Below are 115343 nucleotides of genomic sequence, written 5' to 3'. Positions count from 1 at the left end.
GGATTTCGGCAGCTTCGGTGATGTGGCCGAGATGCGCGAACGGATCGGTTGAAAGAAGCTCCAGATGTTCCGGCGCATAATCGTTGATGAACCTGTAGCTCTCTTCCACGGATGACGTCAGGACGATGCCGCCATATCTGCCGGTGAGCACGGTTCTGGAGAAGCCGACGCGCTGTTCGGTCATGCGCGCCCAATGGTCCGGCAGTGCGGCCAGCGCTTCCTCCGCGACGCGGCGGCTGTGCGTGACGAGCCATGCCGATGAATCCGGGCCATGTTCCGCCTCGATCAAAAGGTCGAGCGCCGCAAGCCCGCCCTTCACCGTATCATCGGCGAAAATCACAGCCTCGGAAGGTCCGGCAGGCAGGCCGGGATCGATCACACCGCCAAGCAGGCGCTTGGCTGCAACCACCCACGGGCTACCGGGGCCGACGATCTTGAGCGCCGGTTTTACCGTTTCCGTGCCATAGGCGACGGCAGCGACAGCCTGCGCGCCGCCGACCTTGTAGACGGTTTCCACACCGGCAAGGCGTGCTGCGACGAGCGTGGCAGCATCGACGGAACCATCCGGCGTTGGCGGCGTGACGATAGCAAGATCAGGCACGCCAGCGACCACGGCCGGAACCGCGGTCATCATGGTGACGGACGGAAAGGCTCCCTTGCCGCGCGGAATATAGAGCGCAACGGAGCGGATCGGCGTGAAACGATCACCTGCAAAGGCGCCGGGACGCATTTCCTTCAGCCACATGGCTTCCGGCTTTTGCTCCTCATGGAAATGGCGGATATTGTCGATACCGAACTGGATGGCCTCGATCACGTCCTTTTCCACCTTGTCGAAAGCGGCATCGAACTCGGCTTCGGTCGCCTTGATGTTGGCCGGGTCGACCTCGGCCTTGTCGAGATCGCGTGCAAAACGGACGAGTGCGGCATCGCCTTCCGTGCGAACGGCTTCGATGATCGGCTTCACCTTCTCGATAAAACCGGATAGGTCGGTTTCCGAACGCTTGAGCAGTTCGGCGCGCGCTGCATCGTCCAGTTTTGCCAGTTCGTGAAAAGAAACATCGGACATGATCGGCTCCTTGCCGGTTGCGGTGGAGATGCAACCGGTCATTTCGATTTGAGGAAGATGTCGAGCCCGACCAGCCGGTCGAGCAGGAATATGGCGGCGGCGGCACAGGCGATGAAGACGACGGAGATGGCCGCAAGGTCCGGCGTGATGATGGACCGGATTGAATTGTAGATCTGCACCGGCAGGGTGACGATGCGGGCATCGACCAGAAGCAGGCTCACCAGAAATTCGTTCAGCGCCAGAATGAACATCAGAAGCGAGCCGCTGATGACGCCCGGCACAACGACCGGCAGGGTGACGAAGAAGAATGTAGAGATCGGCCCTGCCCCGCAATTGGCGGCGGCAAGTTCCAGATCGGCATCGAGATTGGCGGCACTTGCCGTGACGGCCCAGATCATGAAGGGCAGATTGATGACGCAGGCGGCAATCCCCACCGGCCAGAGCTGGCCCAGTATGCCCGCCTGACCGAAGATCAGCATGAGGCCGATACCGGAGCCAATCAGCGGAATGGTGAATGGCAGCAGCAGGTAAATCTGGATCGTCTTTTCAAACCGCACTGCATATTTGGCGAGCGCTATGCCCGCCAGCGTTCCGACCGGAATGGCGACGATGGTGCAGATGAAGGAGACATAGAGCGAGCGCAGGAATGCATCCCAGAGGTCGCTCGTTCCGGCGATCTTCTGATACCATTTCAGCGAAAACCCTTCCGGCGGAAAGGTGATCATGTTGCCGGATGTGAAGGAAGCGCCGAGCACCACGATGGTCGGTGCGGAAAGCAGCACCAGAACGGCGATCACAAACGTCCATATGACGATGGATTTCGACAGCGGCGAGGTCATTTGCGCGCCCTCCCCATGGCAAGCGTGCCTGCCCCGAACAACGTGAATACGATGCCGACGAGGATGGAGCCGACGCCGACCAGAAGCAGTGCCAGCGTCGCGCCCAGTCCCTGATCGGACGTGCGGAAGAACTGGTCATAGATCGCATTGGCGATGAAATCCTGCGACCCGCCGCCCAGAATGGCTGGTACGGCGAAGTCGGTAAGCGAAAGCGTCATCACCACCAGCCCCGCGCCGATCAGGCCCGGACGCGCCATGGGCAGCACGACATGGGCGAAGGCCCGCAGCCAGTTCGCGCCAAGCGAGCTTGCAGCCGCTTCCATTTCTTCCGGAATGGCGGTGAGCGCGGGTGCGAGCATCAGCACGGCGAATGGCAGCATATATTGAATGAGACCGAACAGAACCGCCGGATAGTTATAGAGAAGGCGCATCGGCGCGATGCCGACAAGGCCAAGCGCCTCGTTGACCATGCCCTGATTGCCGAGAATGATGAGCCAGCCATAGGCGCGCACCACCTGCCCGATGAAGAACGGCAGGAACAGCGCGATCAGCAGGAATTTGCGCAGGGCAGCCGATGGCGTGCGCACCATGAGATAGGCGTAAGGAAAGGCCAGAACGAGCGTGAACACGGTCACGACGAGCGAGCCGAACAGGCTGCGCCATGCCACGGTTGCAAAGAGGCTTTCCGTCAGCGCGCGCTTGTAGTTGGCGAGCGTGTAATAATCCGACATCAGGAATGTCGAAGTGTCGAGCGTGCGCAGGCTGGTATCCGCGATCTGGATCAGGCCCAGCACCAGCAGCCCGACCAGAACAATCGCCGGAAGCAGCATCAGATAGGGCACGGCGCGGTTGAACCGCGCAGGCCACAGAAAGGCTGCGATTGCTTCCAGCGCATCCATGATGCGCCAGACAACCGGATAGGCAGTGCGTGCCGCTCGCATGTCTCAATTCCTGAATATCTGAATGGGGAGCCGCCCCTGAAGGCAGCTCCTGCAATAACGGGCGTATCAGCCCTGCATGATGGCCTTGAACTTCGAGAACCATTCGCTCTCGTTTTCCACCTGCACCTTTGCCGAAATGCGGATGAGGTGTTTGAAATCCTCGTCCTTGGTCGGATAGGCCGGATCGTTCACCAGATCGGCGGGCGGGGTCAGGCCCGGCACGACGCCCGGCAGGCCGAGGCCATCGAGCCAGACCTGCTGCGCATCCTTGGTGAGCGCTAAGTTGATATATTCCTTGGCCCAGTAAAGCTCGTTTTCCGGCAGGCCCTTTGGAATCCACAGACCGTCCGTGTCGAACTTCGCGCCCTCTTCCGGGACGGTCCAGTCGATCTTGACGCCGTTCTTCTGGGCTTCGCGCGCATTGGTGGAAATGGTGCAGGCCAGATCGATTTCGCCCTTCTGGAACCAGGTGGTGAAATCCGGGTCTTCGCCGAGAAGCGGCTGCTGCTGCTTCACCTTGGCGATGAAATCCCATGCGGGCTGCATATTGCCGGGAATGTCTTCCAGCTTGCCGCCACCGGCAACCTGCGCCGGGAAGTGGAAGCCGATGCCATCGTTGTAAAGCGCGATGCGGCCCTTGAACTTCGGATCAAGCAGGGCGTGCCACGACTTCGGCGGGCCATCCGGGAAGGCTTCCGGACGATAGGCCAGCACATAGACATAGCCATAGGTGTTGACGATCGGATAGCCGTCGAGACCAACCGGCTTGGCAAGATCGGTGGTGTTCTTGAGGTTCGACAGGTCCGAAAGGTCTTCCGTCACGCCGCGCAATGCCGATTTGGTCGCATTGGTGGTCGTATCCCAGTTGACGTGGATCGGCGGAACACGCTTCTGCGCGACCGCAGCCCAGAGCTTCGGCTGGATTTCGTTGTCTTCGGTCAGGTCGTGGCGGATGGAAATGCCGGTCTTGGCGGTAAACGGATCGGACACGCCAGCTTTCAGCGCATCCACCCAGCTCCCGCCCCAGGCGCGCACGATCAGTTCCTTCGGCTTTGCCGGTTCTTCGGCAAAGGCGCGCGAAAGGCCGAGCGACGTCGTGCCGGCTGCGGCGGCAAGAGCGCCCGCGCTTTGCAGGAAGCGGCGGCGGTCGAGGGTCAGAAAAGGCTTCTTCAGATTGTTCATTTTGTTTCTCCTGTGGAGTTTCCCCGTAATGTTTCAGTCATGCGGCAAAGACGATGAGATCGCGGGCGTTCCAGCCAAGATGCACGGTTTCACCTTCTGCAAACTGGCTGTGGCCGATGGGATCGTGGTCGAAGACGCGCATCAACACGTTTCCCAGGGCAGGAACTCGCAATTCATAGACGATGCGTTCGCCTTCAAAGATCGCATCGGTTACGATGCCTTCGAGCACGGTATCGAGTGCTCCATGCGCTGTGGCGCTGCCGCCAATGCGGATTTGTTCGGCGCGGATTGCGCAGGAGACATTCGCGCCGTGGGCAACACCTCCACGCCCCTCGCCTGCCGTGCCTGCCAGAGCCGTTCCCGCATCGACCCGCACCAGATTGCCGTCGATTGAAGATGCCTTGCCGGAAATGAAATTGGTGACGCCGATGAAGTTCGCCACAAAGGCATTGGATGGGTTGCGATAGGTTTCGGACGGCTCAGCCATCTGCTGGATTTCGCCGCCATCCATGACGATAATCTCGTCGGATACGACGAGCGCCTCGCGCTGGTCGTGGGTGACGTTGATCGTCGTGACGCCGAGTTCCCGCTGGATACGGCGGAATTCAAGCTGCATTTCCTCGCGCAGCTTGCGGTCGAGAGCCGCCAGAGGTTCGTCGAGCAGAAGCAGGTCCGGCTCGAAAACGAGGGCGCGTGCGATGGCAACGCGCTGCTGCTGGCCGCCGGAAAGTTCATGCACACGCCGCCCGCCGAGGCCGTTGAGGCGAACGAGGTCGAGATAGCGTTCCACCCGCTCGGGGATGGAGCGCGCATCGAAACGGCGCATTTTCAGCGGAAAGGCGACGTTTTCAGCCGCCGTCATATGCGGAAAAAGCGCGAGCTTCTGGAAAACCATGCCGATGGAGCGCTTGTGCGGCGGCACGGCGCTGACGGCTTCACCATTGATGAAGATTTCGCCGATGCTCGGTTTCTGGAAACCGGCAATGAGCCGCAGGAGCGTGGTCTTGCCGGAACCGGACGGCCCCAGAATGGTCAGAAAGCGGCCCTTGGCGAGATCGAAAGATGCCGCACGCACGGCGTGGAAGCCGTTATAGATCATGCTGACATTGTTGACCGATACGGCAGCCGGTCCGTTTGAAACTTTACGGCCAGGTCCGGTGTCGGTTGTATTCATCGCAGTTTCCCATTTCAGTCAAAGCACCGGAAGATGCTTTATGATGTTATTTCAGACGTGTTTCGCGACTTGCTGATATTCCACTTCAGGAAAATCAGATCGAAGCGAGGTAGCCTCCGTCAATCGGTATCACCTGCCCCGTGACATAGGACGATGCGGCGCTTGCCAGAAACACCACTGCGCCCGCGACATCTTCCATCGCGCCGAAACGCCCCTGCGGAATTTTGGCCAGCATCGCCTTCTGCCAGTCGTCATTCTCGTAAAACACATCGGTCATGGCGGTACGGAAATAACCCGGCGCAATCCCGTTGACGCGAATGCCGGAAGGCGCCCATTCAGCCGCAAGCGCGTGGGTCATGCCCATAAGGCCCGATTTGGAGGCGCCGTAAGGCACGGCGGTTGGCACGCCGACATAGGAGGTCAGCGAGCAGAGATTGATGATCGAACCGCCCTTGCCGTTCTCCGTCATCTGGCGGGCAGCGGCCTGCGCGCAGAAGAACGCGCCCTTGAGATTGGTCGAAACGATACGCTCCCAGAGCGCCTCATCCACATCGAGCGAAGGGCGGATTTCTTCATAACCTGCATTGTTGACGAGGATATCGAGGCCGCCGAGCGTTTCCGCTGCCTGTGCGACGGCGGAGGCGCAGCCGGCGACATCACGCACATCGAGCGAAAGACTTGCCGAGGCGCGCCCATGAGCGGCGATACGGGATGCCGTTTCGGAAAGATCGCCGGACTTGCGCGCTGTAATAGCGACATCGGCACCAGCCGAGGCAAGCGCTTCGGCAATGGCCTGTCCCAGTCCCCGGCTCGCACCGGTAACCAGCGCTTTACGCCCGCTGAGGTCGAAAAGCGATAAAACCTGCATCATGTTCCCCTGCGGACCTTTGGCAAAACAATATTGTTGCCGAACTTCTACTCGTTCCGGCACTAATGTTTAGCAATTTTTTGTGGTCTCACCGACATAGGACCATCTTTTTTATATGTTGTCTATACATATATAAGCAAAATTGGATTTTAGACTTGGCCAGTCTCTCCTGAAGGCTTCTGACCGGCGAAAAGCTGCGGTCCGGCAGGGGGCGAACGCACCGGAAAGTGCGGTCATGCGCTCTGATTCGGCCCCGTTTCCACGGCTCCGGCAGTTGTTTCAGTTTGAAAGCAGGTTTCGGGAGGCTGTCGTCTGTTCTTGTGCTAGAAAGTTCCCATGAGAGACCTTTTCGACCAGATCGAACCGCGTGAAGTTCTTGCGCCCGGAGCCGTGCTTCTGCGCGGCTTTGCGCTTTCCCGCGAGGATGCCGTTCTGAAAGCGGTGGCGGATGTTTCCGCTGCCGCGCCCTTCCGGCATATGACAACGCCCGGCGGTTATCGCATGTCGGTTGCGATGACGAATTGCGGGAATTTCGGCTGGGTTACGGACCCGGAGCGGCTACCGTTACAGCACTGACGATCCGGAAACCGGCCTGCCCTGGCCTGCCATGCCGGAAGCGTTTCGCACGCTTGCCCGGACTGCCGCCGGAGAAGCCGGTTATCCCGATTTCGTGCCGGATGCCTGCCTCATCAACCGGTATGAACCGGGTGCGAAACTTTCATTGCATCAGGACAAGGATGAACAGGATTTCAACCAGCCGATTGTTTCGGTGTCGCTCGGCCTGCCCGCGACTTTCCGGTTCGGCGGGTTGAAGCGAACCGACCCGATCGCGAAATATATCCTGCACCATGGCGACGTGGTTGTGTGGGGCGGACCGTCGCGCCTCTTCTATCATGGCATACTTGCCTTGAAGCGCGGCGAGCATGAAAAACTGGGTCCGTTTCGCTTCAATCTGACGTTCAGAAAATCGCGTTAACCGTCGTTAAACGCGATTTTTTGAACAAAAAACGTCATAAAACGCTTCTCAAATGCGGCGAACGCCCGTTCTTTCTGTGGCTATTTTGTGGCAGACGGGGTTTCAGTTGAATGCGCCCCCATCGCTTTTGGTCTCCGGGCGCTCCCTGGCAACCTTGTCGCGGTAGCCGCTCGCCCTGTATGCGGCGATGGGTTCGATGGCCCCGCCGGTGCGGCGGCGCGCTTCCGCAAGGATCGGTTCGACGTCTATCCGGTAGGCCCGTTTCAGCGTATCGGAAGCCATCAGCGCATCGTTTTCCCGCTGGTAGGTTTCCAGTGCCTCGCGGTCCACCAGCAGCGCCTGCGCATAGGCGCGGCGGATTTCACTTGCGGATGAGATGAGGCTTTCCAGCGGATCGGTGACATTATGCGACTGGTCGATCATGTGGGCGGGATGGAAATCCGCCACGCCGCGATAGCCGGCATCCACCAACTCATTGAAAACAAGGAACAATCGATAGGGATCGATGGAGCCGGCGTCGAGGTCGTCGTCACCATATTTGCTGTCGTTGAAATGGAATCCGCCGAGCTTTCCGAACTGGATCAGCCGCGCCACGATCATTTCGATATTGGTGTTGGGGGCATGATGGCCAAGATCGACGAGACATTGCGCCTTCGGCCCAAGCGTCGAGGCGATGAGATAATTGGTGCCCCAGTCCTGAACCACCGTCGAATAGAAGGCCGGTTCATACATCTTGTGCTCGGAAAACAGCCGCCAGTCGTCTGGCAACGCCTTATAGATTTCGCCCATCGAAGCCAGATAACGCTCGAAGGCGCGCGTGAAATTCTGCTGGCCCGGAAAGTTGGAACCGTCACTGAGCCAGACTGTCAAGGCCTTGGAACCTATGGCTTTTCCGATTTCGATGCACTCGATATTGTGCTCGACGGCCTGTGCCCGCACTGCCGGGTCGACATGGGTCAACGAACCGAATTTATAGGAAAGCTTCTGGTCCGCCGCATCGGCAAACGTATTGGAATTCATGGCGTCGAAGCCGAGACCGAGCGCCTGCGCATGGGCTTTGAGTTTCTTCGGATCAGCCTTGTCCCATGGAATATGCAGGGAAACATTCGGCGTTGCACGGCATAGCTCGTTGATGACCGCGCAATCGTCGAGCTTGTCGAAAATGCCGCGCGGTTCGCCCCTGCCCGGAAAGCGCCCGAACCGTGTGCCGCCCGTGCCGGTGCCCCATGAAGGCACGGCGACGAAATAGGCCGCCACCTTGTCGGTGATCCTGTCGATCTCGATGCCACGGCGCAAAAGCTGTTCGCCAAGTGCCTGATAATCGCTTTTCAAGGCGTCTTCAAAACCGGAATTATGCTCGGCGATGAAATCTGCCGCAATGCGTTGCTCGGACATGGTTCCTCCCAGAATGTCCTGAATTTCATGGACAAAAGGCGCGAAAGCAAGGGCTGTCGCGCCTTTTCCGGATCAGCGCGGAAAGCTCTGCTGGTTTCCGGCGTCCACATTGATGATGTTGCCGGTCGACTTGGCCGAGGCGTCGCTCGCAAGGAAATAGATCGCCTCCGCAATGTCTTCGGGGAAGACATTCAGCTTCAGCATGGAGCGCTTGCGATAATGTTCCTCAAGCTCGGAAACGTCGATTTTGGAAGACGCCGCGCGCTGTTCACGCCATTCGCCGTCCCATATCTTGGAGCCGCGCAGAACCGCATCCGGGTTGACCACATTGACGCGAATGCCCGCATCCGCGCCTTCCAGCGCCAGACAGCGCGCCAGATGGATTTCCGCAGCCTTTGCAGCGCAATAGGCCGAAGCATTGGGGGATGCAGCAAGCCCGTTCTTGGATGCGACGAACACCACATTGCCACCGTTCTTCTGGCGGCGGAACAGGCGGAATGCTTCTCGCGACACAAGGAAATAGCCGGTCGCCAGAATGTCGATGTTGCGGTTCCACATGGAAAGTTCGGTGGTTTCCACCGGCGCGGATGAAGCGATACCGGCATTGGACACCAGAATGTCGATGCCGCCAAGCTCGACACTGGCTTCGACAAAGGCATTGGCTACGCCGTGCTCGTCAGTGACATTCAGTTCGACGCTGCGAACCTGATCAGCACCAAACCGCTTTACGAGATTGTCGTGAGCGGTTTTGAGCGATCCTGCGTCAATATCCGCCAGAACCACGCAAGCGCCCTCGCCCGCCAGCCTTTCGGCGGTCGCAAAACCAATGCCGCCAGCGCCGCCGGTGATGAATGCAACGCGGCCCGCAAGGCTCTTTGGCTTCGGCATACGTTGCAGCTTTGCTTCTTCAAGCAGCCAGTATTCGATATCGAAGGCTTCCTGTTCCGGCAGGCCCTGATATTCCGATACGCCGGATGCACCGCGCATCACATTGATCGCATTGACATAAAACTCACCTGCAATGCGCGCCGTCGCCTTGTCGCGGGCAAAGGACAGCATGCCGACGCCGGGAATGAGGAATATCACCGGATTTGGGTCGCGCATTCTGGGTGAATTGTCATGCCTGCACGCTTCGTAATAGCGCTTGTAATCGGCGCGATAGGCTTCCAGCGCCCCCTCAAGTCCGGCAACCACGGCATCGACATCGGGCTTCGCCGGATCGAAATCGACAACCAGAGGACGGATTTTGGTCCGCAGGAAATGGTCCGGGCAGGAGGTGCCAAGTGCTGCGAGCGGATGCAGATTATTCGAGTTCACGAATTCCAGCACCGCATCCTGATCGTCAAAATGGCCGAGCTTGCGCTCGTCCTTGCCGATCAGCCCGCGAATTTCCGGCATCAGCCGCGCGGCGATGGCGCGGCGCTCGGAAGCGGCCAGGCTTTGCGCGGCAGCGCCACCGAAAACAGCCTTGCCTGCCGTCTTTCGGTCCAGCCATTCGATGGCCTTGTTGATGATGGCGAGCGTGGTTTCGTAGCAGGTGCGGGCATCGTCGGCCCAGGTGAAAAGCCCATGGCTTTCAAGGACAACACCCTTGGCGTTTGGGTTTGCCTTCACGAAGGCTTCAAGATCGAGGCCGAGCTGAAAACCGGGGCGGCGCCATGGCAGCCAGCCGATTTCGTCACCGAAAATCTCGGCCGTCAGTTCACGGGAGTTTTTGGAGGCTGCGATGGCGATGATCGCATCGGGATGCATGTGGTCCACATGCTTGAAAGGCACGAAACCATGCAGCGGCGTGTCGATGGAAGCGGCGCGCGGGTTGAGATTGAACGTGCAGTGCGGCAGGAAGCCGACCATGCGGTCCTCGTCCTCGACGCCTTTATAGATGCCTTTCAAAGCGTTGAGCTTGTCCTGATAGAGCGTGGCGAAACCGTCGAGCTTGATCGTGCCGACATCGCCGCCCGAGCCCTTGACCCAGAGAACCTGCACCTTCCCGCCGGTGAGCGGATCGGTTTCCTCGACCTTGGCGGAGGTGTTCCCGCCGCCGTAATTGGTGATGCGCTTGTCGGAACCGAGCAGATTGGAGCGATAGAGCAGCTTGCCCGGCTCATCCATCGTTGCCGCCCTGGCGTCATCCCACCGGTTTTCGAGAAGCCTGCTCTGGGCCACCATGTCATCCTCCCAATGCTGTTATGGTGGATCGCAATCCGCATGTCCGGGCCATGTGCCCGTCCGATGCGCCAGCGATCATGTTAGCGGCAGATATGACGTATGAAAGGAATTGCTGTCAATCACAAACAATCATCTTCAATCATTAATGTGATTATTGTGCGCTGTTGTGATTGTTTGTGATTGACATGCGCAGGCTTTTTGCCTGATACAAGAAAAAGGAGGAGCCATGCACGAAAGAGAGCGCCACCGCATCATCCTGAGCGCAGTTCAGGAAAAGCCGGTGATCACCATTCAGGATCTGGTGGAACTGACGGAAGCGTCGGAAGCGACCCTTCGCCGGGATATCGCGTCGCTCCATATGCAGGGCCGCATCAAGCGCGTGCGCGGCGGGGCCGAGGCAATCCATCCGCCGCAGTTCGCCAGCCTGACCGGACGTCCCTTCAAGGTTTCGGAATCGGAAAATGCGGATCGCAAGCGCGCCATCGCCCGCGAGGCCGTGGCGCTTTGCGAGGAAGGCGACAGCATCATCATCAATGGCGGGTCCACGACTTTCCAGATGGTGCATTATCTTGCCCCGCGCCGCTTGCAGGTGCTGACCAATTCCTTTGCCATCGCGGAGCATCTTCTGCGTCAGTCGAAGAGCACGGTGATCGTGCCCGGCGGCGCGATCTATCGCGACCAGAGCCTTATCCTGTCGCCGTTTGACAACGACGTCATCCGCAATTTCTACGGACGGCGCATGTTCATGGGCTGTCAGGGCATCAGCCCGCTCGGGGTGATGGAGTCCGATGCGCTGATCATCCAGAGCGAACAGAAGCTGATGGGCCAGGCGGACGAACTTGTCCTGATGGTCGATTCGACGAAATTCACGCGCCGTTCCAGCCTCATCCTTTGCCCTCTCGACCGGGTCAGCACGCTGATTACCGATGACGGCATTTCGGAGGAAGCGCGGCGCATGGTGGAAAATGCGGGCATCCGGCTCATCGTGGCGCAGGTTTCCGCAAATGCAGGCAGGGGTGACGAAGGCGGAGGTTCCGCCGAGGTAGCCTGAGCCGGACCTGACCTACACTCCGGTTCCGAACCGGACGAAGCGAAACATATGTCTTTATACTGGGAGGAATGAGACATGAAACTTTTCAAGAAACTTGTACTGGGTACAGCGCTGGCCGTGGCCTTCATGGCTACCCACGCGCAGGCCGCCGACATGAAGATCGCGCTTGTCGCAAAGTCGCTCGGCAACGGCTTCTTTGAAGCTGCCAACAAGGGCGCGCAGGAAGCCGCCAAGGAACTGGCCAAGGGAGGGGATAGCGTAGAGGTCATCTATACCGGCCCGACCACGACGACGGCGGAAGGCCAGATCGAGGTCATCAATTCCCTGATCGCGCAGGGCGTTGACGCCATCGCCATTTCTGCCAACGACCCGGATGCGGTCGTCCCTGCCCTGAAGAAAGCCGCGCAGCGCGGCATCAAGGTCATCTCGTGGGATTCGGGCGTCGCGCCTGAAGGCCGCATCGTTCACCTCAATCCGTCCTCGAACGAACTGATCGGCAAGATGTGCCTCAAGCTCGCCGCCGATCACCTGCCGGATGGCAAGGGCGATTTCGCGATCCTGTCTGCTACCACCACTTCGACCAACCAGAATATCTGGATCGGCGAGATGAAGAAGCAGCTGAAAGACTTTCCCGGCCTCAATCTGGTGACGACTGTTTACGGTGACGATCTGGCCGACAAGAGCTACCGCGAAGCGCAAGGGCTTCTCACCTCGAACCCGAATGTGAAGGTCATCGTGGCGCCGACCACCGTTGGCGTCCTCGCCGCCTCGCAGGCCGTGAAGGATGCGGGCAAGATCGGCGAAGTCTATGTGACGGGCCTTGGCCTTCCCTCCGAAATGGCGGGCGCCATCAAGTCGGGCGCGACCAAGGAATTCGCGATCTGGAACCCGATCGACCTCGGCTATTCGGCAACCCAGATTGCCTATCACCTCGTCAAGGGCGATGCCGATGGCAAGCCGGGTTCGGAAATCGAAGCCGGGCGCATGGGCAAGATCAAGATCGGCGATAACGGTGAAGCGGCAATGAGCGATCCGTTCGTCTATGACGCGTCGAACATCGACGAGTTCTCCAAGGTCTTCTGATCGGAAAAGCGCATCCCGAAAGGTGGAAAACGGTTTTCGGAAAAGATGCGCGCACAAAAGAGGCATTGGGTGTCGCACCCAATGCCGCCTGTCGCTTTCCAAACCCGATTTTAGGTATCTGCGATGAATGCAGCCTTTCTATCCAACGGGCAATCCGGGGGCCAATCCGGCGGCCAATCCGTCGGAGAGCCGGCGCTTGCCGCCACGGACCAGCCCATTCTGGAAATGCGCGGCATCGCCAAGACCTTTCCGGGTGTGCGAGCGCTTGATGACGTGAACATCGCGCTTTATCCCGGCAAGGTGACGGCGCTGATCGGCGAGAACGGCGCGGGAAAATCCACGCTCGTGAAAATCCTCACCGGTATCTACCAGCCCGACGAAGGCGAAATCCTTATCGACGGCAAGCCGGTGCACTTCGCGACGGCGCAGGATGCAACCGATCACGGCGTTACGGCCATTCATCAGGAAACCGTGCTTTTCGACGAATTGTCGGTGGGTGAAAACATCTATCTCGGCCATGCGCCGCGCACGAGGTTGGGCTTTGTCAACTGGAAGGCCGTTTATGCGCGCTCACAGGCGCTGCTGTCGTCGCTGGAAACGACGGTCGATGCGCGTATCAAGCTGAAGGAACTGTCCATCGCGCAGCGCCATCTGGTCGCCATTGCCCGTGCGCTGTCGGTGGATTCACGCATCGTCATCATGGATGAGCCCACCGCTGCGCTTTCGCGCAAGGAAGTGGACGATCTGTTCCGCATCGTGGCGCGGCTGAAGGCGCAGGGAAAGGCCATCCTGTTCATCAGCCACAAGTTCGATGAAGTTTATGAAATCGCCGACAATTATGCCGTTTTCCGCGACGGTCACGCTGTCGGACACGGCGCACTGGCCGATACGCGGCAGAATGATATCGTGCGCATGATGGTCGGGCGCTCCGTCGAGCAGGCTTTTCCGAAGCAGGATGTCGCCATCGGCAAGCCCGTGCTGAAGGTTGAAAACTATTCGCATCCGACCGAATTTCGCGGCATTTCGTTTGAGCTGCGCAAGGGTGAAATCCTCGGTATTTATGGCCTTGTCGGTGCTGGGCGTTCGGAGTTCGCGCAGTCGCTCTTCGGCATCACCAGGCCTTCGAGCGGCCGTGTCGTGCTGGAAGACCGCGAGATCAGCATCCGCCGCCCCGGCGATGCGGTGGCGCATGGGATCGTCTATGTGCCGGAAGAGCGCGGACGCCACGGCGCCGTGCTGCAATTGCCGATCTTCCAGAATGTGTCGCTGCCCTCGCTTGCCCGCACGTCACGCAACGGCTTTCTGCGCATGGCGGAAGAACTGGCGCTGGCGCGCAAATATGCCGAGCGTTTCGACCTGCGCGCCGCCGCACTTTCGGTCCCTGTCGGAACCCTATCCGGCGGCAACCAGCAGAAGGTCGTCATCGGCAAGTGGCTTGCCACCAGCCCGAAGGTCATCATTCTCGACGAGCCGACCAAGGGCATCGACATCGGCTCCAAGGCCGCGGTCCACGCCTTCATCAGCGAACTGGCGGCAGAAGGCTTGAGCATCATCATGATCTCGTCGGAACTGCCGGAAATCATCGGCATGTCGGACCGGGTGATGGTGATGCGCGAAGGGCTGATGGAAGGCATGTTCGAGCGCGCCAGTCTCGACGCGGAAGTGCTGGTGCGCGCCGCCACCGGAAACACGGAGTAGACGATGAAACAGTTGCTCAAGCAGCGCGAACTCCTGCTCCTCGTTATCATCGCGCTTATGGTGGGGCTGTTCGCAAGCCGCGCGCCGGGCTTCGCCAGCGCCGGAAATCTGGCGAATATTTTCAACGATACGTCGATCCTGATCATCATCGCGCTCGGGCAGATGGCGGTGATCCTGACAAAATCCATCGATCTGTCGGTCGCCGCCAATCTCGCCTTTACCGGCATGGCGGTCGCGATGCTGAACGCGACCTATCCCGGCCTGCCGCTGGTGCTTCTCATCGTGCTGGCCGTTGGCATCGGTGCGGTTCTGGGTGCGATCAACGGCATTCTCGTCTGGAAGCTCAACATTCCGGCCATTGTCGTCACACTGGGTACGCTTACCATCTATCGCGGGATGGCCTTCGTGCTCTCCGGCGGCGCGTGGGTCAATGCGCACCAGATGACGGCGCCGTTTCTCAACACGCCACGCACGGTGGTTTTCGGCCTGCCGCTGCTTGGCTGGACGGCGATCCTGATCGTCGCGCTGATCTATGTGCTGTTGACGCGGACCTTCTTCGGGCGCGCGCTTTATGCCTCGGGCGGCAACCCGACCGCCGCCGTCTATACCGGCATCGATGTGGGGCGCACGCGCTTCTTCGCCTTTGTGCTGTCGGGCGCGCTTGCCGGGCTTTGCGGCTATCTCTGGGTGTCGCGCTATGCCGTCGCCTATGTGGATGTTGCAGCCGGGTTCGAACTCGACAGCGTCGCGGCCTGCGTCATCGGCGGCATCTCGACGCTTGGCGGGATCGGTACGGTTGCCGGTGCGGTGCTGGGCGCGCTTTTCCTCGGCGTCATCAAGAACGCCCTGCCGGTCATCGACATATCGCCCTTCTGGCAGATGGCGATCTCCGGTTCCGTCATCATTCTGGCCGTGATCTTCAATGCGCGGCAGGAAAAGCGGCGCGGACGCATCATCCTGCGCGACAAGGCCGCAAAGACTTATGAGGAGGCTGCGGCATGAATAACGAACAGCGCCGTCACATTCCCGACCGGCTCGGAACGCCTTTCTCGCGCATCTTCGCAAGCTGGGAAATGCTTCTGCTTGGCGTGGCGATTGCGATCTTCATCGCCAATTCCTTCGCCTCGCCCTTATTTCCTCAATGCCTGGAACCTGTCGGACGCCACGTTCAACTTTACCGAAAAGGCATTGATCGCCTTCGCGATGACGCTTCTGATCATTTCCGGTGAGATCGACCTTTCGGTCGCCGCCATCATCGCGCTTGCCTCCACGGCCATGGGCGCGGCGGCGCAGGCTGGCGTCGGCACTCCCGGCCTCGTCCTGATCGGCATCGGCACGGGTCTTGTCTGCGGCGCGATCAATGGCGGGCTGGTTGCAGGGCTGAAACTGCCCTCTATCGTGGTCACCATCGGCACGATGAGCCTGTTTCGCGGCATTTCCTATATCGTGCTCGGCGATCAGGCCTTTGGCGGCTATCCGGAAAGTTTTGCCTATTTCGGACAGGGCTATGTGTTCTGGGTGATCTCGTTCGAATTCGCGCTGTTTGTGCTCTTTGCCCTGCTGTTTGGCGTGCTCCTGCACCGGACCAGTTTCGGGCGCCGCATCTATGCCATCGGCAACAATGAATTTGCGTCGCGCTTTTCCGGCATTCCGGTCGAGAAAACCAAGTTTGTGCTTTTCCTCATGACCGGGGTGATGAGCGGCATTGCTGCGGTCTGCCTTACCTCGCGCCTCGGCTCCACGCGCCCGTCCATCGCGCAGGGCTGGGAACTGGAAATCGTCACCATGGTGGTGCTTGGCGGCGTGTCGATCCTCGGCGGCTCGGGCACGATCGTCGGCGTGGTGATCGCCGCTTTCGTGATGGGCCTCGTGACCTTCGGCCTTGGTCTTCTCAATGTGCCGGGCATCGTCATGTCGATCTTCATCGGCCTGCTTCTGATCGTCACCATTTCACTGCCCATCCTTGTCAGGCAGCTCAGGGCGAGGCGCGCTGCATGACCAGTGAACGCTATGCATTTCGCATGAAGCTGAACCCCGGCATGGAAGCGGAATATCGCCGCCGCCATGACGCGATATGGCCGGAACTGGTGGAACTCTTGCACAAGGCTGGCGTGTCGGACTATGCCATCTATTTCGATGAGGAGAGCAGTGCCCTCTTCGGCGTGCTGACGCGCAGTGCCAATCACGGCATGGCCGCCCTGCCCGATCATCCGGTGATGAAAAAGTGGTGGGCGCATATGGCCGACATCATGGCGACCAATCCGGACAATTCGCCGGTTTCGGTGGACCTCAAGCCTGTCTTTCATATGCCATGAAGCGCCCATGAAACACATTGCCATTCTGGATATAGGCAAGACAAACGCCAAGGTCGTTGTGCTGGATGCGGCGAGCGGCGAAGAGATTGCGGCCAGCCGCATGCCCAATATTGTGCTGCGCGATGGTCCCTATCCGCATTATGACATTGACGGGCTGTGGCGCTTTTTCTTGAAAAGTCTTGCAGCTTTTGCCCGAGATCCGGGCTTCGACGCCATTTCAATCACGACGCACGGCGCATCAGCCGCCCTTGTCGCGGCGGACGGCACTCTGGCGATGCCTGTCCTCGATTATGAACTCGACTATCCGGCAGAAATCCGTGCCGCCTATGCCGCCATCAAACCCGATTTCAAGGATACGTTTTCCCCGTCGCTTTCGCTCGGCCTCAACCTTGGTGCGCAGCTTCATTTTCTGAAGACCACGTTTCCAGACGATTTTGCGCAGGTGCATTTCATATTCACCTATCCCCAATATTGGGCGTGGCGCCTGACCGGCATAGCGGCCACGGAAGTGACGTCGCTCGGGTGCCACACCGATCTATGGCTGCCGAAGGAATCCGCCTTCTCGCCCCTCGTTGACCGGCTGGACATTCGCGAGAAATTTCCGCCGCTTCGCTCTGCCTTCGATGCGCTCGGCAATGTGCTTCCTGAAATTGCCGAGGAAATCGGCCTGAGCCGGTCTGTGCCGGTTCATTGCGGCATTCACGATTCTAACGCCTCGCTGCTGGCGCATCTGATGGATCGCGATGGTTCGTTTTCGGTGGTTTCGACCGGGACATGGGTCGTCAGCTTTGCCGTTGGCGGCAATCTCGACGGGCTGGACCCGGCGCGAGACACTCTGGCCAATGTCGATGCCTATGGAAGAGCGGTGCCTTCTGCGCGTTACATGGGCGGGCGCGAGTTCGACCTCATGACCGAGGGATTGTCCGTGCCTCCGGCCGCCGAATTGCCTGATATTGTGGCGCGGGTGCTGGAGCGGCGGATCATGGCGCAGCCTTCGGCCGTTCCCGGCTGCGGCCCCTACCCGCATTCCAGCCTTCGCTGGATCAACGCGGAGACGACCAGCGATGCGGAGCGCCATGTTGCCGCCTGCATCTATGCCGCGCTGATGACGGAAACTTGTCTTCGGCTGCTGGGTGCCGATGGCCCGGTCATTGTCGAAGGCCCGTTTGCTGGAAACGTGACCTATCTTGAAGCCCTCGCGAACTTTACGGGCCGCGATGTTGAAGCGGTCACGGGATCGACCGGCACCGCGCTTGGCGCCGGATTGCTTGCAGGCGCAACCGTTCCCGAAAAACATGGCAGGATATTCAAGCCACGCAACGACGCCTATGCCGCCTACCGAAGGCAGTGGCTGGCGAATACAGTATAGCTGAATAAGCCGGAAGCCGGATTGGCTTCCGGGCCTGATCGTCAGTCCAGCGCCTTCTGCCGCGTTTCCACATCGATGAAGAAGGCGATGATGCCGGCCAGCGCCAGAAGCCCCGCAAACAGTGCTACTGCCACATAGAAACTCTGGCTGATGACGAGCGCCAGCGCGGACGGTGCAAGCAGGCCGCCAAGGCGAGCCATCGCGCCTGCCGCTCCCATTCCGCTTGCGCGCAATCCGGTCGGGTAAAGCTCCGGCGTGAAGGCATAGAGCGCGCCCCATGTGCCAAGCAGCGCAAAGCTCATGATGAGAATGGACGCACCCACGACTGCGGAACTGTTGGCGACGGTAAAGAGCGCGCAGGCGGCAGCGCTGATGAACAGGAAGGCAATCAGCGTCTTCTTGCGTCCCCACGCCTCGACGCCATAGGCGGCAAGCGCGTAGCCCGGCAATTGCGCCAGTGCAACCACGACAAGGAAGCCGTAACCGCGGACAAAGCCGAAGCCGTCACCGGCGAGCTTTGCCGGTATCCAGGTGAAAATGCCGTAATAGGAAACCGAAACGAGAAACCAGATCGCCAGTGTCGTCAGCGTGCGCTGGCGCAGATTGGGCGAGAGCAGCTTTTCATTCGTGACCATGAGCGGCGCTTCGAGGCGGGCTTTCGGCGGCAGTTCTGGCTTGCCGTTGCGGCGAAGCACGCGGTTCATGACTGATTTCGCTTCTTCCGGGCGTTCCGACTTGAGAAGATGCATCGGGGATTCCGGCACCCAGAGGCGCAGCCAGATGCCGATAAGAGCGGGGGCTGCCGTGACGATGAAGATATAGCGCCATGCATCCTCGACGCCCGCGAGACTTGTCGCCCAGGCCGCAAGCGCAATGATAACCGTGCCGACCGCCCAGAAGCCTTCCAGCATCACGAGCCAGCGGCCACGGTTCCTCGCGGGCAGGAATTCCGCCATCATCGCGTAATCGACCGGCAAGGTTCCACCCACTGCCACACCCGTCATGAAGCGCAGGGCAAGCAGAATGCCGAAATTTGGCGCAAATGCCGAAAGCAACCCGAACACGGCATCGCAGGCGACGGTAATCAGAAGCACGCGGCGACGACCGTATTTGTCCGCCAGCCTGCCGAATGCGGCAGCACCGATCAGCATGCCGAGGAAAAACAGCGTGCCGGTCTGCAAGGCCTGCGGGATGGTGAGCCCGAATGTCCGCGCGATGGATGCGCCGGTAAAGCCGACCGCCAGCACCTGCATGGCGTCGGCGGCCCAGACCAGACCGAACACGCCCAGAAGACCGCGTTGAAATGCGCCCGTACCTGCCTGATCGAGCGTCTGTTCAATGGTAACTTTCATGCCGCGATGTGTCCCCTGCTACCGGCTGAAGATATGTTGCCTTTTACAGCGCTGACAGCGGGGTGCTGTCAATCGCCCTTTTCAGATATTGCCCGATCTTTTGCCTGCAAATATTCCCAGAAGCTTTCTGCATGGGCCGGAAGTGCTGCATCATGACGATAGATGCGGATTTCGACAGTGACGTCCCAGTAGGGATCGGCAGAAGCCGGTACGAGCTCGCCTCGCCGCAATTCGTCGTAGATGAGGCTCTCCGGCAGCCATGCGGTGCCCCAGTCGGCAACCGCCATGGCCTTGAGACCGATCGACATGGTGTTCTCGTGGACTACCTGACGCTCGAACGCGTTGCCGGATGCAAATTTCTGCGACAGTACGGCCCCGAAGAAGGAAAAGTCGCCATAGCTCAGATATGGCAGCGCTTCTCCGCTGGCAATGGCGTGGTCGAGCGTCGGCCCTGCCGGCGAAGGGCGCGAGACCGGCAACAGCCGTTCCGTGCCAAGCACGATATAGGGAAATTGCGTGCGGTCGATGAGGATCGGCACCGAACTGTGCGCATAGGTCAGGAAGAAATGTACCTCCCCTTCCGTCAGCGTCGCTATGTTGTCCTCGAAGCCGCCGCGATCCGGACTGAGCATTGAGCGTATGCCGCCAATGTCATTCTCGATCTGCTTCAGCCAGTGGGGGAAGAAGGTGACCGTCAGCGTGTGCAGCGCTGAAAATGTGAGGACGGGGTTTTGAACCTCGCGGCTCGGCTGCAGCGCCTTGCGCGTGTTGTAGAACTGGCGAACGGTTTCCTGCGCGACAGGCAGGAAGGTCCGTCCCTCGCGGGTAAGTTCGGCCGGAAACGTCGCCCGGTTGACCAGTGTAACGCCCAGCCAGAGTTCAAGCTGCTTGATGCGGCGGGAAAACGCGGATTGCGTCACATGACGGGTATCTGCCGCGCGCGAGAAACTCGACGTTGCCGCCAGCGCGATGAAGTCTTCCAGCCATTTCAGTTCCATGGGGCGGGCCTTCTCAAGGGGAGGTGATGCGTATGATCATAATTAGCGCTTATTTTCTTCTACACTAATTGCAAATGAAAACGTCATCGGCTCACCATGCCGAAACCCGATTTCGCAGATGTTCTCATGAAATATATATGTAAATAGATTTGAAATTTTTAGGCGATTATTCAATTCAAATGCAGGTGATCTGTCATAGTGGGAATTGAATATAGGTAGTGTAAAAATTGAAATACCAGTCAAATATATAGGTGTTGCGGCAAGTGATGCCGAATGTATATATCACCACGTGATCCGAGAAACGATTTTTCCACCGTGGAAGGATGATAATGCGTTTATATATTTATAGTTTGTGTTTCTTGTCTTCTTTCTCTCTGTTCGTTCCTTTGTCCGCTCATGCGGATGCCAATAACACCCCCGGCGTGAAGAGTGAAAAACTGCTGGAGTCCGAACAATCGTGGGATGGGACGGTTTACAAGTCCTATCCGGAAGGTACGCCTCAGCTCTCTGTTTTGAAAATTACCATTTCACCTTTCACACGTCTGGCGTGGCATGAACATCCGGCCCCGAATGTTGGCTACGTCTTGGAGGGGGTTCTAACCGTGGAGAAAAAATCCACCGGTGAAAAACGCACCTTGAAGGCGGGAGAGGTGCTGCCGGAAACGGTTGATATTGCTCACCGGGGTTATACCGGCAAGGAGGGAGCCACGATTCTGGTCTTCTACGCTGGCAAGAAAGGGCTCCCCCTCTCCCGCCCCGCGCAATGATTTGAAAGGCTGCGGGCCGCGCCGATGCCTGAAGTATGAGAGGCGATCTTCCGTCTCTCATACTGCCGTTCTCGTTTGTTTCCCCACCTCTGCCCCTTATGCAATTTCTGCATAGTTATTGCAAAACATAGCATTGGCGGCTCCAAAAGTTTTTTCCTACCGTCCCGACCAATCAATCACACAGATGTCCGAGGACGTGTTTTGGCCAGGGTAATTTATTTGAACGGCGCTTTCGTCGCTGAGAATGAAGCGAAAGTGTCGGTGTTCGATCGCGGCTTTCTTTTTGGTGACGGGATTTACGAAGTCAGCGCTGTCATCGATGGCCGTCTTGTCGATAACGAACTTCACCTGGCTCGTCTGGAGCGTTCCGTCAAGGAACTCGGAATACCATTGCCTGCCTCGCTGGATGCGATCCGCGCCGCGCAGATCGAACTCATCGTCCGCAACAAGATGCACGAAGGAGTCGTCTATATGCAGGTGACGCGCGGCGAAGCCGAACGCGATTTCGTCTATACGGATGACATCAAGCCCAATTTCGTCATGTTCACGCAGGCGAAGAACCTCGCCAATGCGCCATCGGTCCAGAACGGCGTGCGTGTGGACGTTGCGCCGGATACGCGCTGGGCGCGCCGCGACATCAAGACCGTCATGCTTCTGGCGCAGGTGCTGGCGAAGAAACAGGCCAAGAGCAAGGGTTTCCACGAGGTCTGGCTGGTCGAAGACGGCTTCGTCACCGAAGGCGGCTCCTCGACGGCATTCATCATCACGGCTGACAATGTGCTGGTAACGCGGCCCAACTCGCATGCCATCCTGCCCGGCTGCACGCGCCGCGCCGTCATCAAGATCGCGGAAGAACAGAACCTTCGCATCGAGGAGCGCCTGTTCACGGTCGATGAGGCAAAGGCCGCCAAGGAAGCATTCCTCACGAGCGCATCGAGCTTCGTGACGCCGATCATCGGCATTCAGGATCACACAGTCTCTGACGGCAAGCCCGGGCCACTCACCCGCCGTCTGCAGGAGATCTACATGGACATGGCTCGCACGGGAGCGGAGCCGGTATTTCAACCTTAACCTCAAAAAATGAAAGCAAGAGGGGAAAATGACAATAAAAAGACTACTGAAACAGACAGCCTATGGTGCACTTTTTGCCAGCGCGGCAGCGCTGGCAGGTGCGGGAACCGCATCGGCAGCCACCGAAGGTTACGGCGACTGCCCGCTGACCGGTGAAAAGGGTTCGGCCAAGATCAATCCGGCGGTCGACGGACAGTTCACCGTCATCATCAACCTGCCCGCCCTTGGCCAGTTCAACGGCGATACGCCCGATACCATCAAGGACGGCTATGAATTCTGCATGGCCGTCAACATCGCGCATCGTCTGGGCCTCGACAAGGTAAAGCTCGTCAACGCCTCATTCGATTCCATTGTGGCCGGACAGAACAAGGATTACGACATCGCGCTCGCGCTGATCTCGGTCACCGAACCGCGCAAGAAGGTCGTGGATTTCTCGGTTCCTTACATGAGTTCCGCTTACGGTGTCGCCGCGCGCGCCGACAAGCCGGTGACGGAAGCCGACATGAAGACCGGGAAGATCGGAACGCAGGCCGGTACGACGCTGGTTCAGTTCGCACAGGACACGCTGAAGGTCGCAAGCCTCGACGTGTTCGACGATACGGCGTCGATGTTCACCGCCCTTGCCGCAGGCAAGGTCGATGCCGTGATGACCGATCTTTCGATCATTCTCGGACAGGTGCACAATTCCAACGGAAAGCTGGCGGTTGTCGGCAAGTATGAGTCCGGCGGCCAGACCGCAGGCATCTACCCGAAGGGTTCGGAAAACAAGAAGGTCATCGATCAGCTGATCGAGGACATGGAAAAGGACGGCACGCTGAAGAAGCTCGAAGCCGCCTACCTGCTTCCGTCCTGGGGTACGTCGCCTTCCGACGTTCCGCTCTGGAAGCCTTGATCTGACGGTTCCCGGGTCGCAGCCGCAACGTCGGTTGCGGCCCGGACCGACTGTTCCCCATACTGTTTCAGCGAGAATAAATCATGTCTTATCCGGCACCGGATGCAGGCGCGGAACGCGCGCGGCAATGGCGTGTCCGAAACAAGGTTCGCACCCATGGCGGTCGTTCCCTGTTCGCTTTCGTCTTTTCCTTCCTCACCCTTCTGGCTGCGGGCCAGACGGTCTATAGCGTTTCGGCCTATACGATTTCGCAGGGCTGGCCCGAACTGCCCGTCGTCGCGGTCGGCACGGCCTTGCTGCTGGCGCCGCTCGCCGTCCTGTGGTTTGCATGGCGCGCCGTGCAGATTTCGGGCGAATCCGGAAAGAGCACGGACATTTACCGTGGCCGCGAACTCGGTGCAAAGGCATCCGACCTTTCCTGGCAGGTGATTTCCTATGCGGTGGCGGTCCTCATCATCTGCGCCGGCGCGTGGTTCATGATCGTTAATGACGCAGCCGTCAGCCGGACCTTCTTCGACGTCAGCCTGATCGCCAAATCGGCGGGCACGGTGCTGAAGGCCTTCGGCACGAATATCGTCATCTTCTTCGTCTCGGCCATACTCATCCTCGTCTGGGCGCTCGTCATCGCCATTGCGCGCACCCTGCCGGGTAAGGCTGGCAAGCCGATCCGCGTGCTTGCAACGCTTTACAGCGATCTGTTTCGCGGGCTTCCAGCCATCATCACGATCTATCTCATCGGTTTCGGCCTGCCGCTGACCGGCCTGCCGATCCTCAAGGACCTGTCGTCCAACGCCTATGCCATCATCGCGCTGACGCTGACCTACGGCGCCTATACGTCGGAAGTCTATCGCGCAGGCATTGAAAGCGTGCATCCAAGCCAGATCGCGGCGGCGCGTTCGCTCGGCCTCTCCTATGCGCGCACCATGCGCTATGTGGTTGTGCCGCTGGCCGTGCGCGGCATCATTCCGCCGCTGATGAACAATTGCATCAGCCTGCAGAAAGATACCGCACTGGTCGCCATCATCGGCACCATCGATGCCTTCAACCAGTCGAAGATCATCGCGGCGAACTACTTCAACCTGTCGGCTGTCACCACTGTCGCCATCCTGTTCATCGTCATCACCATTCCGCAGGCCCGCTTTGTCGATCGCCTGATCGAACGTGATCGCAGAAAAATGCGCTCGAGCATGTAAGGGGACGGACAATGGCACTCGTAGAAATCGACAAGGCATACAAGCGCTATGGCGCGCTGGAAGTTCTGTCCGGCATCAGCCTCAACATCGAGGAACATCAGGTCGTGTGCCTGATCGGACCTTCCGGCTGCGGCAAGTCCACATTGTTGCGCTGCATCAACCGGCTGGAAACCATCGACGAAGGCGAAATCCGGCTGCACGGCGACCGGGTCACCGGGCCGGGCGTGGACCTCGACATTCTGCGCCGGGAGATCGGCATCGTCTTCCAGGGCTATAATCTGTTTCCGCACATGACGGTGATGGAGAATGTCACGCTGGGACCGACGAAGGTGCTGGGCATGCCGGTGAAGGAAGCCCAGGAAAAAGGTCTGGCGCTGCTCGCACGCATCGGGCTCGATCACAAGGCGAAGGAATATCCGGACCGCCTGTCCGGCGGCCAGCAACAGCGCGTCGCCATCGTGCGCGCCCTGCTGATGGACCCGACGCTGCTGCTGCTTGATGAAATCACCTCGGCGCTCGATCCCGAACTGGTGTCGGAAGTGCTGGACATTGTGCGCGATCTTGCCAAGAAGGGCATGACCATGGTTCTGGCCACGCATGAAATGGGTTTTGCCCGCGAGGTTGCGGACAAGGTCTGTTTCCTGCAAAACGGCAAGGTCTATGAAGAAGGCCCTCCGTCGCAGATTTTCGGCAATCCGCAAGGGGAGCGCACGCAGGCTTTCCTCAAACGCATCATCGAGGCCGGGCGTCTTTGACGCCCTGCCCCTAGAGCATTTCCTGTTTCCTTGAATCATTGGAAATGCTCTATCTATTTGTTTTGTCGGATTATCCTACGCAAAACCGCTTCGCACTTTTGCTGGAAATGCTCTAGCATCAACGGAAAATGACCATGACTGGCAAGGCACGCGACTACGGCATCATTTGCGGCATCATGCAGCCGGGCGAGAATAACGCCATCACCGATGTGCCGGGCGTGCGCGTGGGGCACCGCACCTTGCGCAGCGGCGATATAAACACCGGCGTGACGGCGATCATCCCGCATGACGGCAACCTGTATCGCCGCAAGGTGCTGGCCGCTTGCGATGTCATCAACGGGTTCGGCAAGAGCACCGGTCTCGTGCAGGTCGAGGAACTGGGCACGCTGGAAACGCCGATCCTGCTGACCAACACGTTCGGCGTCGGAACCTGCGCCAATGCATTGATCCGCGAGGCGATTGCGGCCAATCCCGATATTGGCCGTACCACGGCAACCGTCAATCCGGTCGTTCTGGAATGCAATGACGGCCCGCTCAACGATATTCAGGCGATGGCCGTTACGGAAGCTGACGCAAGGGAAGCTCTGAAGTTTGCTGAAACGACTGTTGGCGAAGGCAATGTCGGTGCAGGCACCGGCATGAGCTGTTTCGGCTTCAAGGGCGGCATCGGCACCTCCTCGCGCCAGTTCGAACTGGGCGGCAAGGTGCATCATCTCGGCGTTCTGGCGCTCACCAATTTCGGTCGGGCCGGTGATCTGGTTCTTCCCGATGGACGCAGGCCCTCGCCCAAGGCCGAAGCGCAACCGGAAAAGGGTTCGGTCATTCTGGTGCTTGCGACCGATGTTCCGATGGAACACCGCCAGTTGAAGCGCGTGACGCGCCGCTGCGGCGCAGGGCTGGCGCGTCTCGGCGCCTTCTGGGGCCATGGAAGCGGCGATATCGCCATCGGCTTTTCGACGGCGGTGACATTCGATCACGATGAAGCGCGTGATGTGGTCGAGATCGCCGTGCTCAATGAAAACCGCATCGATACCTTGTTCCGCGCGGCAGTGGAGTCTACGCAGGAAGCCGTTCTCAATTCAATGTGCATGGCCGAACCGATGCGCGGGCGCGCCGCAAACCGCTGCTCGCTTGCCGACTGGCTGGAAAACGACAGAGGCTAGACCTTGGCGGAAGCTGACGGCTTCCACACACAATCCTGATATTTCCTGTGCATTGCCACAATTGACTTCGATCATCCGCTGATGGTCGAAGGCGAAGGATGGCATTATGCCACCCAAACGCGACTCGACGTGGCCCAAGGTATACTCCCACGAGCTTGGGGTGCCTGGGTGCTGCCGTTGCAGATATAAGGGCGTCTTGTTTTCGGTGGGTGAATACCGTCCGAGGACAGCACCGGAATTTCAGGACCCATTTATTGACGATATCGCTTGTTCGCCTGACCGTATTAGGAAGCATCCTGCCAATGCTGGCGGCGTGCGTCACTGTTGGTCCCGATTATCAGACGCCGAATGTGGTGACGCCTGCCGGTTGGAACAGCAGGGCTGACAGCCGTATCCCGCAACTGGGCGACTGGTGGAAAAAGCTGAAGGACCCGGTTCTGGATCAGCTGATAGCGGACGGTATTGCAGGCAGCCCCGATGTCGCGACTGCGAAGGCAAAGGTGCGGCAGGCTCGCGCCAATTACACTTCGGCGGGCGGCGCGCTTTATCCGAAGCTCGATGGCGACGGGAGCTACAAGCGATCTGACACCCCGGCGACATTCGCCACCAATCAGTCGAGCATGGGCTTCAACACCACGTGGGAACTCGATCTTTTCGGCGGCAACAAGCGCGGCGTGGAAGCTGCCTATTACAATGTCGAATCCGCAAATGAACAATTGCGGGCGGCGCTCGTCACGCTGATCGGCGATATCGCCACCAATTATGCCCGGTTGCGCGGTGCGCAGGCCGATATTGCCATTGCGCAGCGCAATGCCGCTTCCCAGCGACAGACCGTTGCACTGACGCGCAGCCAGCTTGAAGCTGGCCAGATTTCTCAGGTCGATCTTCTGAATGCGGAAACGCAGGCCAGCAGGACAGAATCCCAGGTGCCGGGACTGCGGATCAACTATGCCCAGTATCTGAACCAGTTGTCCGTCCTGACCGGGCGGTCTTCATCGTCGCTGGCCAGCGTTCTGGACAAGCCGCGTCCGGTCCCGGCCATTCCGGGCAAGATATCAGCCGGACTTCCGGCCGATCTGTTGCTGAGCCGCCCCGATGTCCGTGCAGCCGAACGCGATTATGCAAGTTCCAATGCCAGCGTCGGCCAGAAGCAGGCCCTGCTCTATCCAAGTGTTTCGCTCACGGGGGCCATCAATACGGGCGGCGCCAATTTCGGCGATCTTGGAAAGCTGTCGACGATCAGCTGGAACTTCGGCCCAAGCCTGACCGTCCCGATCTTCCAGGGCGGGAGATTGAGCGCGGATGTGGATGCCGCGCGCGCTGCGCGCGACCAGTCCTTCATCGCCTATCGCAAGGTCATCCTGACGGCGCTCAGCGAAGTTGAAAATGCCAGCGTATCGCTCAACCAGAACCGTCTGCGCGTTGCGCAACTGCAGAAAATCGTGAGCAACAGCCGGAAGATCAACGAGTTGACGCTGGAGCAGTACAGGGCGGGCACCAAGAGCTTCGTGGATGTGCTGACGGCGCAACGCGATCTTCTCGGCGCGGAAACCGAGCTCAGTCAGGCGCGGACCGAGCTTGTGCTGAATTATGTCGCCTTGCAGAAAGCGCTTGGCGGCGGCTGGAACGGCATCATCGACGTTGCGAAGCCGGAAGTCGTTGACAGCTATACAGGCCCCCGCATCGTCAAAACGACACGGATTCCTCCGCTGACAACCGATAAGAGACCACTATGAAACCCAAGTCGAAACGCCGTTTTCGCTGGCGCCTGTGGCTGGCGGTCCTCATCGCGTTGCTGATCGTCGGCTATTTCGTCGTTCGTGCGCTGACCAAGGAAGAGCCCCTGCCCGCCACGACAGAGATCAGGCGCGGCGAGATTGAAAGCTCGGTTCTTGCCACCGGCACGCTGCGGCCTAAAAATCTGGTCGCAATCGGCGCTCAGGCGACGGGCCGCATTCTTTCCCTGAAAGTGAAACCGGGCCAGCAGATAAAAGCCGGAGAGGTCGTCGCCCTGATCGACTCGACCAACCAGCAGAACGAACTGAACAAGGCCCAGGCGTCACTTCGCCAGAACGAAGCCACCCGTGCCCAGAATCTTGCCGATCTGGAACTGGCCCGGCAGGATCTGGCGCGTAACCAGATGATGATCGGCAAGAATGCCGTAGCGCGCGCCGATTACGACAAGGCGGTCAGCACCGTGAAGGTGAAGGAAGCGCAGGTCGAGAACAGCGAAGCGGCAATCGCTGCCGCGAAGGTCGAGGTGCAGATCGCCGAGACCAATCTCGCTTATACCCGCATAACCGCGCCCATCGATGGAACGATCCTCGCGACCGTGGTTCAGGAAGGCCAGACCCTCAACGCGCAGCAGAGCGCGCCGACAATCGCCATTCTGGGCCAGCTCGACACCATGAGGGTGGAGGCGGATATTTCGGAAGCGGACGTGACGCAGGTTCGCGAGGGGATGCCGCTTTATTTCACCATAGCGGGACAAAATTCGAAGCGTTACGATGCCGAGCTGGAAAAGATCGAACCCGCACCGGATTCCATCGTCAGCGACAAGAGCTTCACGACTACGGCAGTAAGTTCGTCCTCCAGCACTGCCACCGCTTCCGCCATTTATTACAAGGGCATTTTCACGGTTCCCAATCCGGATGGGCTGCTCAGGACCTATATGACCACCGAGGTTCATATCGTGCTCGCACGGGCAAAAGACGCCTTGATCGCGCCCGTAACCGCTCTGCAAGACACGGACGAACCCGGCAAGGCCAAGGTGCGCGTCGTGACCGGCGCTGGCAAGATCGAAGAACGGACCGTCGAAACCGGCATTACCGACAAGGTGAATATAGAAATTCGTTCGGGCCTGAACGAAGGGGACAAGGTCGTGACCGACAATCAGGTCGCGGCCCCCGCCCCGGCTGGTAGCTGACATGGCTGATGCGCCGCTGCTCTCGCTCAAGGGCGTCTCCCGGCATTACCCCTCGGGCGACGACTTCACGACGGTTCTGAACCATGTGAACCTGACCATCGAGCGGGGCGAGATGGTGGCGATCATCGGTGCGTCCGGTTCGGGCAAATCGACGCTGATGAACATTCTCGGCTGCCTGGACCGGCCGTCTGAAGGCGAATATCTGATTTCCGGCCGCGCCACATCGGAACTTGAAGCCGATGAACTGGCGCAGTTGCGGCGTGAGCATTTCGGTTTCATCTTCCAGCGCTATCATCTGCTGGGCGAGCTGGATGCGGTGGGCAATGTCGAAATTCCCGCCATATATGCAGGCCAGAAAAAGGAAGAACGGCGTCAAAAAGCCCGCATGATCCTGCAACGACTCGGGATGGGCGAACGCACGCATCATCGCCCGAGCCAGCTTTCCGGCGGACAGCAGCAGCGCGTTTCCATCGCCCGCGCGCTCATCAACGATGCGGAGGTCATTCTTGCCGACGAACCGACCGGCGCGCTCGACAGCCATAGCGGTGAAGAAGTTCTCGGCATCCTTCAGGAGCTCAACCGTGAAGGGCGCACCATCGTCATCGTGACGCATGACCGGCAGGTCGCCGCCCGTGCGCAGCGCATCATCGAAATTCGCGACGGCGAGATCATTTCGGATACGAGAAACGGTGAAACCGAACGCCCTGCGACGTCCGTGCCGGTTGAACAGGCCCCCGCCAGGCCAAGGCTTTTCGCCGGGATGTGGGATCGCTTCAACGAGGCGTTTTCGATGGCGCTTCGCTCGATGAACGCGCACCGTCTCCGCACCTTTCTGACCATGCTCGGCATTATCATCGGCACGGCATCGGTTGTCTGCGTGGTTGCACTGGGACAGGGGTCGCAGAAGCAGATTCTCGAGCAGATCAGCGATCTGGGCACCAATACGCTCTATATCAGCCCCGGCAAGGGATTTGGCGACCTGAAAGCGGCGCTTATCACCACGCTCAATCTGGCGGATGCGACCGAAATCGCGAAGCTGCCCTACGTTCTGGCGGCAACGCCGTCCAGTTCGACCAGTTCGACGATCCGCGTCGAGGACAAGGAAGTCAGCGTTTCCGTGAGCGGGGTCGGCGCAGATTATTTCGTTACCCGCAACAGCAAGCTGCTCGAAGGCCGCTTTTTCGATCAGCGCAACGTCAACGATCTGGCGCAGGTGGCGGTGGTCGATGAAACCGCCCGGAAGACGCTCTTTCCTCACGAAGCGGGTTCGGTCGTCGGCAAGACTATCCTTCTGAGCAAGGTGCCGGTACGGATCGTCGGCGTGGTCAAGGCCGAGGAACGCGGCATGGGTAGCGCGCAGCGGCTCGAAGTCTATGTCCCTTACACCACCGTGCAGACACGCATGACCGGCTCGCGTTCCCTGCAGATGATCCTTGTGCGCGTCGCTGACACGATGGACCCGTCTGAAGCGGAAAAGCTGATAACGGCATTCCTGACCAAGCGGCATGGCGAAAAGGATTTCTCGATCTTCAACACCGACAGCCTGCAAAAGACGATTCAGGCCACCACTGCGACGCTTGCCCTTCTCGTATCCAGCATCGCCGGCATATCGCTTTTCGTTGGCGGCATCGGGGTGATGAACATCATGCTCGTCGCCGTGTCGGAAAGAATCAACGAGATCGGCGTCCGCATGGCGATCGGCGCACGCCAGAGCGACATCCTGCAGCAATTCCTGATCGAGGCGATTCTGGTCTGCCTGATCGGCGGGGTTCTGGGCGTACTCATCGCCGTCGGTTTCGGCCTGCTGTTCGCGCAGTTCAACTCGATGTTCCAGCTCATCTATTCGCCGGCATCCATCGTGGTTGCGCTTGTCTGCTCCAGCCTGATCGGCATCGGTTTCGGCTTCATTCCGGCCCGAAATGCCTCGAGGCTCGACCCCGTCGTCGCGCTGGCACGGGACTGACGGGTGAGTCTGCCCGCGTCAGCGGCATTTACCTCCGGCGATGCGTGGAATGGCAAAATTAACAGGCCGCCGTCGCTACCTGTAATTGTTCGAATTCGAATAAATCAATATAAGAAACGTCTTTATCAAGCTGTTATTGTTTGGTTTTGTGTTGCAACCGATGGTGATATGCGTTGCGAACTGCCTTCCGGCGGCACGATTTGGCTGCAAGAAATTTCTGTCGTCTGGGCTGTTTCGGAAGGGGGTTGTTAACCTTCATTTTTTATTACTTGGGCTCATTCAGGCGACAGTATCTATGGTTCAGGTATCATGCGTAATTTGAGAGAAAATTTCCCCCCATCGACAGGAAATCGTGCAGAGAACGCTCAGGACCCGAAGCAGCCTCGCGGCCAGACGGGAAGCCACAATCCTGCCAGCGATGATGCCTGGAAAATCCATTTCTCGCTCGGTGAGAATGTTCGCTTTACCCGCACGCCGGAAGTCGAGCTCATGCGTCGCCGGGGCGAGGAACTGCCGAGCATCAATGAGCGGACGCAGGCGCATGCAGCCGACGCGGCGCCAGTGATCAGCGTTGAAAAGGTTGCCGAAGAGCAACCCATGGCTGTTGCCGAGCTTCAGAAAACCGTATCGCAGGGCATGGTTCGTTCGCCGGTGGCGCCCGTTCCCCCTGCAATGCCCGCGGTCCCCGTTGCTGTCGTCACACCGCCTGTAGAAGCCGCCCCGGAAGTGGTTGCTGTTGTAACCGAGCCTGCAACTCCCGAGCAGCCGTCGGCATTCACCTATCTATCCGACTTTGCCTTCTGGGAAGGCTGCGGCGTCGATACTGCGCTTGTGCCTGCGGAGCCTCTCGTTTCGGCTGTTCCGGCTGAACCGCGCAAGCCTTTGCCAACGGTCGAATCCATTCTGGCGCAGTTCCGCATTCGCGAATGGAACAAGCAACCTGAGCCGGTTGCTGCCGCCCCTGTCGAGCCAGTCGCGGAGACGCCGGTCGCCCCTGTTCCGGTCGAAGTGGCCGCGCCGCAGCCCGTTGCTGTGACAGAAGTGGAAGCGCCTGCGCCCCAGCCTGTCGCAGCCGAGCCGGAGATTACGCCGGAAGTCGCCGGCGAAGCCACCGAAGATGAAATCGTGCTGACCGTTCCGGAAGCGGAAGAACATGTCGTCGAGGACGTGGAGATTGCCGAGCCGTTGATTGAAGCGCCTGCGCCTGTTGCAAAAGCCGCGCCTTCGATCGCGCTTTACCAGCCGCAGCCCCTCCCCCGTGCGGAAGCGCCCGTCATGCACGGCGCTTATGAGTTCCCGCCGCGCGACCTGTTGCAGATGCCGCCCGAACAGGACGGAAATGTCATCACGCAGGAAATGCTGGAACGCAGCGCCGGGCTTCTCGAAAGCGTGCTGGAAGATTTCGGCGTGCGTGGAGAGATCATCCATGTCCGCCCCGGCCCTGTCGTGACACTCTATGAGTTTGAACCGGCGCCCGGTGTCAAATCCTCGCGCGTCATCGGTCTGGCGGACGACATTGCCCGCTCCATGTCGGCGCTTTCCGCCCGCGTTGCGGTCGTTCCGGGCCGCAACGTCATCGGTATCGAACTGCCGAACGCCAACCGTGAAACCGTCTACTTGCGCGAAATGATCGACAGCCGCACCTTCGAGGCATCGAACTATCGCCTGCCGCTTTGCCTCGGCAAGGGGATCGGCGGCGAGCCTATCATCGCGGAACTGGCCAAGATGCCCCACCTTCTGGTGGCTGGCACCACCGGTTCGGGCAAGTCGGTTGCCATCAACACGATGATCCTGTCGCTGCTCTACCGCTTCAAGCCGGAAGAATGCCGCCTGATCATGGTTGATCCGAAGATGCTGGAACTGTCCATCTATGACGGCATTCCGCACCTGCTGACGCCGGTTGTTACCGACCCGAAAAAGGCCGTGGTTGCCCTTAAATGGGCCGTGCGCGAGATGGAAGAACGCTATCGCAAGATGGCCCGCCTCGGCGTGCGCAACATCGAGGGCTTCAATGCCCGCGCCGCTTCCGCCAAGGGCAAGGGCGAAACCGTGATGTGCACGGTCCAGTCCGGCTTCGACAAGGAAACGGGTGAAGCTACCTATATTCAGGAAGAACTCGACCTGACGCCAATGCCCTACATCGTGGTCATCATCGACGAGATGGCCGACCTGATGATGGTTGCAGGCAAGGATATCGAAGGCGCTGTCCAGCGTCTTGCCCAGATGGCTCGCGCCGCCGGCATCCACCTCATCATGGCAACGCAGCGCCCGTCGGTCGACGTTATTACCGGTACGATCAAGGCCAACTTCCCGACCCGTATCTCCTTCCAGGTCACCTCGAAGATCGACAGCCGCACCATCCTCGGTGAAATGGGTGCCGAGCAGCTTCTCGGTCAGGGCGACATGCTGCACATGGCAGGCGGCGGACGCATCGTCCGCGTCCATGGTCCGTTCGTTTCCGACGAGGAAGTGGAAAAGGTGGTCAATCACCTGAAGGAACAGGGACGCCCGGATTATCTGGCGACCGTCACGGAAGACGAGGAAGAAGAAGACGCAGCGCAGGAAGCCGCTGTGTTCGACGCAACCGCGATGGGTTCGGAAGATGGCGATGACGTGTATGAGCAGGCCGTCAAGGTGGTGATGCGCGACAAGAAGTGCTCCACCTCCTATATCCAGCGCCGCCTCGGTATCGGCTATAACCGTGCCGCCTCCCTCGTCGAGCGGATGGAAAAGGACGGTCTGGTCGGTCCGGCCAATCATGTTGGAAAGCGCGAGATACTGACCGGCAACCGCGACTGACCAGTGAGGCATGACAAAATGAAGCCGGATCGCGCCCGCGATTCGGCTTTTCTTCATGCTTTGCAATGGGTTGCAGAGTGTTGCGCCGATGCGCTTGTCAAGACATAAAAATTGGTTAATACTTAGTTCATTCGTACATTCTTGATAATCGGTCGAGGCAGCCTCGGAAGCCGTCTCGTGCCCAGAATATAGGGAGAATGATCGATGAAAAGCATTATTATCGGTCCTGCAGCGAGCGATAAGGAACGCACAGTTACGCAGCAGATTCTGCGGCGCATTCATGAACAGATGCCAAAGCCTTCCGAAGACAAGACACAGGTCTGCAACGTATTGCGCCTGTCGAAGGGCGGCTATTCACACCGCAGACGTAAAATCCATAAACTTGCCTGATAACCAAGCGATATACTGAGATTTTTCCCAGCGCCACGCATTCTTCCCGAATGCGGCAGGCGCTGTAATTTTTTGGCCAGGCTGTTCAGTGCGGAAGAGCGAGCGCGCTGTAGAGCTTCGCGTCCTCTGGTTCCCCTGTCATACGCTCCGCCAGAATCCGCCCTGTTGTCGGCCCAAGCGTGAACCCCTGATGCCCGTGCCCGAAATTCAGCCATAATCCCTTGTGTCGCGGGGCTTCCCCAACGACTGGCAGCATTCGCGGCATGCAGGGTCGGCTGCCGAACCATGGCGTATGCTCCACGTGTGCGCCTATGTCGAAAAGCTCGCTTATGGCCTTGATTGATCTGTTCAACTGCTCGTGTCGCGCCACGCTGCCGAGCGGCGTCAGCTCTGCCCCGGTCAGGATACGCAATCCGGCGCGCATGGGTGTCGCGACGGTCGAATTCCTCACATCGAGAACAGGCACCTTCGGTCCCGTACCGGAGAAATGCTGATGGTATCCCCGTTTGATAACCAGTGGAATTTTATAGCCGAAAGTGCGAAGGATTTCCGGGCTCCACGGGCCGAGGGCGAGCACGACGTGGCGCGCAGCATGCGGGCCGTCCGCCGTATCAACCTGCCAGCCGGAACCATCCTGCCGCAAGCTTCGCGCATCACCTTGCACGAAAGTGCCGCCGCGCTTCACGAACAGGTTGGCATAGGACTGGACGAGCGCACCGGGATCGGAACATGACCAGGGATCGGTCCAGTGAATCGCTCCGGCCAGATTTGCCTTCAAGGATGGTTCGGCAGCGCTGACTGCCTTGCCGTCCTCGATGACGCTGGCAACGCCGAATTCCTGCCTTTTCAGCTCCGCGTCACGTGCGGAAAGGTCGAACGATCGGGCAGACCGGTGCATTTCGCGCAGTCCCGTCCGCCTGATAAGGTTTTCAGCGCCTGACGCTTCGATCAGCGGCGCATGATCATCGGCAGCGCGCCGGATCATTCGTGCATAGAACTGCGATGCCGTGCGGTGACGGCCCGCTTCCGAATTATGCCAGTAGCGCCACAACGGGCCGACTTGTCCGGGCATGTCGCGAAGCCGCCATGCGACCTGATTATTAGCGCCGAACGCCGCCCTCAGCAGTTCCAGAGGGGCGCGTGGCAAGGCATAGGGGCTGACGGCCTCTGTCTGAATTATTCCAGCATTGCCATAGCTCGTTTCGGTTCCCGGACCGCTTCGGTCCACAAGAAGCACCGACCAGCCCCTTTCCTGCAAGGCGAGCGCTGTGCCGACACCCACCATACCGGCACCCACAACGATGCAATCCGTCATATTCAGCCACTTCCAGAAATGGTGCGATTCTCTTTCCGCCACTATGGGAAATCCGGCTCGCGGATGACAAGTTCAGCGATCACGTTCTTTTGTGGTTCTGCCCTTTCTCGCCATTGCATTTTTGCTATAGAAGGCCACTTTCTCTATCAGGCTTTGTAGCTGCCGTGATTGAAGGACAGGATGATGCCCTCCCCCAAGAATGAACAACCCGTCCAGAAGTCTTCCTCGCGTTTCTTCATCGGTCTGTTTTCGGTGCTGGGCGCGGTTTTCTTCCTTCTATTCATCGGTCTCGGCATCTGGCAGGTGGAGCGCCTGCAATGGAAGCTCGATCTTATCGAACGGGTCGATGCGCGGGTCCATGCAGAGCCGGTCGCCGCACCCGGACGGGACGACTGGGCCAATGTCAACCAGAAGGATGACGAGTACCGCCGCGTCACGCTGACCGGGACCTATCTGAATGACAAGGAAATACTGGTTCATGCGCTGACCGAACGCGGCGCGGGCTATTGGGTTCTGACCCCGATGCGTTCGCCCGACGGTGCGCTGACTTTCATCAATCGCGGCTTTGTTCCGAGCGACAGGCGCGATCCGTCTTCGCGTCACGAAACGCAGATTGCCGGGGAAACGACCGTAACCGGACTACTGCGCATGCCGGAACCGGACGGGTTTTTCCTGCGTCCGAATGATCCGGCGCGTAACGACTGGAACTCGCGCGATGTCGCAGCCTTTGCGCAGAAATTCAATCTGGGTCAGGTCGCGCCCTATTTCATCGATGCCGACGCAAATTCCGCTGCCGGAGCGCTGCCAATCGGCGGTCTGACGGTCGTGAAATTCCGCAACAGCCATCTTTCCTATGCAATCACATGGTTCGCGCTTGCCGCCATGGTTGCCGGTGCCGCCATCTTTCTCTGGCGGCACGAGCGTAAATCATCAAACATGTAAGGCGTGACCGAGCGCCTTCATGCTGGCTTCGACAAAACCCTCGCTCAATGTCGGATGCGCGTGGATCGTTGCTGCGATGTCTTCCAGCCTTGCGCCCATCTCCACGGCTTGCGCGAAAGAGGATGAAAGCTCGGATATGCCGACTCCGACGGCCTGAATACCAAGGATCAGGTGGTTATCCGCACGTGCGACGACACGGATCATGCCGTCTTCACGCTCGACGGTCATCGCCCGGCCATTGGCCTGGAACGGGAAGACGCCGACCTGAATTTCATGGCCAGCCTTGCGGGCTTCATCCGGCGACAGGCCGACAGTGACGATTTCCGGATCGGTGAAGCAGACGGCAGGGATGCAGCGCTTGTCCCAAACGTGATTGCCGCCGGCAATGATCTCCGCCACCATCTCGCCCTGCGCCATGGCGCGATGCGCAAGCATCGGCTCACCGGTCACGTCGCCGATGGCGTAGACGCCGCGCATGGAGGTGCGGCAGCGCTCGTCAATCCGGATGAAGCGCCCATCCATATCCAGCCGGATTTCGCTCAATCCCCAGCCATCGGTCTGCGGCTTGCGGCCTACCGTAACAAGTATCCTGTCTGCCTCGATGGTTTTCGTGGTTCCATCGGCGGTCAGGACTTCCAGCCCGGCCTCATCCTTTGAAAGTCCCTTGGCCGAAGTGCCGGTCAGGACTTCGACGCCGAGCGCCTTCAGGCGCGCCATGACGGGCCGCGTGAGTTCCGCATCATATTGCGGCAGCACCCGGTCGGTCGCCTCGACCACGGTGACCTTCGCGCCAAGCTTGGCAAAGGCAGTGCCGATCTCAAGCCCGATATAGCCGCCGCCGACGATGGCGAGCTTTTCCGGTATCTTTTCCAGCGACAGCGCCTCGGTGGATGAAATGACCTTTCCGCCGAAAGGCAGTGCCTGAATTTCAACCGGAACCGAGCCGGTCGCGATCACGATGTTTTCGGCGTGGATCGTCTGGCGACCCGTATCGGTTTCAACGAGAACGGTCTTTCCGTCGAGAAAACGCGCCTGTCCGTGGAACATCCGTACACGCGAGCGTTTCAGGAGACCGGCAACGCCGCTGTTGAGACGGTTGACGATGCCGTCTTTCCATTCGAGCGTTCTGGCGAAATCGATGGCCGGGTTCTCGGCGGAAATACCGAGCGCGCCCTTGGATGCAAAGACGGAAAGCCGGTGAAATTCGTCGGCCGCATGGATCAGCGCCTTGGACGGGATGCAGCCCACATTGAGGCAGGTGCCGCCAAGACGCGTCTTCTCCACCAGCACCGTATCGATGCCAAGCTGGCCTGCCCGGATGCCGCAGACATAGCCGCCGGGACCGCCGCCGATGATCAGGAGTTTGCAGGAAATCTCGCTCATTCGATCAGCCTTCTACAAAAATCATCGCAGGCGCTTCCAGAAGGCTTTTCAGCTTCTGCACGAAGACCGCCGCATCCCATCCGTCGATCACGCGGTGATCGAAACTGCATGACAGGTTCATCATCTTGCGTGGCACGAACTGCACCCCGTCCCACATCGGACGCACGGCCATCTTGTTGATGCCCACAATCGCGACTTCAGGACGATTGATGATCGGTGTCGTGGCGATTGCGCCAAGAGGCCCAAGCGACGTGATGGTGATGGTGGAACCGGTCAGTTCCTCCCGCTTGGCGGTGCCGTTGCGGGCGGCATCGGTCACGCGCGACAATTCGGAAGCCGCCGCAAACACGCTCATGCTTTCCGCGTGGCGCACCACCGGCACGATCAGGCCGTTCGGCGTCTGTGTGGCAATGCCGACATGCACGCCGCCGAACTGGCGGATGATGTCCGCTTCGTCATCGAAATGCGCGTTGAGGCCGGGCTGTTCCTTCACGGCTTTCACGATTGCCCGGATGATGAACGGCAACAGGGTCAGGCGCGGACGGCCTTCCTTTTTCTCATTATTGAGACCATTGCGCAGTTCTTCCAACTGCGTGACATCGACCTCTTCGACGATGGTAATATGCGGAATGTGGCGTTTCGCTTCCGCCATGCGTTCGGCAATCTTGCGGCGAAGGCCGATGACCTTGATCTCGTTGACCGAGGTGTCGGTCGCGTAGCCGGATAGTGCGGGAGCCGCGCCGCTTTCCTGCTGGAAATAAAGGTCGAGATCGTCATGGGTGATGCGCCCTGCCGGTCCGGTGCCACGAACCCGGCGCAGATCGACGCCCCCGTCGCGAGCCCGCAGACGGACAGAAGGCGTGGCAAGCGGCTTTTCACCTTCCTGGCGAACCGGCCCCGCGCCGGAGAAAGCACTGCCTGCGGCTTCGCGCTTCGGTGCAGCGGGTTTCGGTGGAACCGGCGTCTGCAACAGAACAGGTGTTTGAGGCGCTTGCGCCGGTTGCGGTTTGGTCGCTTCCGCGGCCGCCGGAACCGGCTTTTCCTCAGCCTTTTCCTCCGGCGAGCCGCCCTCGATCTCCAGACGGACCAGTTCGGACCCCACCGCGATCTTCTCGCCTACCTCGCCATTGATGGCGATAACCTTGCCAGCGCGCGACGAGGGAATTTCCACCGTTGCCTTGTCGGTCATGACGGCTGCGAGAAGATCATCCTCGCGCACGACATCGCCAACCTTCACATGCCATTCGACGAGTTCGGCCTCGGCAACGCCTTCACCAACATCGGGGAGCTTGATCGTAAAATGTGCCATTTGCTTCGCCCCCTCAAGCTTCCATGATCGATGTAAGCGCGCGGCCCACCCGGTCCGGGCCGGGGAAATAGGCCCATTCCTGCGCATGCGGATAAGGCGTATCCCATCCTGTGACGCGGATGATCGGCGCTTCCAGATGGTAGAAGCAATCGCGCTGCACGAGAGCGGCAAGCTCCGCGCCATAGCCGCAGGTCAGCGTTGCCTCATGCACGATCACGCAGCGCCCGGTCTTCTTCACCGAAGCCATGATGGTGTCGGTGTCGAGCGGCAAAAGCGTGCGAAGATCGATCACTTCCGCATCGACGCCGGTTTCCTCCGCGGCAGCAAGCGCCACATGAACCATCGTGCCATAGGCAAGCACGGTCACGTCGCTGCCTTCGCGGCGGATAGCGGCCTTGCCAAGCGGCACGGTGTAATAGCCTTCCGGCACATCGCCGAGATCATGCTTTTTCCACGAGGTCACCGGGCGATCATGATGCCCGTCGAAAGGCCCGTTATAAAGGCGCTTCGGCTCGAACATGATAACCGGGTCTGGGTCTTCGATCGCCGCCAGCAGCAGGCCCTTCGCATCGGCAGGGGTGGATGGCATGACGGTTTTCAGGCCCGACACGTGCGTGAACAGCGCCTCCGGGCTCTGGCTGTGCGTCTGCCCGCCATAGATGCCGCCGCCGGAAGGCATGCGGATCACGATAGGACAGGTGAACTCGCCCGCCGAGCGATAACGCAGGCGCGCCGCTTCCGAAACGATCTGGTCATAGGCTGGGTAAACATAGTCCGCAAACTGCACTTCGATGCACGGGCGAAGGCCGTAAGCCGCCATGCCGATGGCAGTGCCCACGATGCCAAGCTCGCTGATCGGCGCGTCGAAGCAGCGTTCCTTGCCGTATTTCTTCTGGAGGCCAGCCGTACAGCGGAAAACACCGCCGAAATAACCCACATCTTCACCGAACACGACGACATTCTTGTCGCGTTCCATGGCAATGTCGTGGGCGTTCTGGATCGCCTCGATCATGGTCATCTTGCTCATGGATTAAAACCCCGCTTCCTGACGCTGGCGGATAAGATGCGGCGGCGTTTCAGCATAGACATCCTCGAACATGTCGCGCATGGATGGCTTGCGGCCATCATGCAGCGTGCCAATGGCTTCCGCCTCGCGCTGTGCGGCCACCACCAGATCCATCACCTCGGCTTCCGCCTGCTTGTGACGCTCATCCGACCAGACATCGCGCTTGATAAGATGGTTTTTCAGCCGCAGGATCGGATCGCCAAGTGGCCATGCATCGCTTTCGGCCTTGGGACGATAGGCGGACGGATCATCCGAGGTGGAATGCCCGCCAGCGCGATAGGTCACATATTCGATGATGGTTGGCCCGAGATTGCGCCGGGCGCGTTCCACCGCCCATTTTGCAACCGCATGGACGGCCAGATAGTCGTTGCCATCAACACGAAGCGCCGGAATGCCGAAACCGTGGCCGCGTGCGGCGAAAGTGCCGGATCCGCCGCGCGCAATGCCCTGGAAGGTGGAAATGGCCCACTGGTTGTTGACGATATTCATCACCACCGGGGCCTTGTAGGTCGAAGCAAAGACCAGTGCCGCGTGGAAGTCGCTTTCGGCTGTCGAGCCATCGCCGATCCATGCGGCGGCGATCTTCGTATCGTGGCTGATGGCCGACGCCATGGCCCAGCCGACCGCCTGCGTATATTGCGTTGCAAGATTGCCGGAAATGGTGAAGAAGCCGTGCTCCTTCGAGGAATACATCACCGGAAGCTGGCGGCCTTTCAGCGGATCGTGCTCATTGGAGAAAATCTGGTTCATCATGGTGACGAGCGGATAATCGTCGGCGATGAGCAGCCCGGCCTGACGATAGGTCGGGAAATTCATGTCGCCCTTGCGCAGCGCTTTACGGAAAGCGCAGCTTACCGCCTCCTCACCGAGATGCTGCATATAGAACGACGTCTTGCCCTGGCGCTGCGCCATCATCATGCGCGCATCATAGGCGCGCAGGATCATCATGTGGCGAAGGCCCTCTTTCAGTTCGTCGTCGGTAAGCGTTCCCGCCCACGGGCCGACCGCCTCGCCATCACGATTGAGAACGCGGATGATGCTGAAAGCCAGATCGCGCATCGCTTCCGGTTTTTCATCGATCTCCGGCCTGCGAACGCTGCCCGCGCGCGGGATTTTGACATGGGAAAAATCCGGCGCGTCACCCGGTCGCCATTCCGGCTCGGGAACATGCAGGGATAGTACGACATCATCGCTCATGCGGGGAACCCTCGAAACTGGCCTGGCCATTGGCCTCGCAAATTTACGGAATGTCGAACGGGAAAATCTAAGACTGGTTCCGGAGCCCCGGACCCGCTTTCGGCGCGTGAATATCACGCCGCCGATCTTGCTCCTCCCATGCGACATGGCGCCGATTTCCTCCTTCGGCACCATCCGCATTCAGGGTGGAACGGGTTCAAAAATAAAGCAAGATTATTTTTCGTGCCCCTTGGCACTCTTTCGTGAAACGGGTTCGCTCCTAGCCTGACCAAGGGCGAACTCCATTGGACGAAACAAGCTTAGTTCCGCGATTTAAAAGGAATTTCAACTCGAATGTTTAGCATCCCAATACCGCAACATTATTGCTTTTGATTGACGATAACGTCAGTACTCATTGGTACTATTCCGGCTCGTTCGAGCCGTCCCGCCATCCCTGACGATACCGTGTGAGGCGTTTTGTCCATATGTGCCCGGCACGATTTGCAGCCACCGGACGACGCCGATTCTCCAAAAGAAAAGCCGCACCCGCGAGGGTACGGCTTCAATAGAAACTAAGAAATTTGGGTCTAGCGGATCGCCTTGCCGTTCGCATCGAACCGATGCACCTTGCCGTCATCGGGTGTGATGAAGATCACGTCGTCTTCATTGTAATGATGCTCGCCGAAGAGCCGCACTGTGATCAGGCCTGCTGCTTCAGTTTCAACATAAAGGATCGTATCGGCGCCAAGATGTTCGGCATGGATGACCTTGCCTTTCCATCTGCCGCTATCGCGGCTGACGGAAATATGCTCAGGCCGGATACCGACCGTCTTCGCCCCGGCGTCGCCGATGCGGGTGCCGTCAACGAAATTCATCTGCGGCGAACCGATAAAGCCCGCGACAAAGAGATTATCGGGCTTGTTATAGAGCTCCATCGGCGAGCCAACCTGCTCGATGCGACCGGCATTGAGAACGACGATGCGGTCCGCCAGCGTCATGGCCTCGACCTGATCGTGCGTGACATAGATCATCGTCGCCTTCAGTTCGCGGTGCAGCTTGGCAATCTCAAGCCGGGTCTGGACGCGAAGTGCCGCATCGAGGTTCGACAGCGGTTCGTCGAACAGGAACAGTTCCGGTTCGCGCACCAGTGCGCGACCGATGGCGACACGCTGGCGCTGGCCGCCCGACATTTCCGCCGGGCGCCGTTCCAGATATGGGTCGAGCGACAACATGGCGGAAGCCTTCGAAACGCGCGTTTCGATTTCGGCTTTCGGCGTGCCTGCCTGCTTGAGGCCAAGTCCCATATTGTCCTTGACCGACAGGTGCGGGTAAAGCGCATAGGACTGGAACACCATCGCAATGCCGCGCTTGGAGGGCGGCGTCACGGTTACGTCCTCACCATTGATGAGCACCTGCCCGGAGGAAACGTCTTCCAGCCCCGCGATGGAACGCAGCAGCGTTGACTTCCCGCAGCCGGACGGCCCGACGAAGATGATGAATTCCCCGTCCTGCACTTCCAGATTAATGTCCTTCAGGACTTCCTGCGCACCGTAGCGCTTGTGTACCGATTTGAGTAGCAGCGATCCCACGTATCAAATTCCCTTACAATTTGACCGGCTTGCCGGTGCGCACACTTTCATCCGCAGCAAGGCAGATGCGCAGCGATTGCAGCGCGTCATCCATATGGCGGTTGAGATCGATATCCTCGCGAATGGCCTTCAGCATGTAGGCCTGCTCGCGTTCACACAATTCCTGATGCCCCGGCTCGTCTGCCATGGAGAGGTCCGTATCCGGTTTCAGGAACTTGCCATCGGCTCCACGCTCGGCGCGGTGAACGCGGATGGTCGAGGTCTTGGTATGCGCGTCCACATCGTCGGATTTCGTCACGGCCTCGTTCATGACGATCGAGACGCAGCCATTTGGCGAGATGACGTCCTTCACGAAGAAGGCGGTCTCCGACATCATCGGGCCCCAGCCCGCCTCGTACCAGCCCACCGTGCCGTCATCGAACAGCACCTGTAGATGGCCGTAATTATACATGTCCGGCTTGATCTCGTCAGAAAGGCGCAAGCCCATGCCGCGCACTTCCACGGGCTTGGCGTCGGTGATCTGGCACATGACGTCCACATAATGCACACCGCAGTCGACGATGGGCGACGTGGTGTTCATCAGGTTCTTGTGGGTTTCCCAGGTCGCCCCGCTGGACTGCTGGTTGAGGTTCATGCGGAAGACATAAGGTCCGCCAAGCTGGCGCGCCTCGGAGATAAGCCGCATCCACGAAGGATGGTGGCGCAGGATATAGCCGATGACGAGCTTGCGCCCGTTGGCCCGTGCGCAGTCGATCACGCGGCGCGCATCTTCGACCGTCGTTGCAAGCGGCTTTTCCACGAACACATGCGCACCCTGCTCCATCGCAGCGACGGCATAATCCGCATGGCTTTCCGAATAGGTGGCGACGCAGGCGAGATCGGGCTTCAGTTCCTTCAATGCTTCCAGAAAGGAAGGATGAATTTCATAGCCCGCCAGCTCGTCCGGAACCGCAACCTTGGTGCGATTGACGAGGCCGACAATCTCAAAACCGGGATTGCGATGATAGGCGAGCGCATGGCTGCGGCCCATATTGCCGAGACCGGCAGAAAGAACACGAACAGGATTTTGCATTGCAGAACTCATTTTACAGCTCCCGCGGTAATGCCGCGGATCAGCTGCCGCGAGAAGAGAACATAGAGGATGAGGATCGGGAACATCGCCAGTGAAAGGGCCGAAAGAACAGCGTTCCAGTTAGTGACGAACTGACCGATGAAGAGCTGAGAACCGAGCGTTACCGTCTTGGTGGCTTCGCTTGGCGCGAGGATCAGCGGGAACCAGAGGTCATTCCAGATCGGGATCATGGTGAAGACGGCGACGGTCGCCATGGCAGGCCGGATCAGCGGCAGCACCAGCTTGAAGAAGATGGCATATTCCGACATGCCGTCTATTCGTCCGGCATTCTTCAAATCGTCGGACACGGTTCGCATGAATTCCGACAGGATGAAGATCGCCAGCGGCAGGCCCTGCGCGGTATAGACGAGGATAAGCGCCGTCAGCGTATTGACCAGACCGGCCGCCACCATGCCCTGCAGCAGGGCCACCGTGCCGAGCCGGATCGGGATCATGATGCCGATGGCGAGATAAAGGCCCATCAGCGTATTGCCCTTGAAGCGATATTCGGCGAGCGCGAAGGCTGCCATCGCTCCGAACAGGATCACGAAGAAAATGCTGACCACGGTAACGATGGCGCTGTTCTGGAAGTAGGTCAGAAACGAGCCTTGCTTCAGAACCGTCTCATAACCGATGAGACTGAAACTTTCCGGTGTCGGAAACTGCAACGGTGTGCGGAAGATTGCGTTGCGGTCCTTGAAGGAATTGATCAGCGTCAGGGCCACCGGAAACACGGCGATCAGCATGTAGAAGATCAGGGCCGCATGGACGAGCGTGGTGCGAAGGGGCGATGTGCGTGCTTTCGACATGGTCTCGTCCTCAGAACTGATAGCGGCGCATGCGGCGCTGGATGCCGAACAGGTAGAGCGACACGCCTGCCAGAATGATGAGGAACATCACGGCGGCGATGGTCGCGCCCATCGACGGATTACCAAGTTGCAGCTGGAAGCCGAAGAAAGTGCGGTAAAGGAACGTGCCAAGAATATCGGTCGACTTGTCCGGTCCCGCCAGCGCGCCCTGCATCGAATAGATGAGATCGAACGCATTGAAGTTGGCAACGAAGGTCATCACCGAGATCAGGCCGATCGATGGCAGGATCAGTGGCAGCTTGATCTTGAAGAACTGGCTCCAGCCGGTAATGCCGTCGCATTCCGCCGCCTCGATGATTTCATCGGGAATATTGAGCAGCGCCGCGTAGATCAGCATCATCGGAATGCCGACGAACTGCCAGACGGAGACAAGAGACACTGTGACGAGAGCCGTATCGGCCTTGCCGAGCCACGGGCCGAACAGCCATTTAAGCCCGACGAGATCCATCATCCATGGAGCCACGCCCCAGATCGGCGACAGGATCAGTTTCCAGATGAAGCCGACGATAACGAAGGACAACAGCGTCGGAAGAAAGATCGCCGTGCGGTAGAAGGCGGCGAAACGCAGCTTCGGCAGCGACAGCATGGCCGCCAGCAGAATGCCGATCGGGTTTTGAACGAGCATGTGAATGCAGAAGAATATGAAGTTGTTTTTCAGGGCATTCCAGAAATCACGCGACCAGTTCGGATCGCCGAAAAGTGCCTGGAAGTTCGCGAACCCCACGAAAGTGCGCTGTCCGTCGACGACATTGAAGAATGCCTGCCGCAAGGTCTCGATCAGCGGCAGGACCATCACTGCCGTGTAGATCAGGACGCAGGGCAGAAGAAACACAAGTATATGCCAGCGCCTCGGGCGCTTGTGCACAATACCTGTCATGTCGGCAGATTGGCTCATATAGGCATTCGCTCTTCAAGAGCATTTCCAGCAGAGGATGAACCGCTTGCATTCGGAAATGCATAAAACCGATGGCTGGCGTTCTCGCTCACGAGAAAGCGTGCAAACCGGAGAAAGCCGGACCTTCTCCTCCCCGCACGCTCGCGTCATTTTAGACTGACACGGAATGCACCGAATGCAAAACGGCATGTCGATGCGCCAGACGAAAAGATATGGGCGGCGCGCCCCCGCGATCGCCGCCCATAAAGCCCCGCGTTTTTATTTCGCAGGCTTGAACCAGCTATCCAGGCCTTCCTGCAGCTTCTTCGCAGCGTCTTCCGGCGTTACGGTGCCGTTGATGACGTTGGCCGACTGAACCCAGGTTTCATTTTCGAGGTTCGGCGTGCCACGCGACAGAATCTGGTAGGTCGAACGAATGGTCGGCTTGCACTTTTCGCGCCAGGAAACGAATTCCTGCGCGAGTGGATCGCTCATCTTCACCGCGGTCGAGTTCAGGCTGAAGAAGCCCGGCAGCGCGTTGGCGTAGATTTCAGCGAATTCAGGCGAAGCAACCCAGTTCAGGAACACCTTTGCCTGTTCTGCGTGCTTGCTCGAAGCATTGAGGCCGAGGCCGATGTCGTTGTGGTCGGAGATATAGCAGGTGTCGCCTGCATTCTTGACCGGCGGCGGGAACGCGCCCATCTTGAACTGCGCCTGCGTATTGAACAGGCCGATTTCCCACGAGCCAGCCGGATAGATGGCCGCGCGACCGAGGGTGAACAGGTTCTGGCTGTCCGGATAGGTCTGCGCTTCGAAACCGTCGCCCAGATAGTCCTTCCACTTGGCAAGAACCTTGAACGGCTCGACCCACTGCGGATCGGTCAGCCTCTGCGTGCCGGCGATCAGCGCCTTGCGGCCCTCTTCGCCCTTCCAGTAGGTCGGGCCGATGTTCTGGTAGCCCATGGTTGCGGCTTCCCACATGTCCTTCGTGCCTATGGCCATCGGGATGTAATTGCCGTCTGCCTTGATCTTTTCGAGAACGTCGAAGAATTCGGCTTCCGTTGCCGGAACCTTGAGACCTAGCTTGTCGAAGGCTTCCTGATTGTAGATGAAGCCGTGAATGACCGAAGCCATCGGCACGCAGAAGGTCTTGGAACCGTCGTCGGTGGTCCAGGCGGACTTGGCGACGTCGGAGAAGTTCTTCATGCCTTCCAGATCGGTGAGATCGGCGAGCTTCCCCTTGTTGAAGAGCTCAAGCGAAGTGTCGAAAGGACGGCAGGAAATGAGGTCGCCGCCCGAACCGGCATCAAGCTTGGCATTGAGGGCCGCGTTGAATTCGGTTGGCGCGCTCGGTGCGAAATTGATCTTGATGCCAGGATTCTTGGCTTCGAAAGCCGGAATGATCTTTTCCTGCCATATCTGCAGATCGTCGTTACGCCAGCTTTCAACCGTCAGCGTAACGTCTTCGGCCAGCGCAGCCGATCCCGACGCCAGAAGCGTGGAACCCAGCAGCATGAGTTTGAACGTATTACGAACCATTTGACCTTCTCCCGTTTTTTGAGCGCGGATGCGCAAAAGAGGCGAAAGCACGCCAGACCGCTTCGGTACGATCGCTCCTCGCGTTACGGGATTGTACCGGGCCCCCGCCGGTTGTCTCCATCCCAAATCCGCGTGACCCACGCCCTCAGCGGTACTGCGCTCCCCTTCTGCTGAAATTAATGCCAAAAACGTACCAATTGTCCAGAGAAGTTTACAACTTTCGCGCAGAAAAATTCAGAGCGGCTTTTTTTCCTGAATTTTTTCAATAAATTAATCAAATTTTTCACAAGCCGACAAATCTGCTTGGTTAATGGTATTTTTTTGGTATCTTCAAGCCGGAGGTATCTTCATGACTGAATTCTTCATTGGCGTTGATGGCGGTGGCACCGGATGCCGTGCTGTTGTGGCGGGCAGCGGTGGTGCGATTCTGGGTTCAGGGCGCAGCGGCTCTGCCAATATCGTCACCGATCCGCAGACGGCGCTGATCAATGTGATCGCGGCGGTCGACAACGCTTTTGACGATGCCGGGCTGGACAAGGCGCACTATGCAAACAGCCACGCGGTTCTTGGCCTTGCCGGCGGCAACGTCGAGGGTGCGGGCGTACCGATAGAGCGCGGCCTGCCCTTTGCGCACTCCGATGTGGAATTCGACGGCGTGATTGCGCTCCAAGGCGCGCTTGGCGACCAGGATGGCATCGTCGCCATTCTTGGAACGGGTACGGCCTATATCACGCGGCGGCACGGGCGCATCCATTCGGTCGGCGGCTGGGGGTTTCCCTTGGGCGACCTCGGCAGCGGCGCGCGGCTCGGTCAAAGCCTGCTGCAGGAAAGCCTGCTTGTGCATGACGGCATCCATCGGCGCACGCGCCTGACGACCGATCTCCTCGATGAGTTCGACAATAACCCCGACAATCTGGTCGAGTTCGCGTGGACGGCAAAACCCGGCGACTTCGGCAAATATGCTCCGCGTGTTTTCCAATATGCCAGTGAAGGCGATGAAACGGCGCGTATGCTGCTGGAGCGCTCCGCCGGTTATATCAGCGAAACGCTGGATATGCTGATCAATCAGGGTGGCGAACGCATCAGCCTGCTTGGCGGCATGGCGCCGCTCTATGTGGAATGGCTGCCGCCTCATCAGCAGGCGCTTCTGGTCGCCCCCGCGGCGGATGCATTGACGGGCGCGCTTCAGCTCGCTCTCAAGCGATATGGGCCGCAAAATGGAAGGGCGCGCGAATGAGCGGAAATTTCAGCGCTTTCCTGCCCAAGAACCTGCAAGGTTCCGCCCCTTCTTCCGGAGGGCCGCTCTACATGCAGTTGCGCCAGTCGCTCGAAGCCGCGATCCGCGCCGGACAACTGGTTGATGGCGAAGCCCTGCCGCCTGAACGCGACATCGCCGAATATGCCAATATCAGCCGCGTCACCGTGCGCAAGGCCGTGGACGATCTGGTAAAGGCCGGGCTCCTGGTGCGCCGTCACGGTTCCGGCACTTTCGTCGTGCGTCCGAGCGAGCGCGTGCAGCAGTCGCTTTCCATGCTGACTTCGTTCACCGAAGACATGGCACGACGCGGCATCACAACGCAATCCAAATGGCTGGAACGGGGCCTTTACTATCCCTCGCCCGAGGAAATGATGAAACTGGGCGTTTCCTCGGAAACCCGCGTTGCCCGCCTTGGCCGCCTGCGCATGGCGAGCGATCTGCCGCTGGCCATCGAACGGGCCAGCCTCTCGAGTGAAATCTTGCCCGATCCGGATGCGGTCAAGGGTTCGCTCTATGCTGAACTGAGCCGTAACGGGTTTCGACCCGTTCGCGCTGTCCAGCGCATCGCCGCCTGCAACATCAAGGACCCGGATGCACGCATTCTCGGCGTCAAGGAGGGAGACGCCGGGCTGTCCATCGAGCGGATTTCCTATCTGCCCTCCGGCCGCGTGGTCGAATTTACAAAATCACTCTATCGCGGCGATGCCTATGATTTCGTGGCGGAGCTGACGATACCGCAGCCTTGAATGAGTTTATAAATGAAAACGGCCCGTTTGCGGGCCGTTTTGGTTTTATCAATGATGTTTCTTGCCTTCCCGCGCCATATCCGCAGTCGGATCTGCCGAAAGGCGCCTGCGCGCCCGGTCGTCCATCAGCTCATACCACATGGCATTGAGCACGGCGAAAGCTGCTGCAAGCGGAAGCCCCAGTAACCAGGAAAAATACCACATCTTGCTTCCTTTCCGATTAGAGCATTTCCAGCAAAAGTGCGAAGCGATTTTGCGTAGGACAATGCGTAAAACAAAGAGATAGAGCGCTCCAGCGGCTCCGTTTGAACCGGAACCGCTCTAGTAGGCGTGGTTGCTGTCGTCTTCGATCATGTCCTTTTCGACCTTGCCCCACAAAACCTTGTAGACCCAGGACGTGTAGACCACGATCAGCGGCAGGAAGATGAGCGTCACCACCAGCATGATGAACAGTGTCATATGGCTGGAAGACGAATCCCATACCGTCAGGCTGGCGCGCGGATCGAGCGACGATGGCAGGATGAACGGGAACATCGACACGCCCACCGATGAAATGATGCCGAAAATCGACAGCTTTCCAAACAGCAGCGGCGCGACTTCACGACGGCTGCGCAGCGCGACGAAGACCGCAAGCGCTCCAAGAATGCCGAGCGCCGGAGCAATCAGCAGGATTGGATAGCTCGCATAATTGGCGAACCATGCGCCGTGATCCAGTTCCACCGTCTTGCGCAGCGGATTGGACGGGCCGTCCGTGACGACGGCGCTTGTGATGCGGTAGCCCGAAATCCAGAGCCAGCTGATCACCCCGGCCAGAACATAAAGGACAACGGTCAGAAGCGACGCGATGCTGCCATAGAACCGCGCGCGCGCCTGTACTTCCCCGGTCGTCTTCAGGACCAGCCACGAGGCGCCATGCATGGAGAGCATCGTGACTGAAAGCACACCGCAAAGCAGCGCGAACGGATTGAGCAGGCCGAAGAACGAACCTTCGTAGAATATCTGAAGGTCGTCTGCGAGCCGGAAGGGAATGCCCTGCAGGACGTTGCCGACGGCAACGCCGAAGATGAGGGCAGGCACGAAACCGCCGATGAACAGCGCCCAGTCCCAACCCTTTCTCCAGGCTTCGCTGTCCCGCTTGGAGCGATACTTGAAGCCGACCGGACGCAGGATGAGTGCGAACAGGATGGCAAACATCGCCAGATAGAAGCCCGAGAAGGACACCGCGTAGAGCGGTGGCCAGGCGGCGAAAATGGCACCGCCTCCCAGAATCAACCAGACCTGATTGCCTTCCCAGACCGGGCCGATCGTGTTGATGATGATGCGCCGTTCCACATCGGTCTTGCCGACCACCGGCATGAGAATGTCCACGCCGAGATCGAACCCGTCCATCGCGGCGAAGGCAATCAGCAATACACCGAGCAGTACCCACCAGATGATGCGCAGAGTTTCATAGTCCAACAATTCGCTGAGTATCATGATCCTTACTCCGCAGGTGCGATGCTGGCCGGGGCGAGAATTGCTTCCGGCTTGCTGTCGGGTTCAGGTCCGGCCTTGATGGCGCGGATCATCAGGCCCATCTCGATGATGAAGAGAACCGTATAGATCGCCACGAAACCAAGTATCGTCAGCAGCACTGTGGACGCCCCGAGGTTTGAAACGCCGACCGCCGTCGGCAATATGCCCTCGATTACCCAGGGCTGACGGCCGAACTCGGCCACGATCCAGCCCATTTCGGCTGCAATCCACGGCAGCGGTATAGCAAATACGGCTACCCGCAGCAGGAAAGGATAACGGTCGAGCTTGCGACGGGCGGATAGCACGAAGAATGTGCCCGTCAGCAGGATCAGGAAGAAGCCGATGCCCACCATGATGCGGAATGCCCAGAACAGGGGCAGCACGCCGGGAACCGTGTCGTTGGCTGCCTGCGTGATCTGCGCGTCGGTTGCCTGACGCGGATCGTCGACATAGCGCTTCAGCAGAAGCGCATAGCCCATCCACTGGCTGTTATCGGCAAAAACGTCCTTCACTTCCTGCGGAACGGCGTTAGTATCGCCAGCCGCGCGGATTTTCTGCAAGGCGTCATAGGCGACGATACCGTTCCTGATATGGTTTTCCGCATTCTGGACCAGATCGTTGATGCCCTGAATCGGGGTCGTGAGAGAGCGGGTGCCGATCAGGCCCATGACCCATGGAATACGCACCGCGAAATGGGTTTCGCGCGCTTCCTGATTGGGGAAGCCGAAGACCGTAAACGGCGCAGGTGCCGGTTCAGTTTCCCACATGGCTTCGATGGCGGCGATCTTCATCTTCTGGTGTTCATTGGCCAGATAGCCGCTTTCGTCACCGAGAACGACAACCGAAAGCGAAGCGGCCAGACCGAAGGAAGCCGCGATGGTGATCGAACGCTTGGCAAGCTCTACCGAACGCCCCTTGAGGAGATACCAGGCGGAAATACCAAGGACGAAAATGGCTGCTGTGACATAACCGGCTGATACCGTATGCACGAACTTTGCCTGGGCGACCGGGTTCATCAGCACGGCGAAGAAATCGGAGATTTCCATGCGCATGGTTTCGGGATTGAACGCCGATCCGACCGGATTCTGCATCCAGCCATTGGCGATCAGAATCCATAGCGCCGAGAAGTTGGAACCGGCCGCAACCGCATAGGTCGCCATGAGGTGCCCGACTTTCGACAGGCGATCCCATCCGAAGAAGAACAGGCCCACGAAGGTCGCTTCGAGGAAGAATGCCATGAGGCCTTCAATGGCGAGCGGTGCGCCGAAGATGTCGCCGACATAATGGCTGTAATAGCTCCAGTTCATGCCGAACTGGAATTCCATCACGATGCCCGTCGCGACGCCCATCACGAAGTTGATGCCAAACAGCGTACCCCAAAATTTCGTCATCTGCCGCCAGATGAGTCGCCCCGTCATAACGTAAACGGTTTCCATGATGGCAAGCAGCACGGAAAGACCCAAGGTCAGAGGTACGAAGAGGAAGTGATAAAGTGCCGTGATCGCAAACTGCAATCGCGACAGGGAGACAATATCGAGTTCCATCTCTTTAAGCCGGTAAATCCGGCCCTCCTGGTGTTATGAGCTGCGCTCCAGCGCTGCCCCCTTTGAAAGCGGGCGGGTTCCTGAAAACCCGTTTCCCGCGCTTCAATTCCAACTACCGGTCCAAGTTCCGGTTTAGCCACCGACACGAGCCTTAACCGTCCCGGTGCTGTTCGCTCACCTCATGTTTTCGAGGATTTCGTCAAAGCGTCCTGTCTCCTTACCTACGGACTCAATTAGAGCGCCTTGATTTAAAACAATGATCCGTTCACAAATTCGCGCCTCGCGACGGATATGCGTGGCGATCAGCAATGTACGTGAACCCGCCCGCGCCTTGAGGCGCTCAAGGACATCCTCGGCTGTCGCACTGTCCAGACCCTCGGTCGGTTCATCCAGCAGCCAGAGTGGCGCATCGGTCAGAAACAGCCGCGCAAGGGCCAGACGGCGCGCCTGCCCGCCCGATAACCCCAGACCGCCCTCGCCCAGCATCGCATTGAGCCCCGCTGGCAATTCCCTGATAAATGTCCCAAGGCCAGCAGCGTCCAGCGCATCCATCAGTTCATGATCGCCTGCATCGGCGCGCGCCAGACGCAGATTATCGCGAAGACTGTCCTGAAAAAGCTCGGTCCGCTGTGTGAGAAGGCGTGTCGGCAATACCTCGACACTGCCCCGCGTTGCTCGAATTTCTCCTGCGAGCAGACTGAACAGTGTCGATTTGCCTGCGCCGCTTGTGCCGACGATGGCGACACGCTCACCGGCAGCAATATCGAACGTGATATTTTTGAGGGCATCGCGTTCGGCACCCTCATGGCGAACGGACCCGCTTTTCAGCTGAACCGCCTTGCCATTCGCTGGCTTTTGCGGCGCTGCGGGTTCGGCCTCATCCGTCAGTTGAGGCGCGACGCGCTTCGCAGCGAGGACTGTGCGGCCGAGCTCCATCGCGCCGCGCCGCAATGCTGAAAAGGGCTCCATCGCGCCAAGAATGACGAGCATTCCAAGTGCTGCGACGGGGGCTCCGATTGTCTCGGACCGCATCAACAATCCAACAGCGACAAGGCCGCCTGCAAGCAGGGATGCGTGAACAATGCCGAAACCGGCGCCGGTAACGATCTCTATGCGGTTGAGCCTGCGATCCGATGCGGCGATGTAACCATCGGCGCGGGCCAATGCCAGCTTCTGATCTGCAAGCCGCCCGGCCATCAGAAGTTCGGTCTGACCGGCTACAAGATCGACCGTGCGGGCCCGCAGCGCTTCCGTGCCCTTGACACGCTGGCGCATGGATTTTTCGGAACGGCGGGCGGCTGCAAGCGGAATACAAAGACCAGCCGCAAGTAGGACGGTCGCCACCACCAGCCCAAAAACCGGGTTCATCAGACCGAGCGCGATACCGGCAACAAGGGCGGTGGCAAGCGCAGCGCCAACCGGCACCACCACCCGCAGATAAAGCGAGTCGAGCGCATCGATGTCTGCGGTCAGACGGAAGAGAAGGCGTGCCGGACGTTTTAGCAGCGTATTTGCAGCGCTTGGCCGCGCCCAGCTGCGGAACAGTTTTTCGCGCAGGGCCGCGAGGATCGCGAGCGTCGCATCATGGGTGACGAGCCGTTCGAGATAGCGTGAACCGGTCCGCAGGATCGCAAGCAGGCGAATGCCGGCGGCGGGCGCGAACACGTCGAACACAACCGCCGTGGCGATGCTCATGCCTGCGATTGCCGTTGCGGTTATAAACCACCCCGACAGGCCAAGAAGTGCAATGCCGGCGAGGACCGTTACGGTTGCCGTTGCGATACCTGCAAGGAGAGCTGTTCCCTTGGTGCGGAAAAAGAGCCTGAGGATTGGCTGCAATGACTGGAAACCATTCATTCGGCTGCCCTCCTCTGCCAAAGGGGATCGTTGCTCACGCCGCCATCCAGACGGACGACGCGATCCATCCTGCGGGCAAGAGTTTCGTCATGGGTAGCGACGATCAGCGTCTTGCCTCTGGCAAGCTTCAAAAGACTGTCGGCAATGAGCGTTGCCGTTTCCTGATCAAGATGAGCAGTCGGTTCATCAGCCAGGAGAATATCTGCACCCGCATCGATAGCCGCACGGGAAAGCGCCAGCCGCAGGGCCTCGCCCCCGGAAATGCCTGCTCCGTTTTCACCAATCAGGCCGTTGCCGGTAACGCCCAGAACATGACCCAGCGCCATGTCGTCGATAATAGCTCTGGTGGCTTCCACGTCGGTGTGTCGGCCAAGGGTGATATTTTGACGGGCCGATCCGGCAAAGATGTGCGGTTTCTGTCCGATCCAGCTCATCCTTGCACGAAGTGCTGCTGCGGTTTCATCTGTCAGCGCCACGCCGCCGATCTCGATCCGGCCAGCCTGCGGAGCCGTCAGCCCGGCAACAAGCGCCAGAATGGTGGATTTTCCGTAGCCACTCGGCGCGAGCAGAGCTACGTGCTCTCCAGCCTCGATGTTGAGGCTGAATTCGTTGAGAACCTTGGCTTCCGTCCCGTAACTGAATCCGATATTGTGCAAGCTTACTGTGGGAGTTCCGCTCATTGCTGTCTGGCTTTCGCTCTTTCCGACAACGGTCATCGGATGTTCGGAAAGCTTTTCCAGCGCGTCGATAGAAGCTTCACCCGCAGCGCGGTCGTGCCAGACGGCGGAAAGATCGCGTAGCGGCTCAAAGAACGCAGGCGACAGAAGCAGGACGAAAAGACCTTCCGCCAACGTCAGCTTATGGCCCCATGCTCCGAAGTTGAGCTGGCCCAGCAAATGAAAGCCAATGTAGACCGCGACCATGGCGACGCCGATTGCCGCGAAAAGTTCAAGCACGGCGGACGACAGAAATGCAATGCGCAGGACGGACATGGTTTTTGAGCGCAGGGTTTCCGCATTTTCGCGCAACCGGTTCGCGGTAGCATCCACGGCATGGAATGTGCGGATGGTGGCAAGGCCGCGCAGACGGTCGAGCAGAAAACCGTTCATGCCGCCAAGAGCGATAAGCTGCTTTTCACTGGCCGCTTTTGCGCGCCAGCCGATCAGCGCCATGAATATCGGTATCAGCGGGGCTGCAACCATCAGGACAAGCGCCGCAGCCCACGAATACCAGAGCACGACTGCAAGTATGGCCAATGGAACCAGCATGACGCGAATGCGCACCGGCACGAAACGCGAAAGATAAGGAACGACCATTTCCGCTTGTTCGGCAAGAATGCTTGCAGCCTCGCCGGATGATGGGCGCATCACATCGAGGGGCGAACGCTCCGCAAGCGCCGCAACGGCATTGGTCCGCAGCCGGGAAAGCTCTTGCCGGGCGGCATCGAAAGCCTTGGCCGCACCTGCACTTTCGAGAATGCTGCGCAGGCAGCCGAGAATGAAGATGCCTGCCGCGCTGTAATAGACGGAATTGTCGAAGCCGGTATCGGCCAGCCGCCCGATCGCATAGGCGAAGATGCCCGCCTGCGGCAGCCACAAAAGTGCGGCCAATGCCTGAAGATATGCCCCCCGCTTCAGCAAGGACGGGACAGGACGACGTTGCGGGCGGCGCGAACTTTGCCGGATGCCCGCCACTTCGCCGTCTTCTGCCGTCAATGTTTCCGTTCGGGGGACAACGGATGTCACTCTCTCTTAGGCTCCTTTTTGGCCGATGTTCGCCCGCGCCCAAGCGCCACGATCCTGTCCGTGGTTTCAAGGAAGCGGGTCACCTTGGCGCCAAGCGCCAGAAGACTGGTCAAACGGTCCGTATCGAGCCGCTTGACGTCGTCGTACCAGTTGGTCAGCCTTTCGATCAGGCCGTACATGTCCTTCATGCGATCCTGCGCATAAAGATCGCTTTCGCCCTTCGGCTGTTCCATCAGGATCTCGCGCAGAACGGTAAGCGTGGGATCGATCTCGCGCTTCTTGCGCTCCTCGGCGAGCGTGCGCAGAATCTGCCACACATCGTCGGGCGTCGTGAAGAAATCGCGGCGATCACCGGGAATGTGCTTCAGCAACACCAGATTCCAGCCTTGCAACTCGCGGATACCCATGGAGACGTTCGAACGTGACACACCGAGAGCGTCGACGATCTGGTCGGCGCAAAGAGGGTCAGGCGATATGTAAAGCAGCGCATATATCTGCCCCACGGTGCGGTTGATGCCCCAACGGCTGCCCATTTCTCCGAAGTGGAGCACGAACGATTGAACGATTGGCGACAATTCCAAAATTCTCTCTCCCGTAAATTCTGAATTTTCAGAAATTACTGAAATTCAGATAATTCAAATGGTCTGTTCCTTCAATCCGCTTGTCCCCGGGTCTGGCCCGAATGGACAATTGGCCGCAGCCCCGGGACACTCCTCCAAATGCCCGAAAAGACGATAGGCCGTTGCATCCCGCTCCGCGGTCGGTGGGCACTGATGCAGGGGATTCGGCAAATGGCAGATAAAGTTTCCGGTCGGCAGGATAGCCGGTCTTGAAGCGAACTCCAAAACAGGTCTCCGGTCAGCCCGGAAGCGACAGCCGCCGTCTCCTGTCGGAGCAGGCGGTTTTCCCCATTTGGTGCGGCGGAAAACGCTGGCTTTCCGCCCTCTCCGCACCCTCGAACATCAAACCGACTATAGCGGGTCGGAAGATGAAGGCAGCTCCTTGCTGTCCTGCGTTCTGTCGCGATGGATCACGGCGCGGCTGAGCAGCATGAGCGTTACCGGCGTTGTGACAACCACAAAGACGGTAATGACCACTTCATGCAGAATCGGCTTCGATTGCAAGATGGAGAAAAATATAATCGACGCGATCAGGATCCCGCCCGCTCCGAACGACGAGCCGAGCGTGGGCGCATGAACGCGCTCATAAAAGCTCTTGAAGCGAACAAGGCCGATGCATCCGACAAGCGTCAGGAACGCGCCGCCCAGCAGGAAAAATGAAATGATGACAGCGGCCCAGACGGGAATTTCGCCTGCATTGATCATTCGATCACCTCCCCGCGCATGAGGAATTTGGACAGCGCCACGGTAGCGACAAAGCCGAGAAGAGCGATAATCAGCGAGGCTTCGAAATAGATGATGCTGCCCGTGCGTATGCCGAATGTAATCAGGAGCAGCAACGCGTTGAGGTAAAGCGCATCGGTCGCAAGAATGCGATCCTGTGCGCGCGGACCGACCAGAAGCCTGTAGACTGCGCAGGCCATGGCGCCAAGAAGCATCAGCTGAGCGAAAAGCAGGGACCAGAAGATAATGACTGCGCTCATGCGGATTTCTCCTCTTCGACGGTGTCGGCGACTGTAAATATCTTGATGAGCGGCTGCTCATACCGTCCCTTGATCGTATCCCGCCACGCCTGCGCATCGTCCAGATCGAGCACGTGGATCGTCAGTTCGCGCCTTGCGGCGTTATAATCCACCCATGCCGTGCCTGGCGTCGCGGTGATTATGCAGGCGAGGACGGCAAGCGCAGTCCGGTTTTCCAGATCGAGCTGGATGACGACGAAGCCCGGACGTCGCTTGCGCTTGCGCGACAGGATGATCCCCGCAACGGCGATATTCGATTCCAATATGTCATAGCTTATGGCTCCGAACAGCCAGAGCATGGTCGGGATTGAGCGAATATGGTTCTTCTGCGGCTGCAAGGCCGTCATGATGAGGCATGCAATGATTGCGATGATCGCACCGAGCAGGAACTGCGCCCGGGTGAAGCCATTCAAGAGCAGCCAGAACAGAAGCAGCGAGGCGAACAGAAGCGGATAAGGCAGGATTCTCTTCACTGTGCCTCCTCCGTTTGCGTGCCCGCGCGCGGCGCATTGAGAACGCTGCTGATATAGGATGCAGGATTGTGCAGCGAACGCGCTGTTTCATCCATGTAACGCATTGCCGGACCGGCTGCGATCGTCAGCGCCAGACAGATTGCCAGAAGTCCTGCGATCGGCACGACTTCCCGCACCAGAACACGCGGCACGTTACCTTCGAGCGAAGCCCAGAAGGTACGGATGCCGGTACGCGTCATCGCGATCAGGGCCGACAGGCCGGATAGGAGAACAAGTGCAACCAGTGCCCAGCTTGCCGGGCTGACCGGCATTGCAAGCTGCGGGGTGGCACCTTCTCCATTGAACACCGCCGCCAGGATCAGGAATTTGGCGATGAAGCCCGAAAACGGCGGAAGACCGATCAGCAATATCGCGCAAATCCCGAAGAACGTGCCCAGGACGGCAAGGGTCGCAGGCAATACCGCGCCGATCTCGTCCTCTTCTTCTTCCTCCTCATCGTCACCATAGGCTTCCATGGTAACGGCGAGAACGTTGGCGGCTGCGTCCTGCCCGCGCTCGATCAATTCGATCAGTAGGAAAAATGCGGCAATGGTGAGTGTCGAACTGACCATGTAGAAAAGTGCCGCACCTGTCATGGCGGTGTTGCCGCTGCCGATGGCGGCCAGCAAGGTGCCGGAGGATACTAGAATGCTGTAGCTGGCGAGACGTCCCATCGCCTGCGATGCGACGACGCCGATCAGGCCGAAGGCAAGCGTTACCATCCCGCCGAAATAGAGCCAGTCATTGCCGAAACCGTAGGAGGAACCGGCACCGATGCCGAACATCAGCGGCGACAGGCGCAGAAGGACGTAGATGCCGACCTTGCTCATGATGGCGAAGACCGCCGCAACCGGTGCTGCTGCCGCCGTATAGGTTGGCGCCAACCAAAAATTGAGCGGCCACATGCCTGCCTTGACGAGGAACGCTACGCCAAGAACCGCGGCGCCTGCTTCAAGCAGCATACGATCTTCGGGCGCTACCTGCGAAATCTTCTGCGCAAGATCGGCCATGTTCAATGTGCCGGTCACGCCGTAGATCAGGCTGACACCGATCAGGAACAGCGACGAGGCGACGAGGTTGACGGCGATATAGTGCATGCCGGCCTTCACGCGTGCCGGACCGGAGCCGTGTAGCGCCAGCCCGTAGGACGCAGCCAGCATGACTTCGAAGAACACGAAAAGGTTGAACAGGTCGCCGGTCAGGAATGCGCCGTTCAGTCCCATCAGCAAAAGCTGGAATATCGTATGGAAATGCGGACTGGCCTTGTGCCAATGGGCAAGCGCAAAGCTGAGCGATGCCATGCCGAGCAGGCTTGTCAGCACGAGCATGAGGGCCGCGAGACGATCAAGCACCAGAACGATGCCGAATGGCGCGGGCCAGTTGCCGATCAGGTAGACCAGAGCGTCGGGCGCCCTTTCGCTCGCCATGCCTGCAAGCGTGATGGCAATCGCGATCAACCCCAGGGTCGAAATGGAGTTGATGGCCATCTTGAGCTTGCGCTTGCGCTCATCGAACAGCAGCAGGACGGCCGCCGTGACGAGCGGCAGGACGATTGGCGCAACGATGAGATGTGTTTTCCAGTCCAACATCAATTCTCCTTGCCGTCCACGTGGTCCGTACGTGTCAACCCGCGTGAGGCGAGCAGCACGACAAGGAAAAGTGCGGTCATTGCGAAGCCGATGACGATGGCGGTAAGAACAAGCGCCTGCGGCACAGGATCGGTATATTGCGTGGCCTGAACGTCAACACCGTTATCGAGGACGGGGGCCGCATTGGTGCGGAGGCGCCCCATCGAAAAGATGAAGAGATTGACCGCGTAGGAAATCAGCGACAGGCCAATTGCCACCTGGAAGGTGCGCGGGCGAAGGATCAGCCACACGCCGGATGCCATCAACACGCCGATTGCCAGAGCAAGAACGAGTTCCATCAGTTCTCCTCCTTCGTTGCGGCCAGTTTCTCGACACGGTGTTTGCGGAGCGATTGGTGCGCGAGAGCGATCAAAACGAGCACCGTAGCGCCGACCACGAGGGTGAAGACTCCAAGATCGAACAGCAGCGCACTGGCTGTCGGCATTTTTCCGATATGCGGTATCTCCGTATACTGGAAGAAGGTTGTGAGGAACGGATAGCCGAAGAACCACGATCCCGCGCCTGTTGCACCGGCCAACAGCAGGCCCATCCCGATCCAGCGCAGGGGCAGGATGCGCAGGCGGTCCTCCACAACGCGCGCGCCTGATGCCAGATATTGGAGCAGGAATGCAATTGCGAGCGTGATACCGGCCGCAAACCCGCCACCCGGCAGATCATGGCCACGCAGGAACAGATGCACTGCCAGCACGACGATCACCGGGAAAAGCCATTGCATGATGACAGACGGCACGGCCAGATAATCGGCCAGTGTTTCACCGGCCTTGCGGTCCGGCGCTGCCTCGTCATAGGCGTCCTGTATTTTCTGTTGGGCGGTCGATCCGGTCGTGTCGGGCGCTGGACGAAAACGTCGCAGCAGCGCAAAGACCGTAAGACCGACAATGCCAAGGACGGCGATTTCGCCAAAAGTATCAAAGGCGCGGAAATCGACCAGAATGACATTGACGACATTCTTGCCGCCGCCGCCCGAATAGGCGTTTTCGAGGAAATAATCGCCGATGCTGCTGGGAGACAGGCGCGTCATCACGGCATAGGCGATGATAGCCACACCAGCCCCGCTGCCGATGGCGAGCAACAAGTCGCGATAGCGGCGGATGCGCGGGCCGATCTGCACCGGAAGCGGATCGGGATCTTCCCAACGCTTCGGGAGCCAGCGAAGTCCAAGCAGCAGCAGGACGGTGGTTACGATCTCGACGAGCAACTGCGTTACCGCAAGATCGGGCGCAGACAGCCAGACGAAGGTGATGCAGGTGATAAGCCCCGCCCCGCCCAGAAGGATAAGCGCTGCCAGCCGGTGATACTTGGCCTGGTAGGCCGCCCCGACGGCGCAGGCCCCGCCAAGTATCCAAAGTCCGGCGAAGATCGGGTCCACCGGCTGCGGACCAAGCGAACCGGATTGCAGGCCGGAGGCGAAAATCGGCCAGGCGGCGGCAAGGACCGCCACGGCGACCACGATACGGAGTTGCGGCTGCAGACGCCGCGTGCTAAGGAAAGCTTCCGCCTTGCGCGCCCAGTTCCACGATAGAGTAACCAGAACACGCTCGAAAATGCGCTGTCCCTGCAAGTGCCGGAAAAGCGGAGGGCCGTCTTCGCTCGTCGCGAGATAGTTCTTCAGCATCCAGTGCAAAAGAATGCCGCCGATCATGGCCACGATACTCATCATCAGCGGCAGGTTGAAACCGTGCCAGACCGAGAGGCTATATTCGGGCGTCGCATGACCCAGCACCGACAGCACAGCCGAATGCAGGAACGGCCCGATCGACAGTCCCGGAATGATGCCGATCAACAGGCAAAGCAGAACCAGAAGTTCGATGGGACGGCGCATCCAGTGCGGCGGCTCATGCGGCTCATGGGGCAGATCATGCGGCGGCGGTCCGAAGAACGTCGAATAGATGAAGCGTACCGAATAGGCGACCGTGAAGATGCCCGCGATGGTGGCCACGTAAGGCGTGATCGTGTCGAGCCAGGACGCCATATGGGTTTCGACCGCTTCCGCGAAGAACATTTCCTTGGAAATGAACCCGTTGAGCAGCGGCACACCGGCCATGGCCGCGCTCGCCACCATGGCAAGCGTCGCCGTATAGGGCATGGGGCGCAGAAGCCCGCTCAGCTTGCGCATGTCACGTGTGCCGGTTTCGTGATCGATGATGCCGGCGGCCATGAAAAGCGATGCCTTGAAGATCGCATGGTTGACCATGTGGAAGATCGCGGCGACTGCTGCCAGCGGACTGCCAAGGCTGAGCAGAACGGTGATGAGGCCAAGATTGCTGATGGTCGAATAGGCGAGCAGACCCTTGAGATCCTGCTGGAAAACCGCAAAGAAGCTCGCGATCAGAAGCGTGATCAGGCCCGCCGAGCCGACGATCCAGAACCACTCCTCGGTTCCGCTTAAGACAGGCCAGAGGCGGGCAAGCAAAAAAACGCCAGCCTTCACCATTGTTGCCGAATGCAGATAGGCCGATACCGGCGTCGGCGCTGCCATGGCGTTCGGAAGCCAGAAATGGAACGGAAACTGCGCGCTTTTGGTGAATGCGCCGAGCAGGATCAGGATGAGCGCCACGCTGTAGAGCGGATGCGTGCGAACGAGGTTGCCCGCTGCGAGGACCTTGTCGAGATCGTAGCTGCCGACGATATGCCCCAGGATCAGAACGCCTGCCAGCAGACAGAAACCGCCTATGCCGGTCACTGTCAGCGCCATGCGCGCACCATCGCGGGCGCTGGCATTGTGATACCAGTAACCGATCAGCAGAAACGAGAAGATGCTGGTCAGTTCCCAGAATACTGCAAGCAATATCAGATTGCCCGACAGAACCACACCAAGCATCGATCCCATGAAGGACAAAAGGAACGAGAAGAACCTCGGCACCGGGTCTTCCGGCGACATGTAGTAACGCGCGTAAATGACGACCAGAAGCCCGATGCCCGTGATGAGCATCGCGAAAAGCCAGGCAAAGCCGTCCATCCGGAAGGTGACGTTGAGACCATAGGCCGGGAGCCATTCCACGGTGCCGCGAAGCACCTTGCCGTCCGACACGATGGGATAAAGGCTGGCGGTGACGATAAAGGCGACAAGCGCAATCGCTGCCGTAAACCAGGCCGAACCGCTACGATCCGCCCCCCTGAATAGTCCGGTTATGGCGCTGCCGAGAAATGGTAGAAGGACAAGCAGGAAAAGCATTCTGCCGTCCATCGTCATGCGCCACAGGCCTCCTAGCCGAAATCAAGGTTGATCCGAAGCAGGCACCGCTCAAGAAAACAGCAACAGAATCGCTCCGGCAAGTTGTAGAGAGGAATCATATGTTCCGATGGCGTTATTATGACGGGCCACAGAACATTATGGCAATAGCTTTCAATGGCTTATCGCGCGAATTTGAATCATTTTATGGTTCCTCTTGCCGGAAAATCTATAATTTGTCGGTTGCTGCGGACCGCGATGCCCGACGATTGGACATATTGCCCCGAATATCTTTCAGCCGAATGACATGATCTTATTGGGACGATTGCCGCAGGAATGGCTTTTGGAGAGGTTCTTATCCTTCAAGCAAGATCGCTGACAGCCGCTCGGCCTGAACGCGGATATCCGGTACGGCTGTGACCTCCCAGAATGCGCCTTTCGTGACTGGCCCGATCGCGAAGAACGGACCTGATGGTTCGCCTCGCGCATTGAGAAGCTGAAGGTCGCGGGTAACATCCAATCCGAGATCGAGCACATCCGGCCGGGCCAGCCCATGCTCCATGAGGCCGATCAATGCCGCATTGCGGGTTGTCGAGAAACGCGGATTTCCGCCACGGCAATCAATGACGGTCGCGACATGCTGCTTTTCGATCTTCTCGCTGCGACGCGGGCGATAACGGATTTCCATCCCTCCCCCTTCGTCGCGCACTGAAACGAGATGACCGGCCGTGATTTTGAGTTGTCCGTGCTTCATGGCAGATTCGATGCGATCCGCCACGGCAGGAGCCATGCGGTGACGATGGACATCCCACCATGGGCGCAGATGCCGGAGGAAACTGCGACGCTGTGAGGTCGGCAACCCCGCCCAGACATGCTGTGTATGCGGCCGCAGACCGTCCATCACGCCGCGCCAGCCGGAACCCGATCTTTCCGCTTCCGCCATCATGGTGCGCACGCGTCGCATGAGCTTGGAAAGCCCGAGCGAGACCGGAAGGTCGTCGGCTGCGACGGGGAAAACTTGCGCAGGGGCATGGCGTGCCGGAAGAAGCCCACGGCGCGAAACGGCATATATTTCCGCACGATGTCCATTATCGAGCAGCGACAACACGCTGTCGATCATCGAGAGGCCTGTACCAAATATCGCCACAGGTGCATCTGTCGGCACATCGAAATAGCCGTTGCTCGCCCAGTATTCAGCAATCTGGCCGCCTGATTTCGCAATAGCGGCCTCATTGCCCGTTGCAAGAATGACCGCATCCGCGGCGAAGGTTTCGCCGGTTTCGGTGACAACCGCCGGCCTGCCAGCTTTCAGCGCCACATCGACGACGCCTGTCCTTTCGATCGTCAATCGTGAGCTGCCGGCGGAGAGATAAGGCTCAACCAGATGCTCCAGATAGGCGCGATAGACTTTGCGCGGCGCAAAACTGTGCGGTTCCCACCGGTCGCCGCTCTCCTGCAACCAGTTGAGGAAGTGATCCGGTTGGTCGGGAAACGCGCTCATATTGCTGGCGCGCACATTAAGCAGATGGCTGGGATTTTCCGTCGCGTAAGCGATCCCCGCTCCCAACCTGCCCGATCGCTCGAAAATTCGCGCAGTCGATTCCGGTGAACGCCGGAGCAACTGTGCAGCCAGAATGATGCCGCTTGCCCCGGCGCCGATGATGATAAATGACTTCAAACTATCGTGACCTCATCCCAATTCCCGACAACGACCCGAATAGACCGCCGTCAAAACCCGCCCTATAAATCTCACTAATTTAGTTAGATTCCAATAAAGAACCGCTCTTGTAAACCCCGCAAAACCGGGCCAATTGCCGTACGGCTGGTGCACAATGAACTCGTATTCGCTCCAGACGCATGGCGGGAAAGTAAACAGTCAGGAGAAACCAGCCACGTATCGTTGACAGTGTGTTTCAGAAACACGGGCTGGCCTCAACCGCCCGAATAACAATATCTAGCCCAACATTATCCCAGCAGGTTGCCTCGAAAAACCCAAGCCGGACAGCCTGCCGGACCGCTGAAACACAGGACCCAGTCATGAATAATTCCCTGCTGAATTCCATCAAGAAGCGCCGTACGCAGTATGCTCTGGGCAAGTCCCTTCCGCTGTCGAACGAAGACGTCGCCGAGCTGATCCGCGAAGCGGTCAAGCACACCCCTTCCTCCTTCAACTCACAGAGCTCGCGTGCCGTGATCCTGTTTGGCGCCGAGAGCGACAAACTGTGGAACATCGTGAAGGAAACGCTCCGCCAGATCGTTCCGGCCGACGCTTTCGCGCAGACGGAAGCCAAGGTCGACAGCTTCGCTGCCGGTGCCGGTACGGTTCTGTTCTATGAAGACCAGAGCGTTGTTAAGGGGCTTCAGGAAAACTTCCCGCTTTATGCCGACAACTTCCCGGTCTGGTCCGAACAGTCCGGCGGCATGGCACAGCATTCGGTATGGACCGCGCTCGCCAATGCAAATATTGGCGCCAGCCTCCAGCACTACAACCCGCTGATCGATCAGGAAGTTGCCCAGACCTGGGACATTCCTGCCTCGTGGAAACTCCGCGCCCAGATGCCGTTCGGCTCAAACGAACAGCCTTTCGGCGAAAAGGCTTTCATGGACGACGGCGACCGTTTCAAGGTTTTCTTCTAATCGTTCATTGTATCGAAAACGACCGGGCCGGAGGAGTTTCCTCCGGCTTTTTCTTTCCGGCGGTAAAATATTTCATCAGGCCGTTGTCCCCTCTCCAAAAGCTGGATGTAATGGGGATGCTTCAAGAGAGTCGCAACCAAGCGACAAGCTCGTGAAGCTTCATCAGAACGGGCCGCAATTGCACGACATGTGCAGATTGCGCGGTCCGAAGGGGGAAGTTGCATGACAACCGTAATACCGCCATTTGCTCATATCTCGAAGGCAACCCACAACAAGCGGGGCGTTGCACGAAAGCTGCTGCGCGCATCCATGCCGGCTGCGCTCGCGATCACTCTGTTTCTGTCAGCGTCGCCAAAAGCGGTGGAAGCCGCAACACCGGCCGACACGCTCGTCATAGCGATGAGCATCGATGATGTCATTTCACTCGACCCGGCTGAGATCTTCGAGATCACCACATCCGAAATCCTGACCAGCACCTATGAGCGGCTCATCACGACCGATACCAAGGACCCGACCAAAATCGTCCCACAGATTGCCGAAAGCTGGACCTTCTCCGACGATGGCAAGTCGATTACGTTCAAAATCCGCAAGGGGCTGAAATTCGCCTCCGGCAATCCGCTGACCGCGCAGGACGCCGCCTATTCGCTGCAGCGCGCCATCAAGCTGGACAAGAGCCCGGCGTTCATTCTGAGCCAGTTTGGCCTCACCCGCGAAAACGCCGATCAGAACATCGTCGCGACCGATGACGAAACGCTTGTTTTCACTACGGGCAAGGCATTTGCGCCAAGTTTCGTCCTGAACTGTCTCACCTCCAGCGTGGCGTCGATTGTCGACAGCAAGCTGGTGAAGGAACATGAGCAGAAAGCGGAAAAGACCAAGGATTATCCCTACGACACCGACTTCGGTTACGAATGGCTGAAGAACAACTATGCCGGTTCCGGTCCCTTGGCGCTCAAGCAATGGCGTGCCAATGAAGTGCTGCTTCTCGAGCGCAACGAAAACTATGCCGATGCAAAACCGGCGATGAAACGTGTCATCTATCGCCATGTGAAGGAGGGGGTTTCACAGCGCCTGCTCCTTGAGGCGGGCGATATCGACATTGCGCGCAATCTGGAACCCGGCGACATTGAAGAGCTGAGCAAGAACCAGAAGTATCACGTCCTCAACGCACCAAAGGGCCGCGTCTATTATCTGGTGGCCAACCAGAATGTGCCGGAACTTGCAAAGCCGGAAGTCCGGCAGGCCCTCAAATACCTGATCGATTACGATACGATCGAAGCGAAACTCATCAACGGTATCGGCCGCACGCATCAGTCCTTCCTGCCTCTCGGCATGTTCGGCGCTGTCGGTGACAAGCCGTTCTCCTATGATGTCGAAAAAGCCAAGGAGCTGCTTGCAGATGCAGGTCTCAAGGACGGCTTCAAGGTGACACTCGACGTGCGCAACACGCAGCCATTTGTCGGCATCGCGGAAAGCATCCAGCAGACCATGGGCAAGGCGGGCGTTCAGGTGGAAATCCTGCAGGGAGACGGCCGGCTGACGACCACCAAGGTTCGCGCACGCAAGCATCAGATGGCGCTTGGCATCTGGGGGCCGGATTATTGGGATCCGCACACCAATGCAGTGACCTTCACCAACAATCCCAACAATGGCGAAGACGTCTCAATGCGCACGAGCGCTTGGCAGGCCCATTGGGATATTCCGGAGTTGACGGCGGAAACCATGGCTGCCGCTGAAGAGCGCGATACGGCCAAGCGTGAGGAGATGTATCACGACCTCCAGAAGAAGTTTCAGGAAACCAGCCCGTTCGCGATCATCTATCAGCAGATCGAAACAGCTGTGACGGCTCCGAATGTGCACGATTTCAACATGGTTGCCGACGCCAACTATGTCCAGACCGTAACGAAGGACTGACGCGATGCGAAAAGGCCGGGCGCTTTGCCCGGCCTTCTTATTTCCCGTCCTCGAAGCTGAAGGGCGGCAATTGCTCCAGCGCCGATTTCAGCGCTTCCGACCAGCTTTCCGATACTGTCTGATAATAAGGATCGGTAGCCTCGAACCGTTTGCGCGCGCCATGCGCGAAACTGTCGGCTTCGTAAATCTGCATGTCGAGCGGAAGTCCCACCGAAAGATTGGCTTTCAGCGTGGAGTCGAACGAGACGAGCAGCAGCTTCACCGCCTCCTCGAAACTCATCTGCTCCTGATAGGCGCGGACGAGGATGGGTTTACCGTACTTGTTTTCCCCAATCTGGAAGAAAGGCGTGTCTGCGGAACTCTCGATGAAATTGCCTTCCGGGTAGATATAGAAAAGGCGCGGCTGGCCGCCCTTGATCTGCCCGCCGAGAATGAACGAGGCGCCAAATGCATCGGCGTTCTGCCCGCCGGTGGCGGAGTTCTGGATGACTTCCTTGACCGTATCGCCGACAAGACGTGCGACCTGGAACATGGAGGGCGCATCAAAGACCGACGGGTGCCGGTCCGCAGGAGCCTTCATGCGTTCTTCCAGAAGACTTGCCACCGCCTGGGTAGTCGCGAGATTGCCAGCTGAAAGCAGAACGATCACACGTTCACCGGGCTTGGACCAGCTTCGCATCTTCGAGAAAACGGAGATATTGTCGAGCCCGGCATTCGTCCGCGTATCGGACATGAACACAAGGCCACGATCGATTTTCATTCCAACGCAATAGGTCATAAGCAATATCCGGCAGGCAACTGGCTATTCAGAGGGATCACTGCCCTACATTGATGTGAACCGCAAGACTTTCCGCAGCACCGCCGAGCCGGACGCCCGAGATCGGCGCAGCGTCGCGATAGTCCAGCCCGGTTGCAATCCGCACATAACGGTCATTCGGACAGATATTGTTGGCGGCATCGAACCCCACCCATCCAAGGCCGTCGATATGAGCTTCGGCCCAGGCATGGCTTGCGGTCTGTTCCTCGACGCCTTCCATCATCAGATATCCCGATACATATCGGGCGGGAACGCCGATAAGCCGGGCCGTCGAAAGAAAGATATGGGTGTGATCCTGACAAACGCCCTTGCCGGCGTTCAGTGCATGTTCGGCATCCGTGGAAACGCTCGTCGTTCCCGGCATATAGGCAACTGCCTTGTGTATGGCGTTCATCAGATCGTGCATCAGGGCAAGCCGTTCCTGCCCTGTCGGGAGGTCGCCAGCCAGCGCCTTGATCCGCTCGCCCGGCATCGTCAGCGGTGTCTCACGCTCGAAAAGCCAGAGCGGTGCAAAGCCATATACGGGCCCGAGCACACCGACCCTGTCCTCCACATCGATGCTACCGCTTGCCGTTATGACGATCTCGCTGACATTGCGGGCGTGCTGGACCAGATCGGTCTTGTTGCCAAAACCGTCGATATAGGAAACCTCCGGCTCGCCGCCTTCAATTTTCAGTTCCCAGTGTTTCACGACCTGACCCGGCACCGTCGGCGGACGCAGCCGCACCCTCTGCACCGCATAGGGAACCGGGTGGTCGTAGCGATAATGCGAAACGTGCCGGATATTGAGCAGCAAGCGAAGACCTCAATAGAAATTATAGGTTTCAGCGATCTCGTTGCCGAGCCGGTTGTTGCGGGTGATGAACTCGGTCAGGAATTCATGCAGGCCCATATCGAAGATCGCAGATATGTCCTGATTTTGCAGGCTTGCATAGATTTTGTCCGCTGTCTCGTGACAGGCGGCGCGATTGTCATAATCTTTCGACAGGTAGTCGAGATGTTCTGCGATGCTGCGATAGCAATAATGAAGCGAACGCGGCATGCGACCGTTCAAGATAAGATAGTCCGCGACCTGTGCCGGACGATAGTCACCATCATAGACCCAACGGTAGGAACGATGCGCGGACACCGAGCGGAGAATGGACTCCCATTGGTAATTGTCGAGCGTGGTGCCGACATAGGAAATCGCAGGCAGCAGAACATAATATTTCACATCGAGAATGCGGGCCGTATTGTCCGCGCGTTCGATGAACGTGCCGAGGCTTGCAAAATCGAAGATTTCATTGCGCAGCATCGTGCCGTGGAAAGAGCCGCGAATAAGTGCCGTTTCGCGCTTTATCTGGTCGAGGAGTTGCGGAAGGTCGCTTTCCTTCAACGGCTTGCAGAGCGACTTTTTCAGCGACATCCATGCTTCGTTGACGCTCTCCCACGCTTCCCGTGTCAGTGCCGTGCGCACCATGCGGGCATTGGAGCGCGCGGTCTCAAAGCATGTCATCACGCTCGACGGATTATCCGCATCGCGCAGCAGGAAATCGGCGACATTGGCGGCGTTATAGACATCGTATTTCGCCGAAAAACCCTGACTTGCGCCTGCCGAAACCGCCACCGATGACCATTCTTCGGGTGCATCTGAAGTTTTCGTCAGTGCCATGCGAAGACCCGCATCGACAAGGCGCGCCATGTTTTCGGCCCGCTCTATATAGCGGAACATCCAGTAAAGTCCGTTTGCCGTACGGCCAAGAAGCATAAATCATTCCCCTCTTCGCGCCCTGATCTTGCCGTCAGTTGCAGCACGTCAATCCAATTGTTTCAGTCGTCGAGTACCCACGTATCCTTGGTGCCGCCGCCCTGACTGGAATTCACGACAAGCGATCCCTCCTTCAACGCCACACGCGTAAGTCCGCCCGGCGTTATGCGGATGCGGTCTGAAACCAGAACGAAGGGGCGCAGATCGACGTGGCGCGGTGCAAGCCCGCTCTTGGTGAAGATGGGCGTGGTTGAAAGCGCCAGTGTGGGTTGCGCGATATAGTTGCGCGGCCTTGCTTTCAATTTCTCGGCGAAAACGTCGCGTTCGGCCTTTGTCGAAGCGGGTCCGACCAGCATTCCATAGCCGCCAGAGCCATGGACTTCCTTGACCACAAGCTCGGCAAGGTTGTCGAACACATAAGCAAGGCTGTCCGGTTCGGAACAGCGCCATGTCGGAACGTTTTCGAGAATGGCCTTGCGGCCCGTATAGAACTCCACGATTTCCGGCATATAGGAATAGATCGCCTTGTCGTCGGCGATGCCAGTTCCCGGTGCGTTGGCAATCGTGATATTCCCGGCCCGGTAGACATCCATGATACCGGCAACGCCGAGCGTCGAGTCCGGCCTGAATGTCAGCGGATCCAGAAACGCATCATCCACGCGCCGGTAAAGCACGTCGATGGCGCGATACCCTTGCGTGGTCCGCATCGCCACACGTCCGTCCACAACGCGCAGATCGCTTCCCTCGACCAGTTCGACGCCCATCTGGTCGGCAAGGAATGCATGTTCAAAATAGGCGGAGTTGTAGATGCCTGGCGTCAGCACCGCGACGGTCGGAACATCTTGCGTGCCGGGAGGCGCAACGCTTGCCAGTGACTGGCGCAGCAATTGCGGATAATTCTCGACCGGGCGAACCTTGACGTTCTGGAATAGCTCCGGAAAGAGCTGCATCATGGTTTCGCGATTTTCCAGCATATAGGAAACGCCCGATGGCGTGCGGGCATTGTCTTCCAGTACATAGAACTGGTTTTCGGCTGTGCGCACGATATCGACGCCGATAATATGGGTGTAGACGTTCCCCGGCGGGCGGAAGCCGATCATTTCCGGCAGGAAGGCTTCATTTTTGGAAATCAGCTCTTTGGGAATGCGCCCTGCCCTGACGATCTCCTGACGATGGTAGATGTCATCGAGAAAAGCGTTCAGCGCCATCACGCGCTGTTCGATGCCCTGCGACAGACGCCGCCATTCCTGCCCTGAAATGATGCGCGGAATGATGTCGAAGGGAATAAGGCGTTCGCCCGCCTCCTGGTCGCCATAGACGGCGAAGGTGATGCCCGTCTTGCGAAACACGCTTTCGGCATCGTCGCTCTTCTGCAGAAGTTTGTGCGGGTCCTGTTGGTCGAGCCATTGCTTGAGAAATTCGTAAGGCTGGCGGACATTCCCGCCATGGTTGAGCATCTCGTCGAATGGCTTCACTTACTTCCCCTTCTTTTTCCCTATTATTCAGTCCGGGCTCAGGGAAAAGCAAGTCAGGAAATCATGCAAAAGCGCAAAGCTGGGTTGCGCATTTTCATCGCGACAGCAGGACTATGACGCGTTCTAATAGCCGCGCAAATGTTGCCAGCAATGGTTCAGCCCGGACGATGCGCCTTCACGACGGCCGGATCGGTCTCGATACGTCCCGCCCCGATGAGGTCGAGACAATAAGGCACCGCCGGAAAAATCGCCTGCAAGGTCATGGCGATGGAAGCAGGCTTGCCGGGAAGATTGAGAATGAAGCTCTTGCCGCGACTGCCTGCCGTCTGGCGGGACAGGATGGCGGTCGGGGTCTGTTCAAGGCTGACCCGGCGCATCAATTCGCCAAAACCCGGCAGTTCCTTGTGCAGGACGGCCTGCATGGCTTCCGGCGTTTCATCACGCGGGCTCGGTCCTGTGCCTCCCGTCGTCAGGATGAGATCACAGGCTTCGTTGTCGCAAAGATCGATAAGCGTGTCGCGGACCGATTCCATACCATCCGGAATGACCCGGCGGACTGATTCATAAGGTGTGACGACTGCGCTTTTCAGCCATGCTTCCATGGCCGGGCCGCTCTGATCTTCGTATTCCCCGCGACTTGCGCGGTCGGAAACAGTCACGAAACCGATCTTTACCATCACATTCTCACAGCAAGTTTCTGGCTCTCAATAAACGTCTGGCGGACTTATAGGCGCTCGCCGGTTTGATGTGAAGGTTTGCGCGCAAATGAAAACGCCGCCCGGAGGCGGCGCTTTACATAAGGCGTGACTCAGAAGTTATGGCGTGACGTCGAAGCCGAACCACTTTTCCGACAGACGCTTGATCGTGCCGTCAGCCTTCGCGGCTTCAATGGCGTCATCAAACATCTTCTTCAGTTCGGTATCGTCCTTGCGCAGGCCGACGGCGACGCCACGGCCCAGAATGCCGCCCTTGAAGAACGGGCCGGTCATGACGATGTCTTCATTACCCGGCTTCTTGGCAGCGTCGGTGAGATAAGCGAGCGAAGCCACGACGAGATCGACACGACCCGACTTCAGGTCCAGGTCATGCTGTTCCGTGGTCTTGTATTCACGGATGTCGATATTGTCCTTGAAGTACTTGTCGAGGAGCGACAGACCGAGCGAAGCGGACTGGACGCCGACGGTGCGGCCCTTGATTTCGGCAGATACTTCGTCAATTGCCTTCTGTGCGGCCGCTTCGTCCTTGGCCAGATAAAGGGTCTCGCCGGTGTGCGGCAGCTTTGCGTAAGGGCTGTCCTTCAGCGTTGCGAAGGTCTGCGGCGTCAGGCCGTAGGAAATCGAGAAGCTGATGGTTTCTTCGCGCTTTGGCGTTGCCGTGAGGCCGGCCATGATCGCATCGAATTTGCCGGCATTGAGTGCCGGGATGATGCTGTCAAAAGGCTGTGCGACCAGTGTGCACTCGACCTTCATGCGAGCGCAGAGATCCTTGTAGAGTTCGACTTCATAGCCGTCCAGCGAGCCATCGGGCTTGGTGAAGTTGTAAGGACGGAATGCGCCTTCCGTAGCGATAGTGATCTTCGTCCACTTCTTTTCCTCGGCATGGGCCGAAATGCTCGTCAGAGCGAGAGCGGAAATGAACACGGCTTTGAAAAGTCCGATGGTCTTCATTACAGTTATCCTATTGCGGGTGTTTCTGTCCGGCTGGCGCCGGAATACAGAATTTCGATAATCAGGCAGCGTTCTCGTGGCTGATGAATTTACGGAAGCGTTCCGATTTTGAGTTGGCGAAGACGTCTTCGGGCTTTCCGTCTTCTTCCACCAGGCCCTGATGGAAAAACACGACGCGGTTGGAGACGTCACGTGCGAAGCCCATTTCATGGGTCACGACCAGCATGGTGCGGCCTTCTTCGGCAAGGCCGCGCATGACGCGCAGCACTTCACCGACCAGTTCCGGATCAAGGGCCGAGGTCGGCTCATCGAACAGCATAACCTTCGGCTTCATCGCCAGTCCGCGCGCAATCGCCGCGCGCTGCTGCTGTCCGCCCGAAAGGTGCGCCGGATAGAAGTCACGCTTGTCGGCAATGCCGACCTTTGCCAGCAGCGCCTCTGCTTCCGCCACGCATTCCGCGCGCGGACGCCCCTGCACATAGATCGGCGCTTCGATGATGTTTTCCAGAATGGTCTTGTGCGACCACAGATTGAAGCTCTGGAACACCATGCCCAGTTCCGAACGGATGCGCGAAACCTGCTTCTTGTCGGTCGGATAGGCTTCGCCCTTCGCATTCTTCGCCATGCGGATGGTTTCGCCCGAAACCGTCACCGTGCCCGAGGATGGTGTCTCGAGAAGATTGATGCAGCGCAGGAATGTCGACTTGCCGGAGCCGGACGAACCGAGGATCGAAATGACCTCGCCTTCGCGCGCTTCAAGCGAAATGCCCTTCAGTACCTCATTGGCGCCAAAGCTCTTGCGCAGGTTTTCGACTTTCAGAGCCACCGGTGCATTGGGAGAGACGATTTTGCTCACGATGTTTGTCCTTCGGATGAGAGCTTGACGACGGGCTGGCGCAGATAAGGGGTGAGCCTGTATTCTGCAAACATCAGCACACGGGTCAGGACGAAGTTGATGGCAAGGTAGATCGCACCGGCGATCACGAAGATTTCGATCGCCCGATAGCTCTCGGCGATCAGCTTTGCCGCGATGCCGGTCACTTCCATGAGCGTGATGATCGATGCAAGCGAGGTTGCCTTGATCATCGAGATCATCTCATTGCCATAACCCGGCAGCGCCTGGCGGATGGCAAGCGGCATGACGATGCGGCGGAAGCAGGTGAAGGACGACATGCCGCAAGCTTTCGCCGCTTCGATCTGGCCATGCGGCACCGACAGCAGGCCGCCGCGGATGATCTCGCTGGCATAGGCCGCATTGTTCAAGGTCAGCGCGATGATCGCACACCAGTAGGGCTCGCGCAGGATGGGCCACAGGAAGGAATAGCGGATGGCCGGAAACTGGCTGAGGCCGTAATAGATGATGAATATCTGGACCAGAAGCGGCGTTCCACGGAACACGAAGACGTAAAGGCGGGCAATCCAGTCCAGCACCGTGAGGCCCGATAGGCGCATCAGGGCAAAGAGCAGGGCAAGGAAAGCGCCGAACACGATGGAGGATGCCGCAAGCTTCAGGGTCAGCGGCACGCCGCCCAGCATCTGGAAGAATGCATCGGAATAGAATTCAAGGTTCATTTTGCCCTCCTGACGCCGCGCGAGAAGTGACGCTCGGCCAATTGCAGAAGCCCGCCGGAAACCGACGAAATCAGCAGGTAGAGCGCTCCGGCAATGAGGAAGAAGTTGAAGGGCAGGCCAGTCGAGCCCGCACCGATCTGCGCTTGGCGCAGAAGCTCGACCACACCGGCGACCGAGACCAAAGCGGATTCCTTCAGCGAAACCTGCCAGACATTGCCAAGGCCCGGCAATGCGTGGCGCAGCGCGAGCGGGGCGATGATGCGGCGGAATTTCAGCATCCGGCCCATGCCGCAGGCGGTTGCCGCTTCGATCTCGCCTTTGAAGACGGCCCGGTATGCACCGCGGAACACTTCGGTATGATGCGCACCGCAGGAAATGCCGATTGCCAGCACGCCTGCCAGAAAGCCGGGAAAGCCGACGAAGCCTTCCGCACCGAAATATTTGCCGATGGCGGTAACGGCGGCGCTGCCGCCGAAATAGAACAGATAGATGACGAGGAGATCGGGAATGCCGCGAATGATCGTGGTGTAGCCGTCAGCGACGGTGCGCAGCGTGCGTCCGCCGGAAATCTTCGCCCAGGCAGCGAACACCCCGATGGCCGCGCCGAGCAGGAAGCCCAGAACCGCCAAGGCTACGCTCACCAGTGCGCCCATCATCAGCACATAGCCCCAGCCGTCAGGACCGAAACTCAGAATATCGAGAAAGCCCATCTGCTTCATGATGCGTCAGGCCTTGTTGGAATTGGGGGAATGAATGTCATTTCTATTTTCAGAATCTGTCTGTTCGCTGCATCATTTTGCGGTTTCGGGCAGAGCGGGTTGAACGCTGTCTGGAATCGGATTGACGAAAACGGCTCCGCCGAGCCGTTTCTCGTGATCCTGCTTTGCTTTCTCGATCTGTGCCGGATCGCGGAACAGTTCGATGGCGGTGCTGCCCATGATCTTTGCAGCATGCGCCATGCCCTTGTGCGCTGCCGGCAGCTTGCCCTGAGCCACCATCTGCCACGAATGAAGCGGCGTGCCGATTGCGCAGGTCGCGCCGCGCATCTGCACGGTCGGCACTACCCAGCTCACGCTGCCCACATCGGTCGAGCCGACGAGGGTGTTGTCGCCCTTATAAGGCGTATAGATATCTTCGCAAAGCGAAAGGCCGCCCTTGGGCTCAACACCAAAGCGGCGGAAGGCATCGGAAATGTCTTCCCTGGAAAGCGTCTTCTGAAAGCGGCTTGCCGTTTCGCGGTCCTGATCGTCAAAGTCCGGAGGGCCCAGACGCTCAAGCTGCATCTGCATCAGTTGTTCCAGCGGTGTGTTCCCGATCAGATCGGCATCGCCGCTAACGATCTCGCTGCGCACCGTGGTTTCGGTCATCAGCGCTGCGCCCTCGGCGATCTTCTTGACGCGCTCCAGAAGTGTTTGCATTTCCGGCAGGCTGCGGGCGCGCACGAGATAACGGACCGTTGCCCTGGCCTGCACGACATTGGGCGCAAAACCACCTGTATCGGTCACGGCATAATGAATGCGGGCAGTCGACGGCATATGCTCGCGCATATAGTTCACGCCGACATTCATCAGCTCGACCGCATCAAGCGCACTCCGTCCGAGATGCGGTGCTGCCGAAGCGTGGGCCGCACGGCCGCTGAAGTGAAAAATGATTTCATTGCAGGCGAGCGAGACTGGATCGTTTACGCCCGCAAATGGCGCAGGATGCCAGCAGAAGGCGATATCGACATCGTCGAACAGTCCCTCGCGAACCATGAATCCCTTTGCCGAACCGCCCTCTTCCGCCGGGCAACCATAATAACGCACGCGTCCCTTGATGCCCTGTGCGGCAAGATAATCCTTCACGGCAGCAGCAGCGAGCAGCGATCCCGCACCCAGCAGATTGTGGCCGCAACCATGTCCGTGACCGCCTGCTTCGACAGGCTTCTCTTCTGCCAGTCCCGATACCTGGCTCAAACCCGGCAGGGCATCGAACTCACCAAGAATGGCAATGACCGGCCCATCCTCGCCAGCTTCGCCCATTACAGCCGTCGGCAATCCAGCAATGCCGCGTTCGACGCGAAACCCTTCGGCTTCCAGCATCGCCGCGTGGGCATCGCTCGATCTGTATTCTTCGTAGTTGGTTTCCGGATTATCCCAAACCGTATCGCTCAGTTCGAAATATGCGGCACTCTTGGCGTCGACAATATCCCAGATATCGTGATGGTTTTTCAACTTGGCTCCATCGGTCATTTCACCGCCATGTAAGAAACTGGCGGGCTTCGGGAGGTTTCGGCATCGCGATTGCCGATCCTTCCGTGTGCTCTAATTTTTGATGATGCTGATAGAACTCAGGCCCCGCTCCCGCAAGGGCAGATCGAAGAGTTGACGCAAAATTGCAAATTTTCGGGCGGTTTTCAGCCCTCTATTGCCGTTCAGGTCCCGTCAATCCGATTGAAGTTGGCTTCTGGCCTCCCACACGCCTCAATATTCCTCGCACCTGTACTGAGCAGTACCCGAGACGAATGGCGAGGAGTAGCCGCGATAGTGGTCAAAATTATCGCCGGTTTTTGCAATATGGCACGTTTCATGTGGCAAATTGGAAAAAAGTCCCTCTTACGGGGCTGTTGCCTTTGAGTATCTGCCCTTGAGTATCCATGGATGAAACGATAGTTCGTTCCGCGAACTGAACTTCCGGGGCAACGTTCATGGTACAGACAAAGAAGCTCGCAGATTTCACTATACGTCCGCTCGCAAGAAGCGAAGTGACGGACATCTGGCAAATCGACCGCAGCGAAATCATTGAGGAAATGTATCGCTTGCAAGAAGCTCAGCTCGTATTGGAACCGCAGTTCTACGATGTGCGCGGCTGGCCGGAAGGCGAAGCGGAAATCTACACGCCCATCCTGCTCGACTGCTACGACCACGGCGGCATCTTTCTCGGTGCTGAAGCGGATGGTGCTCTGGTTGCTGTCACGGTTACGGATGTGCGTCCTGTCGGCCTCTATCCAGAACTACATCAGCTCGGTTTCATGCATGTCGATAAAGCCGTCCGGGGATTGGGCCTTGCAGGCGAACTCTATCGGCGCAGCATGGCCGTTGCTAAGGAAGCCGGAGCGGAAGGCTTTTATATTTCCGCGACGCCCACGCGGCGGACAATCGATTTTTATATGAAACAGGGCGCGAAAGTCACAATCAGGCCGGATCCGCTGCTCTTCGAGCGCGAACCCGAAGATATTCATCTGATTCATCGATTTACGAGCCAAGCTTCTTGACCCGGGACTGAAACCGCTATCATCGTCAGCCATGCGTATCCTGCTCGTCGAAGATAATCTCACCCTCGCAAACTGGCTGGCAAAAAGCCTGCAACAGTCAAACTATAGCGTCGATACCGTGCACGACGCTGCTGATGCTGAACAGGCACTCGCCTTCACAGAGTACGATCTGGTGATTCTTGATCTCGGCCTTCCCGACAAAACCGGGCTCGATGTGCTGGAACACGTCCGCGGCAAAGGCAATGAAGTACCCGTCATCATCCTGACGGCCAATGCCAGTCTTGACGGGCGTATCCGTGGATTGGATGCCGGCGCCGACGACTATCTGGCAAAGCCCTTCGAGCTCAGCGAACTCGAAGCGCGTATCCGCGCGCATCTTCGCCGCGCCAGCCAGCGAACAGCGCCCGTTGTGACCTGCGGGCTTTTACGTTTCGACACCAATACCCGGCTATTCTCGATTGGAGACGAGCCGCTTTCACTTGCCCCGAAGGAACATGCAGTTCTGGAACAGCTGTTGCGGCGCATCGGAACCACGGTCAGCAAAACGGCGCTTGTACAGGGCATCTACAATTTCGACAGCGAAACTGACGAAAACGCCATCGAAATCTACATTCATCGTCTCCGCAAGAAGCTGGAGGGCAGCCGAGCCGAGATCGTGACCTTGCGCGGCCTGGGCTATCTGCTGCGCGAAGCGAGTTGAGATGAAACGGCTGTTCACCCGCCTCTCCCAAAGCCTGCGCGCCCAACTCGTTTCGTGGATCGTAATCCCGCTGATTATCGTGGCAGGGATCAATCTTTGGACAGCATGGCGCGCGTCGGAAAACATGGCTGGGATCGTATCAGACCGAATGCTGACAGCGTCTGCACGCGCAATCGGCGAAGCGACCGCCGCGTCGCACAATGCCATCGATGCGGTCATTCCGCCGGTCGCACTCGAAATGTTCTCAACGGGATATGGGGACCGAGTCTATTATCGTGTGGAGACGTCCGATGGGCGACTGCTGGCAGGATTTCCCGACTTGCCCATGCCTGCCGTAATCACGAATTACGATCCGCTTCATTATGAGGGCACCTATCGCGACCGTCCCTTGCGTCTGGTTGTGTTGCGCCATCCTGTTGCCGCACCTTCCACCCTGCCACAAGCTGTCGATGTGGTCGTGGGTGTCACCCTTGCGGGATACACCGCCATGCAACGGGAACTCTGGCTGAACTCGGTGCTGGAACAATCGCTGCTCATCATCGTTGCCGGTGCTCTCTCGCTATTGGGCTTGCGCTTTGTATTGCGTCCGCTGATCCGGCTTCGCAATGAAGTCCGCAATCGCACATCCAAACTGGAACCGTTCGATCCACAGACCGTCCAGACCGAACTTCGACCGCTCGTCACGGCGCTGAACCAGTATATGGAACGCGTACGCAAGCAGATGTCGGCGCAACACCGTTTCATTCAGAATGCGGCACATCAGTTGCGTACGCCGCTTGCGACGCTTTCGACACAGGCCAGCTTCGCAGAACGGGCAACCGAAGAAAATGACCGCAAGGATGTCCTTGCTGGCATCAAGAGTACGGCCATGCAGCTGTCACGGCTGGCCGGACAATTGCTGACGCTTTCCCGGGCCGAACCGGGCAGCAGGCGTCCCCGCGCTGATCGGGTTGATCTGGCGGAGGCGGGACAACAAATTCTGGAAAGCCTCGCAGGCAAGGCGTTCGACCGCAAGATCGATCTCGGGTTGGAGCTTAAAGCGAAAAAGCCGATCATTTCCGGCGATGGAACCATGCTGCGCGAGATGATCGTCAATCTGGTGGACAATGCCCTCACCTATACGCCGGAAGGCGGCACGGTCACGCTTGTGATCGATCAAGATGGACACAAAATCAAATTACGGGTCGAGGATAACGGCCCCGGTATTCCGGTCAGCGAATATGAACACGTTTTCGAACGCTTCTATCGTGTTCCAGGCACTCTGGCAGATGGAAGCGGGCTGGGTCTCGCCATCGTGCGTGAAGTGGCCGATGCCGCAGGCGGTGATGTGTCGCTTTCCGAAACGAAAGGCGGCGGGCTTACGGTGACTGTCACCCTGCCCGCCGCCTGAGCTGTTCAAATGTCTGGCTGTCAGCTTCCCTGTTCGGAAAGCGCCTGTGGACGCCATTTCACCAGATGGTTTTCGATTAGCGTGATAATATATTCCACGACGAGCGCCAGCACCGCCAGAATGACCATGGCAGCAAAGACGCCATTGGCATTGAATGTGCCCTGTGCCGTTGAGATCATCAGGCCCACGCCCTTCTTCGCGCCCAGAAACTCACCGACGACGGCGCCGACGAGCGCAAAACCGAAGCTAACGTGAAGGCTTGCCAGAATCCAGCTCATGGCTGACGGCACGATGACGGTGCGTGTGATCTGCGAACGGGAAGCACCCAATATCTGTGCATTTGCGATCAACGCACGATCAGCTTCGCGTACACCCTGAAACGCATTGGCGAACACGACGAAGAACACCATGACGACGGCCAGCGCCACCTTGGACGCCATACCGAGCCCAAGCGCGATGATGAAGATCGAACCCAGCACGACACGCGGGATGGAATTGGCGATCTTGATATAGATCGAGAACACATCGGCGAGGAACTTGTTGCGGCCCAGCAGAATGCCGCAAATGACGCCGCCAACCGCACCGATCAGGAAGCCGAGCGCTGTTTCCTCAAGGGTTACGATGATCTGCTCCGAGAGCGGCCCCTGTGAGGTGCCTTCCGTGATCCATATCCATATCTGGTCCGCGATACCGGAAGGGCTTGCGAAGAAGAATGGATCGATCAGGCCCGTCCGTGCACCAAGCTCCCAACCACCCAGAACGGCGACAAGAATGGCGAGGCGCACAAGGATAACCACGGCACGGCGGCGGCGCATTGCAGCGCGAAATTTCGCTTCGGTGCGTGCAAGTTCGTCCGTACTTGCACTGGACTGCAAGTTTGCTGACGCGGAGAGAGTTTGTGTTGTCATTTCATTTTCTCCGATTAGTTGCCGCTTGCCAGCGCGCGCTTCTGACCGATCTGCACTTCCTCGCGCAGATCGTCCCAGATCACCTTGGCAATATCGACAAACTGGCTGTCGTAGCGGATGTCTTCCATGACGCGCGGGCGTGGAATATCGATGTCGTAAACGCTCTTGACCGTGGCCGGACCGGCGGTCAGCACATAAACCTTGTCGGCCAAAGCAATCGCTTCCTCGAGATCGTGCGTAACGAAGATGACCGACGCGCCAGACTGTTGCCAGAGATCGAGCAATTCGCCCTGCATCAAGGTGCGTGTCTGCACGTCAAGCGCGCTGAACGGTTCATCCATGAGCAGGATTTTCGGTTCGTTGATGAATGTCTGCGCCAGCGCCACGCGCTTGCGCATGCCGCCGGAGAGCTGGTGTGGATAGTGGTTTTCAAAGCGGGCGAGACCGACGCGGGCGATCCAGCTGCGCGCTTTCGCATAGGCTTCTTCCTTGCCCATGCCGCGATAGCGCGGACCCGCGCTCACATTGTCGATGACGCTGAGCCACGGAAACAGAGCATCCGCCTGAAACACAAAACCGATATCGGGGCTGATACCTTCGATGGGCTTACCCATCAGACGAACTTCACCGGCACTTGGCTTGGCGAGACCTGTCACGAGATTAAGCGTCGTCGACTTGCCGCAACCGGTCGGGCCGACGACACAGGCAAATTCGCCCTGCGCAACATTCATGGTGAAGTCGCGCAATGCGGTCATCATCTTGCCGTCGGGGGTGACAAAACGGCGGGTTACATTGTTGAGCGCGATTGCAGGCACACTGTTGCCATCTGTTTCACGCGCAATGGTACTGGGGGCTTCCATCAGCATGGGTTCCTCGCGGGTATGCGGCACCGCTCGCACGCGACAGTTTCGTTATCGAGCATCCCGCACCAAAACGGTTTTTCCGTTTTGCTGGAATGCTCTGTCGCGTGCCTGCAATGCGGCTGAATATGTTGAAACAGTGAGACTGACGTTCTACGTGAACGTCAGTCGCAGGCTGGTCACTTCGCAGCGTCAAGCGCCGCGTTGGCCTTGTCCACGAACTCGGTCGTGAACGTCTTCGAAAGATCGACCTGTTTTTCCTGAAGCGGCTTCTTGAAGGTTGCGAGAACCTTGAGAACAGTTTCAGGACCATCTTTTGGCATGCGGCCATCCGGCGTGTACTGCGCCTTGCCCTCGGCAAGCCCCTTCACGTAGAGGTCCTTGTCGCCGACATAATAATCCTTGGGCATCTGGTCTGCGATTTCTTCGGCGCTGTGCGAAGCGATGTAGCGCATGGTCTTGACCAGTGCGTTGGCAAGTTTCTGCGCATCTTCCTTGTGTGTCTCGAGCCATGCGCTCTGCACGTAGAACGAAGCAGCCGGATAAGGTCCGCCAAGGGCTTCGATGGTTTTATCCGGCGTGCGCATGTCGACCAGCACCTTCGCATCGCCGCTCTTCAGCATATTGGCGACAGTCGGCTCCGTGGTCATGCCCGCCTGCACGGCATCCTGCTTGAAGGCTGCAATGAAAGTGTTGCCAGCGCCAACCGGCAGCAACGTATAGTCGCCCTGCTTCAAGCCGTTGCGCATGGCAAGGTACTGGGTCAGGAAGTCTGTAGAAGAACCGAGACCCGTGACACCCAGCGTGTGGCCCTTGAAATCGGCGGGCGACTTGATCTGATCGGCATATTTGCTGGAAACGAGTTCCACTTCACCCGGCGCCTGGCTGAACTGTACGATCGACTGGATGAACTTGCCCTTCGATTGAAGATCGATGGTGTGATCGTAAAAGCCGACCACGGCCTGGGCTGCACCAGCCAAAAGCTCGTTTTCCGCATCGACGCCTGCACGGCTGTTGATCAGTTCGACATCAAGGCCTTCATCCTTGAAGTAACCGAGCTTTTCCGTCAGCACGGCTGGAAGGTAAATCTGCTTTTCCATGCCACCAACGATTACCGTCAGTTTTTCGGCATGGGCCGCGTTTGCGCCAATTACCATCGCGCCGCCAATAATGGCCGCGCCAAACAGATGGCGATATGAATCTATAGAGATTTTCATCTATGCTCCTCCGAGTGCTCCTGCTGGCCCGGCAAAACCAAGCCCCTCCTGATGCCGATTCCTCTATCGGTCTTGAATGGATATCGCAGGCAAGCTTTCAACCAGCTTTCAACACGCTTGCAGCGGTATTTAGGGGCCAACGAAGTGGAAGACAGACTTTATCGCTGTTTGTATCCCATGAAACGGGGCTTTCGAAAACACTATCCAACGTGGCTTGCGTCACTGTCATAAAACGATCAGTTGCATTCCCCTTAAATTAGGGGTTCAATCAGTCGAAGGGGAGGCCCCCAATGCCATTTCGCGGTAACAAATATCAAGGAACATACGCACCTGAGGACCTTCGGGTGCTTCAGGTCGCCTATAACCGTTGCTGTGCGGTTCTGGATCGCTGCCCCACAACACACGAAGATAAAGAGATACTCGCACGAGCAATCATCCGAACATATGAATCCGGTGCACATGATCCGGACAAGATTGCAGAAATCGTGGCCAAGCTCGAAATCGCGCGTGTCTAGTCAGTCGGGGTTGTGCAAGCGCTCGAACTAAGGACTGCCATGTAATTCTTTTGCACCCTGCCCTCACAGAGTATTTTACATAAAGTAAACAATTCTTCGATATAAAGTTTTGCAATCAGCTATATTTTAGTATAGTGGATCACACGGATTTATGGGCTGACAGGACGATCGGTCGGCCAGCCATATGCGGAATGCATAGAATGCCATTTTCGAGAGATTACTACTTCGGGCGCTTCAAACCCGCCGAGTTGAAAGAGCTGCAAACGGCTTATGTGAAGTCGTGCGAAGCAATGGCGCGTTGCCCGATCACCTCTCCCCATAAGGACGAAATGGCGCGCGAAATCATCCAGATTTATGAGTGCGGTGTCTGCGACGCCGAAAAAATCGCGGAACTTATGGTGCAGATCGAGGCGGTGAAGCCGCGTCCGATGAGCGAACTGTTGCTCGCACAGGTAAGTGCGGCCCAACCCAAAACCGCCTGATCAAGATCAATTCCATGCGATAACCGGATGCGAGGCTCGCATCCGGTTATTTTTCGTTCAGCGTTTTGCAACGGGGCGGACAAGTGGCGTCACGCGACGGATGGTGACGCGGCGGTTCTCCTGCTCCGCTGCCTGTGTGCGAATTTTGAGGAAGCGTTCGCCATAACCCTGCGTCACGAGATTTTCAGCCGGGATATCATAGACTTCCGTCAAAAGGCTGGCGACGGACTCAGCTCGTTTGTCCGACAGGACCAGATTTGAGCGGTCCGACCCTACGGCATCAGTATGTCCTTCGATAAAGAAGGTCTCGCCAGGATCCTTCGCCAGCACCTTTTGCATGGCGGTCGCAACCTTGCGCAAGGTCTTGGCTTGCGACATCGAAACTTCGGCACTTCCGGTAGCGAAGTGGATCGTATCCAGATCGATGCGGCGCACCTTGTCACGCAGACGGGCAGAATGACGAACTTCATCGATCGTATAAACGCGCTCAACACGCTCCACCGGCGGCATGGCGAGGAAATCGTAGAAATCGCGATCCGGATCGTCGGCAACGTCAATGATATAATCTCTCACCGGAATGGTGAGACGCATTGGCGGCAGTTCGTAGCCGACATCGATAATCGAAGCGCGCGGATTGTCGTCATATTCGGGCGCATAGATCATCAGATACTCGTTGCCGTCGCGGTCGATACGGGAACGCTGAAGAATGTCACCGTAACGATCATAGATCGTGACAATCTGGTTCCCGCCGGGACGAACGATGGTTTCGCGGGTGCGTCCACGCGGCAATTCATCATAATAAGTCTGCTCGGCATCGCGGCGCAGTCTCGGGCGGTCATCGCCGCGAACGAAGATACGGTCGCCGACATCCAGGATGACGCGGTTGTCGACTTCCTCGATCACTTTGACGTTCGTGACATTGTTCGTCACGTTATTGACCGTCGTATTGTTTATGACCGTGTTGTTCACCACCGTGTTGTTGACGATATTGGTGGTTTCCGGCACGGCAAAGACCGGCGCTTCCTTGATGCGTGTACCCTCTTCCTTGAGATTGGCCTCGATCTTCTGCGGCAGCGCTGCCTTCACCTCTTCCGGGATAGCGACCTGCGCCGCCGCATCATTTGCGGGTGGCGGGGCGTTTTCCTCGGCTGAGCGCTGCTGCTCCCGCTGCTTGCGGCGCTCTTCACGCGACTGGCTTCCCCCGGAATTGTCGGCATCCTTGTCGCTGTCGAGAATGGCGGCGCCATTTTCAACCGGCAAGACAACTGTGTCGTCGGTCTTCGCGGGATCTTTGGCAATCTCCTGCTTTTCCTCGGTCGAGCGCTGATCGACTATTTCCGGCGCAGGCTTTTGCTGGCCGTCGGTCGATTGCGGCTGTTCAACCGGCTGTGCAGGCTGCGCCTCGTTCTGTGGAGCTTCCGATGCTTTCGGCTCCTGCGGCGGAACCTCTTCCGGATGCTCAACGATGGACTCTTCTGCAGGTACTTTCTGCTGAGGCGTTGCCGGAGATGCTTCTGCCGGTTGCTCGGCAGGCTTTTCCGCTTGCGGAGCGGGAGCTTCCTTCACGGGCTTCTCGAGTGCGGGTTGCTCGGGTTTCGCTTCGGGCTCACTTGCCGGAGCTTCCTTCACCGGTTTTTCGGCGGGCGCTGTCTGCTCCTGCGGTTCAGCGGCCTTGCGAGCAGCCTCTTCCTCTGCCTTCTTCTGTTCTTCGGCGCGCCGTTGGGCTTCTTCAGCGGCCTTCTGCTGCTGTTGTTCGCTCTGGCGCTGCGCCTCCTCCTCGGCTTTTTTCTGCTCGGCCGCCTGCTTGGCCTGTTCTTCGGCCTGTTTCTGCGCTTCGCGCTCTGCTGCCTTCTGTTGTTCCTCGGCTTGTTTCTGTGCTTCTCGTTCGGCAGCCTTCTGCTGCTCTTCGGCCTGGCGCTGCGCCTCCGCTTCCGCAGCTCGTTTCTGCTCTTCCGCCTGACGCTGGGCTTCTTCCTGAGCGGCTTTCTGCTGTTGTTCTTCCGCCTGACGACGATTTTCCTCGTCGGCAGCGCGCTGTTTCTCCTCAGCCCTGCGCGCTTCTTCCTCTGCCGCCTTTTGCTGTTCCTCAGCCTCGCGCTGTTGCAGCAATTGCTCGTCGGATGGCTGGTCCCCATTCTCCTGCGCCAACAGGATTGGAGCCGTCAGCGTATCTGCGAGCACGGGCTGCGCGAGAATGGAAGCCGACAGAACCGGCACCGCAACCGTGGCAAGAAGCTTCGAACGAATAGACATATATCCTTCTCCTTCTGGAAGGCAGAATTGGTGTGCGTCTGCCCATGGATTCGCAGGCAAGGACGCCGTACGTCGCCAGCGGTACCCACTGAATTGGGACAAATTCCGGCGATTTCACAAATCCGTTATCGCAATCCACATGAACGCAGGCTGAACTCAACCGTTCCTGAATTGAGAGATTTTTCGCATTCTTTTAGCCAGAAGTTCTATACCTTCCGCGATGCGGTTGAGTGGAATTGAAGAATAGGCGATGCGAAATAACGGCATGGCCGGTCGTCGCTCCAGAAGAACGGCGCTCCGGACTCTATCAGCACGCCGTCCTCTCGCAGATCACGTGCGAGCTTGTCGGCATCCATGCCTTCAGGTCCTTCGATCCAGAACGCAGTACCGCCAAACGCGGACTTGCCCGCGATTTTCAAGCCTTCCCGATCGAGAGCCTCGATCATGGCTATGTGACGCTTGTGATATTCGATCCGCATTCGGTGAATGACTGCATCATAATGGCCAAGCGCCAGAAAATAGGCGGCAGTTCGTTGCAGATGTCCGGGCGGATGACGCAGCATCAGCGCGCGCAACGCCCTCGCCTCGCGAATGACGGGTGCCGGGGCGACGAGATAACCGAGCCGAAGTCCCGGAAAAAGCGATTTGGAAAAGCTGCCCACATAGAGAACGCGACCATACTGGTCGAGCGATTTCAACGCCGGGGTCGGTGGCTGGAGAAAGCTCATCTCGAATTCGTAGTCGTCCTCGACGATGACGAAATCTCGTTCGGCCGCCGCCTCCAGCAACGCGATACGCCGCGCCCGGGGCATGGTGGCGGCTGTGGGGGATTGATGACTTGGCGTAACGAAGACCGCGTCAATCCCGTCCGGCAGAAGTTCGGGCGGCAAGCCGCCTTCATCGACATCAAGTGCCGTAACGCGGGCTCCCGTCAGATGGAGCGTAGCGCTGATGTCCGGATGGCCCGGATTCTCGCATACGACATGCGAACGCCGTGTCAAAAGCAGATGGCTGATGATCCAAAGCGCATTCTGCGCGCCAACCGTAACCAATATCTCGTCCTGCTCCGCGCGTATCCCTCGGCTCGGCAGCGTCCGGGAGCGGATATAATTGACAAGTTCAACATCGTCCGCCGCGGCGAAATCGCCTGCCATGAGGATGAAATCTTCCCGAGCAAGCGCACGCCGGGCGCAATCACGCCATGCGGCCAGGTCGAACAGGGTCTGATCCATCTGGCCATAAAGGAAAGGATAGCGGTATTTTCGCCAATCCAGCGGCTTGCGAATGGTCTTGGCGATATTGAAGCCGGGACGCAGTTTGGACGACCAGTCGACAGCGGTGTCGGGGGTCTGCAAGAAATCCCTGTCGGGATGACTAATGGGCGGGGTCGTGGCCACATGGTAGGCGCTGCGTGAGCGCACTTCCAGATAGCCTTGGGAAACAAGTTCCTGATAGGCAAGCGTTACCGTCAGGCGCGAGACTTTCAGATAACCAGCCAGCCCTCGCGTCGACGGCATGCGAGCGCCCGGAAGAACGGCCCCAGACAGAATGGCCGATACAGTGGTTTCACGGATCTGCGATTGCAATCCGGTATTTCTGCTGCCGTCTATGAAGAATATCGTTGGCGAAACGGCGTCCAAAGCCCTGCTCCATTAGTAAATCTGCAACTGCGCCTCGGTTTGCGTCAGTTTTTCCGCTTCATGTTCCACTTAGCAATAGCGTTTCTTCTTTCTGATTTTCCCCATGGAATAATTGCGCCTGGCGAAAGTGTGTGCATGTCCGCATATCCGGCAGCACCCTCTCCGCCGTCAAACTGGACTTATTGACTATTCCAACTGGATATAAGGCAAATGTGATGACGTGGCTATCGTTTGTAATCAGAACTGGAGATTGGCGAAAAACGCCAACGGTCATGACCAAGTCAGACGTGGTTCTTAAATGGAAGGGGAACTCCATGAACTATTTCAACAGCATAAAACGGGTGGTGTTATTTTCAGCCGCAGCAGCGCTTTCTACGTCTGCGGCCTATGCCGAAACCACGGTCGTGGTCGGTTATCAGCAGATCGTAGGGCCGTTTCTGACTGCGATTGCCAACGGAAAATTCGATGCGGCCGCCAAGGAGGCCGGATACAAGATCGACTGGCGCCAGTTCGCGTCGGGCGGGGATATTTCCACGGCCCTTGCGTCCGGCAATGTGCCGGTAGGCGTGATCGGCTCGACAGGCATCGCGGCAGCTGCCACACGCGGGGTCGACCTCCAGCTCTTCTGGATCCTCGATAATATCGGCAAGTCGGAAGCACTGGTGGCGCGCGAAGGTTCCGGCATCGAGAAGCCGGAAGACCTCAAGGGCAAGAAGATCGGCGTGCCGTTCGTCTCGACCTCGCACTTCCATCTTCTCGTCGGCATGGACGACATCTGGAAGATCAATCCACGCGATGCGGAAATCCTCAACATGACGCCGCCGCAAATCGTTGCCGCCTGGCAGCGGGGCGATATCGATGCGGCCTATGTCTGGCCCCCGGCTCTTTCCGAAATTCTCAAGTCGGGCAAGGAAATTGCCAATTCGGAAGAAATTGGCGCAAAAAGTGTTCCGACTTTCGACGGGCTCGTGGTCGACAAGAGTTTCGCCAGCGAGAATCCGAAATTCATGACCGCCTTCACCGCCGTGCTCAAGGATGCCTATGCCGACTACAAGGCCAATGGTGGCCAGTGGACGGCAGATTCGGATCAGGTGAAGGGTATGGTCAAGCTGATCGGCGGCAATGCCGCTGACATACCCGGCGCGCTCGCGCTGTTGTCCTTCCCGACAGTGGAAGAACAGGCTTCACCGAGCTGGCTCGGCGGCGGCAAGGACAGCGGCGCGCTCAAATCCGTCACCCAGAGCGCAAAATTCCTCGTCGATCAAAAACAGCTCGACAAGGCTCTGGACGACTATAGCGGCAACGTAAACGGCAGTTTTGCGGAAGCCGCCGCAAAGTAATTACGTGAAGTAATTCAAGCGCCTCCACCAGCGCATGTCTTTGAGGGACAGTCGCTGAACCGAGACGGTTCCTGCATTGACGCAACCTTTGGTTTATGCCGGAACCGCTTTCTCGTTCCCGAAAGGTGACGTTATGGAAACCTTGAACGTATCGAATGTCAGTCTGACCTATCCCGGTCTTTATGTGGAAGAAGCCGTGATTGCACTGAAGGGTGTCAATCTGCGGATCGACAGCGGGGATTTCGTGGTGGCGCTGGGTGCGTCCGGCTGCGGCAAGACCACGCTTCTCAATCTGATGGCTGGTTTCATGATCCCGTCATCCGGAGAAATCACGCTGGGTGGACGCCAGGTGCGCGGCCCCGGCGCCGACAGAGGTGTCGTGTTCCAGAAACACGCACTTCTTCCCTGGCTCAATGTCATCGACAACACCGAGTTCGGCCTGAAGCTTCAAGGTGTGCCGAAGGCAGAACGCCGCGCACGCGCCACAAGAAACCTGGCTCTGGTAGGCCTGCAGGATTTTCATAATCACAAGATCTACCAACTCTCCGGCGGAATGCAGCAGCGCGTGGGCATCGCCCGCGCTCTTACCTGCGATCCGGCGATGCTGCTCATGGACGAGCCTATGGCAGCGCTCGATGCCCTCACCCGCGAGACGATCCAGGAGTTGCTGTTGCGGGTCTGGCAGGTAACCAACAAAATGTTCTTCTTCATCACTCACAGCGTCGAAGAAGCCCTGTTTCTCGGTTCGCGCCTGATCGTCATGTCGCCGCGTCCCGGACGGATCACTCACACCTACGATCTGGATTTCAACCGACGCTTTCTGGAATGCGGTGACGCGCGCGCCGTCAAGTCCAGTCCCGATTTCATCAAGATGCGTGAGACAATTCTGGGGATTATCTATGGCGATGAACGTGCATCAGGAAACCCGGAACTGGTCCATGCTTGAGTTCGTCACTCGGGCACGACCAGTCAAACCCGGTAAAATCTATGGCGCCCCCGGCGATGGCAACAGCGGCTTCATCAGCCTTGTGACCGCACTGATCTTGCTGGGGCTCTGGTTTCTCGTAACTGGAATGGGGTGGGTCAAGCCGCTGTTTCTGCCCTCTCCCTTTGCGGTCTATGGCAAGTTCATGGTGGCGATGACAGACGGTGTGGCAAACTCCACTCTGGCCGAACACACGCTCGCCAGCCTTGGACGCGTATTGGGCGCTTTCGCGATTGCCTGTGTCACGGCAATTCCGATCGGGATCATGATGGGCATGAGCAGTTTCGTTCGCGGCGTGCTGGACCCGATTATCGAGTTCTACCGTCCGTTGCCGCCGCTTGCCTATCTGCCTCTGATCATCATCTGGCTCGGCATCGGCGAATTTCCGAAGGTGTTCCTCATCTTCCTCGCCATCTTCGCGCCAATGGCTATTGCGGCGAGAGCCGGTGTTCGCTCGGTCTCGACGGAACAGATCCATGCCGCCTACGCCATGGGCGCATCCCGGACCCAGGTCATAACCCAGGTCATCATGAAAGCGGCAATGCCGGAAATCTTCACCGGCATGCGCATCGGCATCGGTGTGGGCTGGACGACGCTGGTTGCCGCGGAAATGGTGGCAGCACATCGCGGGCTTGGCTTCATGGTGCTCAATGCCGCGCAGTTTCTGGCAAGCGATACCGTCATCATGGGCATTATAGTCATAGGCGTGTTCGCTTTCGCCTTCGACCTCCTGATCCGCTATCTGGAAAAGGTGCTTATTCCGTGGAAGGGCAAAATCTGACGATGCCTCGACCGCTTTAAACAGCCCGTCCGAAATCCAGTTCGCAACATCAACCGCGCGGCAGTGCTGCCGCGCCACGGGCAAGCTTTGCCCGAAAACAAGACGCATACCAGACTTGGCAGGGAGCAACCGAATGTCCGCAGGGCAACTCACAGAGAAACATTTTTCCGATCTTTTCGACGCCTTCAACCGGCACGACATCGACGCGATCATGGCCTTTTTCGCTGACGATTGCGTGTTCTTTACCATCGGCGGCGATGAGGTCTACGGCGCCCGCCTCGAAGGCAAGGACGCCATTGCCAAGGCTTTCTCCGGGGTTTGGGCTGCCATGCCCGACGTGAGGTGGGACGGACACCGGCATTTCGTGAGCGGCGACCGCGCCGTATCCGAATGGACCTTTCGCGGGACCGATGCCAGCGGCGCGCGCGTCGAGGCCGAAGGCTGCGATCTCTTCACACAGCGCGGCGGCAAGATCGTCCGCAAGCAGGCATTCCGCAAGAACCGGCCTTTGCTGAAGGCGTAAGCCCCAACATTGTCCGTCGGTGAATTGGAGGACCGACATATGGATACCCACACGCTCAACAGTTTCTCGGCAACCGAACCATTCGATCCCGCCTATGATCCGGTGGTCTCAAAAACGCCCGGACAAGGCCGTGACTATGCGCCGACCTATTGGATCGGAACCGCCGGGTCCGCGCCGGAAGATGACGGCCCCATTCGGGGCGACGTCGACGCTGATGTCGTCATCGTCGGTTCTGGTTACACGGGTCTTTCGGCAGCGATCCACCTTGCCCGCGACCATGGCGTCAAGGCTACGGTACTGGAAGCGAACGGCGTGGCCTGGGGATGCAGCACCCGCAATGGCGGACAGGCGCAGATTTCCGCCGGACGGCTCAAGCGATCGCAATGGATCGAGCGTTGGGGCGTGGACGTTGCCCGCAAGCTGCACAGGGAAATCGCCGAAGGTTTCGATCTCTTCCGGTCTCTGATTGCCGAACCCGAAATCGATTGCGACCCGCAGGATGGCGGTCACCTCTACATCGCCCATCGCGACAAGGTTCTCCCATCGCTGGAGAAGGAATCCCGCCTGCTGAATGAGGTGTTCGGCTATCGCACACGGATGGTCAGCCGCGATGAAATTCATCGCGATTTCATCCGCGATCAGGAAGCACGCGGTGCGATGTACGAACCGGACGGGATGGGCATTCACGCCGCAAAGTTGGCCTTCGGCTATCTCCGGCTTGCCCGCAAGCTTGGAGCGAAGGTACACACTTCAAGCCCCGTTCTAAGTTGCCGCAAGAACGGTAATGTCTTCCACCTCAACACGCCGAACGGCACGGTCAAGGCGCGACAGGTGTGCTTTGCGACGGCAGGTTATACTTCCCCCGGTCTTCATCCGCTCACCCGTTACCGGCTGATGCCCGTGCTGTCGAATTCCATCGTCACGCGGCCGCTGACAGCGGAGGAAATCGAGGCATGCGGTCCGAAAACGGGCATCCCGCTGACCGATACACGCACGCTTCGCCACTATTACCGTTTTCTGCCGGATGGGCGGATGCAGATCGGCAGCCGCAGCGCCATTACAGGAGCTGATGCTCCAAACCCGAAGCACTACGATCTTCTGCTTTCTGGCCTTTACCGAAAATTCCCGGCCCTGAAAGGCATCAAGATCGATTATTCCTGGTGGGGCTGGGTCGATGTCAGCCATGACATGATGCCCCGCATATATCGGCCTGATCCGTCGCAGGAAATCTATTATGCCATGGGTTATGGCGGCAATGGCGTGATGTATTCGGCGCAGGCCGGACGCCGCGTCGCCCAATTGATGACAGGTGGCGGACAGGGACTGGACCTGCCGATCTTCACCTCCGAGCTGCCGAGCTACGGCATGCTCACTCCATTCAGGCGCATAGGCCAGCGCGCAATGTATCGCTGGTATGCGCTGAAAGACGAAGTTCTCTGAATTCCAAGGAAAGGTACGCGCCATGAAAATGACGACGGAAGAGGCATTTGTTAAGGTTCTACAGATGCACGGGATAGAACATGCATTTGGCATCATCGGTTCTGCGATGATGCCGGTGTCTGATCTTTTTCCAAAGGCGGGCATTACCTTCTGGGATTGCGCGCATGAGACGAATGCGGCGCTGATCTGCGATGGCTATACGCGTGTGACCGGCAAGATGGGCATGGCCATTGCCCAGAATGGCCCCGGTGTGACCGGCTTCGTGACCGCCATCAAGACGGCCTACTGGAACCACACGCCCATGCTGCTTGTCACGCCGCAGGCTGCCAACAAGACCATTGGTCAGGGCGGCTTTCAGGAAGTGGACCAGATGGCGCTCTTCGAGGAAATGGTCTGCTATCAGGAAGAAGTGCGCGATGCGACCCGCATTCCCGAAGTGCTGAACCGGGTGATTGAAAAGGCATGGCGCGGCTGTGCGCCGGCGCAGATCAATGTTCCGCGCGATTTCTGGACGCAGGTCATCGATGTCGACCTGCCGCAAATCGTGCGTTTGGAGCGCCCGAGCGGCGGTCGCGAGGCGATTGCCGAAGCCGCAAAGCTTCTGACGGAAGCAAAATTCCCGGTCATTCTCAACGGCGCGGGTGTCGTCATCGGTGGCGCGATCCCGGAATCCATTGCACTTGCCGAAAGGCTCGATGCGCCGGTCTGTTGCGGCTATCAGCACAATGATGCCTTTCCCGGCACCCATCCGCTGTCCGTAGGCCCACTCGGCTATAATGGTTCGAAGGCCGCGATGGAACTGATCGCCAAGGCTGACGTTGTTCTGGCCCTCGGCACCCGCCTCAATCCATTTTCGACACTGCCCGGCTACGGCATTGATTACTGGCCGAAAGATGCAAAGATCATTCAGGTTGACATCAATCCGGACCGCATCGGGCTCACCAAGAAAATCTCGGTCGGCATTTGCGGTGATGCCAGGCAGGTTGCACAGCAGATACTCGATCAACTGGGAGCCAATGCGGGCAACACCGGTCGCGATGAGCGCAAGCAACTCATCCATCAGCGCAAGTCCGCCTGGCTGCAGCAGCTTTCCGCAATGGATCATGAGGATGACGATCCCGGCACACAGTGGAATGCGGAGGCAAGGGACCGCGAAAAGGACCGCATGTCGCCGCGACAGGCATGGCGCGCCATTCAGGCCGGCATGCCGAAAAACGCCATCATGTCGACCGACATCGGCAATAATTGCGCCATCGGCAATGCCTATCCAAGCTTCGAGCAAGGCCGCAAATATCTGGCGCCGGGCATGTTCGGCCCGTGCGGTTATGGCTTTCCGTCCATCGTCGGTGCGAAAATCGGCCAGCCCGACACGCCGGTGGTCGGGTTCGCTGGCGACGGTGCGTTCGGCATCTCCATGAACGAGATGACCTCCATCGGCCGCAAGGGTTGGCCTGCGATCACCATGGTCATCTTCCGCAACTATCAATGGGGGGCCGAAAAGCGCAACACCACGCTTTGGTACGACAATAACTTTGTGGGCACAGAGCTCAATCCGAACCTGAGCTACGCCAAGGTGGCTGATGGCTGCGGCCTCAAGGGTGTGACCGTTGATAGCCAGCAGGCGCTCACCGAAGCCTTGCAGACGGCGATTGACGAACAGGCAAAGGGTGTGACCACCTTCATCGAAGTGGTGCTCAACCAGGAACTGGGCGAACCGTTCCGCCGCGATGCAATGAAAAAGCCGGTTGTCGTGGCGGGCATCGACAAGGCCGACATGCGCCAGCAGATGCCGGTTTGACGATGATGCCGGGAGGTTTTCCTCCCGGCCACTCCGGGGAAACACACTTCCATGCTGCCATTGGAAAAGATTTTTGAAAAAGCGCGTTCAAGGCCGCGTCACATTGTGCTGGCCGAGGGCGAAGACCCGCGCATAATCGACGCGGCGCTGCGTGCGGAGCGCGAAGGCATTGCCCGCATCACGCTTCTGGGGTCCGAAAACGTTGTCGGCAATGGATCATCAATTGCAGTTATCGATCCCAAGACATCGGATAGAAGCGCGGATTATGCGCACAAGCTCTACCAGCTGCGCCAGGCCAAGGGCATGACGGAAGAACAGGCCGAGGCGATGGTGAAGACGCCGCTCGGCTTTGCTGCCATGATGGTGCGTGAAGGCGATGCTGATGGAACGGTTGCCGGTGCGGTTGCGACGACAGCTGATGTGGTTCGCCACGCGCTGCAGATCATCGGCAAGGGCGAAGGAGCATCGCTTGTTTCAAGCTTTTTCCTGATGCTTTTATGTCAGACCTATCATCAGAAGAAAGGCGCTTTCGTCTTTGCCGATTGCGGCCTCGTGGTGGAACCGGATGCCGCACAGCTTGCCGATATCGCCATCCAGTCGGCAGACTCTTATCGTCAGCTTACCGAAAAAGACGCAGCCGTCGCCATGCTGTCCTTCTCCACCGGCGGCAGTGCCGCGCATGAGCGCGTGTCGAAGGTGGTGCAGGCGACGCGGACGGTCAGAGACCGGGAGCCCGATCTGTGCATCGACGGCGAACTTCAATTCGACACGGCTTTTGTGGAGGCGATCAGCCACGCAAAATCGCCGGATTCACCCCTGAAGGGCAACGCCAACGTGTTCGTGTTTCCCAATCTCGAGGCCGCCAATATTGGCTACAAGATTGCCCAACGCATCGGTGGCGCACAGGCCATCGGTCCCGTGCTTCAGGGGTTGGCCAAACCGGCCAACGACCTTTCCCGCGGTTGCAGCGCTGACGATGTCCTCCACATGATCGCTATAACCGTCAATCAGGCAAAGTGAGGACATCGCGCTATTCGCAACAGCTAGGGCTTGAGGAAGCGCGCGGCTATGTCATAGAGAAACTGCGGCAGCACGGTAAAGGCATAGGGAGCGTAGATCCGTTCCAGCCGCTGATGGTACTCGCGGCCCCACGGACCAATATTCACCACAGGATATGAAAGCGCCTTCGGATTGGCACGGTCTATGAATTGAGCTGCCGGTATATTGGCCGCAATGACCTCACTATCCGCCGCATCCGGCACATGGCCGAAAAAACTCATATCGGAGATACCGGCAAATATCTCACGATACCGGATAGTCGTCTCGAACTGGCGCTCCGCGTCCACACGTGCGGTTTCCAGAGCTTCTGCAAAACGCTGTTCTTCTACCGTTTCAACTCCCATGCGAACATGCGGATAGACGAGACTTCCAAAGCCGATAACCACCGTCGGGCCAGTAACGCGGGCCTCCGCGACCATTCGATCCACAAGTTCGCGCGTAATGAGGAGCGGGTTGTCGCTGCTTGAAAGTTCAGCTTCCAACACTGCGATCCGTTCCAGCGCTGCATCGCCGCCAACGCGCCGAACCTCCTCGCGTAACTCGGCTGTGGTCAGAATTCGGCCCTTGTGATTGACGTTCGCCTCGCTGCCGACCAGCTTTGCAAACCGGTCCGCCTCGACATTGAAATGTGTGATTGCGCGATCCAGCGCCTCGCCGACAATCGACTTGAAACGCTGAAACAGTGCGTCGGGCGAGACGGAATGGGTCAGCCAGTTAAACGCGACCCATGTCCGTTCCGGCGTGGTCACTTCATAACCACCCCGGAAATCTCGTGCTTCAAGACAGATAGGCGGAGGCGAGACCTCACCGTCGCCCGTATCGCAAACAGTCGCATTGGCTTCGACCGCTCGCATGATTTCCGACGCGATGAGATGCGCGCTGACACCTTCAAACGGATAGCTCGCATGGGATGGCTGGCCAACCACGAAAGCAAAGGGAAGCTGTTTGCCGATGGTGCCGCGATAGATGGCGCGGCCTTCCGCACCTTCGCCCTGATCGCTTGTTGCATCCAGATTGATACCGGCAACGATATCCAGCCCCCAACGTTCGACAAGTTCAGGCAGGGCGTCGCGCAGACTGCGCATTCCCCGCGAGCCGCGTTCTTCGTCAGGTGTAGCGAACAGGATCAGATTGCCTTCCCGGTCCGGCTGTTGCGAGAAACGTTCCAATACCGCAATGCCTGCGGCGACCCCGCTTTTCATGTCGAGCATGCCTCGGCCGGGAATGTAATTTCCGCTCCTGAAATCGGCGAGAGCCTTTTCCTCGTTCGGTGCAAGCGGACGGCTCGAAAGGTCAGCAAGAAGCGCTTCGAGCAAGGCGTCGGGTTCGAATGCCAGATGTTTCAAATCCCGGTAATTGCCGGTTTCCACCACATCGAAATGGCCGGCCAGCGCCAAAGTCCGCCGCCCGGTCCCGCGAACGACCGCGACGACATTCCTGGTCATCGGCGAACCGTGACTGTCGATGACAGCAATGTCGTCAGGATTTTCCTGGAAGTAAGGAATCTCGCGCAAAAGTTCGGCAAGCTTGGGGCCGAACGATGCCTCGTCAGGTGTTCCGGTCTCACTTGGCCATTTCACCATGCGATAGGAGAGTTCTCGCACCCGTTCCGTCGGGTTCCATTCATTTGGGCTTGCCACGGTCTTTCCTCGCTCAATAGTTCCCCGTCTCCGTACCTAGGTACAGGCGGGTCATGATCTGTTTTAAAAAGTCACTTACTGGTTGAGATGCTTTTTCAGGAACGCACGCGTTCTCTCATTTTCCGGATTGGTGAAGATCACATCCGGCTTGCCTTCCTCCACCACGACGCCCTTGTCCATGAACAGCACCTTGTCGGAGACCTCAGCCGCGAAACGCATTTCATGGGTCACGATCAGCATGGTCATATGCTCCTGCGCGAGCTGTTTCATGACCTGATTGACCTCCTCGACCAACTCCGGATCGAGCGCGGATGTCGCTTCGTCAAACAGCATGACTTTCGGCTGCATCGCCAGTGCGCGGGCGATGGCCACACGCTGCTTCTGTCCGCCCGACAGACGCGACGGATACATGGAAGCCTTGTCGGCGAGACCGACTTTCTTCAAAAGGGAAACGGCCAGTTCCTGGGCTTCCTGCTTGCTCTTGCCCTTCAACTTGATAGGCCCGAGCGTGATGTTTTCCATCACATTGAGATGCGGGAACAGATTGAAGTGCTGGAAAACCATGCCCATCTGCTGACGCACGGCATTGATATGCCGCTCGAAGGCACGCCCGCTCAACGACTGGTTCACCTGCACGCCGTCAAGCAGAATCTGGCCCGAATTGACTGTTTCCAGATGGTTGATGGAGCGAAGCAACGTGCTTTTGCCGGAACCGGAAGGGCCGATAATGGCAATGATCTGGCCGCGTTCGACCGACAGGTTGATGCCTTTGAGAACCTCGAGTGCGCCATAAGCCTTGTGGACGTCGCGCACTTCCACCATGGGTTTGCTGTTGCTCATCGGTAAGCCTCGACTTTCTTTTCCATCCAGTGCAATCCGGCTTCCAGGATGAGATTGAGTACGTAGAAGATCACTGCAGCAGTGATGTAGAATTCAAACGGGCTGTAGGTTTCACTGATCGCCTGCTGCGATGCATGCACCAGTTCGGTAATCCCGATTACCGACACGAGAGCCGTGTCCTTCAGAAGGGCAATCAGGTTGTTGCCCACCTGCGGCAGCGCATTGCGCACGGCCTGCGGTACGATGATGTAGCGCAGAGTTTGACCGCTGCCGAAGCCTAGCGAACGGGCACCTTCGTTCTGCCCCGGATCGACGGTGAGGATCGCAGTGCGGAAAAGATCGGAATTATAAACCGCGAAATGCAGGCCAAGGCCTATAACGCCGGTCCACACGGCGGGAATGTTGATGCCGATCTGCGAGAGGCCATAGTAGAGCAGGAAGAGCTGCAGGAGCAGCGGCGTGCCCATGAACAGCCAGATGAAAAAACGAACCGGATAACGTACCAGCCAGTTGCCGTATAGGACGAGCAAGGCAAACGCGATGCCGCCGAAGAAGCTGACGATGGATGAGGACACAGCGATGATGAGCGTCCACCAGACGCCGGTCATCAGCAGTTCGGTATAAGGCGGGACGATGGAGAAATCGAGTTGCATGGTGTCACCGCCTATTTGAGTGCGTAGCGGGCTTCGAGGAAATCGACGAAGCGTGCAACGATATAGATGAGGACCATGTAGATGGCCGCAGCGATCCCGAAGATTTCAAAGGGCCGGTAGGTCGAGCCGATGAAGCGCTGGGCCGTATAGGTCAGTTCGACCACCGAAATCGCTGAAACCAGAGCGGACCCCTTGATGAGCATCACGGTGTTGACGCCGAGCGAGCGGATCATCAGGCGGGCTGCCTGCGGCAGCACTACAAAGCGCATCGACTGTCCGCTGCTGAAACCGATGGAACGGGCAGCTTCGTTCTGGCCGGCATCCACCGTCAGAATGGCGCCTCGCATGGCTTCAGCGTAATAGGCGCCGATATTGAGGCCGAGGCCAATGGCACCGGCTGCGAAAGGCTCGAGATTGATGCCGATCTGCGGCCCGCCGAAATAGAGAACGAAGAGCTGCAGAAGACACGGGGTGCCGCGAAAAACGCTGACGTAAGCAGCTCCGATAAAACGTAAGGGCCAGAAGCGCGATAGCTTCGCTGCTGTGGCAAGCGCGCCGACGCTCAGTCCTATAAGAATGGCCAGCGCCGATATTTCGACGGTAACCAGGGCGGCTTCCAGAAAATATGGAAAGACCTCCGCCATCAAAGAGAAATTCATCATCTCCCCTTTCCTGTCTGGAGAACCAAGTCGGAAAGACATGTTGCCGGGACAATTGTGGAACAGCCATCCCGGCAAGGGGTTTCAAATAGTTAGCGGATGTCGCGGCCGATCCATTTGGTCGAGATATTCTCGTAGGTGCCATCGGCTTTCATGTCGTCGAGGGCCTTGTTGATGGCATCCTTCAGCTCGGGATTACCCTTGCGCAGGGCGATGCCGACATTGTCGGTGCCCTGAAGCTCCGGCGTATCGAGCTGGCGAACCTTCTCGCCGCTTTCCTTGATGGCGATCAGGATCGGAATATCATCCGAAGCAATGGCGTCGACGCGGCCTGAACGAAGCTCCAGCAGCAATTCCGGTATGCCCTTATAGGTGCGAACCGTCCAGCCGCCCTGCTCGCGCGCCCACTTGTCGCTGGTTTCACCAAGCGTAACGGCGATGGTCTTGCCCTGCTTCAGTTCGTCCATGGACTTGATCGGGGAAGCTTCCGTCACGAAGATGCCACGGCCACCACGATAATACGGGCCTGCAAAATCGACGGCCTTTTCACGTTCGGGCGTGATGCTCATGCTGCCGACGACCACATCGAACTTGCCCGCGCGCAGACCGGCAATGATGCCATCGAAAGCGGTGGTTACGACAACCGGCTTCACACCAAGGCGCTTGGCGATTTCAGTGCCGATATCGACGTCGAAGCCGACAACCTGGTTCTGACCGTCGACAAAGCTGAATGGCGGGAAAACGCCGCTCATGCCGATGCGCAATTCACCGCTCTGCTTGACCTTTTCAAGGTCATTCGCCTGCGCGGGTGCGAGCATCATCAGTGCACCGATGCCAGCGGCAACAAGTGAAGACAGAAGAGTTTTCATTTCGTTTTCTCCTAAGTGATCGTGACGCGATCACGGGCGACGCCCGTTCCGAGCGCCCGGCTGGACGCATCTTTCCAGACCACCGACGCCTGAATGGCGGCGGCAAATTGCTCGGGAAAACAGATTCGGAACAGGCAAGATCGTCGCATCCTGGTTATCCAGGAGCGAAAAAACGAAACGTTTCATCGATCCACCTCCGAAATTCCCCCGCCGGTTGCGTTGCTGCTTGTCCGGCTTGTTTGTTTTCAAGCACGCTAACGGAGCAAAGGATCAACGAAAACGCCAATTCTGTATAGAAAAGTCCAACAATCTGCGATAAACGCAATCAAACTGACGAAATCGTCAAAAGGCGGTGTGACGATGGATGATCTGGATCAACGATTAATCTCGGAACTGCGTATCAATGCACGTGCGTCCATCCCGACGCTGGCAAGCATCCTTGGTGTAGCGCGCGGTACGATCCAGAGCCGGATGGAGCGTTTGATCGCATCGGGTGTCATTGCAGGCTTTACGGTCCGGCTGAAAGATCATGGGTCTACCGACATGATCCGTGGCATCATGATGATCGAACTGACTGGACGAAACATCAAAAGCGTTATCGCGACATTGCGTAAAAATCCCGGCTTTTCCGCAGTGAACACGACAAACGGCACCTGGGACCTGATCGCCGAGATCGAAGTCCCCAATATGAATGAATTTCACCGGCTGGTAACAGGCATTCGTGCCATGGACGGGATCGCGAAGTCCGAGACGCACATCTTTCTCGGACCCGCATAAGTCCCGGCGGGCTATTCGGCGGCTTCCGCCACGTAACCGAACTGCGTAACGCCTTGCGGCGCCGAAACGCCGGGCAGAATACGACCATCATCCACCGGCGCGCCCATCTGGATAGTCATGGGAATGACACCGGCCCAGATCGGCAGCGCATAATCGGCATCGTCATCCTTCGGCGGGCCGGAACGGATTTTTGCCGAAGCCTCGTTCAGTTCCAGTTCGAGAAGCATGGTGGCCTTCAACTCCTTTGCCATCATCGGGCGCAGTCCTTCCCAGCGACCGGGGAAAAGGCCGTTTACGAAACTGCGCAGGTGATGCTCCTTCATCGCGACGTCGGAAACTTTGCGCGCTGTCCCGAAAGCCATGACCGAGCGATAATTGCAGGAATGATGAAACGCGGAACGCGCGAGAACCAGCCCGTCGAGCAGGGTAAAACTGACGCAGACTTCCGCCTGGTCGCAGCTTTCCAGCATTCGGCTGGCGGATGAGCCGTGCCAATAGATGAAATTGCCTTCCCGCCAGACAAGCGTCGGCGTGACATAGGGCGTTCCGTTGAACACATAGGCCACATGTGCCAGAGGTTGGGCATCAATGATTGCATGAACCGTGGCTGCATCATAGGCGCCGCGTTCGTGCAGGCGCTTTACGCGACTGCGGTCGGTGGGGGCTTTCGTCATGGCCGATATTTCTCCTTTATATCTGGCCAAACTGCCTGCATAGTGGCTTTGACAAAATAGCCACTTTTACCGAACACGAAGATGCCAATTTCCAATACACTTCCGGAGTTCGGGATCGATCGCGGCAGCGATATTCCGCTTACCGCCCAGTTGGTTGATCAGATAAGGCAAGCCGTTTTAGCCGGACGGCTGAAGCCCAATGCCAGATTGCCGTCCACCCGCGCCTTGTCCTTGGAGCTTGGCTTGTCGCGAACAACGGTCCTTGCGGCATTCGATCAGTTGATTGCTGAAGGTTATCTGGAGGGAAGGCTGGGTTCGGGCACTCACGTCGCCGCTGAACTTCCCGACAGCAGCCTGACCGTAAATCAACCGCCTCTTCATGTGATAGACCAGCAGCATTTTCATCGGGAGAATCCAAAGCCCTTTCGTCTCGGCGTCTTCGACAGCGATCATTTCCCCCACGATGAGTGGGGAAAGCTACTGGGCCGCATCTGGCGGAAGCCTTCCCCGGATCTGTTGAACAGTGACGATGTATTCGGCTTTCATCCTCTGCGTTCATCGTTGGCCCGCCATTTGCACGAATGGCGCGGCATGGTCGTGTCGCCAGAGCAGATCATAATAACCGGCGGCAGCGCAGACGCGCTTTCACTGATCCGGGAAGCCTTGTTCACCCACGGCGACAGGCTGTGGATGGAAGAACCGGGATATCCACCGGCGCGCAAGATCCTTGGCGTCAATGGCCTCGGCATCATCCCAGTCCCGGTTGATGGCGGAGGGCTCGACGTTTCCAGCGGACGAAACAAGGCCGATGATGCGCGCGGTGCTTTTGTTACCCCGGCACGGCACCACCCGACAGGCGTAACCATGACCTTGGGACGCCGTCTCGAACTGATTGCCTGGGCAAGAGAACGTGATGCGATAATCATCGAGGACGATTACGACAGTGAGCATCGTTATATCGGCCAGCCGCTGCCGGCGCTGCTGTCGCTGGATTCGGACCGTATTCTTTATATCGGAAGCTTCTCCAAGGTCTTCTCTCCCGTCTTGCGGCTCGGCTTTCTGATCGTGCCGTCGCATAGGGTGGCGCAATTTCGGGAACTACGTGAGACGTTGTTTCCTGCGCCCTCGCCGCTCGCGCAGCCAGCTCTGGCCGCGTTCATCGAAACCGGGGCCTTTGCGCAGCACATAAGACGCATGCGCCGCATCCATGCCTCGCGCCGCCGCAAACTGATAGCAGCGCTTGCACCCGGAGAACCGAACCTGTTCCGGATTGAAGCCCCGCCTGCCGGACTATCCTTATTGTTGGCCTTACCAGAGGGACAAAGCGATACACATCTCGCGTCCGTTCTGGCAGAGGCTGATATCGAGGTTCATCCGCTATCGACGCTCTTTACTAAACTGAAGCCACGTCAGGGACTTATCCTCGGTTTCTCAGGATTTGATGAAACCGGACTGGAAAATTCTGCAACAGCTTTGATAAAAATCCTCAAACAGTCGAATTAAAGAATTTGCATTAGCAATTTCATAAACTTTGGATTCAGCTTTTCCCGGTAAGCTTTGATTAGCAATTAGCTCGGGAGGAGCGTTGCAGCCCATTTGTTTTGCGTTACGGGTGCTCATGCGTTCTTCGGTTGTATCAGTCATTGCCCTTGCCTGCGCCGCCTTGACGGGCTGTACGTCAAGCTCCGGCGTCGACAGCATCATGCTCCAGTCGAAAACCTCGGCCGAGACCACGAGTTCGGTGGTCCGCCCGGTTCCGCCCGCTCCTTTGAGTGAAATGGCGAGCGCATCCCAACCGATGCCTGCCGCCAGCCCGGAGGAAGTACTGGCATGGGCAGGCCCTATTCCAGATGCCGGTCCATTCAAGGCAGAGCCCCCAGCACCTGTTGCACCGCGACCGCAGCCACAGGAGCGGCCGCAAGCCCGCATTTCGGTACCGGCTCCGGACGTCGCGGCCTACCCACCCGTGCGCCTTGCACCGCAGGAACGATCCAGAGTCTATAGCCACCGCTTTCGCGATGCGAAGCCAATCAATTTCGGACGTTCATCGCCGCGCAAGCTGGCGGTGCATGGCGTGGATGTATCCCGCTGGCAGGGCGATATCGATTGGGTGAAACTGCGCACGCAGGGCGCAAATTTCGCTTATATCAAGGCTACTGACGGGGGTGACCACCTCGACCCAATGTTCCGCAAGAACTGGCGCGAAGCGAAAGCCGCTGGCATCAAACGCGGTGCCTACCATTTCTTCTATTGGTGCCGCGTGGCAAGCCAGCAGGCCGATTGGTTCATCCGCAATGTTCCCAAGGAAGCCGATGCGCTTCCTCCGGTCATCGATGTGGAATGGAATGGCGATTCGTCCTGCAAGAGACGGCCATCCCCGGCGCAGGTGCGGGAAAAAATGCAGGTCTTCATGGACAAGCTGGAGCAGCATTATGGCAAGCGGCCGATCATCTATACCGCTCCGGATTTCTACGACGACAATCTGAAAGGTGCTTTCACCAATTATCCATTCTGGCTGCGCGCAGTTGCACAGCACCCATCCAAGGTCTATCCGGGTCGTCCGTGGACGTTCTGGCAGTATTCCGGATCGGGCCTGTCACAGGGCGTGAATGGCAAGATCGACCTGAATGTGTTCCACGGTTCGGAAGACGACTGGCACAGATGGCTGGCGCGTGCCGCCAGTTGATTGCCCTCAAAAGCTAGCGACAGACCAGTTTGAATGATATGAGATCACATCAGGGATAACCGAAGCTTTGCCTCGAAACCCGGCATGCAACATCGCCAGGCCGGGTCGCTTGTCGCCCGCATGGTGTTACCATGAAAGGGAACGGCAAACATGGACCCCCGCATATTTGTGCTGGCACTGGCGACATTCGTTACCGGCACCGCCGAGAATATTATTGTAGGCATTCTTCCCGGCATCGCCCGCGGCCTGGATGTTTCTGTCAGCGCCGCCGGTCAGTTGACCTCAATCTTCTCTATTACCTTTGCGCTTGCCGCTCCGCTGGCGCTCGTCCTCACCACGCGGTTTGAGCGGAAAGCCATTCTGGTCTCTGCGTTGGGTGTTTTCATTGCAAGCAATATCGTCGCGAGCTTGAGCCCCAATTACGGGGTTCTGTTTGCCGCGCGTATCGGGATGGCGATGGCAAGCGCGGCGGTTTGCCTGATCGCCACGATGCTGGCAACGGAATTGGTCATCCCGGCGATGCGCGGGCGCGCCATCGGAATCATATTCGTGGGTATCAGTGGTTCGATGGTCGCCGGTGTTCCCACGGGGATGATCGTCAATGAGTGGCTTGGCTGGCGCGCGGTTTTCCTTTGCCTGGCATCAGCCGCAGCTTTGGTTCTGCTTCTGTCAATGCATGCATTGTCCGGCGCGGGGCGCAGCCAGCGCGGCTTGCCGCCTTACACGCCGCACCTGAAATCTTTCCGGTTGGTATCGGCGCAACTGGTTTCAATCCTGATGATCGGCGGTCATTTCGTGCTGTTCGCCTACCTCACACCCTACCTTCTGGAAGCGGTGCATGTCTCTTCGCAGAGAATTATATGGGCGATGTTGGCCTTTGGTCTGGCTGGCATGACGGGCGGGTATCTCGGCGGCCTGCTTGCTGACAAGCTATCGCCGCGACTGGCCATCGTGCTGACGCCACTCCTTTATCTAACAGCGTTGATGGCAATACCTGTCGCGGTCAACTCCAGCACTGTTTTCGGTATGGTGCTGATGATCTGGGCTTGTTTGAGCTGGATGATATCGCCCGTCGTACAGAGTTTTCTCATGACAACCGATCCCGCAACAGCGGACGCCGGGGTCGGGATCAACCTGTCTGCAATGCATGTGGGCGTGGCCCTCGGCACAGCAACAGGCGGGCTTGCGTTTGAATACATGTCATTGCAGGCCCTGCCCTGGACAGGGTCTGTTCTGGTCGGACTGTCCTTGCTATGTGCTCTTAACGCTTCCCGATCTTTTCCAGGTCGTATGGCGTCGATTGATACATCTCGTTGATCCAGTTTCCGAACAGAAGATGCGCGTGGCTGCGCCAGCGATTTTCCGGCTGGCGCGTCGCATCGTCTCCGGGGAAATAATTTGCCGGAACCTTCGTGTCGGGCTGAGCCTGAATGTCGCGGAAATACTCATCTGCAAGCGATGTGGTGTCATACTCCACATGATTGAACATATGCAGCGAGCGGTGATGCGGATCGTCCAACAGACAGAGCCCCGTCTCCGGACTGTCGACCAGCACCTTCAACCCGCTATCGGCAGGAATGTCGCTCTTGCGCACTTCGGTCCACCGGGAAACCGGAATCTTGAAATCATCCGAAAATCCTCGGAGATATGGGGAAGACGGAGCAAGGTTGCGCTGGCTATAGACACCCGAAGCCTTGTCCGGCAGTTCATATTTGCCCATGCCATGGAAATGATGGACGGCAGCCTGCGCTGCCCAGCATATATTCAGCGTCCGGTGCACATGGGTCTGCGTCCAGTCGAAAACACGCTGCATTTCGTCCCAATAGGTGACTTCCTCGAATTCGAGACGCTCGACCGGAGCACCCGTGATGACAAAGCCGTCGAAGCGTTGATCCCGCACATCTTCCCACGGCTGATAGAAGGACAGCATGTGATCGGCCGGCGTGTGGCGCGCCACATGGTTGGTAATCCGAACGAGGGTCAGCTCCACCTGCAACGGTGTTGCGCCGAGAAGACGCGCAATCTGCGTCTCGGTGGTGACCTTGTTCGGCATCAGATTGAGAAGACCGATCTTCAGCGGACGAATATCCTGACGAATGGCATCTGCTTCGCGCATGACCATAACGCCCTCGGCCTGGAGAACACTGGTTGCTGGCAGATCGTCAGGAATTTTAATCGGCATGTCGCGTCGGTCCCTAGTTTATGTCGGAGCTGACGCGAGTGGCTTTATCCGTATATTTGCCGGTTGGGCCACATCCTCCCTTTACAGAGAGTACCACCTTGCCCGGAGAGGCAGGTTGGCGTTGGGCGTCGCCCCCAACTCTTGATGTGATGTCACTTCTACTCAAACTCTTTCAGGGTGGCAATAGGGTTTAAGTGCCACCTCGAACTGTTTGAGAAATTTCCTTTTCAGCGGCTGGCCACTGCGCGAAATCAGCACTGCCACAGACACGGAATTTGGAATGAACGGCCTTTAAATATGTCCGATTGCGGCTTTCAACTCACTCACGCGCTGGGCTGATGTTCGAAATGATCGTTCCCCAGCGAAACCGAACGCGATTGCACGAGAATCCTTTTCTTCGACTGCGACGCGACATGAAGCATGAACTTCTGTCGCACCCGTGGCTTCGATTATCCGACCTACATTGCCGACACTGACGCCGCTGCCAGGCATGATGCTGATGCGCTTCCCGGCCTTTCCCGCCAAATGCCGCAGATTGTCCAGTCCCTCTTCCGCGGTCTGGGAGAGGCCGGACGTCAGGATGCGCTCGAAACCAAGCGCGATTGCCTGCTCCAGCGCGGTCTCCGCGTCAGGCACGAGATCGAAGGCGCGGTGGAGCGTGGTTCCAAGGACATTTGCCTCCGCAATCAGTCTTTCCAGCAAGGTAACATCCAGAGAACCATCGGCGAGCGAAGCACCCAGGACGACCCCTGCCAAGCCGGCATTTCTCGCGTTGCCAATATCTGCCGCCATGATGGCTTCGTCTTCAGCCGAAAAGCAAAAGCTGCCCGCACGGGGTCTGATCATTGCGTAGACCGGGATCGGCGCATCTGAAGCAAGCTCCATCAATGCCTGCGAGGGCGTCAAACCGCCCAGTTCAAGGGCGGAACAGAGTTCGATGCGATCCGCGCCACCTTCGATCGCCGAATATAGGCCTTCGGCGCTATCCACGCAGACTTCGAGTAACACGCTCACGTCTGATGCCCCAATATCGCTGCCCCGACCAAACCGCCATCGCTGCCGAATATTCCGGGAACGACTATAGGCTGCTCCGTTTTGCGCAGGATTCGGGCTCTCACCGCCTCGTCAATCGCTGAAATCAGCTCGGACGCCGTGGCAAGCCCGCCACCCACGGGAATGATCGATGTGCCGGTTACGTTGACGACGGCAGCCAGCGGATCGGCAACGAGTTGGAGATAGGCGGAGATTGTCCTTCCGGCCATCTGACAGCCGTCGAGCCAATCCTGCATAATTCTATGGCTCGTTGCATCGGCCGCATTCAAAAAACGGTGCAGCCTCTCAATCCCGCGCGCGCCGCCGATGGTATCGACACAGCCGCTTTGCCCGCAACCGCAACTGAAGCGCGGGACCAGCACAGTTTGTCCATCGAGGTCCACCGATGTGTTGAGGATCGGGCCATGTCCCCACTCGCCAGTCAATCCGCCCTTACCTCGAACGAGCCGGCCATCGACAACAAGCCCACCGCCGACGCCTGTGCCCAGCACTGCACAGAAGACGATATCGTGGCCTTTACCGGCGCCTTCAATCGCTTCTGCCAGCGTCAGACAATCGGCATCATTGGCCGCGATGACCCGGCGCTGAAGTCGCTCTCCAAGTTCGAGACTTAGCTTGTGACCTGTAATGCAGGGAATATTTGCCGACAGAGCAGTCGTTGTATCCGGATCGACCAATCCGGCGATCGAGAGGGCAAACGGCCACTCCTCTTTCGACGCATGAGTTCGTAGCGCGGTTTCCAGCGCGCACCCAAATTCTTCCCAGCTGTCAGCGGGAGTGGGGAGCTTTTCGAGAAGCTCGATATTTCCCGGATGCGTCGAGCGCGCAAGCCGAATGAAGGATCCACCGACATCTGCCGCGAGAACAGTTCCAGACCTTTGAGACTGACGCGTGCTTCTGTGGTGCATGGTCGATCTTCCGCCGATACGTTTCGATGTATCATCCAATCATCGCAAATGTACCGGCAGTCAATCGCGGGGCGCAGTCTTTCCTAAGGTTTCGACGCTACAAGCGAGATGTTCACACCTTGCGGATCCTTGCATTGAACGACCCACTCCCCGTTCGGTACCTCCATAGGTCCTTGCAGGACGGTTCCGCCAAGAGACTTGACCCTGTCGGCTGCATCCTTGACGCCTTCCACCATGAAGTAAAAACCCCAGCCGACCGGTGTGCCGGGAGGCGCGGTCATGATGCCTCCATGATCGGCGCCATCGACGCTGAATACCTTGTAGTTGCCCATAGGCCCCATGTCGAAATTGCGTGAGAGTTTCCAGCCAAACACTTTCTCGTAGAAGGGAAAAACCGTCTCGCAGTCCTTCGCATGAAGTTCGTGCCAGCCCGGATGTCCCGGTTTGCGTGAGCCGAAATCATCCGGTGCCGGCATATCCCCCATCGGTTCGAAAAGCGCAAAGATGCCGCCTTGCGGGTCGGACACAATCGCGAACCGTCCGATATTCGGGATATCCTGCGGCGCCCTCAAAACCTTGCCACCTTCCGCTTCCACTTTCCGCGCATATTCGTCGGCATTCGCCACGCCGACATAACCAAGCCAACCCGCCTGGCCGCCGCAATCCTCCTTCGGCATGTCCGCCATCGACATCATGCCTGCGATCATGCATCCGGGCACTTCGAACAGCGTATATTTCATGCCGGGAACACCGGCGTCCTTCGCAGCCCAGCCGACGACTTTGGTATAAAAATCCTGCGCGCTGTCCGTGTCTGTCGTCATAAGTTCGTACCAGACGAACGGAGATGAGCCCTGTTTCATTGAACGTACTCCCTTGGTTCCCTCTTTTGTTCGAACGATCAGCCACAACAGCTATGACCGGATGCCTTTGTTTCGTATTCATCGTGCCGCTTGACGAAATGCATCGTCCCGTTTTCGTTGCGGCCCTTGGGCGCTCGATCAAGGATCATCAACGTTCCTATCCATTCTTCAATGCCGCGGGCATAGCTGGAATAGGTGTGATAGATCGTGCCGTTTTCATCCTTGTAGAAGGCGCTCATGCCCGGCAGTTCATCGAAGGCGTCTTCTGCGGCAAGCTTGTCGAAATTGTAGAACACCCGATTGTTTTCGAGCTCTTCCTTCGTGAAGGAGACGTGATAATCGAAGTTGAAGTCGCTGCCTTGCGATGAAACCCATGGGAAATGCCACCCCATCCGCTTCTTGTAGGCTTCGAGCTTTGCCAGCGGTCCGCGCGACACGGCAACGAGCGTTACATCATGATTGTTGAGATGCGCCACCGCGCCATCAAAATTGTCGGCAAGAAACGAACATCCCGTGCAGCCTTGATCCCAGTCAGGTCCGAACATGAAATGATAGATCAGCAACTGGCTGCGCCCGTCGAACAGATCGGAAAGCGTTTTCCGTCCCGAAGGCGTATCGAACGTATAATTCTTGTCAACCTTCACCCATGGCAGGGCTTGCCGCTCACGATTGACCTTGTCGCGCAGATGGGTGGCTTCTTTCTCACTTGCCAGAAGCGCGCGCCGCGCCTCAAGCCAAACTTCTCGGGATACGACCTCGTTCATGGTGCAAGCCCTCCTCCGGCTTTTGCTCCCGCCCGTAGATATCAATGTTCCTGCTTGACGATTTACATTGATATCAATATTAATAAATCATGTCAAATAGCCGTGATGTACCTTTTGAAACAACGCTTCTGGTTCGTGATACCTGCCTTTGCTTGCATGTTCAGCGCGCCGCCCGCGCCCTCGCCCGCCGCTTTGACGATGCCCTGCGCCCGGTGGGGTTAACGAACGGCCAGTTCTCCTTGATGATGTCGCTCAATCGCCCCGTGCCTCCCCCGATGAAGCCGGTCGCGGAGCTTCTGGCCATGGATCAAACCACGCTGACCGCGGCGCTGAAGCCGTTGCAGCGGCAAGGCTGGGTGGAGATCATCGTGAATCCCGACGACAGGCGCGAGCGATTATTGCAACTCACACCCGAGGGCAAAGCTACTCTTGCGGCAGCCGTGCCGATCTGGAAGGCTACCCATCTGGACATCGAGAAGCAGCTCGTAAATGGCAATGGCGACGAAGTTCGTCGCAACCTGCTGGTTATGTCATCGGTGTGATTGGTGCCCCATTCGGAAATACCCCCCGCAGACAAGCGGTCTGGAAATCGCAATCTACAGGTATACATTGATGTCGAACGGTCGCGTACTGCTGGGAACGGGCCGGTCACTCGCCGATTGATCCAGCAAGCAGGCGGAAGTAATGAGCGAAGAGCGTGTCCCCCATCTTGTCGTTGTCGGTGCCGGTTTTGGCGGATTGCAATTGATCCACGATCTCAAGAACGTCAATGTGCGGATTACATTGATTGATCAGCGTAACCATCATCTTTTCCAGCCGCTTTTATATCAGGTTGCGACAACCATCCTCGCCACATCCGAAATTGCCTGGCCGATCCGCCACCTGTTTCGGGACCGCACTGAAGTGACCACACTGCTGGGTACAGTCACCGATGTGGATACGGAACGCCGGCAGGTGCAACTCGAAAACGGCACAGAAATTTCATACGATATGCTCGTCCTCGCCACGGGCGCACGCCATGCCTACTTTGGCAACGATCAGTGGGAAGCGCTGGCGCCCGGACTGAAGGCGCTTGAGGATGCAACAACCATTCGCCGCCGTCTGCTCCTCGCCTTCGAGCGCGCTGAACGCGAAACCGATGAAGCAAAACGGAAGGCGCTGCTGACATTTGCCATCGTTGGCGGCGGGCCGACCGGCGTGGAGCTCGCAGGCATTATCGCAGAGCTCGCCAAGCAAACCATATGGCCTGAATTTCGCAATATCGATACGCGGCAAACGCGCGTAATGCTGCTCGAAGCGGGTCCGCGCATTCTGGCCGCCTTTCCGGAAGATCTGTCCGACTATGCATTGAGAGCACTGGAAAAACTTGGCGTGGAAGTACGGCTCGGGATTCCGGTGAAGGACATAACAGCCGAGGGCGTTACAGTCGGCGAAGAGTTCATTCCGTGCCGCACGGCAATCTGGGCGGCTGGCGTTGCGGCTTCCCCTGCCGCAACGTGGCTGGGCGCGGAGAGCGACCGCGCCGGACGCGTCAAGGTTCTATCAAACCTCAATGTTCCCGGGCATGACGATATCTTCGTCATCGGGGATACGGCCTGGGTCGAGGGACCGGACGGGAAACCGGTTCCGGGCATAGCACCTGCCGCCAAACAGCAAGGTGCCTACGTTGCCACGGTCATAAAAAGCCGCATCGAAGGACAAACGCCGCCAATGCCGTTCCGTTACAAGCATCAGGGCAATCTTGCCACCATCGGCAGAGGCGCTGCTGTGGTCGATATGGGGCGCTTCAAGCTGAAAGGCATTATCGCGTGGTGGTTCTGGGGTATTGCGCACATCTTCTTCCTGATTGGAACAAGAAGCCGTGCCGCTGTCGCGTGGAGCTGGCTGTGGACCTATATTTCCGGCCAGCATAGCGCCCGGTTGATCACCCAAGGCAAATCTGCCGAACGATGAATATGAAACGGCCCGCCAGAAGCGGGCCGTTTCCTTTCAAGTCGTCACTATTATTCAGCGGGTTCCAGCTGCGGAATAACATCCGTGATGAGAGGCGCACCGTTCATCGCTGCGGCGAGCTTGTCCGTGTCGAGTTCATTTTCCCAACGCGCCACCACAATGGTCGCCACTGCATTGCCGACAAGATTTGTCAATGCCCGGCATTCGGACATGAAGCGATCGATACCCAGGATCAGAGCCATGCCCGCAACCGGAACGGCGGGAACGACAGACAGTGTCGCCGCCAGTGTAATAAATCCGGCGCCTGTAATGCCCGCCGCACCCTTGGAGCTCAGCATCGCCACCAGCAAAAGCAGAATCTGATCGCTCAACGACAGCGGGATGTCCGTCGCCTGTGCGATAAAGAGCGCGGCCAGCGTCATGTAGATATTGGTGCCATCCAGATTGAACGAGTAGCCGGTCGGAATGACCAGCCCCACCACCGAACGCTTGCAGCCGGCCTTTTCCATCTTGTCCATGAGCGCTGGGAGGGCCGCTTCCGACGAAGACGTGCCCAGAACCAGAAGCAGTTCTTCCTTGATGTAGCGGATGAGCGCGAGGATCGAGAAGCCATTGTAGCGGGCGACCGCTCCCAGAACGACAAGCACGAACAGCAGGGAAGTGAGATAGAAGGTGCCGATCAACAGTGCGAGATTGGCAATCGAACCGATACCATATTTACCGATGGTGAACGCCATGGCACCAAATGCGCCGATTGGAGCTGCCTTCATCAGGATTGCAACCAGTTTGAAAACCGGTGCAGTCAGGACATGAAGAAAATCGGTAACAGGCTTGCCTTTATCGCCGACCAAAGCCAGTGCGATACCGAACAGGACGGAGAAGAACAGCACCTGCAGGATGTCGCCCTCAGCGAATGCGCCGACAATTGTCGTTGGAATTATGTTGCTCAGGAAACCCGTGATGGTCTGCTCGTGTGCCTTGGCGGCATAATTGGCAACGGCCTTCGGATCAAGCGAAGCCGGGTCGATATGCATTCCGGCGCCCGGCTGCACGACATTGGCGACGATAAGCCCGACGATCAGGGCCAGTGTCGAGAATGTCAGGAAGTAGATCATCGCCTTACTGGCAACGCGACCTACCTTCTTCATGTCAGTCATACCGGCGATGCCGGTTGCAACGGTCAGAAAGATGACCGGAGCGATAATCATTTTGACGAGCTTGATGAACGCATCGCCAAGCGGCTTCAGCTGCGTTCCCAGTTCGGGGTAAAAATGACCAAGGAGAATACCGGCAGCAATCGCCACCAACACCTGTACATAAAGGTGCTTGTAAAAGGGAATAGGACCACGCGGCGAAACCGCGGTGCCTGTCGGTACTGCAATCATGACGTCCTCCGTTCGGCCCAGCCTGGAACTTGTTCCAACCTCCCGAGCCATTCAGTCTCAAGTTCCAGCGATCAGAACCGCTGCTGAGTTGTTTGATTGCAATCTCCGTGCCAGTCTGCGACGCCGGGCCTAAGTTATTGTTTTTAAGCATTTTAATATGCCTTACGGTGACGAACCTCGATAAAAAGTGCGATTATCCGCACATTTCTATTTCTCCCATGTCTGAAATATTGCACAATAAAGTGATGAGCCCGCACCCTTCCACCATGGACATTCTAACCCGGCCCACAAACGCCAGCCGACGCCCATGGGCGCTGTTTGGGTTGTTTTGGGCGGTGGTTTTTGCACTCGCTTTCTGGATCGTCGGCGACCTGGCGCGAGACAAGGCCATGCTGGCATTGAGCGAGCAGGCCCGGATCGACGCCAACCTCAATACGGCATTGTTGCGCGCAGTTCTCGACAAGCAGCGCGCTTTGCCTCTGGTGCTGTCAAAGGACCGGGCACTGGAAGCTGCACTGCAGGACAAGACGCCCGCTACGATCACTCCCCTGAACGAAAAACTGGAGGCGCTCGCGCGCGGCACGCAGGCAGCGGTCATCTATCTTGTCGGTATGGATGGCGTCGCCATTGCTGCAAGTAACTGGCGCGAACCGGACAGCTTCGTCGGCAACGATTACAAATTTCGCCCCTATTTTCACAACGCGCTGAGAAACGGAGATGCCGAATATTTCGCACTCGGCAATGTCAGCAATCGTCCTGGCCTCTACATATCGCGCCGCATTGATGGCCCGAACGGTCCACTGGGCGTGATCGTCGTGAAACTCGAATTCGACCGTCTCGAAAGCGACTGGAACAGTGCCGGCCGTCCAACCTTCGTAACGGACGAACGCAACATAGTGCTGATTACGAGCCTGCCGTCGTGGCGATTCATGACTATCGGGTCAATCGGTCAGGAACAGATCCAGTCAATCCGCGATAGCCTGCAGTTTGGAGACGCACCGTTGGCACCCTTGCCGCTTTCGGCGACTTCATTTGATAGCGGGGACTTTCTGCTAATTGACGCCCTGCTCCCCGGCAACGCGCGCAATACCGACTTTCTTGCAATCCGCTCTGCCGTGCCCTCCACTCCCTGGCAAATGTACAGTCTCGCACCAATTCGTCCGCAAATTCCTGCTGCGGTCCGAGAAGCACGGCTGTTCGCCTTTATCATTCTGACAGCGATCGCCAGCTTTGCAGGACTTCTCCTGCGGCGCAAACAG

The 115343-nt window shown here is 58.2% G+C and carries 100 protein-coding genes, 3 pseudogenes and 1 riboswitch (2 of these 104 cut by a window edge); of the genes and pseudogenes, 42 read left to right on the top strand and 61 right to left on the bottom strand.

Features of this window, described 5'->3' with window-relative positions; genetic code table 11:
* From hisD to OINT_RS15625, 6 genes are all read right to left on the bottom strand, one after another.
* Positions 1-1066, bottom strand: the 5' portion of a protein-coding gene (gene hisD / locus OINT_RS15650; protein ID WP_006471019.1) for a histidinol dehydrogenase. It extends 251 nt beyond the left edge of the window; the window shows 1066 of its 1317 coding nt (coding positions 1-1066); the start codon lies at positions 1064-1066; the stop codon falls past the left edge of the window.
* A gap of 38 nt (positions 1067-1104) precedes the next feature.
* A complete protein-coding gene (locus OINT_RS15645) occupies positions 1105-1905 on the bottom strand; it encodes an ABC transporter permease (RefSeq protein WP_006468850.1) in 801 nt (266 codons plus the stop codon).
* Positions 1902-2846 carry an ABC transporter permease gene (locus OINT_RS15640; RefSeq protein WP_006468849.1) on the bottom strand — a complete coding sequence of 315 codons (945 nt, stop codon included), beginning with the start codon at positions 2844-2846 and terminating at the stop codon, positions 1902-1904. Before OINT_RS15640 ends, OINT_RS15645 begins: the two co-directional genes overlap by 4 nt.
* A 66-nt stretch (positions 2847-2912) precedes the next feature.
* The gene (locus OINT_RS15635) at positions 2913-4028 is read right to left on the bottom strand and encodes an ABC transporter substrate-binding protein (RefSeq protein ID WP_006468848.1); all 1116 of its coding nucleotides are present in this window, start codon (positions 4026-4028) and stop codon (positions 2913-2915) included.
* A 37-nt stretch (positions 4029-4065) separates the two neighbouring features.
* Complete coding sequence (locus OINT_RS15630) at positions 4066-5202, bottom strand: ABC transporter ATP-binding protein (RefSeq protein WP_006468847.1); 1137 nt, start codon at positions 5200-5202, stop codon at positions 4066-4068.
* A gap of 94 nt (positions 5203-5296) precedes the next feature.
* The gene (locus tag OINT_RS15625) at positions 5297-6070 is read right to left on the bottom strand and encodes an SDR family NAD(P)-dependent oxidoreductase (protein ID WP_006471018.1); all 774 of its coding nucleotides are present in this window, start codon (positions 6068-6070) and stop codon (positions 5297-5299) included.
* A gap of 336 nt (positions 6071-6406) precedes the next feature.
* On the opposite strand from OINT_RS15625, the pseudogene alkB reads away from it, so the two are divergent.
* Positions 6407-7046 (top strand): annotated as a pseudogene (gene alkB, locus OINT_RS15620) (DNA oxidative demethylase AlkB).
* Between the two features lie 102 nt (positions 7047-7148).
* On the opposite strand, the gene rhaI reads toward alkB, so the two are convergent.
* Both rhaI and OINT_RS15610 read right to left on the bottom strand, forming a co-directional pair.
* Positions 7149-8441 carry an L-rhamnose catabolism isomerase gene (gene rhaI, locus OINT_RS15615; RefSeq protein WP_006468845.1) on the bottom strand — a complete coding sequence of 431 codons (1293 nt, stop codon included), beginning with the start codon at positions 8439-8441 and terminating at the stop codon, positions 7149-7151.
* Positions 8442-8513: 72 nt separating this feature from the next.
* A complete protein-coding gene (locus tag OINT_RS15610; RefSeq protein WP_006468844.1) occupies positions 8514-10610 on the bottom strand; it encodes a bifunctional rhamnulose-1-phosphate aldolase/short-chain dehydrogenase in 2097 nt (698 codons plus the stop codon).
* A 226-nt stretch (positions 10611-10836) separates the two neighbouring features.
* Between OINT_RS15610 and OINT_RS15605 the strand changes: the two genes are divergently transcribed.
* From OINT_RS15605 to OINT_RS15575, 7 genes and pseudogenes are all read left to right on the top strand, one after another.
* Positions 10837-11661 carry a DeoR/GlpR family DNA-binding transcription regulator gene (locus tag OINT_RS15605; RefSeq protein WP_006468843.1) on the top strand — a complete coding sequence of 275 codons (825 nt, stop codon included), beginning with the start codon at positions 10837-10839 and terminating at the stop codon, positions 11659-11661.
* A 75-nt stretch (positions 11662-11736) separates the two neighbouring features.
* Positions 11737-12744 (top strand): rhamnose ABC transporter substrate-binding protein, encoded by a 1008-nt coding sequence (gene rhaS, locus OINT_RS15600; protein ID WP_006468842.1) that lies wholly within the window; start codon positions 11737-11739, stop codon positions 12742-12744.
* A gap of 225 nt (positions 12745-12969) precedes the next feature.
* A complete protein-coding gene (locus OINT_RS15595; protein ID WP_230350341.1) occupies positions 12970-14442 on the top strand; it encodes a sugar ABC transporter ATP-binding protein in 1473 nt (490 codons plus the stop codon).
* 3 nt (positions 14443-14445) lie between these two features.
* On the top strand, positions 14446-15444 hold the full coding sequence (locus OINT_RS15590) for an ABC transporter permease (RefSeq protein WP_006468840.1): 999 nt from the start codon (positions 14446-14448) through the stop codon (positions 15442-15444).
* Positions 15441-16440, top strand: a pseudogene (locus OINT_RS15585) (ABC transporter permease). The gene OINT_RS15590 and the pseudogene OINT_RS15585 overlap by 4 nt, the downstream one beginning before the upstream one ends.
* Entirely contained in the window at positions 16437-16757 is a 321-nt protein-coding gene (rhaM, locus tag OINT_RS15580) for an L-rhamnose mutarotase (RefSeq protein ID WP_006468839.1), read from the top strand. The pseudogene OINT_RS15585 and the gene rhaM overlap by 4 nt, the downstream one beginning before the upstream one ends.
* Before the next feature lie 7 nt (positions 16758-16764).
* Complete coding sequence (locus OINT_RS15575) at positions 16765-18126, top strand: FGGY-family carbohydrate kinase (RefSeq protein WP_006468838.1); 1362 nt, start codon at positions 16765-16767, stop codon at positions 18124-18126.
* A 41-nt stretch (positions 18127-18167) separates the two neighbouring features.
* Here the strand turns inward: OINT_RS15575 and OINT_RS15570 are convergent, their stop codons facing one another.
* Together OINT_RS15570 and OINT_RS15565 are read right to left on the bottom strand one after the other, a co-directional pair.
* On the bottom strand, positions 18168-19478 hold the full coding sequence (locus OINT_RS15570; protein ID WP_006468837.1) for an MFS transporter: 1311 nt from the start codon (positions 19476-19478) through the stop codon (positions 18168-18170).
* Between the two features lie 68 nt (positions 19479-19546).
* Complete coding sequence (locus OINT_RS15565) at positions 19547-20476, bottom strand: LysR family transcriptional regulator (RefSeq protein WP_006468836.1); 930 nt, start codon at positions 20474-20476, stop codon at positions 19547-19549.
* 329 nt (positions 20477-20805) lie between these two features.
* On the opposite strand from OINT_RS15565, the gene OINT_RS15560 reads away from it, so the two are divergent.
* The 11 genes from OINT_RS15560 (at position 20806) to OINT_RS15510 (ending at position 34395) form a co-directional block, all read left to right on the top strand.
* Positions 20806-21243, top strand: a complete 438-nt coding sequence (locus OINT_RS15560; RefSeq protein ID WP_006471015.1) for a cupin domain-containing protein — start codon at positions 20806-20808, stop codon at positions 21241-21243.
* 201 nt (positions 21244-21444) lie between these two features.
* Positions 21445-22314, top strand: coding sequence for a D-amino-acid transaminase (locus OINT_RS15555; RefSeq protein ID WP_006471014.1), 870 nt, complete (start codon positions 21445-21447; stop codon positions 22312-22314).
* A gap of 28 nt (positions 22315-22342) precedes the next feature.
* The gene (locus OINT_RS15550) at positions 22343-23206 is read left to right on the top strand and encodes an ABC transporter substrate-binding protein (RefSeq protein WP_006468833.1); all 864 of its coding nucleotides are present in this window, start codon (positions 22343-22345) and stop codon (positions 23204-23206) included.
* 83 nt (positions 23207-23289) lie between these two features.
* Entirely contained in the window at positions 23290-24399 is a 1110-nt protein-coding gene (locus tag OINT_RS15545) for an amino acid ABC transporter permease (RefSeq protein ID WP_006468832.1), read from the top strand.
* Positions 24400-24410: 11 nt separating this feature from the next.
* Positions 24411-25154 (top strand): amino acid ABC transporter ATP-binding protein, encoded by a 744-nt coding sequence (locus OINT_RS15540; RefSeq protein ID WP_006468831.1) that lies wholly within the window; start codon positions 24411-24413, stop codon positions 25152-25154.
* A gap of 134 nt (positions 25155-25288) precedes the next feature.
* Positions 25289-26317: a DmpA family aminopeptidase gene (locus OINT_RS15535; protein ID WP_006471013.1), complete on the top strand. Its 1029-nt coding sequence runs from the start codon at positions 25289-25291 to the stop codon at positions 26315-26317.
* Between the two features lie 254 nt (positions 26318-26571).
* Positions 26572-28053 (top strand): efflux transporter outer membrane subunit, encoded by a 1482-nt coding sequence (locus OINT_RS15530; protein ID WP_112669803.1) that lies wholly within the window; start codon positions 26572-26574, stop codon positions 28051-28053.
* Positions 28050-29243 carry an efflux RND transporter periplasmic adaptor subunit gene (locus tag OINT_RS15525; protein ID WP_006468827.1) on the top strand — a complete coding sequence of 398 codons (1194 nt, stop codon included), beginning with the start codon at positions 28050-28052 and terminating at the stop codon, positions 29241-29243. The genes OINT_RS15530 and OINT_RS15525 overlap by 4 nt, the downstream gene beginning before the upstream one ends.
* Before the next feature lies 1 nt (position 29244).
* A complete protein-coding gene (locus tag OINT_RS15520) occupies positions 29245-31206 on the top strand; it encodes a MacB family efflux pump subunit (protein WP_006468825.1) in 1962 nt (653 codons plus the stop codon).
* 489 nt (positions 31207-31695) lie between these two features.
* Positions 31696-34005 carry a DNA translocase FtsK gene (locus tag OINT_RS15515; protein WP_404990501.1) on the top strand — a complete coding sequence of 770 codons (2310 nt, stop codon included), beginning with the start codon at positions 31696-31698 and terminating at the stop codon, positions 34003-34005.
* Positions 34006-34209: 204 nt separating this feature from the next.
* On the top strand, positions 34210-34395 hold the full coding sequence (locus tag OINT_RS15510) for a hypothetical protein (RefSeq protein WP_006468822.1): 186 nt from the start codon (positions 34210-34212) through the stop codon (positions 34393-34395).
* Between the two features lie 85 nt (positions 34396-34480).
* Here the strand turns inward: OINT_RS15510 and OINT_RS15505 are convergent, their stop codons facing one another.
* The gene (locus OINT_RS15505) at positions 34481-35710 is read right to left on the bottom strand and encodes an NAD(P)/FAD-dependent oxidoreductase (RefSeq protein ID WP_006471011.1); all 1230 of its coding nucleotides are present in this window, start codon (positions 35708-35710) and stop codon (positions 34481-34483) included.
* A gap of 180 nt (positions 35711-35890) precedes the next feature.
* On the opposite strand from OINT_RS15505, the gene OINT_RS15500 reads away from it, so the two are divergent.
* Positions 35891-36652 (top strand): SURF1 family protein, encoded by a 762-nt coding sequence (locus tag OINT_RS15500; protein WP_006471010.1) that lies wholly within the window; start codon positions 35891-35893, stop codon positions 36650-36652.
* Here OINT_RS15500 and lpdA read toward each other — a convergent pair.
* The 9 genes from lpdA to OINT_RS15450 form a co-directional block, all read right to left on the bottom strand.
* Complete coding sequence (gene lpdA, locus OINT_RS15495; RefSeq protein WP_006468819.1) at positions 36641-38035, bottom strand: dihydrolipoyl dehydrogenase; 1395 nt, start codon at positions 38033-38035, stop codon at positions 36641-36643. The two genes, OINT_RS15500 and lpdA, sit on opposite strands and share 12 nt — an antisense overlap.
* A 4-nt stretch (positions 38036-38039) precedes the next feature.
* Positions 38040-39344, bottom strand: a complete 1305-nt coding sequence (locus tag OINT_RS15490) for a dihydrolipoamide acetyltransferase family protein (RefSeq protein ID WP_006471008.1) — start codon at positions 39342-39344, stop codon at positions 38040-38042.
* A 13-nt stretch (positions 39345-39357) separates the two neighbouring features.
* Entirely contained in the window at positions 39358-40371 is a 1014-nt protein-coding gene (locus tag OINT_RS15485) for an alpha-ketoacid dehydrogenase subunit beta (RefSeq protein WP_006468817.1), read from the bottom strand.
* Positions 40372-40374: 3 nt separating this feature from the next.
* A complete protein-coding gene (locus tag OINT_RS15480) occupies positions 40375-41607 on the bottom strand; it encodes a 3-methyl-2-oxobutanoate dehydrogenase (2-methylpropanoyl-transferring) subunit alpha (protein ID WP_039853259.1) in 1233 nt (410 codons plus the stop codon).
* 566 nt (positions 41608-42173) lie between these two features.
* Positions 42174-43175, bottom strand: a complete 1002-nt coding sequence (locus OINT_RS15470; protein WP_006468815.1) for an ABC transporter ATP-binding protein — start codon at positions 43173-43175, stop codon at positions 42174-42176.
* Between the two features lie 13 nt (positions 43176-43188).
* Positions 43189-44259 (bottom strand): Gfo/Idh/MocA family protein, encoded by a 1071-nt coding sequence (locus OINT_RS15465; protein WP_006468814.1) that lies wholly within the window; start codon positions 44257-44259, stop codon positions 43189-43191.
* Positions 44256-45095, bottom strand: coding sequence for a carbohydrate ABC transporter permease (locus tag OINT_RS15460; protein WP_006468813.1), 840 nt, complete (start codon positions 45093-45095; stop codon positions 44256-44258). Before OINT_RS15460 ends, OINT_RS15465 begins: the two co-directional genes overlap by 4 nt.
* Before the next feature lie 10 nt (positions 45096-45105).
* Positions 45106-46050, bottom strand: coding sequence for a carbohydrate ABC transporter permease (locus OINT_RS15455; protein ID WP_006468812.1), 945 nt, complete (start codon positions 46048-46050; stop codon positions 45106-45108).
* Positions 46051-46308: 258 nt separating this feature from the next.
* The gene (locus OINT_RS15450) at positions 46309-47568 is read right to left on the bottom strand and encodes an ABC transporter substrate-binding protein (RefSeq protein ID WP_006471307.1); all 1260 of its coding nucleotides are present in this window, start codon (positions 47566-47568) and stop codon (positions 46309-46311) included.
* A gap of 349 nt (positions 47569-47917) precedes the next feature.
* On the opposite strand from OINT_RS15450, the gene OINT_RS15445 reads away from it, so the two are divergent.
* Both OINT_RS15445 and OINT_RS15440 read left to right on the top strand, forming a co-directional pair.
* On the top strand, positions 47918-48805 hold the full coding sequence (locus OINT_RS15445) for a glucosamine kinase nucleotide-binding domain-containing protein (protein ID WP_006471306.1): 888 nt from the start codon (positions 47918-47920) through the stop codon (positions 48803-48805).
* Positions 48802-49572 carry a GntR family transcriptional regulator gene (locus tag OINT_RS15440; RefSeq protein WP_006468809.1) on the top strand — a complete coding sequence of 257 codons (771 nt, stop codon included), beginning with the start codon at positions 48802-48804 and terminating at the stop codon, positions 49570-49572. Before OINT_RS15445 ends, OINT_RS15440 begins: the two co-directional genes overlap by 4 nt.
* Positions 49573-49620: 48 nt before the next feature.
* Here the strand turns inward: OINT_RS15440 and cydX are convergent, their stop codons facing one another.
* The 13 genes from cydX to OINT_RS15375 form a co-directional block, all read right to left on the bottom strand.
* On the bottom strand, positions 49621-49776 hold the full coding sequence (gene cydX, locus OINT_RS23060) for a cytochrome bd-I oxidase subunit CydX (RefSeq protein ID WP_006468808.1): 156 nt from the start codon (positions 49774-49776) through the stop codon (positions 49621-49623).
* A gap of 117 nt (positions 49777-49893) precedes the next feature.
* Positions 49894-51048, bottom strand: coding sequence for a cytochrome d ubiquinol oxidase subunit II (gene cydB / locus OINT_RS15430; RefSeq protein WP_006468807.1), 1155 nt, complete (start codon positions 51046-51048; stop codon positions 49894-49896).
* 5 nt (positions 51049-51053) lie between these two features.
* Positions 51054-52631: a cytochrome ubiquinol oxidase subunit I gene (locus tag OINT_RS15425; RefSeq protein ID WP_006468806.1), complete on the bottom strand. Its 1578-nt coding sequence runs from the start codon at positions 52629-52631 to the stop codon at positions 51054-51056.
* Positions 52632-52805: 174 nt separating this feature from the next.
* On the bottom strand, positions 52806-54488 hold the full coding sequence (gene cydC / locus OINT_RS15420) for a thiol reductant ABC exporter subunit CydC (RefSeq protein ID WP_039853256.1): 1683 nt from the start codon (positions 54486-54488) through the stop codon (positions 52806-52808).
* Positions 54485-56233: a thiol reductant ABC exporter subunit CydD gene (gene cydD, locus OINT_RS15415; protein ID WP_006468804.1), complete on the bottom strand. Its 1749-nt coding sequence runs from the start codon at positions 56231-56233 to the stop codon at positions 54485-54487. Before cydD ends, cydC begins: the two co-directional genes overlap by 4 nt.
* Positions 56230-56814 (bottom strand): GbsR/MarR family transcriptional regulator, encoded by a 585-nt coding sequence (locus OINT_RS15410; RefSeq protein WP_006468803.1) that lies wholly within the window; start codon positions 56812-56814, stop codon positions 56230-56232. Before OINT_RS15410 ends, cydD begins: the two co-directional genes overlap by 4 nt.
* A gap of 390 nt (positions 56815-57204) precedes the next feature.
* Positions 57205-57558, bottom strand: a complete 354-nt coding sequence (gene mnhG, locus OINT_RS15405; RefSeq protein WP_006468802.1) for a monovalent cation/H(+) antiporter subunit G — start codon at positions 57556-57558, stop codon at positions 57205-57207.
* On the bottom strand, positions 57555-57836 hold the full coding sequence (locus tag OINT_RS15400) for a K+/H+ antiporter subunit F (protein ID WP_006468801.1): 282 nt from the start codon (positions 57834-57836) through the stop codon (positions 57555-57557). Before OINT_RS15400 ends, mnhG begins: the two co-directional genes overlap by 4 nt.
* Positions 57833-58348 carry a Na+/H+ antiporter subunit E gene (locus OINT_RS15395; RefSeq protein WP_006468800.1) on the bottom strand — a complete coding sequence of 172 codons (516 nt, stop codon included), beginning with the start codon at positions 58346-58348 and terminating at the stop codon, positions 57833-57835. The genes OINT_RS15400 and OINT_RS15395 overlap by 4 nt, the downstream gene beginning before the upstream one ends.
* A complete protein-coding gene (locus OINT_RS15390; RefSeq protein WP_006471303.1) occupies positions 58345-59973 on the bottom strand; it encodes a monovalent cation/H+ antiporter subunit D in 1629 nt (542 codons plus the stop codon). The genes OINT_RS15395 and OINT_RS15390 overlap by 4 nt, the downstream gene beginning before the upstream one ends.
* A gap of 2 nt (positions 59974-59975) precedes the next feature.
* Complete coding sequence (locus tag OINT_RS15385; RefSeq protein ID WP_006468798.1) at positions 59976-60314, bottom strand: Na+/H+ antiporter subunit C; 339 nt, start codon at positions 60312-60314, stop codon at positions 59976-59978.
* Complete coding sequence (locus OINT_RS15380) at positions 60314-63229, bottom strand: monovalent cation/H+ antiporter subunit A (RefSeq protein ID WP_006468797.1); 2916 nt, start codon at positions 63227-63229, stop codon at positions 60314-60316. Before OINT_RS15380 ends, OINT_RS15385 begins: the two co-directional genes overlap by 1 nt.
* Before the next feature lie 334 nt (positions 63230-63563).
* Complete coding sequence (locus OINT_RS15375) at positions 63564-64886, bottom strand: FAD/NAD(P)-binding protein (protein WP_006468796.1); 1323 nt, start codon at positions 64884-64886, stop codon at positions 63564-63566.
* A 359-nt stretch (positions 64887-65245) separates the two neighbouring features.
* Between OINT_RS15375 and OINT_RS15370 the strand changes: the two genes are divergently transcribed.
* On the top strand, positions 65246-65845 hold the full coding sequence (locus OINT_RS15370) for a nitroreductase family protein (RefSeq protein WP_006471301.1): 600 nt from the start codon (positions 65246-65248) through the stop codon (positions 65843-65845).
* 222 nt (positions 65846-66067) lie between these two features.
* A complete protein-coding gene (locus OINT_RS15365) occupies positions 66068-67759 on the top strand; it encodes an ABC transporter substrate-binding protein (RefSeq protein WP_006471299.1) in 1692 nt (563 codons plus the stop codon).
* Positions 67760-67796: 37 nt separating this feature from the next.
* Here the strand turns inward: OINT_RS15365 and OINT_RS15360 are convergent, their stop codons facing one another.
* The 10 genes from OINT_RS15360 to OINT_RS15315 form a co-directional block, all read right to left on the bottom strand.
* Positions 67797-68537 carry a proteasome-type protease gene (locus OINT_RS15360; RefSeq protein WP_006471297.1) on the bottom strand — a complete coding sequence of 247 codons (741 nt, stop codon included), beginning with the start codon at positions 68535-68537 and terminating at the stop codon, positions 67797-67799.
* 37 nt (positions 68538-68574) lie between these two features.
* The gene (locus tag OINT_RS15355; protein WP_006468792.1) at positions 68575-69372 is read right to left on the bottom strand and encodes a transglutaminase family protein; all 798 of its coding nucleotides are present in this window, start codon (positions 69370-69372) and stop codon (positions 68575-68577) included.
* A gap of 9 nt (positions 69373-69381) precedes the next feature.
* On the bottom strand, positions 69382-70323 hold the full coding sequence (locus OINT_RS15350; RefSeq protein ID WP_006468791.1) for an alpha-E domain-containing protein: 942 nt from the start codon (positions 70321-70323) through the stop codon (positions 69382-69384).
* Between the two features lie 62 nt (positions 70324-70385).
* A complete protein-coding gene (locus OINT_RS15345; protein WP_006471294.1) occupies positions 70386-71798 on the bottom strand; it encodes a circularly permuted type 2 ATP-grasp protein in 1413 nt (470 codons plus the stop codon).
* A gap of 155 nt (positions 71799-71953) precedes the next feature.
* Complete coding sequence (gene mog, locus OINT_RS15340) at positions 71954-72475, bottom strand: molybdopterin adenylyltransferase (protein ID WP_006471292.1); 522 nt, start codon at positions 72473-72475, stop codon at positions 71954-71956.
* A gap of 138 nt (positions 72476-72613) precedes the next feature.
* Positions 72614-73465: a transporter substrate-binding domain-containing protein gene (locus OINT_RS15335; RefSeq protein WP_006468787.1), complete on the bottom strand. Its 852-nt coding sequence runs from the start codon at positions 73463-73465 to the stop codon at positions 72614-72616.
* Positions 73466-73526: 61 nt separating this feature from the next.
* On the bottom strand, positions 73527-74321 hold the full coding sequence (locus OINT_RS15330; RefSeq protein ID WP_006468786.1) for an ABC transporter ATP-binding protein: 795 nt from the start codon (positions 74319-74321) through the stop codon (positions 73527-73529).
* Positions 74318-75037, bottom strand: a complete 720-nt coding sequence (locus OINT_RS15325) for an ABC transporter permease (RefSeq protein WP_006468785.1) — start codon at positions 75035-75037, stop codon at positions 74318-74320. The genes OINT_RS15330 and OINT_RS15325 overlap by 4 nt, the downstream gene beginning before the upstream one ends.
* On the bottom strand, positions 75034-75756 hold the full coding sequence (locus OINT_RS15320; RefSeq protein ID WP_006468784.1) for an ABC transporter permease: 723 nt from the start codon (positions 75754-75756) through the stop codon (positions 75034-75036). The genes OINT_RS15325 and OINT_RS15320 overlap by 4 nt, the downstream gene beginning before the upstream one ends.
* A gap of 72 nt (positions 75757-75828) precedes the next feature.
* Entirely contained in the window at positions 75829-77268 is a 1440-nt protein-coding gene (locus tag OINT_RS15315; RefSeq protein WP_006468783.1) for a M20 family metallopeptidase, read from the bottom strand.
* A 455-nt stretch (positions 77269-77723) separates the two neighbouring features.
* Here OINT_RS15315 and OINT_RS15310 point away from each other — a divergent pair, with 455 nt between their 5' ends.
* Genes OINT_RS15310 through OINT_RS15300 form a run of 3 tightly spaced genes read left to right on the top strand, consistent with a single transcriptional unit; the run spans position 77724 to position 80380 of the window.
* Positions 77724-78290: a GNAT family N-acetyltransferase gene (locus OINT_RS15310; RefSeq protein WP_006468782.1), complete on the top strand. Its 567-nt coding sequence runs from the start codon at positions 77724-77726 to the stop codon at positions 78288-78290.
* 31 nt (positions 78291-78321) lie between these two features.
* The gene (locus OINT_RS15305; protein WP_006468781.1) at positions 78322-78990 is read left to right on the top strand and encodes a response regulator; all 669 of its coding nucleotides are present in this window, start codon (positions 78322-78324) and stop codon (positions 78988-78990) included.
* 1 nt (position 78991) lies between these two features.
* The gene (locus OINT_RS15300) at positions 78992-80380 is read left to right on the top strand and encodes a sensor histidine kinase (protein ID WP_006468780.1); all 1389 of its coding nucleotides are present in this window, start codon (positions 78992-78994) and stop codon (positions 80378-80380) included.
* Between the two features lie 20 nt (positions 80381-80400).
* On the opposite strand, the gene OINT_RS15295 is transcribed toward OINT_RS15300, so the two are convergent.
* The 3 genes from OINT_RS15295 to OINT_RS15285 all read right to left on the bottom strand — a co-directional run bounded on the left by OINT_RS15295 (position 80401) and on the right by OINT_RS15285 (position 83365).
* Positions 80401-81288 (bottom strand): ABC transporter permease, encoded by an 888-nt coding sequence (locus OINT_RS15295; RefSeq protein ID WP_006468779.1) that lies wholly within the window; start codon positions 81286-81288, stop codon positions 80401-80403.
* Between the two features lie 14 nt (positions 81289-81302).
* Positions 81303-82154 (bottom strand): ABC transporter ATP-binding protein, encoded by an 852-nt coding sequence (locus OINT_RS15290; RefSeq protein WP_006471287.1) that lies wholly within the window; start codon positions 82152-82154, stop codon positions 81303-81305.
* Between the two features lie 173 nt (positions 82155-82327).
* The gene (locus OINT_RS15285) at positions 82328-83365 is read right to left on the bottom strand and encodes an ABC transporter substrate-binding protein (protein WP_006468777.1); all 1038 of its coding nucleotides are present in this window, start codon (positions 83363-83365) and stop codon (positions 82328-82330) included.
* A gap of 715 nt (positions 83366-84080) precedes the next feature.
* Here OINT_RS15285 and OINT_RS15275 point away from each other — a divergent pair.
* Positions 84081-84362: a hypothetical protein gene (locus OINT_RS15275; RefSeq protein WP_006471286.1), complete on the top strand. Its 282-nt coding sequence runs from the start codon at positions 84081-84083 to the stop codon at positions 84360-84362.
* 57 nt (positions 84363-84419) lie between these two features.
* Here the strand turns inward: OINT_RS15275 and OINT_RS15270 are convergent, their stop codons facing one another.
* Both OINT_RS15270 and pdxR (OINT_RS15265) read right to left on the bottom strand, forming a co-directional pair.
* The gene (locus OINT_RS15270) at positions 84420-86615 is read right to left on the bottom strand and encodes an OmpA family protein (protein ID WP_039853248.1); all 2196 of its coding nucleotides are present in this window, start codon (positions 86613-86615) and stop codon (positions 84420-84422) included.
* A gap of 156 nt (positions 86616-86771) precedes the next feature.
* Positions 86772-88255 (bottom strand): annotated as a pseudogene (gene pdxR / locus OINT_RS15265) (MocR-like pyridoxine biosynthesis transcription factor PdxR).
* Positions 88256-88569: 314 nt separating this feature from the next.
* Here pdxR (OINT_RS15265) and tauA point away from each other — a divergent pair.
* The 7 genes from tauA (at position 88570) to pta (ending at position 96142) form a co-directional block, all read left to right on the top strand.
* Positions 88570-89595, top strand: a complete 1026-nt coding sequence (gene tauA, locus OINT_RS15255; protein WP_021585610.1) for a taurine ABC transporter substrate-binding protein — start codon at positions 88570-88572, stop codon at positions 89593-89595.
* Positions 89596-89728: 133 nt separating this feature from the next.
* Positions 89729-90541: a taurine ABC transporter ATP-binding protein gene (locus OINT_RS15250; protein ID WP_006471747.1), complete on the top strand. Its 813-nt coding sequence runs from the start codon at positions 89729-89731 to the stop codon at positions 90539-90541.
* The gene (locus OINT_RS15245) at positions 90534-91361 is read left to right on the top strand and encodes an ABC transporter permease subunit (RefSeq protein WP_006471746.1); all 828 of its coding nucleotides are present in this window, start codon (positions 90534-90536) and stop codon (positions 91359-91361) included. The genes OINT_RS15250 and OINT_RS15245 overlap by 8 nt, the downstream gene beginning before the upstream one ends.
* 133 nt (positions 91362-91494) lie before the next feature.
* A complete protein-coding gene (locus OINT_RS15240; RefSeq protein WP_006471745.1) occupies positions 91495-91884 on the top strand; it encodes a nuclear transport factor 2 family protein in 390 nt (129 codons plus the stop codon).
* Between the two features lie 39 nt (positions 91885-91923).
* Positions 91924-93324, top strand: coding sequence for an NAD(P)/FAD-dependent oxidoreductase (locus tag OINT_RS15235; RefSeq protein WP_039853244.1), 1401 nt, complete (start codon positions 91924-91926; stop codon positions 93322-93324).
* 22 nt (positions 93325-93346) lie between these two features.
* Positions 93347-95122, top strand: a complete 1776-nt coding sequence (xsc, locus tag OINT_RS15230) for a sulfoacetaldehyde acetyltransferase (RefSeq protein WP_006468767.1) — start codon at positions 93347-93349, stop codon at positions 95120-95122.
* Positions 95123-95173: 51 nt separating this feature from the next.
* Positions 95174-96142: a phosphate acetyltransferase gene (pta, locus tag OINT_RS15225; protein WP_006468766.1), complete on the top strand. Its 969-nt coding sequence runs from the start codon at positions 95174-95176 to the stop codon at positions 96140-96142.
* Between the two features lie 23 nt (positions 96143-96165).
* Here the strand turns inward: pta and OINT_RS15220 are convergent, their stop codons facing one another.
* From OINT_RS15220 to OINT_RS23870, 6 genes are all read right to left on the bottom strand, one after another.
* The gene (locus tag OINT_RS15220; RefSeq protein ID WP_006471744.1) at positions 96166-97764 is read right to left on the bottom strand and encodes a M20/M25/M40 family metallo-hydrolase; all 1599 of its coding nucleotides are present in this window, start codon (positions 97762-97764) and stop codon (positions 96166-96168) included.
* Between the two features lie 132 nt (positions 97765-97896).
* Entirely contained in the window at positions 97897-98661 is a 765-nt protein-coding gene (locus OINT_RS15215) for an amino acid ABC transporter ATP-binding protein (protein ID WP_006468764.1), read from the bottom strand.
* Positions 98658-99314 carry an amino acid ABC transporter permease gene (locus OINT_RS15210; protein WP_006468763.1) on the bottom strand — a complete coding sequence of 219 codons (657 nt, stop codon included), beginning with the start codon at positions 99312-99314 and terminating at the stop codon, positions 98658-98660. Before OINT_RS15210 ends, OINT_RS15215 begins: the two co-directional genes overlap by 4 nt.
* Before the next feature lie 11 nt (positions 99315-99325).
* The gene (locus OINT_RS15205; RefSeq protein WP_006471742.1) at positions 99326-99973 is read right to left on the bottom strand and encodes an amino acid ABC transporter permease; all 648 of its coding nucleotides are present in this window, start codon (positions 99971-99973) and stop codon (positions 99326-99328) included.
* Positions 99974-100065: 92 nt separating this feature from the next.
* Positions 100066-100842, bottom strand: a complete 777-nt coding sequence (locus OINT_RS15200) for an ABC transporter substrate-binding protein (protein ID WP_006468760.1) — start codon at positions 100840-100842, stop codon at positions 100066-100068.
* A gap of 11 nt (positions 100843-100853) precedes the next feature.
* Positions 100854-100991, bottom strand: coding sequence for a hypothetical protein (locus OINT_RS23870; RefSeq protein ID WP_157796381.1), 138 nt, complete (start codon positions 100989-100991; stop codon positions 100854-100856).
* Between the two features lie 211 nt (positions 100992-101202).
* On the opposite strand from OINT_RS23870, the gene OINT_RS15195 reads away from it, so the two are divergent.
* Positions 101203-101619: an Lrp/AsnC family transcriptional regulator gene (locus tag OINT_RS15195; RefSeq protein WP_006471741.1), complete on the top strand. Its 417-nt coding sequence runs from the start codon at positions 101203-101205 to the stop codon at positions 101617-101619.
* 11 nt (positions 101620-101630) lie between these two features.
* Here OINT_RS15195 and OINT_RS15190 read toward each other — a convergent pair whose 3' ends face one another.
* Positions 101631-102293: a pyridoxamine 5'-phosphate oxidase family protein gene (locus OINT_RS15190; protein WP_006471740.1), complete on the bottom strand. Its 663-nt coding sequence runs from the start codon at positions 102291-102293 to the stop codon at positions 101631-101633.
* 81 nt (positions 102294-102374) lie between these two features.
* Here OINT_RS15190 and pdxR (OINT_RS15185) point away from each other — a divergent pair, with 81 nt between their 5' ends.
* The 3 genes from pdxR (OINT_RS15185) to OINT_RS15175 all read left to right on the top strand — a co-directional run bounded on the left by pdxR (OINT_RS15185) (position 102375) and on the right by OINT_RS15175 (position 106296).
* Complete coding sequence (gene pdxR, locus OINT_RS15185) at positions 102375-103796, top strand: MocR-like pyridoxine biosynthesis transcription factor PdxR (protein ID WP_006468752.1); 1422 nt, start codon at positions 102375-102377, stop codon at positions 103794-103796.
* 115 nt (positions 103797-103911) lie between these two features.
* Positions 103912-104979: a glycoside hydrolase family 25 protein gene (locus tag OINT_RS15180; protein WP_006471739.1), complete on the top strand. Its 1068-nt coding sequence runs from the start codon at positions 103912-103914 to the stop codon at positions 104977-104979.
* A gap of 150 nt (positions 104980-105129) precedes the next feature.
* A complete protein-coding gene (locus tag OINT_RS15175; RefSeq protein ID WP_006471738.1) occupies positions 105130-106296 on the top strand; it encodes an MFS transporter in 1167 nt (388 codons plus the stop codon).
* On the opposite strand, the gene metA is transcribed toward OINT_RS15175, so the two are convergent.
* From metA to OINT_RS15150, 5 genes are all read right to left on the bottom strand, one after another.
* On the bottom strand, positions 106241-107161 hold the full coding sequence (gene metA, locus OINT_RS15170; RefSeq protein ID WP_006468748.1) for a homoserine O-acetyltransferase MetA: 921 nt from the start codon (positions 107159-107161) through the stop codon (positions 106241-106243). The two genes, OINT_RS15175 and metA, sit on opposite strands and share 56 nt — an antisense overlap.
* A 42-nt stretch (positions 107162-107203) precedes the next feature.
* A riboswitch (SAM-I-IV-variant riboswitch) is annotated at positions 107204-107314 on the bottom strand.
* Between the two features lie 138 nt (positions 107315-107452).
* Positions 107453-108175: a copper homeostasis protein CutC gene (locus OINT_RS15165; protein WP_006468744.1), complete on the bottom strand. Its 723-nt coding sequence runs from the start codon at positions 108173-108175 to the stop codon at positions 107453-107455.
* The gene (locus OINT_RS15160) at positions 108172-109122 is read right to left on the bottom strand and encodes an ROK family protein (protein ID WP_006471737.1); all 951 of its coding nucleotides are present in this window, start codon (positions 109120-109122) and stop codon (positions 108172-108174) included. The genes OINT_RS15165 and OINT_RS15160 overlap by 4 nt, the downstream gene beginning before the upstream one ends.
* A gap of 83 nt (positions 109123-109205) precedes the next feature.
* The gene (locus OINT_RS15155) at positions 109206-109982 is read right to left on the bottom strand and encodes a VOC family protein (protein WP_006471736.1); all 777 of its coding nucleotides are present in this window, start codon (positions 109980-109982) and stop codon (positions 109206-109208) included.
* Between the two features lie 38 nt (positions 109983-110020).
* Positions 110021-110746: a DUF899 domain-containing protein gene (locus OINT_RS15150; RefSeq protein WP_006471735.1), complete on the bottom strand. Its 726-nt coding sequence runs from the start codon at positions 110744-110746 to the stop codon at positions 110021-110023.
* Between the two features lie 89 nt (positions 110747-110835).
* Between OINT_RS15150 and OINT_RS15145 the strand changes: the two genes are divergently transcribed.
* Complete coding sequence (locus tag OINT_RS15145; protein ID WP_006468740.1) at positions 110836-111288, top strand: MarR family winged helix-turn-helix transcriptional regulator; 453 nt, start codon at positions 110836-110838, stop codon at positions 111286-111288.
* Between the two features lie 142 nt (positions 111289-111430).
* Positions 111431-112699 carry an NAD(P)/FAD-dependent oxidoreductase gene (locus OINT_RS15140; RefSeq protein ID WP_006468739.1) on the top strand — a complete coding sequence of 423 codons (1269 nt, stop codon included), beginning with the start codon at positions 111431-111433 and terminating at the stop codon, positions 112697-112699.
* Positions 112700-112749: 50 nt separating this feature from the next.
* On the opposite strand, the gene OINT_RS15135 is transcribed toward OINT_RS15140, so the two are convergent.
* Complete coding sequence (locus OINT_RS15135; protein WP_006471734.1) at positions 112750-114084, bottom strand: dicarboxylate/amino acid:cation symporter; 1335 nt, start codon at positions 114082-114084, stop codon at positions 112750-112752.
* A 266-nt stretch (positions 114085-114350) separates the two neighbouring features.
* Here OINT_RS15135 and OINT_RS15130 point away from each other — a divergent pair, with 266 nt between their 5' ends.
* On the top strand, positions 114351-115343 hold the 5' portion of the coding sequence (locus OINT_RS15130; RefSeq protein ID WP_050791039.1) for an ATP-binding protein. 843 nt of this gene lie beyond the right edge of the window; 993 of the gene's 1836 nt are visible here — the first part of the coding sequence; the start codon lies at positions 114351-114353; its stop codon lies off the right edge, out of view.

Origin of the sequence: Brucella intermedia LMG 3301, from assembly GCF_000182645.1 — a bacterium.
Taxonomy (GTDB): Bacteria; Pseudomonadota; Alphaproteobacteria; order Rhizobiales; family Rhizobiaceae; genus Brucella; species Brucella intermedia.
This window is presented reverse-complemented; position numbering and strand designations above follow the sequence as displayed.

What these genes read in the sequence shown, in the direction of transcription:
- OINT_RS15630 (WP_006468847.1), bottom strand. Translation starts at nt 5,202, where the DNA reads ATGAATACAACCGACACCGGACCTGGCCGTAAAGTTTCAAACGGACCG.
- OINT_RS15245 (WP_006471746.1), top strand. Translation starts at nt 90,534, where the DNA reads ATGCTTGAGTTCGTCACTCGGGCACGACCAGTCAAACCCGGTAAAATC.
- OINT_RS15565 (WP_006468836.1), bottom strand. Translation starts at nt 20,476, where the DNA reads ATGGAACTGAAATGGCTGGAAGACTTCATCGCGCTGGCGGCAACGTCG.
- OINT_RS15510 (WP_006468822.1), top strand. Translation starts at nt 34,210, where the DNA reads ATGAAAAGCATTATTATCGGTCCTGCAGCGAGCGATAAGGAACGCACA.
- OINT_RS15325 (WP_006468785.1), bottom strand. Translation starts at nt 75,037, where the DNA reads ATGAACCTTGAATTCTATTCCGATGCATTCTTCCAGATGCTGGGCGGC.
- OINT_RS15235 (WP_039853244.1), top strand. Translation starts at nt 91,924, where the DNA reads ATGGATACCCACACGCTCAACAGTTTCTCGGCAACCGAACCATTCGAT.
- OINT_RS15315 (WP_006468783.1), bottom strand. Translation starts at nt 77,268, where the DNA reads ATGACCGATGGAGCCAAGTTGAAAAACCATCACGATATCTGGGATATT.
- OINT_RS15180 (WP_006471739.1), top strand. Translation starts at nt 103,912, where the DNA reads ATGCGTTCTTCGGTTGTATCAGTCATTGCCCTTGCCTGCGCCGCCTTG.
- OINT_RS15505 (WP_006471011.1), bottom strand. Translation starts at nt 35,710, where the DNA reads ATGACGGATTGCATCGTTGTGGGTGCCGGTATGGTGGGTGTCGGCACA.
- OINT_RS15140 (WP_006468739.1), top strand. Translation starts at nt 111,431, where the DNA reads ATGAGCGAAGAGCGTGTCCCCCATCTTGTCGTTGTCGGTGCCGGTTTT.
- OINT_RS15535 (WP_006471013.1), top strand. Translation starts at nt 25,289, where the DNA reads ATGACTGGCAAGGCACGCGACTACGGCATCATTTGCGGCATCATGCAG.
- xsc (WP_006468767.1), top strand. Translation starts at nt 93,347, where the DNA reads ATGAAAATGACGACGGAAGAGGCATTTGTTAAGGTTCTACAGATGCAC.
- mog (WP_006471292.1), bottom strand. Translation starts at nt 72,475, where the DNA reads ATGGTAAAGATCGGTTTCGTGACTGTTTCCGACCGCGCAAGTCGCGGG.
- OINT_RS15525 (WP_006468827.1), top strand. Translation starts at nt 28,050, where the DNA reads ATGAAACCCAAGTCGAAACGCCGTTTTCGCTGGCGCCTGTGGCTGGCG.
- OINT_RS15440 (WP_006468809.1), top strand. Translation starts at nt 48,802, where the DNA reads ATGAGCGGAAATTTCAGCGCTTTCCTGCCCAAGAACCTGCAAGGTTCC.
- OINT_RS15590 (WP_006468840.1), top strand. Translation starts at nt 14,446, where the DNA reads ATGAAACAGTTGCTCAAGCAGCGCGAACTCCTGCTCCTCGTTATCATC.
- OINT_RS15215 (WP_006468764.1), bottom strand. Translation starts at nt 98,661, where the DNA reads ATGAGCAACAGCAAACCCATGGTGGAAGTGCGCGACGTCCACAAGGCT.
- OINT_RS15500 (WP_006471010.1), top strand. Translation starts at nt 35,891, where the DNA reads ATGATGCCCTCCCCCAAGAATGAACAACCCGTCCAGAAGTCTTCCTCG.
- OINT_RS15370 (WP_006471301.1), top strand. Translation starts at nt 65,246, where the DNA reads ATGAATAATTCCCTGCTGAATTCCATCAAGAAGCGCCGTACGCAGTAT.
- OINT_RS15380 (WP_006468797.1), bottom strand. Translation starts at nt 63,229, where the DNA reads ATGACGATGGACGGCAGAATGCTTTTCCTGCTTGTCCTTCTACCATTT.
- OINT_RS15135 (WP_006471734.1), bottom strand. Translation starts at nt 114,084, where the DNA reads ATGATTGCAGTACCGACAGGCACCGCGGTTTCGCCGCGTGGTCCTATT.
- metA (WP_006468748.1), bottom strand. Translation starts at nt 107,161, where the DNA reads ATGCCGATTAAAATTCCTGACGATCTGCCAGCAACCAGTGTTCTCCAG.
- OINT_RS15540 (WP_006468831.1), top strand. Translation starts at nt 24,411, where the DNA reads ATGGCACTCGTAGAAATCGACAAGGCATACAAGCGCTATGGCGCGCTG.
- OINT_RS15550 (WP_006468833.1), top strand. Translation starts at nt 22,343, where the DNA reads ATGACAATAAAAAGACTACTGAAACAGACAGCCTATGGTGCACTTTTT.
- OINT_RS15425 (WP_006468806.1), bottom strand. Translation starts at nt 52,631, where the DNA reads ATGGAACTCGATATTGTCTCCCTGTCGCGATTGCAGTTTGCGATCACG.
- OINT_RS15520 (WP_006468825.1), top strand. Translation starts at nt 29,245, where the DNA reads ATGGCTGATGCGCCGCTGCTCTCGCTCAAGGGCGTCTCCCGGCATTAC.
- OINT_RS15450 (WP_006471307.1), bottom strand. Translation starts at nt 47,568, where the DNA reads ATGGTTCGTAATACGTTCAAACTCATGCTGCTGGGTTCCACGCTTCTG.
- OINT_RS15310 (WP_006468782.1), top strand. Translation starts at nt 77,724, where the DNA reads ATGGTACAGACAAAGAAGCTCGCAGATTTCACTATACGTCCGCTCGCA.
- OINT_RS15575 (WP_006468838.1), top strand. Translation starts at nt 16,765, where the DNA reads ATGAAACACATTGCCATTCTGGATATAGGCAAGACAAACGCCAAGGTC.
- cydC (WP_039853256.1), bottom strand. Translation starts at nt 54,488, where the DNA reads ATGAATGGTTTCCAGTCATTGCAGCCAATCCTCAGGCTCTTTTTCCGC.
- OINT_RS15175 (WP_006471738.1), top strand. Translation starts at nt 105,130, where the DNA reads ATGGACCCCCGCATATTTGTGCTGGCACTGGCGACATTCGTTACCGGC.
- pta (WP_006468766.1), top strand. Translation starts at nt 95,174, where the DNA reads ATGCTGCCATTGGAAAAGATTTTTGAAAAAGCGCGTTCAAGGCCGCGT.
- OINT_RS15560 (WP_006471015.1), top strand. Translation starts at nt 20,806, where the DNA reads ATGCGTTTATATATTTATAGTTTGTGTTTCTTGTCTTCTTTCTCTCTG.
- OINT_RS15445 (WP_006471306.1), top strand. Translation starts at nt 47,918, where the DNA reads ATGACTGAATTCTTCATTGGCGTTGATGGCGGTGGCACCGGATGCCGT.
- OINT_RS15195 (WP_006471741.1), top strand. Translation starts at nt 101,203, where the DNA reads ATGGATGATCTGGATCAACGATTAATCTCGGAACTGCGTATCAATGCA.
- cydB (WP_006468807.1), bottom strand. Translation starts at nt 51,048, where the DNA reads ATGATACTCAGCGAATTGTTGGACTATGAAACTCTGCGCATCATCTGG.
- OINT_RS15545 (WP_006468832.1), top strand. Translation starts at nt 23,290, where the DNA reads ATGTCTTATCCGGCACCGGATGCAGGCGCGGAACGCGCGCGGCAATGG.
- mnhG (WP_006468802.1), bottom strand. Translation starts at nt 57,558, where the DNA reads ATGATCAATGCAGGCGAAATTCCCGTCTGGGCCGCTGTCATCATTTCA.
- OINT_RS15320 (WP_006468784.1), bottom strand. Translation starts at nt 75,756, where the DNA reads ATGAAGCAGATGGGCTTTCTCGATATTCTGAGTTTCGGTCCTGACGGC.
- OINT_RS15210 (WP_006468763.1), bottom strand. Translation starts at nt 99,314, where the DNA reads ATGCAACTCGATTTCTCCATCGTCCCGCCTTATACCGAACTGCTGATG.
- OINT_RS15465 (WP_006468814.1), bottom strand. Translation starts at nt 44,259, where the DNA reads ATGAGTTCTGCAATGCAAAATCCTGTTCGTGTTCTTTCTGCCGGTCTC.
- OINT_RS15605 (WP_006468843.1), top strand. Translation starts at nt 10,837, where the DNA reads ATGCACGAAAGAGAGCGCCACCGCATCATCCTGAGCGCAGTTCAGGAA.
- rhaM (WP_006468839.1), top strand. Translation starts at nt 16,437, where the DNA reads ATGACCAGTGAACGCTATGCATTTCGCATGAAGCTGAACCCCGGCATG.
- OINT_RS15305 (WP_006468781.1), top strand. Translation starts at nt 78,322, where the DNA reads ATGCGTATCCTGCTCGTCGAAGATAATCTCACCCTCGCAAACTGGCTG.
- OINT_RS15515 (WP_404990501.1), top strand. Translation starts at nt 31,696, where the DNA reads ATGCGTCGCCGGGGCGAGGAACTGCCGAGCATCAATGAGCGGACGCAG.
- OINT_RS15290 (WP_006471287.1), bottom strand. Translation starts at nt 82,154, where the DNA reads ATGCTGATGGAAGCCCCCAGTACCATTGCGCGTGAAACAGATGGCAAC.
- OINT_RS15205 (WP_006471742.1), bottom strand. Translation starts at nt 99,973, where the DNA reads ATGAATTTCTCTTTGATGGCGGAGGTCTTTCCATATTTTCTGGAAGCC.
- OINT_RS15300 (WP_006468780.1), top strand. Translation starts at nt 78,992, where the DNA reads ATGAAACGGCTGTTCACCCGCCTCTCCCAAAGCCTGCGCGCCCAACTC.
- OINT_RS15160 (WP_006471737.1), bottom strand. Translation starts at nt 109,122, where the DNA reads ATGCACCACAGAAGCACGCGTCAGTCTCAAAGGTCTGGAACTGTTCTC.
- OINT_RS15365 (WP_006471299.1), top strand. Translation starts at nt 66,068, where the DNA reads ATGACAACCGTAATACCGCCATTTGCTCATATCTCGAAGGCAACCCAC.
- OINT_RS15270 (WP_039853248.1), bottom strand. Translation starts at nt 86,615, where the DNA reads ATGTCTATTCGTTCGAAGCTTCTTGCCACGGTTGCGGTGCCGGTTCTG.
- OINT_RS15645 (WP_006468850.1), bottom strand. Translation starts at nt 1,905, where the DNA reads ATGACCTCGCCGCTGTCGAAATCCATCGTCATATGGACGTTTGTGATC.
- OINT_RS23870 (WP_157796381.1), bottom strand. Translation starts at nt 100,991, where the DNA reads ATGCGACGATCTTGCCTGTTCCGAATCTGTTTTCCCGAGCAATTTGCC.
- OINT_RS15635 (WP_006468848.1), bottom strand. Translation starts at nt 4,028, where the DNA reads ATGAACAATCTGAAGAAGCCTTTTCTGACCCTCGACCGCCGCCGCTTC.
- OINT_RS15155 (WP_006471736.1), bottom strand. Translation starts at nt 109,982, where the DNA reads ATGAAACAGGGCTCATCTCCGTTCGTCTGGTACGAACTTATGACGACA.
- OINT_RS15150 (WP_006471735.1), bottom strand. Translation starts at nt 110,746, where the DNA reads ATGAACGAGGTCGTATCCCGAGAAGTTTGGCTTGAGGCGCGGCGCGCG.
- OINT_RS15240 (WP_006471745.1), top strand. Translation starts at nt 91,495, where the DNA reads ATGTCCGCAGGGCAACTCACAGAGAAACATTTTTCCGATCTTTTCGAC.
- OINT_RS15625 (WP_006471018.1), bottom strand. Translation starts at nt 6,070, where the DNA reads ATGCAGGTTTTATCGCTTTTCGACCTCAGCGGGCGTAAAGCGCTGGTT.
- OINT_RS15220 (WP_006471744.1), bottom strand. Translation starts at nt 97,764, where the DNA reads ATGGTGAAATGGCCAAGTGAGACCGGAACACCTGACGAGGCATCGTTC.
- OINT_RS15400 (WP_006468801.1), bottom strand. Translation starts at nt 57,836, where the DNA reads ATGAGCGCAGTCATTATCTTCTGGTCCCTGCTTTTCGCTCAGCTGATG.
- OINT_RS15335 (WP_006468787.1), bottom strand. Translation starts at nt 73,465, where the DNA reads ATGAAGACCATCGGACTTTTCAAAGCCGTGTTCATTTCCGCTCTCGCT.
- OINT_RS15200 (WP_006468760.1), bottom strand. Translation starts at nt 100,842, where the DNA reads ATGAAAACTCTTCTGTCTTCACTTGTTGCCGCTGGCATCGGTGCACTG.
- OINT_RS15595 (WP_230350341.1), top strand. Translation starts at nt 12,970, where the DNA reads ATGCGCGGCATCGCCAAGACCTTTCCGGGTGTGCGAGCGCTTGATGAC.
- OINT_RS15490 (WP_006471008.1), bottom strand. Translation starts at nt 39,344, where the DNA reads ATGGCACATTTTACGATCAAGCTCCCCGATGTTGGTGAAGGCGTTGCC.
- rhaS (WP_006468842.1), top strand. Translation starts at nt 11,737, where the DNA reads ATGAAACTTTTCAAGAAACTTGTACTGGGTACAGCGCTGGCCGTGGCC.
- OINT_RS15190 (WP_006471740.1), bottom strand. Translation starts at nt 102,293, where the DNA reads ATGACGAAAGCCCCCACCGACCGCAGTCGCGTAAAGCGCCTGCACGAA.
- OINT_RS15610 (WP_006468844.1), bottom strand. Translation starts at nt 10,610, where the DNA reads ATGGTGGCCCAGAGCAGGCTTCTCGAAAACCGGTGGGATGACGCCAGG.
- OINT_RS15145 (WP_006468740.1), top strand. Translation starts at nt 110,836, where the DNA reads ATGTCAAATAGCCGTGATGTACCTTTTGAAACAACGCTTCTGGTTCGT.
- OINT_RS15570 (WP_006468837.1), bottom strand. Translation starts at nt 19,478, where the DNA reads ATGAAAGTTACCATTGAACAGACGCTCGATCAGGCAGGTACGGGCGCA.
- OINT_RS15295 (WP_006468779.1), bottom strand. Translation starts at nt 81,288, where the DNA reads ATGACAACACAAACTCTCTCCGCGTCAGCAAACTTGCAGTCCAGTGCA.
- OINT_RS15485 (WP_006468817.1), bottom strand. Translation starts at nt 40,371, where the DNA reads ATGAGCAAGATGACCATGATCGAGGCGATCCAGAACGCCCACGACATT.
- OINT_RS15455 (WP_006468812.1), bottom strand. Translation starts at nt 46,050, where the DNA reads ATGAGCCAATCTGCCGACATGACAGGTATTGTGCACAAGCGCCCGAGG.
- rhaI (WP_006468845.1), bottom strand. Translation starts at nt 8,441, where the DNA reads ATGTCCGAGCAACGCATTGCGGCAGATTTCATCGCCGAGCATAATTCC.
- pdxR (WP_006468752.1), top strand. Translation starts at nt 102,375, where the DNA reads ATGCCAATTTCCAATACACTTCCGGAGTTCGGGATCGATCGCGGCAGC.
- cydX (WP_006468808.1), bottom strand. Translation starts at nt 49,776, where the DNA reads ATGTGGTATTTTTCCTGGTTACTGGGGCTTCCGCTTGCAGCAGCTTTC.
- OINT_RS15285 (WP_006468777.1), bottom strand. Translation starts at nt 83,365, where the DNA reads ATGAAAATCTCTATAGATTCATATCGCCATCTGTTTGGCGCGGCCATT.
- OINT_RS15350 (WP_006468791.1), bottom strand. Translation starts at nt 70,323, where the DNA reads ATGCTTCTTGGCCGTACGGCAAACGGACTTTACTGGATGTTCCGCTAT.
- OINT_RS15275 (WP_006471286.1), top strand. Translation starts at nt 84,081, where the DNA reads ATGCCATTTTCGAGAGATTACTACTTCGGGCGCTTCAAACCCGCCGAG.
- lpdA (WP_006468819.1), bottom strand. Translation starts at nt 38,035, where the DNA reads ATGAGCGAGATTTCCTGCAAACTCCTGATCATCGGCGGCGGTCCCGGC.
- OINT_RS15640 (WP_006468849.1), bottom strand. Translation starts at nt 2,846, where the DNA reads ATGCGAGCGGCACGCACTGCCTATCCGGTTGTCTGGCGCATCATGGAT.
- OINT_RS15460 (WP_006468813.1), bottom strand. Translation starts at nt 45,095, where the DNA reads ATGTCGAAAGCACGCACATCGCCCCTTCGCACCACGCTCGTCCATGCG.
- tauA (WP_021585610.1), top strand. Translation starts at nt 88,570, where the DNA reads ATGAACTATTTCAACAGCATAAAACGGGTGGTGTTATTTTCAGCCGCA.
- OINT_RS15385 (WP_006468798.1), bottom strand. Translation starts at nt 60,314, where the DNA reads ATGGAACTCGTTCTTGCTCTGGCAATCGGCGTGTTGATGGCATCCGGC.
- OINT_RS15360 (WP_006471297.1), bottom strand. Translation starts at nt 68,537, where the DNA reads ATGACCTATTGCGTTGGAATGAAAATCGATCGTGGCCTTGTGTTCATG.
- OINT_RS15480 (WP_039853259.1), bottom strand. Translation starts at nt 41,607, where the DNA reads ATGAGCGATGATGTCGTACTATCCCTGCATGTTCCCGAGCCGGAATGG.
- OINT_RS15250 (WP_006471747.1), top strand. Translation starts at nt 89,729, where the DNA reads ATGGAAACCTTGAACGTATCGAATGTCAGTCTGACCTATCCCGGTCTT.